At 64.5% G+C, this 109,948-nt stretch carries 112 protein-coding genes, 2 tRNA genes, 1 rRNA gene and 3 pseudogenes (1 of these 118 cut by a window edge); 69 read left to right on the top strand and 49 right to left on the bottom strand.

Annotation, left to right across the window (positions count from 1 at the left end; genetic code table 11):
- From ACJYUO_RS06280 to ACJYUO_RS06250, 7 genes are all read left to right on the top strand, one after another.
- Nucleotides 1-1,093, top strand: partial view of an ATP synthase subunit A gene (locus ACJYUO_RS06280; protein WP_494344539.1) — the 3' portion only. The gene continues 671 nt to the left of window position 1, outside the view; the window shows 1,093 of its 1,764 coding nt (coding positions 672-1,764); its start codon lies off the left edge, out of view; its stop codon occupies nucleotides 1,091-1,093.
- Nucleotides 1,094-1,095: 2 nt separating this feature from the next.
- Nucleotides 1,096-2,514, top strand: a complete 1,419-nt coding sequence (locus tag ACJYUO_RS06275; protein WP_494344538.1) for an ATP synthase subunit B — start codon at nucleotides 1,096-1,098, stop codon at nucleotides 2,512-2,514.
- A 285-nt stretch (nucleotides 2,515-2,799) separates the two neighbouring features.
- Entirely contained in the window at nucleotides 2,800-4,413 is a 1,614-nt protein-coding gene (locus ACJYUO_RS06270; RefSeq protein ID WP_494344537.1) for a long-chain-fatty-acid--CoA ligase, read from the top strand.
- Between the two features lie 162 nt (nucleotides 4,414-4,575).
- The gene (locus ACJYUO_RS06265; protein ID WP_494344536.1) at nucleotides 4,576-5,721 is read left to right on the top strand and encodes an extracellular solute-binding protein; all 1,146 of its coding nucleotides are present in this window, start codon (nucleotides 4,576-4,578) and stop codon (nucleotides 5,719-5,721) included.
- A gap of 5 nt (nucleotides 5,722-5,726) precedes the next feature.
- Nucleotides 5,727-6,650, top strand: coding sequence for an ABC transporter permease (locus ACJYUO_RS06260; protein ID WP_494344535.1), 924 nt, complete (start codon nucleotides 5,727-5,729; stop codon nucleotides 6,648-6,650).
- A gap of 1 nt (nucleotide 6,651) precedes the next feature.
- Entirely contained in the window at nucleotides 6,652-7,542 is an 891-nt protein-coding gene (locus tag ACJYUO_RS06255; protein WP_494344534.1) for an ABC transporter permease, read from the top strand.
- Between the two features lie 93 nt (nucleotides 7,543-7,635).
- Entirely contained in the window at nucleotides 7,636-8,712 is a 1,077-nt protein-coding gene (locus ACJYUO_RS06250; protein ID WP_494344533.1) for an ABC transporter ATP-binding protein, read from the top strand.
- A 46-nt stretch (nucleotides 8,713-8,758) separates the two neighbouring features.
- Here the strand turns inward: ACJYUO_RS06250 and ACJYUO_RS06245 are convergent, their stop codons facing one another.
- Nucleotides 8,759-9,061, bottom strand: coding sequence for a DUF8143 family protein (locus ACJYUO_RS06245; RefSeq protein ID WP_494344532.1), 303 nt, complete (start codon nucleotides 9,059-9,061; stop codon nucleotides 8,759-8,761).
- Nucleotides 9,062-9,125: 64 nt separating this feature from the next.
- On the opposite strand from ACJYUO_RS06245, the gene ACJYUO_RS06240 reads away from it, so the two are divergent.
- The 3 genes from ACJYUO_RS06240 (at nucleotide 9,126) to ACJYUO_RS06230 (ending at nucleotide 10,645) form a co-directional block, all read left to right on the top strand.
- A complete protein-coding gene (locus tag ACJYUO_RS06240) occupies nucleotides 9,126-9,329 on the top strand; it encodes a zinc ribbon domain-containing protein (protein WP_006430407.1) in 204 nt (67 codons plus the stop codon).
- Between the two features lie 107 nt (nucleotides 9,330-9,436).
- Nucleotides 9,437-10,183 (top strand): V-type ATP synthase subunit D, encoded by a 747-nt coding sequence (locus ACJYUO_RS06235; protein WP_494344531.1) that lies wholly within the window; start codon nucleotides 9,437-9,439, stop codon nucleotides 10,181-10,183.
- 57 nt (nucleotides 10,184-10,240) lie between these two features.
- Nucleotides 10,241-10,645, top strand: a complete 405-nt coding sequence (locus tag ACJYUO_RS06230; RefSeq protein WP_494344530.1) for a DUF6276 family protein — start codon at nucleotides 10,241-10,243, stop codon at nucleotides 10,643-10,645.
- A gap of 106 nt (nucleotides 10,646-10,751) precedes the next feature.
- Here the strand turns inward: ACJYUO_RS06230 and ACJYUO_RS06225 are convergent, their stop codons facing one another.
- The 4 genes from ACJYUO_RS06225 to pepF all read right to left on the bottom strand — a co-directional run bounded on the left by ACJYUO_RS06225 (nucleotide 10,752) and on the right by pepF (nucleotide 15,146).
- Nucleotides 10,752-11,150: a DUF5811 family protein gene (locus ACJYUO_RS06225; protein WP_494344529.1), complete on the bottom strand. Its 399-nt coding sequence runs from the start codon at nucleotides 11,148-11,150 to the stop codon at nucleotides 10,752-10,754.
- A 54-nt stretch (nucleotides 11,151-11,204) separates the two neighbouring features.
- On the bottom strand, nucleotides 11,205-11,690 hold the full coding sequence (locus ACJYUO_RS06220) for a pyruvoyl-dependent arginine decarboxylase (protein WP_494344528.1): 486 nt from the start codon (nucleotides 11,688-11,690) through the stop codon (nucleotides 11,205-11,207).
- Nucleotides 11,691-11,965: 275 nt separating this feature from the next.
- Nucleotides 11,966-13,198 (bottom strand): proteasome-activating nucleotidase Pan2, encoded by a 1,233-nt coding sequence (gene pan2, locus ACJYUO_RS06215; protein ID WP_494344527.1) that lies wholly within the window; start codon nucleotides 13,196-13,198, stop codon nucleotides 11,966-11,968.
- Between the two features lie 154 nt (nucleotides 13,199-13,352).
- Nucleotides 13,353-15,146, bottom strand: a complete 1,794-nt coding sequence (pepF, locus tag ACJYUO_RS06210) for an oligoendopeptidase F (RefSeq protein ID WP_494344526.1) — start codon at nucleotides 15,144-15,146, stop codon at nucleotides 13,353-13,355.
- Nucleotides 15,147-15,318: 172 nt separating this feature from the next.
- Here pepF and hpt point away from each other — a divergent pair, with 172 nt between their 5' ends.
- Entirely contained in the window at nucleotides 15,319-15,873 is a 555-nt protein-coding gene (gene hpt / locus ACJYUO_RS06205; protein WP_494344525.1) for a hypoxanthine/guanine phosphoribosyltransferase, read from the top strand.
- Nucleotides 15,874-16,050: 177 nt separating this feature from the next.
- Nucleotides 16,051-17,436 carry a uracil-xanthine permease family protein gene (locus ACJYUO_RS06200; protein ID WP_494344524.1) on the top strand — a complete coding sequence of 462 codons (1,386 nt, stop codon included), beginning with the start codon at nucleotides 16,051-16,053 and terminating at the stop codon, nucleotides 17,434-17,436.
- A 122-nt stretch (nucleotides 17,437-17,558) separates the two neighbouring features.
- Here the strand turns inward: ACJYUO_RS06200 and ACJYUO_RS06195 are convergent, their stop codons facing one another.
- The 6 genes from ACJYUO_RS06195 to ACJYUO_RS06170 all read right to left on the bottom strand — a co-directional run bounded on the left by ACJYUO_RS06195 (nucleotide 17,559) and on the right by ACJYUO_RS06170 (nucleotide 23,225).
- The gene (locus tag ACJYUO_RS06195; protein WP_494344523.1) at nucleotides 17,559-17,795 is read right to left on the bottom strand and encodes a hypothetical protein; all 237 of its coding nucleotides are present in this window, start codon (nucleotides 17,793-17,795) and stop codon (nucleotides 17,559-17,561) included.
- A gap of 79 nt (nucleotides 17,796-17,874) precedes the next feature.
- Nucleotides 17,875-18,732: a tRNA pseudouridine(38-40) synthase TruA gene (truA, locus tag ACJYUO_RS06190; RefSeq protein WP_494344522.1), complete on the bottom strand. Its 858-nt coding sequence runs from the start codon at nucleotides 18,730-18,732 to the stop codon at nucleotides 17,875-17,877.
- A gap of 126 nt (nucleotides 18,733-18,858) precedes the next feature.
- Nucleotides 18,859-19,803 carry a M48 family metalloprotease gene (locus tag ACJYUO_RS06185; RefSeq protein WP_494345377.1) on the bottom strand — a complete coding sequence of 315 codons (945 nt, stop codon included), beginning with the start codon at nucleotides 19,801-19,803 and terminating at the stop codon, nucleotides 18,859-18,861.
- Between the two features lie 400 nt (nucleotides 19,804-20,203).
- Nucleotides 20,204-20,701, bottom strand: a complete 498-nt coding sequence (locus tag ACJYUO_RS06180; protein ID WP_494344521.1) for a hypothetical protein — start codon at nucleotides 20,699-20,701, stop codon at nucleotides 20,204-20,206.
- A 94-nt stretch (nucleotides 20,702-20,795) separates the two neighbouring features.
- Nucleotides 20,796-21,539, bottom strand: coding sequence for an SDR family oxidoreductase (locus ACJYUO_RS06175; protein ID WP_494344520.1), 744 nt, complete (start codon nucleotides 21,537-21,539; stop codon nucleotides 20,796-20,798).
- A 93-nt stretch (nucleotides 21,540-21,632) separates the two neighbouring features.
- On the bottom strand, nucleotides 21,633-23,225 hold the full coding sequence (locus tag ACJYUO_RS06170; protein ID WP_494344519.1) for a carboxypeptidase M32: 1,593 nt from the start codon (nucleotides 23,223-23,225) through the stop codon (nucleotides 21,633-21,635).
- Between the two features lie 235 nt (nucleotides 23,226-23,460).
- Here ACJYUO_RS06170 and ACJYUO_RS06165 point away from each other — a divergent pair, with 235 nt between their 5' ends.
- A complete protein-coding gene (locus tag ACJYUO_RS06165; RefSeq protein WP_494344518.1) occupies nucleotides 23,461-23,829 on the top strand; it encodes a hypothetical protein in 369 nt (122 codons plus the stop codon).
- Nucleotides 23,830-23,868: 39 nt separating this feature from the next.
- Here the strand turns inward: ACJYUO_RS06165 and ACJYUO_RS06160 are convergent, their stop codons facing one another.
- Together ACJYUO_RS06160 and ACJYUO_RS06155 are read right to left on the bottom strand one after the other, a co-directional pair.
- Nucleotides 23,869-24,975, bottom strand: coding sequence for a M20 family metallopeptidase (locus tag ACJYUO_RS06160; protein WP_494344517.1), 1,107 nt, complete (start codon nucleotides 24,973-24,975; stop codon nucleotides 23,869-23,871).
- Nucleotides 24,976-25,040: 65 nt separating this feature from the next.
- The gene (locus tag ACJYUO_RS06155; RefSeq protein WP_494344516.1) at nucleotides 25,041-26,687 is read right to left on the bottom strand and encodes a protoglobin domain-containing protein; all 1,647 of its coding nucleotides are present in this window, start codon (nucleotides 26,685-26,687) and stop codon (nucleotides 25,041-25,043) included.
- Between the two features lie 156 nt (nucleotides 26,688-26,843).
- Here ACJYUO_RS06155 and ACJYUO_RS06150 point away from each other — a divergent pair, with 156 nt between their 5' ends.
- Together ACJYUO_RS06150 and ACJYUO_RS06145 are read left to right on the top strand one after the other, a co-directional pair.
- Entirely contained in the window at nucleotides 26,844-28,724 is a 1,881-nt protein-coding gene (locus ACJYUO_RS06150) for a PINc/VapC family ATPase (RefSeq protein ID WP_494344515.1), read from the top strand.
- Between the two features lie 515 nt (nucleotides 28,725-29,239).
- Complete coding sequence (locus ACJYUO_RS06145) at nucleotides 29,240-30,145, top strand: NAD+ synthase (protein WP_494344514.1); 906 nt, start codon at nucleotides 29,240-29,242, stop codon at nucleotides 30,143-30,145.
- Nucleotides 30,146-30,207: 62 nt separating this feature from the next.
- On the opposite strand, the gene ACJYUO_RS06140 is transcribed toward ACJYUO_RS06145, so the two are convergent.
- The 7 genes from ACJYUO_RS06140 to ACJYUO_RS06110 all read right to left on the bottom strand — a co-directional run bounded on the left by ACJYUO_RS06140 (nucleotide 30,208) and on the right by ACJYUO_RS06110 (nucleotide 37,480).
- Complete coding sequence (locus ACJYUO_RS06140; RefSeq protein ID WP_494344513.1) at nucleotides 30,208-30,621, bottom strand: hypothetical protein; 414 nt, start codon at nucleotides 30,619-30,621, stop codon at nucleotides 30,208-30,210.
- A gap of 46 nt (nucleotides 30,622-30,667) precedes the next feature.
- Nucleotides 30,668-30,961 (bottom strand): MarR family transcriptional regulator, encoded by a 294-nt coding sequence (locus ACJYUO_RS06135; protein WP_006430384.1) that lies wholly within the window; start codon nucleotides 30,959-30,961, stop codon nucleotides 30,668-30,670.
- Between the two features lie 242 nt (nucleotides 30,962-31,203).
- Nucleotides 31,204-32,865 carry a long-chain-fatty-acid--CoA ligase gene (locus ACJYUO_RS06130; protein WP_494344512.1) on the bottom strand — a complete coding sequence of 554 codons (1,662 nt, stop codon included), beginning with the start codon at nucleotides 32,863-32,865 and terminating at the stop codon, nucleotides 31,204-31,206.
- A gap of 208 nt (nucleotides 32,866-33,073) precedes the next feature.
- On the bottom strand, nucleotides 33,074-34,258 hold the full coding sequence (locus tag ACJYUO_RS06125; protein WP_494344511.1) for a DUF5305 domain-containing protein: 1,185 nt from the start codon (nucleotides 34,256-34,258) through the stop codon (nucleotides 33,074-33,076).
- 139 nt (nucleotides 34,259-34,397) lie between these two features.
- A complete protein-coding gene (locus tag ACJYUO_RS06120; protein ID WP_494344510.1) occupies nucleotides 34,398-35,576 on the bottom strand; it encodes a signal peptidase I in 1,179 nt (392 codons plus the stop codon).
- Between the two features lie 122 nt (nucleotides 35,577-35,698).
- Nucleotides 35,699-36,850, bottom strand: a complete 1,152-nt coding sequence (locus tag ACJYUO_RS06115; RefSeq protein WP_494344509.1) for a CARDB domain-containing protein — start codon at nucleotides 36,848-36,850, stop codon at nucleotides 35,699-35,701.
- A 75-nt stretch (nucleotides 36,851-36,925) separates the two neighbouring features.
- Nucleotides 36,926-37,480, bottom strand: coding sequence for a hypothetical protein (locus tag ACJYUO_RS06110; RefSeq protein ID WP_494344508.1), 555 nt, complete (start codon nucleotides 37,478-37,480; stop codon nucleotides 36,926-36,928).
- A 428-nt stretch (nucleotides 37,481-37,908) separates the two neighbouring features.
- On the opposite strand from ACJYUO_RS06110, the gene ACJYUO_RS06105 reads away from it, so the two are divergent.
- From ACJYUO_RS06105 to ACJYUO_RS06080, 6 genes are all read left to right on the top strand, one after another.
- Nucleotides 37,909-38,445 carry a DUF7344 domain-containing protein gene (locus ACJYUO_RS06105; protein WP_494344507.1) on the top strand — a complete coding sequence of 179 codons (537 nt, stop codon included), beginning with the start codon at nucleotides 37,909-37,911 and terminating at the stop codon, nucleotides 38,443-38,445.
- 42 nt (nucleotides 38,446-38,487) lie between these two features.
- Nucleotides 38,488-39,042 (top strand): hypothetical protein, encoded by a 555-nt coding sequence (locus ACJYUO_RS06100; RefSeq protein WP_494344506.1) that lies wholly within the window; start codon nucleotides 38,488-38,490, stop codon nucleotides 39,040-39,042.
- Between the two features lie 436 nt (nucleotides 39,043-39,478).
- A complete protein-coding gene (locus ACJYUO_RS06095; RefSeq protein ID WP_494344505.1) occupies nucleotides 39,479-40,591 on the top strand; it encodes a hypothetical protein in 1,113 nt (370 codons plus the stop codon).
- Between the two features lie 273 nt (nucleotides 40,592-40,864).
- Entirely contained in the window at nucleotides 40,865-41,755 is an 891-nt protein-coding gene (locus ACJYUO_RS06090; protein ID WP_494344504.1) for a hypothetical protein, read from the top strand.
- A 56-nt stretch (nucleotides 41,756-41,811) separates the two neighbouring features.
- Nucleotides 41,812-42,129, top strand: a complete 318-nt coding sequence (locus ACJYUO_RS06085) for an EMC6-like membrane protein (protein WP_494344503.1) — start codon at nucleotides 41,812-41,814, stop codon at nucleotides 42,127-42,129.
- A gap of 1 nt (nucleotide 42,130) precedes the next feature.
- Complete coding sequence (locus tag ACJYUO_RS06080) at nucleotides 42,131-43,945, top strand: ribosome biogenesis/translation initiation ATPase RLI (protein WP_494344502.1); 1,815 nt, start codon at nucleotides 42,131-42,133, stop codon at nucleotides 43,943-43,945.
- Nucleotides 43,946-44,018: 73 nt separating this feature from the next.
- On the opposite strand, the gene ACJYUO_RS06075 is transcribed toward ACJYUO_RS06080, so the two are convergent.
- The gene (locus ACJYUO_RS06075; protein ID WP_006430375.1) at nucleotides 44,019-44,540 is read right to left on the bottom strand and encodes an archaemetzincin family Zn-dependent metalloprotease; all 522 of its coding nucleotides are present in this window, start codon (nucleotides 44,538-44,540) and stop codon (nucleotides 44,019-44,021) included.
- Between the two features lie 39 nt (nucleotides 44,541-44,579).
- On the opposite strand from ACJYUO_RS06075, the gene ACJYUO_RS06070 reads away from it, so the two are divergent.
- The 3 genes and pseudogenes from ACJYUO_RS06070 (at nucleotide 44,580) to ACJYUO_RS06060 (ending at nucleotide 47,075) form a co-directional block, all read left to right on the top strand.
- Nucleotides 44,580-44,984 (top strand): UPF0146 family protein, encoded by a 405-nt coding sequence (locus ACJYUO_RS06070; protein ID WP_494344501.1) that lies wholly within the window; start codon nucleotides 44,580-44,582, stop codon nucleotides 44,982-44,984.
- 457 nt (nucleotides 44,985-45,441) lie between these two features.
- Nucleotides 45,442-46,153: pseudogene (locus tag ACJYUO_RS06065) on the top strand (DUF3267 domain-containing protein).
- A gap of 40 nt (nucleotides 46,154-46,193) precedes the next feature.
- On the top strand, nucleotides 46,194-47,075 hold the full coding sequence (locus tag ACJYUO_RS06060) for a TIGR01548 family HAD-type hydrolase (protein WP_494344500.1): 882 nt from the start codon (nucleotides 46,194-46,196) through the stop codon (nucleotides 47,073-47,075).
- A gap of 79 nt (nucleotides 47,076-47,154) precedes the next feature.
- Here the strand turns inward: ACJYUO_RS06060 and ACJYUO_RS06055 are convergent, their stop codons facing one another.
- Nucleotides 47,155-47,598 carry a response regulator gene (locus ACJYUO_RS06055; protein ID WP_494344499.1) on the bottom strand — a complete coding sequence of 148 codons (444 nt, stop codon included), beginning with the start codon at nucleotides 47,596-47,598 and terminating at the stop codon, nucleotides 47,155-47,157.
- Nucleotides 47,599-47,684: 86 nt separating this feature from the next.
- Nucleotides 47,685-48,245, bottom strand: a complete 561-nt coding sequence (locus tag ACJYUO_RS06050; protein ID WP_494344498.1) for a Rieske (2Fe-2S) protein — start codon at nucleotides 48,243-48,245, stop codon at nucleotides 47,685-47,687.
- A 108-nt stretch (nucleotides 48,246-48,353) separates the two neighbouring features.
- Here ACJYUO_RS06050 and ACJYUO_RS06045 point away from each other — a divergent pair, with 108 nt between their 5' ends.
- The 4 genes and pseudogenes from ACJYUO_RS06045 to ACJYUO_RS06030 all read left to right on the top strand — a co-directional run bounded on the left by ACJYUO_RS06045 (nucleotide 48,354) and on the right by ACJYUO_RS06030 (nucleotide 51,543).
- Nucleotides 48,354-48,590: a hypothetical protein gene (locus tag ACJYUO_RS06045; protein ID WP_494344497.1), complete on the top strand. Its 237-nt coding sequence runs from the start codon at nucleotides 48,354-48,356 to the stop codon at nucleotides 48,588-48,590.
- 108 nt (nucleotides 48,591-48,698) lie between these two features.
- Entirely contained in the window at nucleotides 48,699-49,118 is a 420-nt protein-coding gene (locus ACJYUO_RS06040; protein ID WP_494344496.1) for a universal stress protein, read from the top strand.
- Between the two features lie 99 nt (nucleotides 49,119-49,217).
- Complete coding sequence (locus tag ACJYUO_RS06035; protein WP_494344495.1) at nucleotides 49,218-50,048, top strand: GNAT family N-acetyltransferase; 831 nt, start codon at nucleotides 49,218-49,220, stop codon at nucleotides 50,046-50,048.
- A gap of 141 nt (nucleotides 50,049-50,189) precedes the next feature.
- A pseudogene (locus ACJYUO_RS06030) lies at nucleotides 50,190-51,543 on the top strand (RNA-guided endonuclease InsQ/TnpB family protein).
- Between the two features lie 11 nt (nucleotides 51,544-51,554).
- Here the strand turns inward: ACJYUO_RS06030 and ACJYUO_RS06025 are convergent.
- The 4 genes from ACJYUO_RS06025 to ACJYUO_RS06010 form a co-directional block, all read right to left on the bottom strand.
- Nucleotides 51,555-51,998, bottom strand: coding sequence for a DUF2391 family protein (locus ACJYUO_RS06025; RefSeq protein ID WP_494344494.1), 444 nt, complete (start codon nucleotides 51,996-51,998; stop codon nucleotides 51,555-51,557).
- A gap of 96 nt (nucleotides 51,999-52,094) precedes the next feature.
- Nucleotides 52,095-52,835, bottom strand: a complete 741-nt coding sequence (locus tag ACJYUO_RS06020) for a hypothetical protein (protein ID WP_494344493.1) — start codon at nucleotides 52,833-52,835, stop codon at nucleotides 52,095-52,097.
- Between the two features lie 47 nt (nucleotides 52,836-52,882).
- On the bottom strand, nucleotides 52,883-54,268 hold the full coding sequence (locus tag ACJYUO_RS06015; protein ID WP_494344492.1) for a calcium:cation antiporter family protein: 1,386 nt from the start codon (nucleotides 54,266-54,268) through the stop codon (nucleotides 52,883-52,885).
- A 69-nt stretch (nucleotides 54,269-54,337) separates the two neighbouring features.
- Entirely contained in the window at nucleotides 54,338-55,003 is a 666-nt protein-coding gene (locus tag ACJYUO_RS06010) for an AIM24 family protein (RefSeq protein ID WP_494344491.1), read from the bottom strand.
- Nucleotides 55,004-55,173: 170 nt separating this feature from the next.
- Here ACJYUO_RS06010 and ACJYUO_RS06005 point away from each other — a divergent pair, with 170 nt between their 5' ends.
- The gene (locus ACJYUO_RS06005) at nucleotides 55,174-56,187 is read left to right on the top strand and encodes an LEA/WHy family protein (RefSeq protein WP_494344490.1); all 1,014 of its coding nucleotides are present in this window, start codon (nucleotides 55,174-55,176) and stop codon (nucleotides 56,185-56,187) included.
- A gap of 37 nt (nucleotides 56,188-56,224) precedes the next feature.
- Entirely contained in the window at nucleotides 56,225-56,689 is a 465-nt protein-coding gene (locus ACJYUO_RS06000) for a pyridoxamine 5'-phosphate oxidase family protein (protein WP_494344489.1), read from the top strand.
- A 56-nt stretch (nucleotides 56,690-56,745) separates the two neighbouring features.
- On the opposite strand, the gene ACJYUO_RS05995 is transcribed toward ACJYUO_RS06000, so the two are convergent.
- Entirely contained in the window at nucleotides 56,746-58,128 is a 1,383-nt protein-coding gene (locus ACJYUO_RS05995; protein WP_494344488.1) for an FAD-dependent oxidoreductase, read from the bottom strand.
- A gap of 182 nt (nucleotides 58,129-58,310) precedes the next feature.
- Between ACJYUO_RS05995 and ACJYUO_RS05990 the strand changes: the two genes are divergently transcribed.
- On the top strand, nucleotides 58,311-58,475 hold the full coding sequence (locus ACJYUO_RS05990; protein ID WP_494344487.1) for a hypothetical protein: 165 nt from the start codon (nucleotides 58,311-58,313) through the stop codon (nucleotides 58,473-58,475).
- 104 nt (nucleotides 58,476-58,579) lie between these two features.
- Here the strand turns inward: ACJYUO_RS05990 and ACJYUO_RS05985 are convergent, their stop codons facing one another.
- Nucleotides 58,580-59,419: an ion transporter gene (locus ACJYUO_RS05985; RefSeq protein WP_494344486.1), complete on the bottom strand. Its 840-nt coding sequence runs from the start codon at nucleotides 59,417-59,419 to the stop codon at nucleotides 58,580-58,582.
- 173 nt (nucleotides 59,420-59,592) lie between these two features.
- On the opposite strand from ACJYUO_RS05985, the gene ACJYUO_RS05980 reads away from it, so the two are divergent.
- The 3 genes and pseudogenes from ACJYUO_RS05980 (at nucleotide 59,593) to ACJYUO_RS05970 (ending at nucleotide 62,303) form a co-directional block, all read left to right on the top strand.
- Nucleotides 59,593-60,225 carry a class I SAM-dependent methyltransferase gene (locus tag ACJYUO_RS05980; RefSeq protein WP_494344485.1) on the top strand — a complete coding sequence of 211 codons (633 nt, stop codon included), beginning with the start codon at nucleotides 59,593-59,595 and terminating at the stop codon, nucleotides 60,223-60,225.
- 195 nt (nucleotides 60,226-60,420) lie between these two features.
- Nucleotides 60,421-60,810: pseudogene (locus tag ACJYUO_RS05975) on the top strand (linear amide C-N hydrolase); the annotation flags it as partial.
- Between the two features lie 272 nt (nucleotides 60,811-61,082).
- Nucleotides 61,083-62,303, top strand: coding sequence for a hypothetical protein (locus ACJYUO_RS05970; RefSeq protein ID WP_494344484.1), 1,221 nt, complete (start codon nucleotides 61,083-61,085; stop codon nucleotides 62,301-62,303).
- 248 nt (nucleotides 62,304-62,551) lie between these two features.
- On the opposite strand, the gene ACJYUO_RS05965 is transcribed toward ACJYUO_RS05970, so the two are convergent.
- Nucleotides 62,552-62,764 (bottom strand): hypothetical protein, encoded by a 213-nt coding sequence (locus ACJYUO_RS05965; RefSeq protein WP_494344483.1) that lies wholly within the window; start codon nucleotides 62,762-62,764, stop codon nucleotides 62,552-62,554.
- Between the two features lie 360 nt (nucleotides 62,765-63,124).
- On the opposite strand from ACJYUO_RS05965, the gene ACJYUO_RS05960 reads away from it, so the two are divergent.
- Nucleotides 63,125-63,814, top strand: a complete 690-nt coding sequence (locus ACJYUO_RS05960; RefSeq protein ID WP_494344482.1) for a glycosyltransferase family 2 protein — start codon at nucleotides 63,125-63,127, stop codon at nucleotides 63,812-63,814.
- Nucleotides 63,815-63,919: 105 nt separating this feature from the next.
- On the opposite strand, the gene ACJYUO_RS05955 is transcribed toward ACJYUO_RS05960, so the two are convergent.
- Nucleotides 63,920-64,081, bottom strand: a complete 162-nt coding sequence (locus tag ACJYUO_RS05955) for a preprotein translocase subunit Sec61beta (RefSeq protein ID WP_006430355.1) — start codon at nucleotides 64,079-64,081, stop codon at nucleotides 63,920-63,922.
- Nucleotides 64,082-64,198: 117 nt separating this feature from the next.
- On the opposite strand from ACJYUO_RS05955, the gene ACJYUO_RS05950 reads away from it, so the two are divergent.
- Complete coding sequence (locus ACJYUO_RS05950) at nucleotides 64,199-64,468, top strand: thioredoxin family protein (RefSeq protein ID WP_006180412.1); 270 nt, start codon at nucleotides 64,199-64,201, stop codon at nucleotides 64,466-64,468.
- Nucleotides 64,469-64,678: 210 nt separating this feature from the next.
- Here ACJYUO_RS05950 and npdG read toward each other — a convergent pair whose 3' ends face one another.
- Both npdG and ACJYUO_RS05940 read right to left on the bottom strand, forming a co-directional pair.
- On the bottom strand, nucleotides 64,679-65,347 hold the full coding sequence (gene npdG / locus ACJYUO_RS05945; protein WP_494344481.1) for an NADPH-dependent F420 reductase: 669 nt from the start codon (nucleotides 65,345-65,347) through the stop codon (nucleotides 64,679-64,681).
- 123 nt (nucleotides 65,348-65,470) lie between these two features.
- Entirely contained in the window at nucleotides 65,471-65,728 is a 258-nt protein-coding gene (locus ACJYUO_RS05940; RefSeq protein ID WP_494344480.1) for a hypothetical protein, read from the bottom strand.
- A 104-nt stretch (nucleotides 65,729-65,832) separates the two neighbouring features.
- Between ACJYUO_RS05940 and ACJYUO_RS05935 the strand changes: the two genes are divergently transcribed.
- The 4 genes from ACJYUO_RS05935 (at nucleotide 65,833) to ACJYUO_RS05920 (ending at nucleotide 71,800) form a co-directional block, all read left to right on the top strand.
- Nucleotides 65,833-66,663, top strand: a complete 831-nt coding sequence (locus ACJYUO_RS05935; RefSeq protein ID WP_494344479.1) for a glycerophosphodiester phosphodiesterase — start codon at nucleotides 65,833-65,835, stop codon at nucleotides 66,661-66,663.
- Nucleotides 66,664-66,956: 293 nt separating this feature from the next.
- Nucleotides 66,957-69,422 (top strand): cbb3-type cytochrome c oxidase subunit I, encoded by a 2,466-nt coding sequence (locus tag ACJYUO_RS05930; RefSeq protein ID WP_494344478.1) that lies wholly within the window; start codon nucleotides 66,957-66,959, stop codon nucleotides 69,420-69,422.
- Nucleotides 69,423-69,544: 122 nt separating this feature from the next.
- On the top strand, nucleotides 69,545-70,312 hold the full coding sequence (locus ACJYUO_RS05925; RefSeq protein WP_494344477.1) for a Nif3-like dinuclear metal center hexameric protein: 768 nt from the start codon (nucleotides 69,545-69,547) through the stop codon (nucleotides 70,310-70,312).
- Nucleotides 70,313-70,741: 429 nt separating this feature from the next.
- On the top strand, nucleotides 70,742-71,800 hold the full coding sequence (locus ACJYUO_RS05920) for a deoxyhypusine synthase (protein ID WP_494344476.1): 1,059 nt from the start codon (nucleotides 70,742-70,744) through the stop codon (nucleotides 71,798-71,800).
- A gap of 14 nt (nucleotides 71,801-71,814) precedes the next feature.
- Here the strand turns inward: ACJYUO_RS05920 and ACJYUO_RS05915 are convergent, their stop codons facing one another.
- Nucleotides 71,815-72,216 carry a pyridoxamine 5'-phosphate oxidase family protein gene (locus ACJYUO_RS05915; RefSeq protein WP_494344475.1) on the bottom strand — a complete coding sequence of 134 codons (402 nt, stop codon included), beginning with the start codon at nucleotides 72,214-72,216 and terminating at the stop codon, nucleotides 71,815-71,817.
- A gap of 132 nt (nucleotides 72,217-72,348) precedes the next feature.
- Between ACJYUO_RS05915 and ACJYUO_RS05910 the strand changes: the two genes are divergently transcribed.
- From ACJYUO_RS05910 to ACJYUO_RS05875, 8 genes are all read left to right on the top strand, one after another.
- Complete coding sequence (locus ACJYUO_RS05910) at nucleotides 72,349-74,649, top strand: PAS domain S-box protein (protein ID WP_494344474.1); 2,301 nt, start codon at nucleotides 72,349-72,351, stop codon at nucleotides 74,647-74,649.
- Nucleotides 74,650-74,761: 112 nt separating this feature from the next.
- Nucleotides 74,762-75,379 carry a pyridoxal 5'-phosphate synthase glutaminase subunit PdxT gene (gene pdxT, locus ACJYUO_RS05905; RefSeq protein WP_494344473.1) on the top strand — a complete coding sequence of 206 codons (618 nt, stop codon included), beginning with the start codon at nucleotides 74,762-74,764 and terminating at the stop codon, nucleotides 75,377-75,379.
- Nucleotides 75,380-75,473: 94 nt separating this feature from the next.
- On the top strand, nucleotides 75,474-76,454 hold the full coding sequence (locus tag ACJYUO_RS05900; RefSeq protein ID WP_494344472.1) for an acetamidase/formamidase family protein: 981 nt from the start codon (nucleotides 75,474-75,476) through the stop codon (nucleotides 76,452-76,454).
- A gap of 153 nt (nucleotides 76,455-76,607) precedes the next feature.
- Nucleotides 76,608-77,762: a helix-turn-helix domain-containing protein gene (locus ACJYUO_RS05895; RefSeq protein ID WP_494344471.1), complete on the top strand. Its 1,155-nt coding sequence runs from the start codon at nucleotides 76,608-76,610 to the stop codon at nucleotides 77,760-77,762.
- 47 nt (nucleotides 77,763-77,809) lie between these two features.
- Nucleotides 77,810-78,148, top strand: coding sequence for a HalOD1 output domain-containing protein (locus ACJYUO_RS05890; RefSeq protein WP_494344470.1), 339 nt, complete (start codon nucleotides 77,810-77,812; stop codon nucleotides 78,146-78,148).
- Between the two features lie 165 nt (nucleotides 78,149-78,313).
- Nucleotides 78,314-78,781, top strand: coding sequence for a bifunctional nuclease family protein (locus ACJYUO_RS05885; RefSeq protein WP_494344469.1), 468 nt, complete (start codon nucleotides 78,314-78,316; stop codon nucleotides 78,779-78,781).
- Nucleotides 78,782-79,066 carry a phosphoribosyl-ATP diphosphatase gene (hisE, locus tag ACJYUO_RS05880; RefSeq protein ID WP_006430335.1) on the top strand — a complete coding sequence of 95 codons (285 nt, stop codon included), beginning with the start codon at nucleotides 78,782-78,784 and terminating at the stop codon, nucleotides 79,064-79,066.
- A gap of 147 nt (nucleotides 79,067-79,213) precedes the next feature.
- Nucleotides 79,214-79,561 (top strand): four-helix bundle copper-binding protein, encoded by a 348-nt coding sequence (locus ACJYUO_RS05875; RefSeq protein ID WP_494344468.1) that lies wholly within the window; start codon nucleotides 79,214-79,216, stop codon nucleotides 79,559-79,561.
- 61 nt (nucleotides 79,562-79,622) lie between these two features.
- On the opposite strand, the gene ACJYUO_RS05870 is transcribed toward ACJYUO_RS05875, so the two are convergent.
- On the bottom strand, nucleotides 79,623-79,994 hold the full coding sequence (locus ACJYUO_RS05870; protein WP_494344467.1) for a DUF5518 domain-containing protein: 372 nt from the start codon (nucleotides 79,992-79,994) through the stop codon (nucleotides 79,623-79,625).
- Between the two features lie 137 nt (nucleotides 79,995-80,131).
- On the opposite strand from ACJYUO_RS05870, the gene ACJYUO_RS05865 reads away from it, so the two are divergent.
- Both ACJYUO_RS05865 and ACJYUO_RS05860 read left to right on the top strand, forming a co-directional pair.
- A complete protein-coding gene (locus ACJYUO_RS05865; protein ID WP_494344466.1) occupies nucleotides 80,132-81,115 on the top strand; it encodes an NOG1 family protein in 984 nt (327 codons plus the stop codon).
- A gap of 35 nt (nucleotides 81,116-81,150) precedes the next feature.
- Entirely contained in the window at nucleotides 81,151-81,471 is a 321-nt protein-coding gene (locus ACJYUO_RS05860) for a hypothetical protein (RefSeq protein ID WP_494344465.1), read from the top strand.
- A gap of 101 nt (nucleotides 81,472-81,572) precedes the next feature.
- Here the strand turns inward: ACJYUO_RS05860 and ACJYUO_RS05855 are convergent, their stop codons facing one another.
- Complete coding sequence (locus tag ACJYUO_RS05855) at nucleotides 81,573-82,871, bottom strand: TIGR00341 family protein (protein WP_494344464.1); 1,299 nt, start codon at nucleotides 82,869-82,871, stop codon at nucleotides 81,573-81,575.
- Nucleotides 82,872-83,005: 134 nt separating this feature from the next.
- Between ACJYUO_RS05855 and ACJYUO_RS05850 the strand changes: the two genes are divergently transcribed.
- Both ACJYUO_RS05850 and engB read left to right on the top strand, forming a co-directional pair.
- Nucleotides 83,006-83,479, top strand: coding sequence for a DUF7994 family protein (locus ACJYUO_RS05850; RefSeq protein WP_494344463.1), 474 nt, complete (start codon nucleotides 83,006-83,008; stop codon nucleotides 83,477-83,479).
- Nucleotides 83,480-83,577: 98 nt separating this feature from the next.
- Entirely contained in the window at nucleotides 83,578-84,201 is a 624-nt protein-coding gene (gene engB / locus ACJYUO_RS05845; protein ID WP_006430329.1) for a GTP-binding protein EngB, read from the top strand.
- 296 nt (nucleotides 84,202-84,497) lie between these two features.
- Here the strand turns inward: engB and ddh are convergent, their stop codons facing one another.
- Both ddh and ACJYUO_RS05835 read right to left on the bottom strand, forming a co-directional pair.
- The gene (ddh, locus tag ACJYUO_RS05840; RefSeq protein WP_494344462.1) at nucleotides 84,498-85,427 is read right to left on the bottom strand and encodes a D-2-hydroxyacid dehydrogenase; all 930 of its coding nucleotides are present in this window, start codon (nucleotides 85,425-85,427) and stop codon (nucleotides 84,498-84,500) included.
- A gap of 146 nt (nucleotides 85,428-85,573) precedes the next feature.
- Nucleotides 85,574-86,968 carry an eIF2B alpha/beta/delta subunit family protein gene (locus tag ACJYUO_RS05835; RefSeq protein WP_494344461.1) on the bottom strand — a complete coding sequence of 465 codons (1,395 nt, stop codon included), beginning with the start codon at nucleotides 86,966-86,968 and terminating at the stop codon, nucleotides 85,574-85,576.
- Between the two features lie 61 nt (nucleotides 86,969-87,029).
- On the opposite strand from ACJYUO_RS05835, the gene ACJYUO_RS05830 reads away from it, so the two are divergent.
- The 8 genes from ACJYUO_RS05830 (at nucleotide 87,030) to ACJYUO_RS05795 (ending at nucleotide 95,878) form a co-directional block, all read left to right on the top strand.
- The gene (locus ACJYUO_RS05830; protein ID WP_494344460.1) at nucleotides 87,030-87,530 is read left to right on the top strand and encodes a metallophosphoesterase family protein; all 501 of its coding nucleotides are present in this window, start codon (nucleotides 87,030-87,032) and stop codon (nucleotides 87,528-87,530) included.
- Between the two features lie 105 nt (nucleotides 87,531-87,635).
- On the top strand, nucleotides 87,636-88,181 hold the full coding sequence (locus tag ACJYUO_RS05825; RefSeq protein ID WP_494344459.1) for a ribbon-helix-helix protein, CopG family: 546 nt from the start codon (nucleotides 87,636-87,638) through the stop codon (nucleotides 88,179-88,181).
- Nucleotides 88,182-88,377: 196 nt separating this feature from the next.
- Complete coding sequence (locus ACJYUO_RS05820) at nucleotides 88,378-89,583, top strand: Nramp family divalent metal transporter (RefSeq protein ID WP_494344458.1); 1,206 nt, start codon at nucleotides 88,378-88,380, stop codon at nucleotides 89,581-89,583.
- 8 nt (nucleotides 89,584-89,591) lie between these two features.
- Nucleotides 89,592-91,673: a hydantoinase/oxoprolinase family protein gene (locus ACJYUO_RS05815; protein WP_494344457.1), complete on the top strand. Its 2,082-nt coding sequence runs from the start codon at nucleotides 89,592-89,594 to the stop codon at nucleotides 91,671-91,673.
- The gene (locus ACJYUO_RS05810; protein ID WP_494344456.1) at nucleotides 91,670-93,301 is read left to right on the top strand and encodes a hydantoinase B/oxoprolinase family protein; all 1,632 of its coding nucleotides are present in this window, start codon (nucleotides 91,670-91,672) and stop codon (nucleotides 93,299-93,301) included. Before ACJYUO_RS05815 ends, ACJYUO_RS05810 begins: the two co-directional genes overlap by 4 nt.
- A complete protein-coding gene (locus tag ACJYUO_RS05805; RefSeq protein WP_494344455.1) occupies nucleotides 93,294-94,022 on the top strand; it encodes a maleate cis-trans isomerase family protein in 729 nt (242 codons plus the stop codon). Before ACJYUO_RS05810 ends, ACJYUO_RS05805 begins: the two co-directional genes overlap by 8 nt.
- A gap of 66 nt (nucleotides 94,023-94,088) precedes the next feature.
- A complete protein-coding gene (locus ACJYUO_RS05800) occupies nucleotides 94,089-94,859 on the top strand; it encodes a coenzyme F420-0:L-glutamate ligase (RefSeq protein WP_494344454.1) in 771 nt (256 codons plus the stop codon).
- Nucleotides 94,856-95,878, top strand: a complete 1,023-nt coding sequence (locus ACJYUO_RS05795; protein WP_494344453.1) for a 5,10-methylenetetrahydromethanopterin reductase — start codon at nucleotides 94,856-94,858, stop codon at nucleotides 95,876-95,878. Before ACJYUO_RS05800 ends, ACJYUO_RS05795 begins: the two co-directional genes overlap by 4 nt.
- Nucleotides 95,879-95,896: 18 nt before the next feature.
- Here ACJYUO_RS05795 and ACJYUO_RS05790 read toward each other — a convergent pair whose 3' ends face one another.
- A complete protein-coding gene (locus ACJYUO_RS05790; protein WP_494344452.1) occupies nucleotides 95,897-96,091 on the bottom strand; it encodes a DUF8024 family protein in 195 nt (64 codons plus the stop codon).
- Nucleotides 96,092-96,175: 84 nt separating this feature from the next.
- On the opposite strand from ACJYUO_RS05790, the gene ACJYUO_RS05785 reads away from it, so the two are divergent.
- From ACJYUO_RS05785 to yciH, 6 genes are all read left to right on the top strand, one after another.
- Nucleotides 96,176-96,442 (top strand): DUF7573 domain-containing protein, encoded by a 267-nt coding sequence (locus ACJYUO_RS05785; RefSeq protein WP_494344451.1) that lies wholly within the window; start codon nucleotides 96,176-96,178, stop codon nucleotides 96,440-96,442.
- Nucleotides 96,443-96,539: 97 nt separating this feature from the next.
- A complete protein-coding gene (locus ACJYUO_RS05780; RefSeq protein WP_006180449.1) occupies nucleotides 96,540-96,734 on the top strand; it encodes a cold-shock protein in 195 nt (64 codons plus the stop codon).
- A 256-nt stretch (nucleotides 96,735-96,990) separates the two neighbouring features.
- Nucleotides 96,991-97,971, top strand: coding sequence for an AAA family ATPase (locus tag ACJYUO_RS05775; RefSeq protein WP_494345376.1), 981 nt, complete (start codon nucleotides 96,991-96,993; stop codon nucleotides 97,969-97,971).
- Complete coding sequence (locus ACJYUO_RS05770; protein WP_494344450.1) at nucleotides 97,968-99,038, top strand: DUF58 domain-containing protein; 1,071 nt, start codon at nucleotides 97,968-97,970, stop codon at nucleotides 99,036-99,038. Before ACJYUO_RS05775 ends, ACJYUO_RS05770 begins: the two co-directional genes overlap by 4 nt.
- Nucleotides 99,035-101,350, top strand: coding sequence for a transglutaminase TgpA family protein (locus tag ACJYUO_RS05765; protein WP_494344449.1), 2,316 nt, complete (start codon nucleotides 99,035-99,037; stop codon nucleotides 101,348-101,350). The genes ACJYUO_RS05770 and ACJYUO_RS05765 overlap by 4 nt, the downstream gene beginning before the upstream one ends.
- Nucleotides 101,351-101,512: 162 nt before the next feature.
- Nucleotides 101,513-101,806, top strand: coding sequence for a stress response translation initiation inhibitor YciH (gene yciH, locus ACJYUO_RS05760; protein WP_006183677.1), 294 nt, complete (start codon nucleotides 101,513-101,515; stop codon nucleotides 101,804-101,806).
- Nucleotides 101,807-101,992: 186 nt separating this feature from the next.
- Here yciH and ACJYUO_RS05755 read toward each other — a convergent pair whose 3' ends face one another.
- From ACJYUO_RS05755 to ACJYUO_RS05725, 7 genes are all read right to left on the bottom strand, one after another.
- Nucleotides 101,993-102,358: a rhodanese-like domain-containing protein gene (locus ACJYUO_RS05755; RefSeq protein ID WP_494344448.1), complete on the bottom strand. Its 366-nt coding sequence runs from the start codon at nucleotides 102,356-102,358 to the stop codon at nucleotides 101,993-101,995.
- Nucleotides 102,359-102,447: 89 nt separating this feature from the next.
- Nucleotides 102,448-103,035, bottom strand: a complete 588-nt coding sequence (locus tag ACJYUO_RS05750) for an NUDIX hydrolase (RefSeq protein WP_494344447.1) — start codon at nucleotides 103,033-103,035, stop codon at nucleotides 102,448-102,450.
- 60 nt (nucleotides 103,036-103,095) lie between these two features.
- A complete protein-coding gene (locus ACJYUO_RS05745) occupies nucleotides 103,096-103,506 on the bottom strand; it encodes a DUF5809 family protein (protein ID WP_494344446.1) in 411 nt (136 codons plus the stop codon).
- A 25-nt stretch (nucleotides 103,507-103,531) separates the two neighbouring features.
- Nucleotides 103,532-104,011 carry a DUF5810 domain-containing protein gene (locus tag ACJYUO_RS05740; protein WP_494344445.1) on the bottom strand — a complete coding sequence of 160 codons (480 nt, stop codon included), beginning with the start codon at nucleotides 104,009-104,011 and terminating at the stop codon, nucleotides 103,532-103,534.
- 53 nt (nucleotides 104,012-104,064) lie between these two features.
- Nucleotides 104,065-104,538, bottom strand: coding sequence for a ribosomal protein S18-alanine N-acetyltransferase (rimI, locus tag ACJYUO_RS05735; RefSeq protein ID WP_494344444.1), 474 nt, complete (start codon nucleotides 104,536-104,538; stop codon nucleotides 104,065-104,067).
- Nucleotides 104,539-104,719: 181 nt separating this feature from the next.
- Nucleotides 104,720-105,214, bottom strand: coding sequence for a ferritin-like domain-containing protein (locus tag ACJYUO_RS05730; RefSeq protein ID WP_494344443.1), 495 nt, complete (start codon nucleotides 105,212-105,214; stop codon nucleotides 104,720-104,722).
- 95 nt (nucleotides 105,215-105,309) lie between these two features.
- Complete coding sequence (locus tag ACJYUO_RS05725; RefSeq protein WP_494344442.1) at nucleotides 105,310-105,591, bottom strand: DUF6360 family protein; 282 nt, start codon at nucleotides 105,589-105,591, stop codon at nucleotides 105,310-105,312.
- A 780-nt stretch (nucleotides 105,592-106,371) separates the two neighbouring features.
- Here ACJYUO_RS05725 and ACJYUO_RS05720 point away from each other — a divergent pair.
- From ACJYUO_RS05720 to ACJYUO_RS05710, 3 genes are all read left to right on the top strand, one after another.
- Nucleotides 106,372-106,512 (top strand): DUF8595 family protein, encoded by a 141-nt coding sequence (locus ACJYUO_RS05720; protein WP_006430304.1) that lies wholly within the window; start codon nucleotides 106,372-106,374, stop codon nucleotides 106,510-106,512.
- Nucleotides 106,513-106,569: 57 nt separating this feature from the next.
- Nucleotides 106,570-107,265 carry a DUF7119 family protein gene (locus ACJYUO_RS05715; RefSeq protein ID WP_494344441.1) on the top strand — a complete coding sequence of 232 codons (696 nt, stop codon included), beginning with the start codon at nucleotides 106,570-106,572 and terminating at the stop codon, nucleotides 107,263-107,265.
- Nucleotides 107,266-107,344: 79 nt separating this feature from the next.
- Nucleotides 107,345-107,418: transfer RNA gene (locus ACJYUO_RS05710), tRNA-Lys, on the top strand.
- Between the two features lie 258 nt (nucleotides 107,419-107,676).
- On the opposite strand, the gene ACJYUO_RS05705 is transcribed toward ACJYUO_RS05710, so the two are convergent.
- The 3 genes from ACJYUO_RS05705 to rrf form a co-directional block, all read right to left on the bottom strand.
- A complete protein-coding gene (locus tag ACJYUO_RS05705) occupies nucleotides 107,677-109,167 on the bottom strand; it encodes a zinc metalloprotease (protein ID WP_494344440.1) in 1,491 nt (496 codons plus the stop codon).
- A gap of 437 nt (nucleotides 109,168-109,604) precedes the next feature.
- Nucleotides 109,605-109,680: transfer RNA gene (locus tag ACJYUO_RS05700), tRNA-Cys, on the bottom strand.
- A 147-nt stretch (nucleotides 109,681-109,827) separates the two neighbouring features.
- A 5S ribosomal RNA gene (rrf, locus tag ACJYUO_RS05695) occupies nucleotides 109,828-109,946 on the bottom strand.
- Nucleotides 109,947-109,948: the final 2 nt, after the last annotated feature.

Here is a 109,948-nt window from a genome sequence, read left to right as displayed (position 1 = left end):
CGGCCTCTTCCCGCTCGCGAAGGGCGGGACGGCGGCGATTCCCGGGCCCTTTGGCTCCGGGAAGACCGTCACCCAGCAGCAACTCGCCAAGTGGTCCGACGCGGACATCGTCGTCTACATCGGTTGTGGCGAGCGCGGTAACGAGATGACCGAGGTCATCGAGGACTTCCCGGAACTGCCGGACCCACAGACCGGGAACCCGCTGATGGCCCGTACCTGTCTCATCGCCAACACGTCGAACATGCCCGTCGCGGCCCGCGAGTCCTGTATCTATACGGGCATCACGATCGCGGAGTACTACCGCGACATGGGCTACGACGTCGCACTGATGGCCGACTCCACCTCGCGGTGGGCGGAGGCCATGCGGGAGATCTCGAGCCGACTCGAGGAGATGCCCGGCGAAGAGGGCTACCCCGCGTATCTGGCCGCTGCGCTCTCGGAGTTCTACGAGCGCGCCGGCAAGTTCCAGCTGATCAACGGCGGTGAAGGGTCGATTTCGGTCGTCGGCGCAGTCTCGCCGCCGGGCGGCGACTTCTCCGAGCCGGTCACCCAGAACACGCTGCGTATCGTCAAGACGTTCTGGGCGCTAGACGCCGACCTCGCGGAACGTCGGCACTTCCCTTCGATCAACTGGAACGAGTCCTACTCGCTGTACAAGGACCAGCTCGACCCGTGGTGGGCGGACAACGTCGCCGACGACTGGGCAGCGGTCCGTCAGTGGGCCGTCGACGTGCTCGACGAGGAGGACGAACTCCAAGAGATCGTCCAACTCGTCGGGAAGGACGCCCTGCCGGAAGACCAGCAGCTCACGATGGAAGTCGCACGCTACATCCGTGAGGCCTGGCTCCAGCAGAACGCGCTCCACGACGTGGACACCTACTGCGAACCCGACAAGACCTACCGGATGCTCGGTGCAATCAAGACGTTCAACGACGAGGCATTCGACGCACTCGAGGCCGGCGTCCCGGTCGAAGAGATTCAGGACGTCGACGCCGCACCGCGGCTCAACCGGATGGGCACGGCAGAAGAGTGGGGCGAGTTCATCGACGAGATCGAGAGCGACCTCGCAGACCAACTGCGCGCACTGTACTAACAATGAAAGAGTACCAGACTATCACGGAAATCAGCGGTCCGCTGGTGTTCGCCGAGGTCGACGAGCCGGTCGGTTACGACGAGATCGTCGAGATCGAGACCGAGGACGGGCGGACGCTGCGCGGCCAGGTGCTGGAATCGAGCGAAGGCATCGTCTCGATCCAGGTGTTCGAGGGCACGGGCGGAATCGACCGCAACGCCTCCGTTCGCTTCCTGGGCGAGACGATGAAGATGCCCGTCACCGAGGATCTGCTCGGGCGGGTGCTCGACGGTTCCGGGAACCCGATCGACGGCGGCCCGGAAATCGTCCCCGACGAACGACACGACATCGTCGGCGAAGCGATCAACCCCTACTCTCGGGAGTACCCAGAGGAGTTCATCCAGACCGGCGTCTCCGCCATCGACGGCATGAACACGCTGGTCCGGGGCCAGAAGCTGCCGATCTTCTCCGGCTCGGGGCTGCCCCACAACGAACTCGCACTCCAGATCGCTCGTCAGGCGACCGTTCCCGAAGAGGAAGAGGGCGACGAGGAAGGCTCGGAGTTCGCCGTCATCTTCGGTGCGATGGGGATCACCGCCGAAGAGGCAAACGAGTTCATGGACGACTTCGAGCGCACGGGCGCACTCGAGCGGTCGGTCGTCTTCATGAACCTCGCGGACGACCCCGCAGTCGAGCGCCAGGTCACGCCGCGACTCGCGCTCACCACGGCCGAGTATCTGGCCTTCGAGAAGGATTACCACGTACTGGTCATCCTTACGGACATGACCAACTACTGTGAGGCGCTTCGAGAGATCGGTGCCGCACGTGAGGAGGTCCCGGGCCGCCGTGGCTACCCCGGATACATGTACACCGACCTGGCACAGCTCTACGAGCGTGCGGGTCGAATCGAAGGCAAGGAAGGATCGGTCACGCAGATCCCGATCCTGACGATGCCCGGCGACGACGACACGCACCCGATTCCGGACCTGACCGGCTACATTACCGAGGGCCAGATCATGATGGATCGGGACCTTAACAGTCAGGGGATCGAGCCGCCGGTCAACGTCCTCCCGAGCCTCTCCCGGCTGATGGACGACGGGATCGGCGAGGGCCTGACCCGCGAGGACCACGGCGACGTCTCCGACCAGATGTACGCCGCCTACGCGGAGGGTGAGGACCTGCGCGACCTCGTGAACATTGTCGGTCGCGAGGCCCTCTCCGAGCGGGACAACAAGTTCCTCGACTTCGCCGACCGCTTCGAGACGGAGTTCGTCCAGCAGGGGTACGACACCAACCGCTCGATCGAGGAGACGCTCGAGCTCGGCTGGGATCTCCTCTCGGACCTGCCAAAGACGGAACTCAACCGGATCGACGAGGAACTCATCGCGGAGCATTACCGCGAAGACGAGACCGAGGCCGCCGAAGTCACGGCCGACGACTAACTCGGCGATCGCTTTCGTTCGTCGCGCTTTTCTTCGATCGATTATCGGCCAGCGGCAGTACTCTCGAGAACCATTTCGCCGCCGTCGGAGGCGCTATCGCCCGACGAGACCCCCGTTCTCAGCGGCCACCGCAAGGCGAGTAGCTACGCACGACTCCGACGGAAGCGGTTCTCTACGAAGGAGTCGATAGCGGTCACGACGCAGTCGTCACTACCGATTGCCGAACTGTCACTGCGTGCAACTGATGGAAACTATGGTATGGGCCGTCAGCGAATCATGACACGTATGCACAAACCACTGCTCGTGCCGGAGTTCCTCGACCGAGCGCGAACGCACTACGGAGACGACGAGGCGGTCGTCGCCACCACGGGGGAACGGTTTACCTACGACGAGCTCGGCGAGCGGGCCGACCGGTTCGCGGCGGCGCTCCAAGATCGGGGCATCGAGAAGGGTGACCGCGTTGCGGTGCTGGACCCGAACACCCACTACCACCTCGAGGCAGCCTACGGAATCATGCAGATCGGCGCGATTCACACGCCGCTGAACTATCGCCTCACGCCCAATGACTTCGAGTACATCCTGTCGGACGCGGGCGTGGACGCGATTTACGCCGACTACGACTTCGCGGAGAAGATCGAGGCGGTCCGCGACGAGGTACCGACGGAGACGTTCGTAACGAACGACGCGGACGCTGTGGAAGGGGAGTGGGAGGAGTTCGACGCCGTGCTCGAGGAGGCGGGTACCGACTACCACCGCCCCGAGATGAGCGAGGACGAGATCATCACGATCAACTACACTTCGGGGACGACGGGCGACCCGAAGGGCGTCTGTCGTACCCACCGCTGTGAGACGATTCACGCCTATCTGCTGGTCGGTCATCAGGAGATCACCGACGACGACACCTATCTGTGGACGCTGCCGATGTTCCACGCGAACGGCTGGGGCCACATCTTCGCGGTGACCGGAATCGGCGCGAAACACGTCTGTACGCGCGGGGTCGACGCCGCGGAGATTTTCGAGGCCGTGCGATCCGAAGATGTCACCTACATGTGCGGTGCGCCGACGGTGCTGAACATGCTGGTCAACTACTACGACGAACACGACCCCGTAACCACCGGCGAGCGGGACGTTCGGCTCGCGACTGCCGGCAGCGCGCCGCCCGAGGCGACCATCCGAACCGTCGAGGACGAGTTCGGCTGGTACCTGAAACACGTCTACGGCGCGACCGAGACGGGGCCGCTGATCACGACCTCCGACGCCCGCCGTCACTTCGAGGACGACAGCGATGACCGGTTCCGGATCAAGAAGCGACAGGGACTCGCGTATCTGGGGACAGAAATTCGGGTCGTTGACGAGGACGGCGAAAACGTTCCCCGAGACGACGAAACGCTCGGCGAGGTCGTCGTCCGCGGCAATCAGATCATGGAAAAATACTGGGAGAAACCCGAGGCGACCGATGCGGCCTTCAACGACCGCATCGAGGGCTACTACCACACCGGCGACCTCGCAACGATCGACGAGAACGGCATGATCGCGATTCAGGACCGGAAGAAGGACATCATCATCTCCGGCGGCGAGAACATCTCGAGCATCGAACTCGAGGACGCCCTGTTCGACCACGACGCGGTCGCGGACGTGGCGGTGATTCCCGCACCGAGCGACGAGTGGGGGGAGACGCCGAAGGCGTACGTCGTCCCCGCGAGCGGCGATCCGGACGATCCCGGCGTGACCGAGGGCGACCTCGAGGCCTTTACCCGCGAGAATCTCGCGGGCTACAAGACCGTCCATCGGGTCGAGTTCGTCGAGGAACTGCCGACGACCGCGACGGGCAAGGTCCAGAAGTACGAACTGAGACAGGAGGAGTGGGAAGGCGAAGAACGGATGGTTGGGCAGGGCTGAGCAGGGAAGATAGCGGCCGCTGGCCCTCGGCTTTTTCGAAGCGTTGGACTACATTCGATCAGCGAACGTGTTGCCAATCGATTAGTTCCGCTACGAGGTACTATATAGGTTAGTATTCTGAACATAGCAACGGATTAGTATTTCTTGTCGGCTTGATCACGTATGTCCGAGTCGACAGGGACGACGCGGCGATCGGTGATTGCGAGTGGGACGACTGCGGGGACGCTCGCGGTCGCGGGCTGTGTGAGCGACTTCGTCGGGAGCGGAAGTGGCCAGACCTACACGGTCGGCCACGGCGACTACGAGACGGAGGTAACTGACTCCTCGTTTCCCGACGAACTACAGGTCTACTGTGTGCAGACCGAGTGGTCCAACTGGGGTGCCGTCATGGACGCCTTCGAGGAGGAGTACGGCATCTCGCTGTACGACGCACAGGGGTCTTCGGGCGAAGCGCTCGAGGACATGCGCGCGAACGCGCGGAACCCGACTCACTCCGCCTACAACGGCGGCTACTCGTTCGGTCTCGACGCGATGAACGACGACCTGACGACGGAGTACAAACCGGCGAACTGGGACGTGGTCCCGGACGATCTCAAGACGGACAACGGTCACGTGACCGCGACGCGGCAGATGACGACCGCGGTGACCTACCGAACGGACGTGTACGAGGAACGCGGACTCGACGCCCCCGAGACGTGGGAGGATCTGAAACATCCGGACATCGCGAAGGACCTCGCCTTTACCCCGCCGCACACGGCCAACGGGCAGGCCTCGGCGCTGTCGGTCAACAGGGCCTACGGCGGCGATCTGGACGATCTCGATCCCGTCATCGAATACCACGAGGAGATCGCGGACCACGGGGCCGACTTCCGGCGCAACGTCGAGGGGCCCATGACTGCGGGCGAGATCTCGACGGTCGTCGAGTACGACTACACGGGACTGAACCTGAAGTACAACAACGACGAGTTCGACGAGGACCAGATCGACGTCACGGTCTTGCCCGGCCCGAACGGCGAACCGGGCGCGATGAACGTTCCCTACGGCTACGCCCTGCTCCGGAACGCGCCCAACCCCGAAGCGGCGAAGCTGTTCATGGACTTCGTGCTCACGCTCGAGTGTCAGGAACTGTTCTTCGATGCCTACGTCCGGCCGATCCGGGCGGACGAACTCGACCAGCCCGACGAGTTCCCGGACCAGTCAGCCTACGACGAGGCGCAGTTCACGGTCGATCAGGAGGAGTTAGTCGAGAAGCAAGACGACATTCAGGAAGAACTCGTCGATCGGACCCCCCTGCAAGGGGCACAGTAAGCGAGATGTCCGTCCACGAATCGGCGACGTCGTCGGTGCGGCGAGTCGCATCGCTCGTGTCCGCGACCGCCCGACCGACGACCGAACGCGACCGCGAGCGCCGGCGGGTCGCGATCATGTGTCTGCCGTTTTTCGTCCTCGCAACCGTCGCGGGGTTCGTCCCGCTCGCGATGCTCGTCCGGATCAGTCTCGCCGAAGACACCGTCTGGATCGAGGGTGTCTCGCTCGACGCGTGGCGAACGTTGGTTACGACCGCAACGTACAGGCAGGTCGTCTGGAACACGCTGTGGTTCGTCGGCGCGGCGACGCTGGTCAGCGTCGCGCTCGGTGTGGCCGTCGCCCACGCCCTCGAGAAGTACGACCTCCCCTTCGAGCGAGCCATCGTGGCGGCGGTGTCGTTCCCGATCGCGCTCCCGGGGATCATCGTCGCGTACCTGATCGTGGTCCTGCTGGGCCGACAGGGTTTGGTGACGAACGCGGCCGCGGTGGCGACGGGCCAGAGCGCGATCGATCTGGCCAGTGCGACCGCGATCACCGGGCTGTTCCTCGGCTACGTCTACTCGCTCGTTCCGCGGGCGACCATGGTGCTTCGCGGGACCTACGCCGAAGTCAACGCACAGGCCGAGGAGGCGGCGCGGGCACTCGGCGCGAACCGGTGGCAGACCTTCTATCACGTGACGCTGCCGGAGATTCGGCCGGGGATCGTCGCGGCGTGTATCCTGACCTTTCGCTCCGGGCTCGCGATCTTCGGGACGGTACTAATCTTGCAGAGCCATCGGGTAGTCACGCTCCAGATACACCACGAGACGAGCGTCGGCTCGTACAACCCCGACGTGGCGGCCGCGATCGGGGTCGTGTACGTCTGCTTCATCGTCGCGTTCACGTTCGTCGGGCTCCGGTTCGTCGAAACCGACGCGGTGGAGATCTGAGATGTCCGGGGACACCGACGCGAACACACGTGAATCGGCAACAGCACCCGAACGAGCCGAGGAGTGGTCCCGATCGGAGACGGCGGTCTCGACGCTGGTCGGTCGCCCGATCGTCGTCGGCGTCGTCGTGCTGGTCGTCGCGTTTCTGACGGTTCCGGTCGTCATCGCGGGACTCTCCTCGTTCGCGGAGTCAGCAACGAGCGTCCTGCCCCGTGGTTTCGTCACGCTCGAGCACTGGCGGACCGTCCTCGGGGTCGGCGAGACGGGCGACACCGCGATTCCGGGACTGGCGTTTAGCATCGTCCTCGCGACCGGTGGGATGGTGTTGAACGTACTGGTCGGGGTTCCGATCGCGTACGCGCTCGCGCGATACGAGTTTACCGGCAAGCACTGGGTGAACACTCTCGCGATCCTGCCGATCGTCCCGGGACTAATCCTGGCGATCGCGTTCGTCCAGACCTATCCGGAACACGGCCGGTCGGCGCTCGGGCTGATGGCCGGCTACTGTCTGCTCAAGTCGCCGTACATGGTGTTGACCGTCCAGAGTTCCTTCCAGTCGATGGATCTGATCCGACTCGAGGAGAGCGCCCGGTCGCTCGGAGCCTCGTGGCCCCGAACGTTCCTGACGATCATCGTCCCGCACGCAAAGCGGGGGATCATCGCTGGCTGTATTATCACGTGGACGCTCGCTGCCGCGGAGTTCAACTTCACGTTCAAGGTGGCAAGCGGCAGCCCGGATCCGTTCGCGAAGTTCCTCTATCAGAACATCTCGAACGCCTCGCACCTGCAGTCCGCGGCGGCCGTGTCGGTCTATTTCCTGATCGTCGTCGCCGCGATCCTCGTCCTGCAACTGATCGGCAACAGCGGATTCACGACCGTACGACAACGATGAGACGACCACGACCCTTCCCAAATCGTCACGAACCGAGTCGAAGCACTCGTCACAACACGCCGTTCGATCCACGTTCGATAGGAGTGATCAGCTGTGAGTGAGGTCGCCCTCGAGTCGCTCACCAAGACGTACGGCGACGAGACGGCCGTCGACGGGATCGAGCTGACGATCCGTGACGGGGAGATCCTCGGCATCGTCGGGCCGTCGGGCTGTGGCAAAACGACGACGCTCCGGACGGTCGCCGGCTTCGAGACGCCGACTCGAGGCCGGGTGCTGTTCGATGGCACCGACGTCACGACCGTCCCGCCGGAGGAGCGAAACGTCGGGTTGGTCTTCCAGTCGTACGCGCTGTTCGACACCATGAGCGTCCGCGCGAACGTCGCCTTCGGGCTGAAAATGCAGGGCGTTTCCGCCGCCGAGCGCCGGGCGAGAGCCGACGAGTTACTCGAGTTGCTCGGCATCGGCGACCTCGCCGAGCGCCGGGCGAGAGCCGACGAGTTACTCGAGTTGCTCGGCATCGGCGACCTCGCCGACCGGCGGCCGACGACGCTGTCGGGCGGCCAACAACAGCGGGTCGGTCTCGCGCGTGCGCTCGCGATCGAACCCCATGTGCTCCTACTCGACGAGCCGATGACGGGGCTCGATGCCAAACTCAAGACGCGCCTCCGCGAGGAGATCGGCGACTTGCTCGCCGAACTCGGCGTCACCGCTCTCTACGTTACGCACGATCAGGAGGAGGCCATGGCGATGTGCGACCGCATCGCCGTCCTCGAGGATGGAAGCGTCGAACAGGTCGGAACGCCCACGGAGATATACCGCCGTCCCGCGAACGCGTTCGTTGCAAACTTCGTCGGGCGGTCGAACCTGCTCGAAGGGGTCGCCGAAAACGGTCACGTCGACCTCGGGTTCGCGGAACTACCCGTCGCGGCCCGAACGGACGGCAAAGTCAGCGTCGCGATTCGCCCCGAGGCGTTCGAAATTGGCACGGGGCCGATTCAGGCCGACGTGGCAGACGTGACCTATCTCGGCGAACGGACCCACCTCTCGGCGACGCTCCCGGACGAAACGACCGTCACACTACACGCCGACGGCCTCGACGGCTACCGCGCCGGCGATGCCGTGTCGCTCTCGATCGACGAGGATCGGGTACACGTCCTCGAGTCGGAATAAGCAGGTGAGACGGGGACGGGGGACTGAGTCACGGGGAGCACGGGTGTTACGAGCGTCGAGTGCCCCATTCGTCGCGCTCGTCCCGGTCGAATCCCGTCGTCGGGTTGTCGCGATCGTCGGTTCGGCCGGGGTCGTCCGAGGTGGCAGTTGTACGGTCGCTGTCGGTACTCTGCGTGGACGAGCCCGCGGCCGACCGCGACGGATCGCGGCCGCCCTGTGCTTTAGCGATCCGTTCGGCCTCCGCGCGGTCGACGACGGTCGGGTTCGACGTTTCCCGACTGATCGCCAGCCAGATGGCCAGCGGAACCACGAGAGAGACAACCAAGAGGACAGCGAAGACGACGGGCATGGTCGGCACATACTCGATCGTCCGAACACAAAAGATTTGTGTGATGACAGGAATGGAGACGACTATGAAAGACGACGATCGCGGCTGTCCGAAGTGCGACCACACGGAGACGGAAATCGATGAAATCTCGACCACGGGAGGCGGTCTATCGAAGATGTTCGACATCCAGAACCGGAGTTTCATGGTCGTAAGCTGTACGAACTGCGGCTACTCGGAGCTCTATAAGGGGCAGTCGTCGGGCAACATGGTCGATCTGTTCCTCGGGTAGGTCCGATCGGACACGAAGCCGACGACGCGGAGTCGACCGAATCGGGCGCCTCGGGAGCGGAGAAACTGTAAACAGTTATCCGACTGGGGGCGCTATCCCCCCACAAGATGGCCAACGACGTCAAGCCCACCCGCAAGAACTTGATGGCGATCGAGGATCGCATCGAGCTTTCCGAGCGGGGACACGGCACGCTCGAGAAGAAACGCGACGGGCTGATCATGGAGTTCATGGACATTCTGGACAAGGCCCAGGACGTCCGCGGCGAGCTCGCCGACGACTACCAGGACGCCCAAAAGAAGATCAATATGGCCCGGGCGATGGAAGGCGACGTCGCGGTCCGCGGTGCCGCATCGGCCCTGCAGGAACACCCCGAAATCACCACCGAGTCGAAGAATATCATGGGCGTCGTCGTCCCGCAAATCGAGTCCTCGAAGGTCACCAAGAGCCTCGACCAGCGTGGCTACGGGATCATGGGCACCTCCGCCCGCATCGACGAGGCCGCCGAAGCCTACGAGGACCTGCTGCAAAGCATCATCCTCGCCGCCGAGGTTGAGACGGCGATGAAGAAGATGCTCCGCGAGATCGAGACCACCAAGCGACGGGTCAACGCTCTCGAGTTCAAGCTCCTGCCGGAACTGTACGACAATCAGGAATACATCGAGCAGAAACTCGAGGAACAGGAACGCGAGGAGACGTTCCGCCTGAAGAAGATCAAGGAGAAGAAAGAAGCCGAAGAGAAGGCAGAACGCGAAGCCGAAGCGGCCGCCGAGGCCGAAGCCGCCGAAGCGACCCAGGGCGAACTCGACGACGTCCAGCCCGACACCGCCGCACAGTCCCCCGCGGCCAACCAGTAAGGTTCGTCGGCATCTCGCGTCGTCTTCGGCCCGTACGCGCTACCTAATTCGATTCTAATGACCTGTTCTGCGTGTGGCTCGAGTGCGATCTCGTTTTCCGTTCCGGAGGCCCACCGCTCGAGCGTGCCGTCGGGTGCTGCTGTCGTATCGTTCTGTCCGTACTGTCTGACCCTCGAGTCGGCTCCGACCGGCGACGAGACTGCGACCGACGACCCGGACTTTGCACGTGTCAGCGATCAGTTCCCAACACGGCCCGAGCGAGCGATTCCCCTCGCGCTCGCGATCGGTCTCTGCTCGTCGCTGGCGACGAACCGCGCGGCGATCGAATCGCTGCTCGACGCAGTCGAACGGGCCGGTGTTGATCCGTTACTGATACTCGATCGGCTCAGTGCCGATCCGTCGGTCGAGCCGGCGATCGACCTCGAGCGCCGACGACACCAACTCGAGCAACTGCGCTACTGAACTTCGGCGACCGATAAAACGGTAGGTCGGAATCCGTACCCGATGGGACGGAGGCGGTCGAGGACGAACGTCGACGGCCGGCGCGATAGTCGACGACGGTATCAGCTTACTTTCCGGTCGGCCGCACGTTGTTGCTGATGGCCTGTTTGACCTGCAAAGCGGCGCTTGCGGCCAGTCCGCGCGCGACTTCGTCGCGCTCGTCCGCCGTGATGACCTCTTCGGCGGCCGCTGCCTCCTCGAGATCGGGCGTAAAGCCCGCGCTGACGGCGTGGCCCACCGGCGGTCTGACGGCGACGGTGACCTCCGGGCCGGTCATGCCGCTCGAGACATCGGCGTCGACCGCGTACTCGTTCGGGAGGAACTCGCGGGTTCGGGCGGCGATCCGCGAGACGTCGCGATGGAGCAGTCGTTTCTGCGCACTCGAGAGGTCAGGAACGTCCGCCGCTGCACGCTGCCCAGCACCAGTCTCGCCCGGTAGCCCTGCGTACGGCGTATTTCCGTTCATGAGAAGTGTGTACCCGTATCAATGTGCTGCCGGTTCAAAAGGGTTCGCTTTGGGTCAATCCGAAAGGATCGGCTCGCTGTCGCCGTAGACCGCGAGAACGACCGCCGTCGTATGCGTTCCCGACTCGGCCTGTTTGCTCTCGACGGCGACCCGCGGGTCGGCAAACTCCCAGTCGCGGAGCTCCTGCCCCGCGGCCAGCCCCTCACGGACCCGCCGTTCGACGTCCTCACGATCCATCTCGCCCGCCGTCTCGTAGAACAGCCCCGGCCCGTCGTCGACGGACTGCGCCCACGCGAGCGCCGCGCTCACGCGGCCGGGCTCGGCGGTGGTTGCTCGAGCCTCGACGACGGTCAGGCGCTCGCCAGCGGGGCCGAGATCGGGTGCGGTGCCGACGGCCTCGACGCGGGTTGCCGCCGGAATTACGGAAGAAACCGAGACGAGGTTGTAGTTCTCGACGCCGGCGTCCGCGAGCGCGGCGTCGTAGGAGGCCATTGCCGTGGGTGCCGACGCAGAGCCCCAGACGACTCGAATCGTGCTCATATCCGAACTGGGGGACGAGCGGCGTAAGGCGTTGCGATCCGGGTCGAACACACCGTCCCGATAGCGAGTACAGCGGGCGGGAGCGCGGCTCGAGCAGAGGCGAGAGCCGCGCGAACCGGGGAAAGGCAGCGACTCACCGGCATTCACCGCGAGCGAAGCGAGCGGGCCGACGACCGATGTGGAGAACGCTTTGCGTTCGGAACGGAGGGAGGAGTGCTTTTAATCGGATTTTTGCCGAGGGCGCGGCGGAGCCGCGCCCGCAGCGCAAAACTTCGTTATTGGTAGAAGTAACCGGCCGACGAGATCACGTCGCTCGAGTCGTCCTCCTCGATCTTCTCTAAGGCGTCGGCGAAGTCCTGATGGGCGACTTCGTTGCGCTCGTTGCGGATGGCGAACATGCCGGCTTCGGTGGCGAGGCTCTCGATTTCGGCACCGGAGTAGCCCTCGGTGTCGTCGGCGAGCGCGCCGAAGTCGACGCTGTCGGCGACGTTCATAGTCCGGGTGTGGATCTGCAGGATCTGTTCGCGGCCGTCGCGGTCGGGTTCGGGGACTTCGATGAGGCGGTCGAACCGGCCGGGGCGGAGGATGGCGCGGTCGAGCATGTCGAAGCGGTTGGTGGCGGCGATGATACGGATCTCACCGCGGGCCTCGAAGCCGTCCATCTCCGAGAGCAGTTGCATCATGGTCCGCTGGACCTCGGCGTCGCCGGAGGTCTTGGACTCCGTTCGACGAGTCGCGATGGCGTCGATCTCGTCGATGAAGATGATAGCGGGCTGGCGCTCGCGGGCCATCTCGAAGAGGTCGCGGACGAGCCGGGAGCCCTCGCCGATGAACTTGCGGACGAGTTCGGAGCCGGCCATCTTGATAAAGGTGGCGTCGGTTTCGTTTGCGACGGCCTTGGCGAGCATCGTCTTGCCCGTGCCCGGCGGCCCGTAGAGCAGGACGCCGCTCGGCGGATCGATGCCGACCTCGTTGAAGAGTTCGGGCTCGATCAGCGGCTGCTCGACGGCCTCGCGGACCTCGCGGACCTGCTCGTCGATGCCGCCGATGTCGGCGTAGGTGACTTCGGGCTTCTCGGTGATCTCCATCGACTGGGCTCGGGCGTCGGTCTCGGTATCCAAGATCGACTGGATCGCAAAGGAGTCGTTGACCGCCACGCGGTCGCCGGGCTCGACGCTGTCGACGATCCGCGAGGAGACGTCGGTCAGCACTTCCTGATTGTTACCGTGCTGTTTGACGATGACCTGCTCGTCGTCGAGGACGTCCTCGACGGTGGCGATGTACAGCGACGAACTCTTCAGCGTCTCGTTTTCGCGTTCGACGCGGTCGACCTTCTCCCGGAGGCGCTCGCGACGGTCCTCGGCGTCGTCGAGCTGATCGGAGAGCTGGTCGTTGACGTCGACCAGATCCTCGTAGTGCCCGCGGAGCGCCTCGAGCCGCTCGTCGTCGGGGAGGTCTGAGTCGATATCGCGGTGAGGTCGGTCGGGAATAGACGGGCTTCGAGACATCCTGATGTACGCCGATAGGATTCCGATAGTAAATGTGCCTTTGGGTCCCGGAGGGATTTCTCGAGCGCATAGCAGCTAGTCCCTTGCATATACGGGGTCGTTCGGCGCGAACCCGGTTCCGGGAACCGGAATACCGGATCTGGCGGCCAGCCGATCAGTCGAGCAGAGACTCGAATTCGTCGAGGCGCTGTCCGTAGGTCTCGAGCGCGCGGTCGATCGGATCTGCGGAACTCATGTCGACACCGGCGATCCGGAGGAGGTCGAGCGGATACTCGCGGGAGCCCCGGCGGAGGAACTCGAGGTAGTCTTCCGCGGCGGGCTGGCCCCGCTCGAGTACGTCGTCGACGATGGCGAGCGCGGCGGAGATACCGGTCGCGTACTGGTAGACGTAGAAGGCGCGGTAGAAGTGGGGGATGCGCATCCACTCGCGGGCGATGCGGTCGTCGATGACCGCCGGCTCGTAGTAGTCTTCCTTGAGCCCGCGGTAGAGGTCGTCCAGCCGATCGGCGGTGAGGGGCTCGCCCGCCTCCTCGAGCCGGTGGGTCTCGTGTTCGAACTCCGCGAACAGGGTCTGGCGGTACAGCGTCGAACGCACGCGCTCTAAGAACTCGTTGAGGACGTGACGGCGGAACTCGGGGTCCTCGACGGTCTCGAGTAGGTGGTTGGTCAGCAGGGCCTCGTTGACCGTGCTGGCGACCTCGGCGACGAAGATCTCGTAGTTCGAGTAGATGTAGGGTTGTTCCGCTTTGGTCAACTCGGAGTGCATCGAGTGGCCGAGTTCGTGGGCCAGCGTGTACATCGAGGAGATGTCCTGCTGGTAGTTCAGCAGAATGAACGGCTGGGTGTCGTAGGTGCCCCCGGAGTAGGCACCGGACTGTTTGCCCTCGTTCTCGTAAACATCGACCCACCGGGACTCGAGGCCCGCGGCCACCTGGGACTGGTACTCCTCGCCGAGCGGCGCGAGGGCGTCGACGACGTACTCGGTCGCCTGGTCGTACTCGAGGTCGGGACCCTCGTCGCCGGTCAGCGGCATGTAGATGTCCCACATCTGCAGGTCGTCGACGCCTAACGCCCGCTCCTTGAGTTCGGCGTGGTGGTGGAGCTTGTCGATGTTGTCGTGGACGGTATCGACGAGCGTATCGTAGACCTCGACGGGGACGTTCGGGCCATCGAGTGCGGCCTCACGCGCGGTGTCGTAGTTGCGGGCTCGAGCAGTCTTGACGTCTGCTTTGACGCTGTTCTTGTAGGAGGCAGCGACCGTGTTCCGCATCGATTCCCACTCGTCGAAATAGCCCTCGTAGACTCGTCGCCGGAAGTCGCGCTCGGGGCGCTTGAGCAGGTTCGTGAAGTTGCTCTGGGTGATCTCGACCGCGTCCCCGTCGGGGTCCTCGACGGTGGGGAACTCCATGTCCGCGTTCGAGAGCATGTTGTAGACCTCGCCGGTCGCGCCGGTCACTTCGCTCAGATCGGCGAGCAGCGCCTCGACTTCCGCCGAGCGCGTGTGCGGTTTCATCCGGAGCACGTCGTCGACGTAGTGGTCGTAGGTCTCGAGGTCGTCGACATCCGCGACCATCGCGTCGAACTCCTCGCGGGTCAGCGCCTGGAGTTCGGGCTCGATGAACGAGGCCGCAGACTGGGCGTCGGCCGCGAGCGACTGCGATCGGGCCGCCAGCACCTGATACTGCTGGTTCGTCGTGTCCTCGTCGCGACGCATCCGGGCGTAGGCCGCGACCATCGAAACCTCGCGCATGATCTCGTCGCGGAGCTCGAGCACCTCGAGGAGGGTCTCGGCGTCGTCGGTGACCTGTCCCTCGTAGGTCTCGAGCTCAGCGACGCGCTCGGCGACCGCTTCGGAGGCGGCCTCCCAGTCGTCGTCGCTCGCGTAGATGCTCTCGAGGTCCCACGTGTCTTCCTCGTCGACCTCGGAGCGGTCGGGAACGGAACTCATGGCCCGAATTTCGGAACGAAGATGGTAAAGGGTATCGGACGCCGTCATTCGCGGCGGCGAGGATTTCGGCTCCGAGCGTCCTCGGTGGCGGTCGGATCGGCGGTCGAAGATGGCGGGCGATCGGAACCGGAAGAACGAACCGCTTTTCACTCCGATTTCCCGAATCGACAGCATGGAGAAGCTCCTCGAGTCGTTAGACGACGCACCGATCATCGATAAGGACGGATACGAGTACCTCGTCCACCCGATCAGCAACGGCGTGCCGCGGCTCGATCCCGCCCTGTTGCGGGAAGTGGTAATCGAAGTGATGCAAACCGCAGATCTGGACGTGGACAAGATCATCGCACCCGAGGCGATGGGAATCCACCTCGCGACCGCGCTCTCGCTCCAGACTGACATCCCGCTCGTCGTTATCCGCAAGCGGCCCTACGGGCTCGAAGGCGAGGTCTCCTTACATCAGGAGACGGGCTACTCCGAGTCGGAGATGTACATCAACGACGTCGAAGCGGGCGATCGTGTCGTGATCGTCGACGACATGCTCTCGACCGGTGGCACGCTGGCGGCGATCTGTGACGCGCTCGACGGCATCGGGGCCGAAATCGTCGACATCGTCGTCGTATTACGGAAGGTCGGCGACTCGGCGCTCGACGACACGAAGTACGACGCGACGAGTCTCGTCGACATCACGGTCGAGAACGGCGAGGTAACGGTCCACTCGAAGCCGTAATCGACACAGACGAACCGGAGACGATCGACGACTACCGGGCTCGAGCCGACCTCGAGCCGTTGGTCGACTGATCGCATTGAGTATGCATAAACGTGTATACTATGGCCGCAGGCAGCGCCGTATTGGGCTCGGTTACGAAACTTTTTATGCACCCCTCTGCAATCTGGCGGCCATACAATGTCGACGGACGAGGACGGGGGCATCCAACTCGAGTACGGAGTGGACGACAAACCGCCGTTACCGAAATCGATTCTGCTCGGCTTACAGCACGTCGCGGTGATGATCGTGCCGGCGACGGCCGTGGCGTACGTCGTCGCGGGCGGGGTCGGGCTCGCTCCGGCGGATACGGCCTACATCGTTCAGATGGTCCTCCTGTTCTCCGGGCTGGCGACGATCGTCCAAGCCTACACCGTCGGCCCGGTCGGCGCGCGCTTGCCGATCGTCATGGGCTCGAGTTTCACGTTCGTGGGCGCGTCGATCTCGATCGGCGCGGACTTCGGGATGGCCGCGGTGTTCGGTGCGATCCTCGTCACGGGCTTTGCGGTCGAAGGCCTCATCGGCTGGCAGTTCAAGCGCATCAAACCCTTCTTCCCGCCGCTGGTGACCGGTCTCGTCGTCGTCATCATCGGCCTCTACCTCGTGCCGGTCGCGATGGACTACGCCGCCGGTGGGGCCGACGCCGCCGACTTCGGCGCGCTCCACCACATCGGTCTCGCCGGGCTCGTCCTCGCGATCGCCGTCGGTCTCAACATGTTCACGCGCGGGGTCACGCGGCTGCTTTCGATCCTCGTCGCGATCGTCGTCGGCTACGCCGCCGCGCTCGCCGCCGGACTCGTCGACTTCTCGGCCGTCGGCGACGCCGCGTGGGTCTCCCTCCCGGCACCCACCCGATTCGGCTTCGAGTTCGAACCGATCGCGATCGTCACGTTCGCCTTCCTCTTTCTCGTTTCCGCGATGGAGACGGTCGGCGACATGTCCGGCGTCACGGCAGCCGAGGGGCGAAACCCGACGAACGAGGAGTTCCGCGGCGGGCTGTTCACCGACGGACTTCTGAGTTCGATCGGTGCCGTCTTCGCCGCGTTTCCGATCACCTCCTTCTCCCAGAACGTCGGTATCGTCAACTTCACCGGCGTGATGAGCCGGCACGTCGTCGGCATCGGCGGCGTCTTCCTCGCGATCCTCGGGCTGAGCCCGAAGGTCGGTGCCGCCGTGACGACGATCCCCAGCGCGGTCTTCGGCGGTGCGGTCTTGCTCATGGCCGGCATGGTCGCCGCCAGCGGCTTCCGACTGGTCATCACGAACGCCGACCTCGATCGCCGGAACACGGTCGTCGTCGCCGTCTCGCTCGGCCTCGGACTGGGCATCGCGACCACGCCCGAAGCGCTCTCGGGGCTTCCGAGCGCCGCTGAAACGTTCTTCGGGCAGCCGGTCATCGTCACCGCGCTCTCGGCGCTGGTCCTCAACACGTTCGTTCCCGGCAAACAGAGCCCGCTGTTCGACGCTCGTGTACCCGACGCGGACGCCGATGCAGACGCCGCAGCCGCTGGCCCGACAGACGACTGAGACGCACTCACGGCCGTTCGCGCGGTCGTTCCCGATTGGACGTACTTGCATACAGATCTCTTCTAACTCGAGACGAACGAGCGATATGGACGACAGCGGAACGTGCGACGCGCCCGGCGACGCTAACTCTCTGCGTCGACCGCAGTCCGGACGACACGGGCGAGGCCGAGGACCGCGACGTACGTCCCGGCGAGGACGAGCATGACGAGCAACACGACGCCGAGGGCGGACGCGCCGATCTCGGGATGACTCCGCAGCGGCGACGTGAGGCGGAGTCCGAAGAAGACCACGAGGAGTCCGGCGGAAACGCGGATCGAAGCGCGCCAGTAGGCACCGTACTCCTCCGGTGAGAGTTCCATGCGCCGACGTGTGTCCGCGGCCGTGAAAAACGCTCCTCTGCGGTTCGGACGACGGGATCGCTCGAGTCGGGTCGACCGGTCAGCGAATCCCGTCGGCCACCTGTCCGGCGACGCGAGCCTCCGTCTGCCGGTCGACGCGGCGGCGGTCGAACACCGCTCGAGCGCTCGCGGCCGCGTCGTCGTCGATCTCGAAGGCGAGATCGGGGTACTCCACGTCGGTCAGCACGAGCGGCTCCGGCGGCGCGGGCGCGACCCCCTCGTGGCCGGGCAACGGCTCGGGGTCGAGGACGCGGTTGATTTTCGCGGGCGGCGACTCGCCGGTTCCGACCGCACGAGCCAGCGAGACGAGCCGACGGACGAGCTCTCGAGCGAAGCCGCCCGCGGCGGCGGTAACGACGAGGTAGTCGCCGTCGCGGCGAGCCCTGAGGGACAGCGAGCGCTCGGTGTTGTGGTCGTCCGGCGTGAGGTTGTGGATATCGTGGCTCCCGGACAGCGCCTCGCAGGCCGCGCGGAACCGGTCGTCGTCGACGGCGGGTGCGGTCGGATCGGCGGCGGAATCGCGCGTCGCTCCCTCGGCGGCCGGCGCGTACAGGTGATAGGTGTATTCCCGATGGCTCGCGTGGTGGGTCGCGTGGAACCCGTCCGGTGCCTCGGCGGCCGCCCACGCACGGATATCCGCGGGGAGTTCGGCGTTCAGCGCCCGCGGCGCGAGCCAGTCGGGGGCCTCGAGCGCGACCGTCTGGGCGAGCGCGGAAACCCCCGCGTCGGTACGACCGGCAGCGGCGTAGCCGGTGGGCTTGTCGACGTCTTCCTCGAGGACCTCGAGCGCGCGAAGCGAATCGAAGATCGCGTCCTCGACGGTCGCAACGTCGGGCTGGCGCTGGAAGCCATGGTAGTCCGTCCCGTCGTAGGCGATCCGGAACGCGCGCAGTGGCATGGTCTCGAGTCGATCCAGCGGGGCCAGCGTGTTATACGGTTCGCTGTGGCCCGGCGACAAGTGCGGCGCGTCGGTTCCAGCCGAAGCAGAATGCAGTCGCAGCTACCGATCACGGGATCGATGGAGTTAGCGTTCGCGCTCGAGTGCCGCCAGCGCGTCGAGCCGGTCGTCCGTCGGTGGATGCGTCTCGAACAGGTACCGTTCGATCCGGTGATGCCATTTTCGAACCGCCCAGTACGACGGCTCGATGTCGCCCTCGGGGCCGAGCATGACCTTTTCGGGTTCGGCCGGCTCGAGCGAGATGATCGACAACGAGGAGACACCCGACGCGTCGCGGAGGTCTCGAGTCGGTGTGTCGGCGACCTCCCGGTCTAACCGCCGGAGCGCACTGGCGAGGGCGGCGGGCGAGCCGGTCACCTCCGCGGCGGCCCGATCCGCCGCTCGCTCCCTGACTCTGGAGAGCCGGGCCGTGATCGTTCGCCCGACGACCCAGACGCCCGCCGACAGAAATCCGAGCGGTACGGTGACGATCGCAGCCCAGCCGGGATCCTCGATCCGATCGATCCGCGATTTGAGCCCGTCGGCGAGCACGACGGGCAGGGAGACGGCCGTCATGACCATCGCGTCGCGGTTTTTGACGTGGGCGAGTTCGTGTGCGATCACCGCCTCCAGTTCCGCTTGCCCCTCGAGCGCGTCGAGCGCTCCCAGCGAGAGCACTAGATGAACCGACTCCGGTCGGAAGCCGACGGCCATCGCTTCGGGGGCGTCTCGCTCCGAGACGGCGATCGTCGGCACCGGGACGCCGAGCTGGGCCGCGACCCGGGTCGTCGTCTCGTACAGCTCCGGTGCCGTCTCCCGGTCTACCGGGTGGGCGTCCGCGAGCCGCTCGATCGTCTCGCGGTGTCTGTACTCGAGGTAGCCGATCGTCACCAGCGTCCCGGCGGTGATGACCGAGGCGACGTGGGACGCAAAGGCGAATCCGAGAACAGAGAGCACGCCGTAGAACACGCCCCAGACTCCCGCGAGCAGGCCGAGCGTGACGACCGCGAGCCCGAGGACGGCGGCGACCATCCGTGCGCGGAGACCGATCGTAGTGGCGGCCATGGTCGTTGAACCCAAGTGACGGATTAAAATGTTGTCGAAAGAATATTTCCGACAGCTACCGCTCGAGTCCCTGTGACCGGAGTTCGATACCAAGGCCGTTCACGCCGATGAGGCCGGCAAACAGCACGAATCCGACACCGATCCGCCGAATTCAGTTCGAGAAAGCCGCCGAACAGCATCACGAGTATCGCAAATCGCGGAAGAACGGCACCGACCCTTGTCGATCGATGCGATTGGCCAGTCACATTTCTCGTGGAACTGGTTGGGTACTTTCTATGAACGGACGGTGGTTCGGGTTGGCAGCTGAAATCCAGTCCGCGAACGGAGCGATCATCGAGAGGCGTTCGACGGCGCTATCGGTGACAAATCACAGTTCGTCGCCGGTATCGAACTCGTCGCCCTCGGCATCGTCGAATTCGGATTCGTCGATATCGAACTCGTCGGTCTCGAGGTCCGACCCGCCGACGCCGACACTTCCCTCTTCGATCTCGATGGTGACGCCCTCGGTCTCGGAGGCGGGCGCGGCCCCGAGGAGTTGAGTCGTCGCCGACTCGACTTCCTGGTTGACCGACCAGACGAATCGCAGCACCGACTCGAGTTCGGTGCCGGCCTCGCGGACGCCCCGCTGGGGCGAAATCTCGCCCAGGCTCCGCGCGCCCTCCGGATGGAGGTACTGGATCGGGTGGTCTGTCGGGACTTCATGGAGGTCGACGTCGAACGACCAGAGGTAGGGCAGGGCCTGAATGGCGTAGCCCTGCGGTTTCGGTGCCCGCCGCCCGGCGGCGGTCAGGGCGACGTTGATCGCCGTCGATTCCGCGTCAGTGTCGAAGTACACGCCCGGAGCACCGGGAATGGAGACTCGCATACTCGAGGGAGGGGGCCGGGGACGGGTGAGTCCAGCCCCGGCAGTCCCAACCTCCTTTTAAGCTGTGCGGTGCCCGTCGACCGGTCTACCCCGCTCAGTGGAAGGTCTCGGCGAACTTCTCCCGGGGATTGATATCGAGTTCGCTCACACTCGAGTGATCCTGGCTCGCAGCAAAGCGGATCGCGGCGGCGATTTCCGCGGGGTCGCTCGCCTCGTCTTCGTCGTATCGTTCGGCGAACGGCTCGCCGTCGGCACCCCCGAACTGGGAGCGCACCTCGGCGGGGTTGATGATCGTGACTCCGACGTCGGCGTCGCCGATCTGGGCCGCGAGGCTCTTGGCGAAGCCCCGAACCCACCACTTCGTGGCCGCGTAGACCGGGTTTGCCGGTCGCGGATGTCGGCCGGCGAAACTGCCGACGAAAATCAGGTGGCCGTCGCGATCGCGGACGTGGGGAATCGCGGCTCTCGAGGCGTAGAAGACCCCGTCGACGTTGGTCTCCTGCATCGTCTCGTACTCTTCGGTCGTCATCGACTCGACCTCGCCACCGCGGGCCAGCCCCGCGTTGTTCACCAGCACGTCGATCCCGCCGAAGGTCTCGACGGTTGTCTCGATCAGCGCGTCGACATCGGCTTCCTCACGGACGTTCGTCGGGACGACCAGCGTCTCGATGTCGTGGGTCGCCTCGAGGTCGTCAGCGAGTTCCCGCAGTTGATCCTCGCTGCGTGCCGCGAGAACGACGTTCGCGCCCTCGGCCGCGAGTTCGCGACAGGTCGCCGCGCCGATGCCGGAACTCGCACCCGTGACGATCGCCGTTCCCTGCTCAAGTGAGTCGGACATATCGGCGACTAGGTCGGCATCGACCCTAAAAACGTGGGTCGCGGCACGGTTTCGCCGGCGGTTGCGGACGAGAGACAGTCGAACGGGCGGTGCTCAGTAGTCCTCGAGGTCGTACAGCTCGCCGTATTTGGACTCGACGTACTCGAGGAAGTAGTCGGCGGTCAGCCCTTCGCCGGTGGCCCGCTCGATCAGGTCGGGGGTGACGTAGCGTTTCCCGTGCTGGTGGATGTTCTCGCGGAGCCAGCCGTTGAGGGCGTCGAACTCGCCCTCGCGAATGTCGTCGTCGAAGGGGCTGCGGTCGTCCTCGCGGTCGCCGTCGGCTCGCGCTGCGATATCGTCCTCCGCGGCAGCGTACAACTGCGCCGCGAGCACGGAACCGAGCGAGTACGTCGAGAAGTAGCCGAAGTCGCCGTGGGACCAGTGGATGTCCTGCAGACAACCCTCCGCGTCAGTCTCCGGCCGCACGCCGAGGTACTCCTCGTACTTGTCGTTCCAGACCTCGGGGACCTCCGCGACCTCGAGGTCGCCCCGGATCAGGTCGCGCTCGATCTCGAAGCGGATCACGATGTGGAGGTGGTAGGTGAGTTCGTCCGCCTCGACCCGAATGAGGTTGTCGTCGTGGACCTGATTCGCGGCCTCGTAGGCTTCCTCGGGGGTGACGTCCTCGAGGGAGGGGAAGCGCTCGCGGGCGATCGGCAGGAAGTGCTCCCAGAAGGGGCGGGAGCGGCCGACGTGGTTCTCCCAGAGGCGGGACTGGGACTCGTGGACCGAGAGGTCCCGCGCCTCGCCCAGCGGCGTGCCGTAGCCCTCGTCGGGCAGGCCCTGCGTGTAGTTCGCGTGGCCGAACTCGTGGATGGTCGACGTGATCGAGCCCAGGAGGTCGTCCTCCTCGAAGCGGGTCGTCACCCGGGCGTCGAACTGTGTGCCTGACGAGAACGGATGCGGGGCCGTGTCGAGTCGGCCGCGGTTCCAGTCGTAGCCGAGCAAATCGAGCACGTCTCGTGCGAGCGCCTCCTGATCGTCGTCGTCGAACTCCCCGGCGAAGGCGTCCGCCGTGAGATTGGCATCGCTCTCCTGAACGGCGTCGATCAGCGGCACGAGGTTCTCCCGCAGACGCTCGAGGACCCGCTCGGCCGTCTCGAGGTCGATGTAGGGCTCGTAGTCCGCAAAGAGCACGGCGTAGGGGTCGGCGTCGGGGTCGATGTGCTCGGCGTACTCGCGCTTCAATTCGACCAGTTTCTCGAGGGTCGGCGCGAACTGCTCGAAGTCGTCCTCCTCACGGGCCCGCTTCCACTTCGGGTGGGCGTTCGAGGCCGTCGCCGAAATCTCCTCGACGAGGTCCTGCGGAACGCTCGTCTCGCGGTCGTATTTCCGGCGGATCTCGCGGACGACCGCGGCCTGCTCGCCCTCGAGGTCACCGCTCGCGGGTTCGCCGCTCGTGTCTCCTTCCAGTTCCTCGAGCAAGTCGCCGGTCTCGTCGGCGGTCAGCAGCTCGTGGCTGATCGAGGATAGCGCCGAGAGCTGCTGTGCGCGGGCTGGGGTGCCGTCGTCGGGCATCACGACCTCCTGATCCCACTGCAGGATGCCGGCGGCGTTCCCGATGTTCGAGATGCGGCGTACTCGCTGTTCGAACTGCTCGTAGGTGTCGGCCTCGCTCGCACCGTCGTGGGCCTGATCGGTCGCCATGGGCGTACCGTTCGCTCGGAAGCGGTATCAACGTCGGGGTTCCGGGCGACTCGAGCGCCGACGATCGCCGACGGTAACCACGCGAGTACCGACAGCTGTCGGCAGACGTGACGGTCAATACGCCGTTGTGACGGCGGGGAACGCGACCCTCCAGCGGCGCTCGCGAGACGGTGAGAGGCAGACAGAACTTGCAAGCACCGGACTGTTCCGCCGATCTGACGTATGCCGAGTCCCTATGGCACTCGCTGCACCACTCGCATCAGCCGTCGTTTTCGTTGTCAGCCTGTTGATCGGCGCGCTCGGCATCTACGCCGGCGCTCGAGTCATCGTCGGGAGAGGAGACTACGACCACGCCATCGTCACCGCGTTAATCGGGGCGATCGTCTGGGCCATCGTCGGCTTCGTCGTCGGCTGGATCCCGCTCGTCGGGCCGTTGCTCGCACTGATCGCGTACATCGGGGTCATCAACTGGCGGTATCCCGGCGACTGGACCGCCGCGGCGATGATCGGACTCGTCGCCTGGGTCACCGTCCTGATCGCGCTCTACGTCCTCGCCGCGCTGGGCATCACCGGCTTCGAGGCGGTCGGCGTCCCGGGAATCTGATCGGTCGTCGACCCGCGACCCGGGCCGATCGCGACGGCACTACCGCTCCGTGGGCCACTCCTGTGCGACCTGCTGGTAGGTCTCGAGACAGCGCTCGAGCACCGCGATCGAGACGCTCTCGTCGTCGGTGTGGGCCTCGCCGGGTTCGGACGGCCCGAAGATCACGCACTCCGTGCCGGCCCGCGAGAGCCAGCCCGCGTCGGTCGCGTGGGGTTTCGTCACGAGTTCGGGATCGGCGGTCTGGGCGGCGGTCGCGGCCTCGAGTACCGCGTCGGCGAACGCGTCGTCGTCACACCGCATCGGCGGCAAGTCTTGATCGACCGTCCACTCGACTCCCTCGAGGTCCGCGACCGACTCGAGAGCGGCGCGCTCGCCCGGCACCGTCCGCTCGTCGACGGTGAACGCACAGCGGGCGGGCACGACGTTCATCGCCGATCCGCCTTCGATTTCCGTGACGGTGAGCCGTCCCTCGAGGGGTTCGCCGGCCGCGTCGACCGACGGGGGCTCGAGGTCGCGAACGCGGTCGACGGCCGCGGTGGCGCGGTAGATAGCGTTCTCGCCGGCGTCGGCCTCGCTGGCGTGGGCGGCGGTGCCGCGGGCGGTGATCGTGCTCCCCCGGCGGCCCTTGTGGGCGACGGCGACGTCGGTGACGTCCGGTCCCGAGTAGTTCGTCGATCCCTCGCCGACGACGGCGTAGTCGGGGGCGAATCCCTGCTCGATCGCGTACTGCGCGCCGACACCGCCGACCTCTTCGCCGACGAAACTCGCGACGACGAGTTCGCCGGCCGGCTCGGCCTCGCGAAAGGCGAGCAAGGCGGCCGCGAGCGCCCCCTTCATGTCCGCCGTGCCGCGGCCGTAGAGGCGGCCGTCCCGCTCGTCGACGACGTACTCGGTTACGTCGGTGGCGTCGCTTCCGTCCGCCACTTGCGACGGGGCCGGTTCGACCACATCGTGATGTCCCACGAGCGCGAGCGTCTCGGCTCCCGTTCCCTTTCGCGCGATCACGTTACCGGCGTCGTCTCGGGTCGCGTCGGCGTCGGTCTCGCGGCGCAGCCACGACTCGAGGAAATCGCCGGCGGCGGTCTCGTCGTCGTGGCTCGGGATCGAAACGAGATCGCGCGTCAACTCGACGAGCGTCGAAGGCATAGACGGGGTATCGACGGCGATAGTGTTCAGTGCAGCGAAACCCGCGACCGGTAGGTCCGTCGCGATCAGCCGAGCCGTTCGTAGACCGGGGCGGTGTCGCCGGTGCCGTCCTCGGTCAAACGCGCGACCGACTCCCGGACCTCGCGGAGGCTGGCCGTCTGCTGTTGGCTGGCCGCCGCGGCCGACTCCGCCGCGCTCGCGACCGTGTCGGCCGACTCCGAGAGGTCGTCGAGCGTCTGTGCCGTCACCTCGACGCCGCGGGCCTGCTGGTCGGCCGCCGCCGCCATGTCCTCCATCCCCGAAGCGGTCTCGCGGGCCGACTCGTGGATCGCCTCGAGCGAGTCGACGGTCTCCCGGACCCGGTTCGTGCCGGCGTCGACGCGAGCGACCGTCTCCTCGGTCGTTTCGACGGTGGCCGCGGCGTCCTCGCGGACGGCTTCGACGGCGGCCTCGATCTCGGCCAGATCCGATTTCGTCTGCTCGGCGAACGAGCGGACCTCGCTCGCGATGACGCCCATGGTTTCGCCGCCGTCGGCGTCCGATCTGGTCGACTCGATCTTCGCATTGGCCGCGAGCACCGTCGTCCGCTCCGCGAGATCGTCGAGGCGGTCGACGATTTCGTCGATCTCGTCCGTCCGTTCGGCCAGCGCGTCGGCCGCGTCGGCGACGCGATCCGTCGCGTTCTCGATCGCCTCGAGTTCGTCTAACGCGTCGTCGGCCGCGTCGACGCCCTCGGCGGCGAGTCGTTCGGTTCGGTCGCTTTCCTCGCTGACCTCGTCGGCGACGCTCGCGACCTCCTCGACGGCGGCGCTCACGTCGTTGAGTTCGCCCGCGGCCCGCGCGATGCCGGTCGCCTGTGACTCGGTGTGCTCGCTGATCGCCTCCGCGCGCTTCGCGACGACCTCGCTCGACTCGTGGAGTTCGGCGATCGGCCCCTGCACATCGTTTTCGACCTCTTGGGCGAGTCGTTTGCGGCGTTCGATCGACTCCTCGAGTCGCTGCGCGTAGGAGTCGACGTACGTGTCGGTCGCGACCTGCATATCGAGGTTGATGATCCGCAGCAGTGAGAGGACGTCCATCATGCCGTCGTCGATGGCCTCTCTGACCGCGGCCTCGAACGAGTCCTCGAGGCCGTCGGCGGCTTCTTCGGTGCCGCCGCCGAGTCCCAGCGCGCCGACGACGCGACCGAGACCGCCGTCGTCGGCCTCGGCCTCGCGTTCGGCGGCCCACTCCTCGACGGCGTCGATGACCTGTTGCTGGACCCGTTCGTTCAGTCGGGACAGAATCAGGTCGTAGTAGACGCCGTACTGGCCCACGTACTGTTTCAGGGGCATGTCCAGTAGCTCGTGGAGTTTTCCGATCCGCGCCCGGTTCTTGAAGAATTCCCGGTCGTACTCCCCGGAGGCCAATGAGACGAGATATGCTTGTTGGGTCTGCTTGAGGGCGTCGACGTCTTTCGGCGACCGGTCGACGATCGCTCGCGTCTGCTCGTAGTGCAACACGTTCTCGTAGAAGTCGTCGGCGATCGCCTCGGCGTTATCCTGGACCATCGGCTCGAGGTCCGACAGCCGCTGTTCGTCGTCCTCGTCGAATCCGATGAACTCCTTTCGCCACGCGATTTCGTCCTCGTCGAGCCCGATGCGATCGACGAGGTCGTCGACGTCGAGAAAGCCGTTGAGTCCCCCACGCCCGAACGTCTCCTGCGGTTGCATGCGGGAAACGTGTTCGGTCGATCCGTTAAGTTTCCGTGAATATTCCCACTGAATAGGAACACGGGACTCATACAGTAGATGGCGCGTGCGGACTGCAACCGAATCCCGTGGATTTGCTGTGAACACCCTTATAGGCGTACGTGAACCAGTTTACGTATGAACGTCGTGCCGGATACGAGCGTGGTCATCGACGGCCGCGTCTCGGCGACTATCGAAGACGGGCAGTTCGAGGGAGCGACGATCTGCGTGCCCGAAGCCGTCGTCGCGGAACTCGAGGCGCAGGCCAACGACGGGATCGACAGCGGCTGGGACGGGTTAGAAGAACTCCAGCGGCTGGCCGACCTCGCCGATGATGGAGTCATCGAACTCCGGTACGTCGGCGAGCGACCCAATGCCATCGAGCGCGGCCACGCCTCCGAAGGCGAGATCGACGCGCTGATCCGCGACCTCGCGGAGGAGCTCGACGCGACCTTCGTCACCAGCGATGTCGTCCAGGCCGAGGTCGCACAGGCCAAAGGGCTCGATGTCGAGCACGTCTCCCCCGAGGTCCGTGAGATCGGGACGCTCGCGGTCGAGGAGTTCTTCGACGACGAGACGATGAGCGTCCACCTCAAGACCGACGCCGTACCGATGGCAAAGCGGGGCGAACTCGGTGAGATGCGCTACCAGCAGATCGCCGACGAACCGCTCGACGAGGCGACGATGGACGAGTACGCTCGCGAGGTCGTCGACGCTGCCAAGGAGTCCCCCGAGGGCTTCCTCGAACTCTCCGAGCCCGGCATGAACATCGTCCAGTTCCGGGACTACCGGATCGCGATCGGCCGCCCGCCCTTTGCCGACGGTATCGAGATCACGGCCGTCCGACCGATCGCCCAGACCGACATCGAAGACTACGAGCACGCCGACGAGCTGAAAGATCGCCTGCTCGAGCGCCAGCGCGGCGTCCTCATCTCGGGTGCGCCGGGAGCCGGGAAGTCGACGTTCGCACAAGCGGTCGCCCGCTACATCGCGGATCACGACTACTCAGTCAAGACGATGGAGAAGCCGCGGGACCTGCAGGTCGGCCCCGACATCACCCAGTACACGGAACTGGGCGGCGAGATGGCAAAGACCGCCGACGCCCTGCTGATGGTCCGGCCGGACTACACCATCTACGACGAGGTCCGCAAGACCGACGACTTCGAGGTCTTCGCGGACATGCGCCTCGCGGGTGTGGGCATGATCGGCGTCGTCCACGCGACGCGGCCGATCGACGCGCTCCAACGGCTCGTCGGGCGGGTCGAACTCGGGATGATTCCTCAGGTCGTCGACACGGTCGTCTACATCGAAGCCGGGGAAGTCAACACCGTCTACGACGTAAAGACGGAGGTCAAGGTCCCCGCGGGCCTCACCGAGGAGGATCTCGCTCGTCCGGTCATTCAGGTCACGAACTTCCAGACTGGCGAGCCCGAGTACGAGATCTACACCTTCAACCGACAGGTCGTCACCGTCCCGCTGAACGACGAGGACGGTGGCCCCGGCACCGAGTCCGGCGTCGACCGCATCGCCAAACAGGAAATCGAACGGGAGATCCGCTCGATTGCGCGGGGCTACGTCGACGTCGAACTCAAGAGCCAGGATAAGGCCGTCGTCTACGTCGAGGAAGACGACATCTCGACGGTCATCGGCAAGGGCGGCGGTCGCATCACCGACGTCGAGAACCGGCTGGGGATCGACATCGACGTCCGGACCCACGACGAGAACCCCAACTACGGCGCGGGCGGCGGCTCCGGTGGTGCTAGCGCCAACGGCGGCGGGAGCAGCGGCGGTTCACAGCCCGGCCAGATGGTCCAGCCCGAAATCACCTCGAGACACATCGTCATCCCCGTCGACGGCAACCACGGCGAGACGGTCGAGGTGCAGGCCGCCGGCGAGTACCTCTTCACCGCGACGGTGAGCCGCGGGGGCGAAATTCAAGTGTCACGCGGGAGCGCGATCGCCGAGGAACTCGAGCGAGCGATCGACCGGAAGGATCCGGTAACGATCGTGCCGTCGTAAGCAGGTGAACCGCGACCGAACGCAGTGAAACGGCTTTTTGGTGGAGATTTTTGCACGAGCGGTCGGCTTCGCCGACCCGAGTGGAAAAAGGTCCACCGGCAAGGATCCGGTAACGATCGTGCCGTCGTAAGCAGGCGAACCGCGACCGAACGCAGTGAGATCGACTTTTTGGTGGAGATTGTTGTACGAGCGAGTCGGCCAGCAAAGCCGGTACGCGTAAAACTCGAGTCTCGCACGGCCCCGATCACGTCAGCCCTCGAGCGGGCCACAGCGCGCACGAGGAAATGCGATCGATAATCGGTCCGGACGCGGAGCGGACGAATGCAACGGACTAGTACACCCGTACAAAAACGGACGGGTTTCGAGCGAGGTCGATGGACGATCTGTCGGAAATATCAGCGGCGTTCGACCGCATGCGTGTGAACTACTACCAAAATTGCAACGTGGACAAGCAGTACCTTCATATACAAGACAATCGTTTGGATGAATAGAGCACAACAGAGTGATTCCAACGTATGAGCGTAGATAGGAAGACGTTCGTCTACTCGGGTATCGCACGCACGAACGGACCGTTTCTCACGGACACCCAGTCGCTCGAGGCGCTTCGCGAACGGATCGTCGCCGATATCCAGACGCGGGTCGCCGACGCCGGAGCTGACGGCGTCGTCGTGGCGATGAGCGGCGGGATCGACTCGACGCTGACGGCGGCGCTGGCGGTCGACGCCGTCGGGAACGACCGCGTTCTCGGGTTGGGGCTGCCAAGTAGCAAAACCGACGGAGCCCACGTGAGCGACGCCCGCACGATCGCCGAGGGAATGGGCATCGAGTTCGAGCAGATTCAGTTGCGGCCGTTGCTCGAGGCCTTCGACGGGACGGTCGCAAGCGCCCTCGAATCGGACGCCGAAGATGGGACGCCGGACGTGCGAACCCACGAAACCGGGAACGTCACCGCGCGGCTCCGGATGATCGTCGCCTACTACGCGGCGAATCGCCAGTCGCGGCTCGTCCTCGGCACCGCGAACCGCTCGGAGCGACTCCTCGGTTACTTCACCAAGTACGGCGACGGCGCGGCCGACGCCTATCCGATCGGCGACTGCTACAAGACGGAGGTCCGAGCGCTCGCGAAACACGTCGGGCTCCCCCGCCGGATCGTTAGCAAGGAACCGACAGCGGGCTTTTGGGCCACGCAGACCGACGCCGACGAACTCGGCGCGCGGTACGACGTCATCGATCCGCTGCTCTATCGGCTCGTCGAAGAGGGATTACCGCTCGAGGACGCCATCGGCGAACTGCGGATCGACCGCGAGACGGCCGCAGACATCGCGGCTCGCTATGCTAATACCGCACACAAACGGACGACGCCGCCGACGCCGGGAATCGCCGGCCGCGACGACGAACGAGTCGGCGACGGCACGGAATAACCGAAGGGGTCGCAGTCGCGTCGATCAGGATCGGAACCGCTCGCGGCACAGATTCGGCGGACTCAGCGCTCGGCGTCGACGCTGTAGAGATCCGGATTGCGCCACCAGAACAGCCCCCACGCTAGGAGGAAGCCGCCGGCCATCGCGAGGACGTCCTGCAGAAAGCCGGGGAGACCAAAGCCGACGATCGCGACGAGCGCGATGGCCGAGCCAAGCGTCGCCCCCGCTACGACGAACAGAACATCGCCGACGATTCGGACCCTAGAGTGCGTCCAATAATGCTGTTTGTCCGCGTCGTACCAGACGCCGACGTAGATCAACACCGGAGACATGGTCGCGATAACCGTAATCGATCGGTAGGCCTCGGGGAGCCCGCTCGGGAGCACGACGAGCCAGTTGAGCAGGTTCGCGATCAACGCCGCCAGAAACAGGCCGACAAGTAGCCAGCCCCACCGCGGTAACCGCTGTTTGTCCATATCGAAACCCGATCACCGCTGGAAAATAATCCTGCCGTTCTCGCCGTTATTCAGCGCAGCACGCGTCTTTCTTCGGGGACTCCTCGACGCCGTTCCCGTCGGCCGCGACCGGTTCCTCGAGCCGGTAGAGACTCTGTCGGGCGTCGGCGAAATAGATATCCTCGTCGACGATCCCGATCTCTTCGAGGCGCTCGAGCGCGTATCGTACCGTTCGGGCCGAGAGCATCGATTCCTCGACGATCTGTTTTTGCGTTAGTGGCCCGTCATACTCGAGAACCTTGAAGACGAGTTTCGCGCTCGGTGGCAAGTCTTCGATCGCCTCCCCGTCGGTCTCTGCCATACTACGAATCGAAAGGCCCCAGCAGTATAAAAGTTGAGCCTTACCGGAGACGAAATCGTACTAGATTCCGTGACGGTTTTGCCGGTAAAGTGAGTGCTGAGCCGACGAAAAGCCGAATCCGAGTGCCACCCACGATCCGTCGAAACCGGTCAAAAACGACGGTACTCACCTCGAGCGACCCCTCCAGTCAGAGTATACTCAGATAGCTGTCACTGTCAGTATGTCTGACGACGACGGGGTGATCATCCCTCGCCGATCATCCGATCTTCGTCGGCCCACTCGCGCTGGCGCAACTCGTACTTCTGGGTCTTACCGGTCGCAGTCTTGGGTAGTTCTTTGACGTACTCGATTCGGCGGACGACCTTGTAACTCGCGAGGTTCTCGCGGGTGAATTCGGTCAATTCCGCCGCCGACACCGGCGGATCGGTCGGATCGCCGTTCGACGGCACGACGAACGCCTTCGGCGTCTCCCCCCACTCGTCGCTCGGCGCGGGAATCACCGCCGCGTCCGCGACCGCGTCGTGGTCGAACAACGTGTCCTCGAGTTCGATGCTCGAGATGTTCTCGCCCCCGGAGATGATGATGTCTTTCTTCCGGTCCCGAATGGCGATCATGCCGTTTTCGTCGACAGTCGCGAGGTCTCCGGTATGGTAGTAGCCCTCGACACGGTCGTTGAAGGCCGCCTCGGTTTCCTCGGGCTTGTTCCAGTAGCGGTCCATGATCTGGTTGCCGCGGACGACGATCTCGCCGAGGGTCTGATCGTCGCGGGGGACGTTCTCGCCGTCCTCGTCGACGACGCGAACGTCGGTTCCCAGCACGCCCATCCCCTGTCGTTTCTTGATCTCGAAGCGGTTGTCGTCGGTCATGAGCCGCTTCGCGTCGGAGATGGTAATCAGCGGCCCCGTCTCGGTCGCGCCGTAGAGGTGTTTCAGATACCAGCCGAAGCGATCCTCGACGGCACGGATGGTCGCCTCCGGCGGCGCGCTGCCTGCGGTCGTGACCCGGACCTGCTTGTCGCCCGTCATCGCTGGCTCGCCTGCTTCGGCGGTTTCACCGCCTCCGTCTCGCTGCCCTTTCGGCGCAGCGCCCTCGCTCTCGTAGTAGTCGATCAGCTGGTTGAGCACTGCCGGGGCGGCACAGAGGAAGGAGACGTCTTCCTCGCGGATCGACGAGACGACCTGGTCAGGGTTGACCCCGCGCGTACAGACGTGAGTGGCACCCATGCCAGTCACCGCGTAGATGTGGCCCCAGCCGTTGACGTGGAACATCGGCAGCGTCCACAGGTAGGTGTCGTCGTCGGTGATCTCGTGGTAGATCGACATCAGGTAGGCGTGAAGCGTCTCGGTCCGGTGGGTTCGACAGACGCCCTTCGGATCGCCCGTCGTCCCCGAGGTGTAGTTGATCGTAATGATCTCGTCTTCGGCCATCTCCGGCTGGTCGAACTCGGTGCCCGCCTCCTCGAGGACCGCATCGAACTCCTCCCAATTACCTTCCACTGCGTCCGCGTCGTTCGTCACGAACGTCTCGGTCGGCACCTCGTCGCGGATTTCCTCTATCTTGTCGGCGAAGTCGTAATCCGCGAAGATCGCGTCGACACCCGCGTCCGAGAGGATGTACTCGTAGTCGGCCGGCTCGAGCCGGTAGTTCAGCGGCGTGTGCACCGCGCCGAGTTGCATCGCGCCGAAGGCCGCCTCGAGGTGATAGTGGGTGTTCGGATCGAGGACGGCGACGCGATCGCCCTTCTCGATGCCCCAATCCTGGAGCGCCGCCGCGAACCGGTCGACCCGCTCGCCGAACTCGGCGTAGGTGTATCGGTCGCCGTCGGTCCCCACGATCGCTTCCTCGTCCTCGTAGTAGGCGCGTGCCTGCTCGAGGAAATCGGTGACAACGAGTGGCCGTTGCATACCTCACGATTTTTGTTTATCACTATTATATCTGCATGATCGGCGATCGGGTACTGTCGGCGGCCGAGAGTCAGGTCGTAGTACGGACAGGAACCTGCGACCCGACCAGCGGCGACGAAATAGTTCCGATCGCTGGTCGACAGCAATCCTCCGGAGTTACCCCACAAAAACCGCCTCGAGTCGCGCCGCCCGCAGCCCACTGATGGCGTTACAGTTGGTTCCAGACGTCCTCGTCGTCTTCGAACCCGTCCGGATCGTCGGGGGACGCGAACTCGTCTGCTGGGTCGAGCTCGGCGATTTCCTCGACCGACATCTCCCGATCGCCGTCGATGACGGCCGGCTGTTGCTCTAAGTCCATCTCCGGCCACGCGGTCTCCTCCCAGAGCCCGCGGTCGCTGTAGTAGTAGACGACGCCGTCGTTGACGACCGCGAACAGCCCCCGTTGCTTGTCGTGGACGACGCGCTCGTTGGTATCGATCGCGACGTCGACGACGTCCTCGAGCGTATCGAGCGAGACGTGGTAGTCGCCGATCCACATCGGGATCGATCCCCGCGAGATCCACTCGGCGTACCGCTGTTCGTGGACCGCGCGGCGGGCGGCCTCGAGATCCGTCGGCGACCGGCGGGCGACGAGCACCCCGCCGGCAAGCGAGAGCGTCCCGAGCACCGAGAGCCCGCCGATGAGCGCCGGGCTTCGGGATTCAGTCGTCCGTACCGTGCCGCTCCGGTGGCTATGCGAGGCCGAGTCAGACAGCGACCCGCCCAGCCAATAGGCGTCGTCCGTGATCACGACCGGCGTCGCGGTCGTGAACGTGCCCCGATGATTCCCCGTGTCGTACTCGACGCGGAGTTCCATCGTGAGTTCGACCGAGCCGATACCGCCGATTTCGCGCTCGAGTTGGCGCTGTCGCTGCTGATAGGCCGCCATATCGATCGTCGTCTCCGAGGTCGCGACCCCGTCTTCGACCGACGGCGAGTCGCGGAGCACTTGTCGGGACTCGTTCCAGAAGGTCTCGCCGTCGCGGACCGCCTCGAACCGAAGCCGCAGTTCGTGGGTCACGTCCCCATCCTCGATCGGGACGCCGCCGGTTTCGTTTCGCAGCGTCGTCTCCGGTTCGACGGTGAGCTCGGGGGAGGCGTTCAACACGTAGACCGAACTGTTGGTGAGCCGGTCGCCTTCGGTCCAGAGCGTGCCGTTCTGAGTGACGTACGCGCTCGTCTCTGCCCCGGTCCCGACACGCTCCTCGTCGAACTGCGGCGAGGTCGTCGTCTCCGGATTCGCGACGGCCCACCCGGTCGCGCCGATCGCGAGGACGCCGATAACGATCAACGCGATGGCGATCGCCCGCCCCTGTTTGACGAGCAAGAGCTCGAGGCGCGGATTGTCGATCATCCGTCGTCCTCCGAGACCCGGCCGCTCCTTCCGACCGTGCCCGCTGGCCGAACCGTTCGTTTCCGAACTGGTCGGGCATCGGGACAATACATGTGTAAGTGAAAGAAATAGACTCCTATAAGCATAGTGGCTCGAGCGGCTATTCTCGATCCCGAAGCCACTTTCGGAGTTTCCGCTCGAGGCGGGTCGAGAGCGTGGCGTTCCCACCGCTCGACCGATATCGGATGTCGCCGCTGCCGAAGAGCACGAGCACGATGGCGACGGCGACGCCGACGATGACGCCGTTTACTGCTGCGATGGCCGCAAGCGGGTGCAACGAATGCAGCCAGCCCAACACGGACGGCGGCAACACGGCGAGATACCGGTACTCGCCGAGATGGCGCGTGTACTCGCCCTGCTCTTCGGGAGCCGACAGCGTCACCGTCGTCTCCCCGCTGTCGCGGATCCCGATCGTCTGGCGCGAGGGATCGGCGCTGATCCCCCCGCTCTCCGCCTCGTGGACGACCACCACCGGGAGGTAGCCCGCGTTGTCGACGGTGCGAGAGAGCTCCGTCGTCGCGCCGGGCGCGATGATCTGGGGATCGTCGTCAGGATCGTCGGTACTGATGAGTTCGTACTCGGTGGTCCCCGACGGGACGACCATCGCTGCGGTCGCGAACGTGACGAAGACGAGTAACACGAGCCCGAGCGCGGCCCAGAACGCGATCACGTTCTCGCGCGATCGCGACCGACGTGTCTCCCGTTTTCCGGGCCCGAGCCGCTCGAGCAGCGTGCCGAAACCGAGCATGGCGACGCCGACCGCGACGAGCATGGAGCCGAGGCCGTCCGAGGACGCGGACGTCGTCAGCCCGAGTATCGGCGCGATCGTGCCGTAGGCCCGTTCTACGAGCCCTTGGACACCCATGATCGCGCTCCCGAGGTACGGAACGGTCACGACGTTGCCGTTTACCTGCAGGACCTCAGCGACGATCTGGCCGTCGGTGACGTGGGGTTCACCCCCGTCCTGATCGGTAAACGGGTTCGCGTCGCCTTTCGTGACGTACCCTTCTTCGTTCTCGCCGACGACGCGGTGGGTCGTCAGCCCGCCGTCGTGGAGTTCTCGTGCCTGAAAGACGACCACGTCGCCCTCCTCGACATCGCCCGCGGCAATGCTGGGAATCGCGACGAACCCGTCCCCGGCGTCCATCGTCGGCTCCATGCTGCCGGTCGCGACGTAGCCGAGCAGGATCGGCTGCCCGAGGAGCTGGCCGACCAGCAGGAGGATGACGACCAGTGCGATCGCGATCCCGGCTCCTCGCTTTGCGAGCCCGCCAGTCATCGAACAGTGGGGAGGACGGTCATAGTGTAGTGACTGTTCGACTGTATTACGTCTCTACACCGGTATAAATCTCGCGAGAGCGACGGCGGGGGTAGACGACCGGCGAAAATTGGCCTCGAGGACTACCGAACGAACGCCCACCGCCGGTTCGCAGCCATCGCGAGGAACAACAGCCCCGCCGTCGCCGGCGGCGCGATCGCCGCCGTCGTCGCCGCCGAGAGTTCGCGGTTCCGAACCGAGAGCGTCGGCCGCTCGTCGACGGTCACCGTCCCCGCATCGACGCCGCTGACCTCGATCTCGTACGTCCCCGTCTCGTCGAACCGCCGCTCGAAGACGATCGTCCGCTCGTCGTTCGCCGGAATCGTGACGGCGCGGCTATCGACGACGATGCCGTCGATCGCGACCTCGAGCGTGCGATCGACCGCCGTATCAGTCGGGTTCCTGACCGTCGCTCGGATGGCAGTGGTCTCGCCAGCCGTGAGTTCCGCGTCGTCGATCGTCGCCTCGACGACGTCGATCGGCGGCCCCTCGACGGTCACCGATTCGGTGCCGACGCCCGCGATACCGACATCATACGTTCCGGGCCAGTCCATCCGCCGCTCGAAACTGACCGTCTCCGTCTCTCCCGGCTCGAGGGTGATCGACTGCTGGTCGACGACGGTCCCGTCGACGGTCAGCCGCGGCGTTATCGTCTCGGTCTCGCCGAGGTTTCGGTACGTCGCGTTCACTGTTGTCGTTGCGCCGGTCTCGAGTGTGGTTGGGGAGACGGTCAAGTTTGAAGCCTCGATCGGCGGCGAAGCAGTCGACCCACTGGACTCAGTTGTGTCGTCTTCGGTCTCTTCTTCGTACTGCACTGCCACGGTGAAGTTTCCGGTCCGATCCAGTCGGTCGTGGGTATCGACTTCGACGCCAATATGAACGGTTTCATCGGTGGACAGGTCGAGTGGATTTGACTCGGTTATTTCGGCCGTTCGATCCCCGTTCGCGTAGAACTCAAGACCGTCGACACCGTTGCTGATCCACACGGCCTCGACAGTGTCGTCGTTGACTGTGATCGTCAAGACATCATCAACGTGCGTGATTGCGCGTGCATTGAGTGCCTCGAAATCGAGTCGGAGAGTGCTGTTTTCGATCGAAGCGTACTGAGAGGTTGACTCGAGGACGACATCGTCAGCCGACGTGTCTTCACCGACCGTAATCGCGACCGTCGGGACTGCCAGTGCAAGAAGAAAACAAGCAGCTGCAGCAACAAGGTAAATCTTAGATGAGGTCATTCTTCTCCGATAAGTCACACCCTATACTAGTATCTGACAATAATACAGGTGTGTTATCGTAACCTATTATGAACTCTAGTTGTCAGGGGTGCTAGCTGTGATCGTGAGAGTTACTCCTTCAAGATCAGCTTCCGTACCTGCTTCACTATCACGAATGTCGATCTCAAGCCCGAAAGTAACGCTCTCGCTAGGTTCTAAGATTGTTGCATCTCCGCTGCCGCCGTCATCCGGAAAGGTTCCAGAGCCATCGTTGCCGAACCCATCTGGTGTAACTGTAATAGCGTTAGAAGGATCGTTCGTTCCACTTAGCTCAAATGAAATTCCATCAACATTATTTGTACCGTTATTAGTGATGGCGACGAGTTCGTCGAACGTTGTCTTTGCGTTTGTATTGATACCGTCCGTCCCGTCCTCTCCAATATCAATCTGGATTGCGCCGTCACCATCGGTACTGACGTAATTACCAGCACCAGTAGCTTCTGAAAGACCCAGAAAAGCGCTAGAGTCACCCTCCACATTGACAGTGACCGTTCGATCTGCAGTCACACTGCTAAATGCGCCCGTCCCTAGGGCAGCTCCGCCGCCGGCGACAATCGTACCCAATCCAACTAACACGTTGCGTCGATTCATTCTCATGATTATAGTTTTCCGCTCTACGCCCAGCACCGCCGCGCGGAAGGTGCCGGAACGCAGTTCCTACTCGCTCCCACGAACGGTATCCACTTTGTATTGAGTGACCGGAACCACGGAAAGACCAGCCATACGGACGTTCAAGGCGATGCTGAACAAGTACGATTCGGCCTCAAGCATGACAAGGGCCCCTAAAACGGTTCCACTCGAGTGATCTGCGACACCAGCAAATTCAGAACCAATATAGGTACAAGTGGTAGCTAAGTGTCGGACAATCGACGGATATCGACCGATCTCGAGAAGAGCACGCCAACCGAAAACCGCCCACAGAATGCCTGAGAAAATGATTTATGATAGCATCCCACATAACTCGGCGGTAAGCGTTATATATCAGGTGTTCTTAATTTCAAGCTAACACGGGGTCTTCGATGGCGATTGGAAAAAGAGAACAGTTGGAGCAGGGGGAGATATTCGATCTGCTGAGCAATCAGCGACGCCGCTATACCATTCACTACTGCAAGCACGAAAACGAACCCGTTCCACTCGGTGATCTTGCCGAACACGTCGCCGCCTGGGAACTCGATAAGGAGATCGAGGAAATCACCTCCGCCGAACGCAAGCGAGTCTATACCTCTTTGCAGCAGACTCACCTCCCTACGCTCGAGCGGGCAGACATCATCGAATTCGACGAGCGGACGATCGAACTCACTGACGAGGCAACCGAACTGAACATATATCTCGACATCGTTCCCGGTGATTCAATTCCGTGGGGAGTCTACTATCTGGGACTGGCCGCCGTCGGATCGGTCGTAATGGGTGGGTTGTGGCTTGAAGTCGTCCCGACAGAGACAGTTTCGGCACTCGGCTGGTCGACGTTAGTGTTTGTGCTATTTACAGTATCGGCGATCGTACACGTCGTACAGACCAAACAAATGCAACTCGGCGAGATGGAGCGACCACCGTAGCGTCGACCCTATCACGACTTCGGAAATCGATATTACCCCACGATGCGTGTAATTACACTCCTCGGCTTCGCACTGCTTGCCACCGGCGTGGTTGTCCTCATCGCCTCGAGCGGTGCGTTCGACGCGACGGCTGCCGACAGAGGCGTGGGTATTGAAACGGCAACTGACGAAAATGCATTGTTGGCTGTAGAAAAATTCGGTACCGAGTCTGATCCCATCTTTTTGAGTAATGGTAACCGCCAATGTAGTGATCGGCGTTGGTATGGGTGTATCAATTGGCATTACCAGTATTCTTCCGAGGAGATAATTGTCCTCAATCCAAACACTGGAGATTATTATGATGTAGAAGTCAAAGATATCACACTTGAGAATAGTGGTGGAAACGCTGACAGCCCATCGCTTGGAGAGTGGACTACTGACGGAACTACTGTCGAAGCGAATCTTCAGTGTGATGCAGAATGGCGGGGTGGATTTTTTGGCAGCTATTATCAAAGCGGTGGTACAGGTGAGTTAGTGATCACCGCAGTGATGGGCGAATCTGAAGATCTTACTGTTGAGCTAAATCGGTCGGTCCCCGTTGAGTGCGAAGACGAGTAGCCGAATGGTTATAACATCGTGTTACTGGATGGTTTCACCTCAATGCAAGTAGGCGATATAGCCAGCACCTTCTTAACACGGAGTGAAATATGTGATATGATTTATTTTATCGCACGTATTCAAGTTATAATACATAGATAGTGACTCAGACAGTTCAGGGGCATCATGCACTCAATTCACTCGAAATAGCGAAAAGTTTCTCAACTAAACGGTGTCATGGAGAGCAATGAAAAACGGATCTCCCCCGTTCAAGAGTGAAGGACCTTCTCCGCCATCCAAGACACACTGCCCTTCGAAATTAGCAACAATCATCCCACATAATTATAAATATCGTGATATTCCTTTTCAGGAACCGTTTTATCCCTGGAAGTGCTATAGATGCAGTAGATCTTCCGGAACCGGAAACCAGTGAATTGAATTACACCAACAAAATATCATGTCCGGAAATATCGTCACCGTCTTCGGAGCCCTATTCATCGTCGTCGGAGCGGTGGTACTCGCCGGTCCCGTCTACGGGTTTACGTCCATGGCTGCCGACCGCGGCGTGGACATGCAAACGGCGTCCGGCGAGGACGCGTATATCGGCGTCGTCCCGAGCGACGGTACGATCGACGGGCCGAACGACGAGGCCGAAATCGCCACGATCAGGAACAATCTCGAGTCAGGTACCACCTCTCTCGAGGTCGATGTCGCGTTCTCGAGCGGCGGGGGCGACCTCGAGGCGACCGTTCCGGAGACTATCGGAGCGGGCGCTACCGAGTCGGTTCTCGTCGCGTGTAGTAGCCAAGGCGGTCCGAGAGGGTCCGAGACGACGACCGTCACGGTGACCGTCGAAGAGGCGATCGCCGATGGGGTGACGGTTACGGGTGCCACCGTACAGAGCGAGCTCACCTACGAGTGTAATCCCGGTGGAGGCGGACCGCCGGGTGGCGATCCCGGCGGACCGGGTAACGGCGGACCGACCGTCGGCGACAGCGAAGTCAGAAACGGAGACGTCAGCGGTGATGGAGATGTCACGTCGGGATGGAACTCCGAGATCACCGGCGATGTCGACGCGGGCGGTGACGTGTCGACAGGCGACTCGAGTCGGGTCGGCGGCGACATCGATGCAGATGGGTCCGTGACCACGGGCTGGGATTCCGAGGTCGGCGGCGACGTGACAGCCGGCGGTGACGTGTCGACAGGCTCCTCGAGTACTGTCGGCGGTGATATCGATACAGACGGGTCCGTGACTACGGGCTGGAATTCCGAGGTCGGCGGCGACATAACGGCCGGCGGTGACGTGACAACGGGTGGCTCGAGCACGGTCGGCGGCGAAATCACCGCGGACGGAAACGTCGAAACTGGCTGGAACGCCGAGGTCGACGACGACATCACTGCCGGCGGCGATGTCGTCATCGGCGGTGACAGCACGATCCGCGGCGACATTAGCGCCGACGGCGACGTGGTGGTCGAATGGGGTGCGGTCGTCGAAGGGGATATCGATGCCGGCGGCAGTACGACGATCAGCGACGGTGCAGTTGTGATGGGAGATGTCGAGTCAAACTGATTTGGTCGTGCTCGTTCTCAACGGTGAGACCTACACGGCGGCGACCGGCTGTACGAGTCGTGCAACGGCTGTGTGTAACCGGAACGGTTCTGTGCGACTGATTCTCCGAACGGCGATTCGAGCGGTTGCGATCGAGACTAAACGATCGTGAACGTCGTGAACGGTTTGGAAGGGAGAGCGTGTTTTTATCGAAGCATTCGAAGGAGCTGATACGCGGCTGCGGGTAGTGACGTGGGGTGGTTCCCGGGGCCGGGGATTCGAGGGGGAACACGAATGCGTCTGCAATCGATCAAACACATCGGGGTCGCAGTCACGATCATCGGCACGCTGTTAGTGATCGGACCGTCGGCCGGCTTCAGTTCTCTCGGGGCCGACCGTGGGATCGGCGTTCAGACAGCCGCGGACCCGGACGCATACCTCGGAATCGAAAGCGAGGGGGATGTGACCGGAACCGAGTTGCGGGGGAACAGCGATCCACTGACTGTCGGAACGCTCACGAACAACGTCAGCGAGACGCTCGAGGTGCGAGACGTGAGCGTCGCGTCGATCGGTGACAACAGTGTCGACGATACGATCGTGGCCGTTGCGTCGCCGGACGCCGGTGACACGATCGAAACCGGTGGCTCGAGCGGTGTCACGGTCGAATGCGCCGACGATCGGAGCGTGGGCGAGCACGAGGTCACGTTTCGAGTCGATCGCGTCGAGGGGGAACGCATCAGTATCGCTGGCCCGAGGTTCAACACGACCGTCGATATCCAATGTGGGAAGGGGAAGTTCAGCGGGTCGGCCGGGCTCACGGTGAGCGATGTGACGACCGACAGCACGACGCAAAACGTGTCGTTTGATATCTCATCGCTCGGTAACAACGACCAAGCGACCGTCAATGTCTCTCAGCCACAGCGCAGCGGCGGTGTGGACTACTCGTCGGTCACTTCCGAAGACGTGACCATCCAAACGGGACACAGTGGAGACCTGACCTTTGATCCCGACTCGTCACAGCTCACGTACAGTTCCCAAGGCAACGAGGGACAGGGGAACTCGGAACGCGAAATCACGATCAGCATAGAGAACATCGACGTGACCGGCAGCTCGGGTGAGTCCTATCGAGTGGACTACTCGGATACGACGGGGCGCGAGGACGGGGACTTCTTCGATATTACATAACGGATCTCGGGGTTCAATGCGAACGCCTTTTTAGCGCCGCCCTCGCAGTTCCGTACATGTCGACCGAATCGATCAGCGACCGGCGAAAGCACATTCGCTCGGTCAGCGTGACGGCGTTGTCGGCGCTGTTGGGCGTCGGTGCGGCGCTGGCGTCTGCGACGTGGGTCGGGCTGTCCGACGCGGCGGCCCAGAACACGCAGGCGCTCGCCTTCGTCTTCGGCGCGATCTTCGTCCAGTACGTCCTCATCAACGTCTCGGGGATCTACGGTGACGACGAGTTCGGGGCGAAACACTACCTGTTCATCGGGTTCATGACCTTCGCGCTCTGGTTCGTGACGTGGGGAATCCTGCTCACTGCGGAGGCCTCGGGCTAACATGGCCGACGACAGCATCGCCGTCGTAGACTTAGACCGATGTCAGCCGGATCGGTGTGGCTACGAGTGCAAGAACTACTGCCCGCCAAACCGAACGGGCAAGGAGTGTATCACCCTCCGCGGCGAGGAGGCCGCGGAGGGCCAGCCCGAACAGATCCACATCTCCGAGGAGATCTGTTTGGGCGAGAGCTGTGGGATCTGCGTCGAGAAGTGTCCCTTCGACGCCATCGAGATCATCAACCTGCCCCAGGAACTCCAGGACGAGCCGGTCCACCGCTACGGCGAGAACGCCTTCTCGCTGTACGGGCTCCCCGCGCCACAGGAGGGCCAGGTCACCGGGATTCTCGGCCCGAACGGGATCGGGAAGACGACCGCCGTGCGTATCCTCGCGGGCGAACTCGAGCCGAACCTCGGTCGCCACGAGGAGTCGCCAGGCTGGGATGAGGTCCTCGAGGCCTACCGCGGGACCGAACTCCAGGATTACATCGCCGACGTGCGAGACGGCGACATCACCATCGCACAGAAACCGCAGTACGTCGACCAGATTCCGAACCAGTTCGACGGGAACACCCGTCAACTGCTCGAGCGGACCGACGAGCGCGGCGCGTTAGACCACCTGGTCGAGCGGCTCTCGATCGGCCCGGTGATGGACCAATCGATCGACGACCTCTCGGGCGGAGAGCTCCAGCGGGTCGCCATCGCGGCGACGCTGGCTCGAGACACGGATTTCTACTTCCTCGACGAGGTCACGCCGTATCTGGACATCGGCCAGCGCGTGACCGCGGCGCGGTTGATCCGCGAACTCGCCGAGGAGGAGGACAAGTCGGTCCTCGTCGTCGAACACGACCTCGCGATCCTCGACCTGCTCGCGGACACGCTTCACGTCGCTTACGGTGAGCCGGGTGCCTACGGTGTTATCACCTCACCGAAATCGGTCCGCAACGGGATTAACGAGTACCTCTCGGGGTATCTCGACAACGAGAACATGCGGATCCGACCGAACCCGATCGAGTTCGAGGAACACGCCCCGCGGGCCGCGAGCAAGGCCGACGCGCTCGTGGAGTACCCCGATCTCACCAAGAGCTACGGCGACGGCGAGTTCAGCCTCGAGATCGAGGGCGGGACGATCCGCGAGAACGAGGTCCTGGGGATCGTCGGGCCCAACGGAATCGGGAAGTCGACGTTCGCGAAGCTGCTGACTGGGAATCTCACGCCTGACGCGGGCGACGCGGATCTCGACCTCGATATTTCTTACAAACCGCAGTACGTCACCATCGACCAGCACATGCGGGTCGACGCCTTCCTTTCCTCGATCACCGACCAGTTCGGCTCCTCGTACTGGAACACCGAAATCGCCCAGCCGCTCCAGCTCGAGCGGATCATGGAGCAGAACCTCTCGGATCTCTCCGGCGGGGAGCGCCAGCGGGTCGCCATCGCGGCCTGTCTCTCGGATTCGGCGGATCTCTACCTGCTCGATGAACCCTCCGCACATCTGGACGTCGAACAGCGGGTTCAGGCCACGAAGGCGATCCGGCGCTACGCCGAACAGCAGGACGCCACCGTACTGGTCATCGACCACGACATCTACATGATGGACCTCTTGGCCGACCGGCTGATGGTCTTCGACGGTGAGCCCGCCGTGCAGGGCCGTGCCGGCCAGCCCCAGCCCATGCGCGACGGCATGAACGAGTTCCTCGCGAACTTGGACGTGACCTTCCGCCGGGACGAGCGTACCTCCCGGCCGCGGATCAACAAGCCCGAGTCGCAACTTGATCGCCAGCAGAAAAGCGACGGCGAGTACTACTACGCGCCGTAAGTTCCGACTCGAGGCCGTCGAGGTCGGTGTTTTGCTTCGGTATCGGGTTGAAACGGGAAACGAAAAACGAAACTCAGCTAATCAGTCGTTGACAGCTGCCACAGAGGTTCTCTTCTTTGATGTCGACTTCGCGCACGGTCGGCGAGAAGTTCATGACACAGCGGTTGTTGTCGCAGTGCTCGAGGCCGTAGGTGTGGCCGATCTCGTGGACGATCTCCTTGCGGACGCGGTCCTCGAAGATGTCGGCGGCGCTCTGATTCGAGAAACCGCCGTCGCTCGAGGTCTGGAGCCGGTAGGTCGAGACGACGCTGCCGCTGCCGTCGAGGTAGGCGAGCCCGAAGACGTAGTTGCGGCGGCGATAGAAGAGGTCGTGGGGGGTGATGGCGATGTTTTTCTGCCCGCGGCCGACCCGCTCGGCGAGCTGGATGAACGTCTCCGCTGAGTACTGGTTTCGATCGGAGTCGTAGGCTCCGTTGGGGACCGACTGCGAGTCGTTAATCGACACGTCGCAGTCGTAGACCGATCGCAACGCGGTAGAGGCGGCCCGCTTGACCGCTGCGGGGACGTTGCCGACCGGCACGATATCGACGAGCATAGCAAGGGCTATGCCCGCGGACGGCATAAACGTCCCGCCGTGGCCCACTCTCGCCGGAATCTCGAGGCAATAAGCGATTACCTCGCCGAGTACGACCGAGCGGTCGAAATCGGGATCGGCCGACGGACCGAACTGGCTCGAGCGCTCGCGAAACGCGGGGTTTCCGTCACCGCGACGGACGTCCACGACCGCGACGTGCCGGAAGACGTGCGATTCGTCCGCGACGATATCGTCGATCCCGACCCGTCGGTCTACGCCGACGCGGACGCGGTATACGCGCGGAACCTCCCGCCGGAACTCCACCGCCCGGCGCTCGAGGCGGCGCGGGAAGCCGACGCCGACTTCCTGTTTACGACGCTTGGCGGCGACCAGCCGGCGGTGCCGGTCGAACGGGTGACGATCGAGTCGGGGACACTGTACGTGGCTCGCGCGCTTTCGGAGTGAGTCACCGGGATCAGCGAGATGTTCACGCGAATGAGTTATCTGGCGGGATAGGGCGCTAAAACCTCGCCGGGGATACAGCGCCCGCACGTGGCTTTAAAAGGTTCTACGGCGTACTGAAAGCTCACCGAGGCGGTCTACCCGCCCCTATCCAAATGAGACAATATCGGGATTCTCCCTTTCGTCATGGAAGGCACCCCTTCCATCAGATGAAGAGGGTGCAGGAAGCAGAAGATAACTCCGAATCCCCGTCTTCTCGACGGTGGATAGGGGTACCGGTAGCATGGCACTGCCAGCATTCCCTCGGGGATGCGAAACCGTAAATCTCCCAACTCAGCAAGCCTCCGCTTGTGGGAAACCCCGCCGTCGTCGGGCTACGCCCGACTGCCTGAGGGATCTTCGATCCCTCTCCGTTTACCAGGGGGAGGATGTCACCCCGTATCGAGTCATTCAGGCCGACGTGAACGCCGAGCTACTCGCATCCCCCGTCGGGATCGTGGCCGCCATCATCGTACTCGCAGTGGTACTCGTCGGCGTCAGAACGCTCTTCTGGGCCCTGTTCCGTCTCTTTACAGTTCCGGGCGTCGTCGTCCACGAGTTCGCCCACAAGCAGGCCTGTGACCTCGTCGGCGTGCCCGTTCTCGAGGTCGTGTACTTCCGGTTCGGGAATCCGCCGGGATACGTCCGCCACGGCCAGCCCGAGCGGTACCGGGAGTCGTTCGTCGTCAGCGTCGCGCCGTTTCTGGGCAACACCCTCGTCGCGTTCGCCGCCTTTCTCGGCCTCGCCGCCCTCCTCGAGACGAGCGGCGACCTGCAGACGGCGTCTCTCGGGACGATCGTCGCGGTGGTCGCACTCGGCTGGTTCGGCCTCTCGATCGGCATGCACGCGTTTCCGAGCACCGGCGACGCGAACGCGCTCTGGAACCGTTCGCGGGCGGAGTGGCGACGGTCGCCCCGCGTGTTGCTCGGGGTTCCGTTCGTCGTCGTGATCTATAGTAGCTCTTGAAACGATTTACACACCGATCGCAACGCTGTCCAGCGATCGGGTATGCACTGACTTTCAAGAGCTACTATACGTCGTGAACCTGCTGTCGTGGCTGTGGGCGGACCTCCTCTACGCGATCGGCCTGTTCGTTCTGGCGGCGTGGGTCGTGGGGATCGGCCCGGTCTGAAATCGGGGCTCTTTATCCCCGTGGTCCCGTTCGAGCGGGTATGAACGCAGACGCCGTCATCCTCGACATCGACGGGGTGCTCGTCGACGTCGCCGACTCCTACCGGCGGGCGATCGTCGAGTCCGTCGAGGCGGTCTATGACCGGACGATCCGGAAAGACGACATTCAGGAATTCAAGGACGCGGGCGGGTTCAACAACGACTGGGAACTGACCCACGCCGCCGCCCTCTACATTCTCGCGACCGAAGAGGGCTATGGCGAGTCGCTCGCGGCCTTTACCGATGCGATCGCCGCAAACGGCGGCGGCCTCGAGGCGGCCGAGACCGTCGTCCGCGAGGCGATCGGCGCGCGGGCGACCCAGCGCGTGACGAACCGGTGGGACCGCAAGCGGCTCCGCGATGTCTTCCAGCAACTCTACCTCGGCGACGAACTCTACCGCGGGCTCGAGGGCGGCGAGCCCGACCTCGAGCGCGAGACGGCCGGATTCATCCACGACGAGCCGGTGTTGCTCGAGCCCGAGGGTCGGGACCGGCTGCTCGAGGGCTACGACGTAGGCGTCCTGACTGGCCGCCCGGCAGCCGAGGCCGAGATCGCTCTCGATCGGGTTGGCCTCGACGATGCGATCCCACTCGCCCATCGGTTCACGATGGACGACTGGGAAGAGGGGAAACCACATCCGCGTGCGCTAACGACGCTCGCGGAGCGCTTCGACGCCGAAAGCGTCGTCTTCGTCGGCGACACGTTAGACGATATTCGGACAGCGGTCAACGCCGGCGAGACCGACCCGGACCGCGACTACCGCGGAATCGGCGTCCTGACCGGCGGACTGACCGGCGACGAGGGGCGGCAGAAATACGAGCGTGAGGGCGCGACGGCGGTCCTCGAGTCGATTAACGGGTTGCCCGACTGGCTCGAATCGTAGGGCGATCGGAACGAGTCGGATGGTGGTCGGGTGGGAACGGGAATAGCGCCACAGAGAACGGGAACACGCTCTCGTGGAACTACGCGTCGGGGAGACGAACGAACGTCAGCCAGAAGTTCTCGAACGAGCGGGCAAGTTCGATGAACTCGTCCGGTTCGACCGGTTTCTGGACGTACGCGTTCGCGTGGAGGTCATAGGAGCGGGCGATGTCTTCTTCGGTCGCCGAACTCGTCATCACGATCACGGGGATCGAGCGCAGCGCCTCTTCGGATTTGAGCTCGGAGAGCACGTCCGCGCCGTCTACGTCGGGGAGTTGGAAATCGAGCAGGATCATGTCCGGCCGGGGACTATCCGAATGCGCCTTGCGCTGGTGGACGAAATCGAGTGCCGTCTCGCCGTCGGTGACGGTGTGGATCCCGCTGGCGATGTTCGCGTCTTCGAACGATTCGGAGAACAAGCGCGCGTCACCGGGGTTGGGTTCGACCAACAGAATGGTAATCGCGCCCTCGATCGGTGGAGACATGCTATTGGTTGGATCGAGTCGTAAAAGAACTGCACGGTTCACCGGTAAGACCCTGTGCAACCGTGGGCTGCGTCATCGTCGTACCCTCACGCCCGCCGATCGTCCAATCGGCGACAGGAATCGAATCGGTCGTCGGTCAGGTAGACGACCCCGTCGCGAACGGCGACCGCGACGGACTCGAGTGCGTCACCGCGACACGGCCCGGCCGTACAGACGCCGTCGTCACACTCGAAGCGCGCGCCGTGTTCGTGACACACCAGCTGGTCGTCGCGGACGATCGCACCGGAACCGGGATCGAGCCGGACTGTTGGCTTGTGCGGACAGGAGTTTCGCCATGCGGAGACCTCGCTCCCGTCCCGCCGGAGGATCAGTTCGGTTCCGCGGCGGTCGCGTCGGGCTTCACATCGGAGCGTTCCGTTCGCTGGAACGTCCGCGAGCGGCGCGATCTGTCGGGGATCATCGCCCGCCGAGTCAGCGTCGGCGGAGGTGTCGTTGGCACCATCGTCGCTCGCGTCCCCCTCGCTGTCTCCGCTGACGCTGAACCGAAACGTGGCGTCGCCAGTCGAAACGTCGCCCTCGTCGCCGTAGACGCGGGCGGATGTCGAGTCGTTAGTTCCCTCGAGCGTTACCCGAACGGGATCGGTCATGCGCCTTCTTTTCGGCCAACCTAAAAATACGTTCCGGACCGGGCGGGTGCGGGTGCAGTCAGCGAAAGCGCGCGGTATTTCTAAAGGGGAGCCGCGCGAAGAGCGCGTATGGACGACGCCGAAGTCACCGTCGACGTGGAGGTCGAAGTCGAAGTGGACACCACCGAACTCGAGATGGAAGTCGGGGACGAACGCGAGTTCGAGGGCGAACTCGAGGCCGGCGGACTGACGATCGAAGTCGAGGCGGAGGTCGAAGTCGAAGGAGAGGAGGACGCCCAAGCGGATGCGGAGGAAACTGGCGAAGCCGACGACGAGGACGAAGCCGACGAAACCGAAGAAGACTGAGGGAGCTATCGAGACGCGACCGCAGCAGAATGCGAGCGCTCGAGAACCAACCGCCGCACAGCGGGAGTCGGAGATGGTTTTATACTCCGACCATGCGAACACGTGGTCATGTACCGCGTCTTGATGCCCGTCGATGCGAACGAAGAGCGCGCACTGGCACAGGCAAACTACGTCACGTCGTTACCGAACGCCGAGAACGAAGTCGAGGCGTACATTCTGTTCGTCTTCACCGAGGACAGCAACGAACTCCCACAGGAGTTCGAGACGTTCAAATCGGCCTCCCGGATCAGTTCCGTTCGCCGCGCACAGGAGACCCTCGAGGACGCCGGCATCGAGGTGACGATCCTCGAGGACAGTGGTGACACCGAAGACGACATCCTCGAAGCGGCCGAGGACTACGACGTCGACTCGATCGTCCTCGGCGGCCGGAAGCGCTCGCCGGTGGGGAAGGCGATCTTCGGCAGCACGACACAGGGGATTATCCTCAGTTCGGACCGGCCGGTAGTCGTCACCGGCCGCGGCGAATAAACGAGAAGAGTCCCAACGCGCAGGGAGTCCGGGACCCCGCATAAATCCGCATGTACCCGCCGGCAGCCATCTTATCCGGGTTGCGACCGACAATCCGGTATGGAGATTCGGGCACCGGAGCCGGCCGAGGCCGAGCGGATTCGGGAAGTCGTAGACAGTTCGATGACGACCTCGTTCACGCTCAGTCCGGGCCAGATCGATGCAATCACGGACGAACAGTTCGCCGATGAGGCCGTCGGCGATCGGATCGAATCCGACGAGTCCGTGCTTCTCGTCGCCGAAACGAGCGAGGAGATCGAGGGCGAAGCCATCACCGGCTTCGTCGAAGGACGGCTCGCGGACGACTGGGGCGATATCAACTGGCTGTTCGTCGATCCGGAACACCGGGGACGCGGGATCGGAACGGAACTGTACGAGACCGCGACCGAGGCCCTCCGCGACCGCGGTGCCGAGCACGTCTGTGTCACCGTCCTCGAGGCGAACACCGAGGGCCACCAGTTCGTCGACCGCTTCGGCCTCGAGCACGACGGTGACCGACGGGTCGAAATCGCCGAGGAATCCTTCGTGAAGTACGTGTACTCGGATCCGGACGTCGACGTAGACGTTCGCGCCGAGGGGACGACGGCGGACGAGGCCGAGGACGCCGAAGAGGACGAGTTCCCCGAAACGGAGACGATCGACGGAGCCCTGACGGCGAGCGACGACGGCGAGACTGTCTATATCGCCCGCGACGAGGACGAGTCTGGGACCGCGGCGTCGTTTTTCGTCACCTACGAGGACGAATCGTACACCGAACAGTACGGTTTCTACTGTGCGAACTGTGGGTCGCTCGACGTCTCGATGAACAACATGGAGCGACTCGAGTGCGGTGACTGCGGGAACGCCCACGCCGAGCGATCCGGCGAGTCCTACGACGATTCGTATCTCTGAAGGCGGGCGACCGCGGTTACCAGAATTGAGGCGAGAAGGCCCCTTCCTCCAGGAGCGACCACCGGGAGCGAATAGGGAGGGGATGAATCGCCGCACGCAGTACAAACCACTACTGGATATATCTCTAATCAGGAGACAGCGATGGAATACAGTCACCGCTACCACGCTTATCCGACACAAGAGGTGGCGGAGACTGTCGAATATCACATCAACGTTCATCGCCAAGCATACAACTTCACACGGTACGAATACGCGAATCACAACGACGCCGATGACCTTGGGTCGGCGTACAAGCATCACGACCGCCTTCCCGACTGGAAAGACGTGTTTTCGGTGTTCAAAGAGGTTCACTCGAAAGCACTCCAGCGAACCGTCACGCGCTTTTATCAGAACCTCTCGACCCTCTCTGGGAAGAAACAGAACGGTCAGAAGGTCGGGATGCTCAAGTGGAAATCGCCGGGGGAGTTTCAGAGTATGACGTATTCGCAGTCCGGTCATCAGACTACGTCTGATGGGCAATCAGAAATCTCTGATTTCTGATGACGGCTTCGAACTCAAAAACACGAGTGGCCGACACGCGACACTCTGGCTCTCCAAAATCGGTGAGATCCCGATCCGCTACCACCGGGAACTCCCAGATGCAGCGGAGATCAAAGAAGTCACGATTAAAAAGGAGACAACCGGTGAGTGGTTCGTCTCTTTCGGTCTCGAAACCGATGAGGCAGATCTGCCCGAGAAACCCGACGTTGACGGACTCAACACGAACAACAGCGTTGGAATCGATCTCGGTATCCGCAACTACATCCACACCTCGGACGGGAACACTGTAGATTGGCTCGATCTCGGAGACGAGTACGAACAACTCCGCCGCGAGCAACGCAAACTCTCTCGCAAAGAGAACGGGTCGAAGAACTACGAGAAACACCGACTGAAGGTTGCGAAGATCAAACGTCACATTCGGCGAAAGGTGCTGGACTACCAGCACAAACTCACGACGTGGCTCATCCGAGAATACGACGCTGTGTTCGTCGAGGACTTGAATGTGAAGGGAATGCTGGAACAGTCGTACAACGCCCGTAACAAGCAGGATTCGGCGTGGCGGCAGTTCATCACTCTGCTCGAATACAAAGCCGAGCTGTACGGGACACACGTCGTTCAAATCGAAGCACGAGGCACGACGAAAGAATGCGCGTCGTGTGGCGTGGAGACAGCGAAGCCCATCTGGGTCAGGGAGCATTCGTGTCCCTCGTGTGGGTTTGAATGTGACCGTGATGCGAATGCGGTCGTCAGACTGCGTCTGACGGGCAGCAAACGCGTAGCGTTTGCGACGGCGATGAACGTCTTGCAGAGAGGCCTTTCTGAATTAGGGCTGGGATGGCCCGAATCGACGCCTGTGGAGACTGCGCTCCCTACGGACACCGATTCGGTGTCTGCAAAGCGCGTCATAGAAACAGGAAGCCCCACCCTCAACGAAGCCGCACCAGCGGCTGAGTAGGGTGGGGTAGTTCACTTCGAGAAGATGCTGTCGGCCGTCGCCGCGCCGACGACGCTGAACACCGAGCCGACGCTCACGGCCTTGATCGTCGTCGTCACGGTCACGCTGGTCGTCTCGTCTCCGAGGAAGGTATCCGGTGCGTCGAGCAAGAGCGCGAGCAGCGTTACCGCGCCGAAGGAAACGATCATCAGCGAGATGAACCGAAGCGGGATGCCGCCGACATCCTGTTCGTCGTCTACGTCGCGGGTCGTGTCCGCCGTGTACAGCGCCCCGTAGCCGATGCCGAACACCACGATCACCGTTCCGATCGCCTGAAAGAGGTTCATGCTCTTCGCGAGGGCCCAGACCTCTTCGGTGACCACGAAGGGGCCAGCGAGCAGGAACCCGCCGACGATCTGCTGTGCCGAGTCCGCGAGCCGGAAATCGCGCGGCCGGCGCGGCCGTCGAAGTTTCATAGCGGACGATTACAGCGAAGTGATAAAACGGTCCCGTTCGAGAACTCCGAAACCGACCGCCGACAGCCGCGTCTCTCGGACGACTATCGGCCCAATTTAGACGAAGAGCAACAGGATGGCATAGCCGGCCGCGCCGCCGGCGAACGCCCAGAACCGGCTCTCGCGGTCGGACGGCAGTTCCTCCTTGATCGCGTTGAGAACGACGCCGCCGGCCAGAAACGGCACGAACACCGCGAGGAGGAGTTCGGTGTCCTCGAGGACGTAGCCGGCCCCGAATCCGACGAGCACCGCCGCCGACAGCACCCACCGCCCGCGGCGGTGGTACGTCGACCCGTGATGGGTCCGGAGGCCGTCGTCAGTGACGAGAAAGTGCAGCGCCATCGCGACGGAAAACAGGAGCAAGCTACCGAGTTCGCGATCCCACAGGAGGTAGCCGACGATCCCATTGTAGGCGGCGAACGCACCGACGTGGACCCAGAACACCCTCGTTCCGGGGGACTCGTCTGCTCCCTTCTGTGCGTCACTGGCCCGGCGAGCGAGTTGCTCGAGCCCGTAGAAGACGACGAACCCGAGAAGGGCGATCAGATAGCCGTGGTGTTCGGCGAAGACAGTCGCCGGGCCGCGTTCGGCGAGGATCGCCGCGGCGTCCCCGATTTCGGGAAGGAGGTGGACGAACACGTACGCGACCGAGACACCGCCGGCGATCGACAGCCACCGACTCCGGGGGATCCGGCCGCCGATTCCCAGCCGACCGGCAAAGAGATGAACGGCGGCGAGGACGATCGCGGCCGCGATCGTGAGCGTCGTCTCCGACCGCAGCGGAGCGCTCGAGAGCATCGACGGGAACGAAGACGCCCACGAACGTAGCCCTGTGGCCGGCGACGTCAGTCGTCGGCGCTCTGGGGTTTCTCCCCGCCGGTCGACATCGCGTCACCGATCGTGCCCGCGGTTCGACGGATCAGCCGTCCGAGCGCTTTCCGGCGGCGGACGAACAGCACCGTTCCGAGCGCCATGTAGATCGCGCTGTAGACGAGCAGCAGATCGGTACTCGAGACCGGGAGCGCGACGAACTCGCGGATAAGGGCGAACTCGAGCAGGACCTGCGAGAGGAACAGGACGAGCAGCGTAATCGCTTCCCGAACCGAGATTTCGAACCGGATCAGGAGCGAGACGGCGAAAAACGACTGCGCGGCAGTGATCCAGATCTCGGCCGACTGCTTGAAGTCGAACGCGAGCACGCCGTACTCTCCCAGTGCGAGCGAATGGACGACGACGAGTGTTCCGATGAGCAGCGTCCACTGGTTGAGTTTCGACGAGATAAGCGCGTTAAAGCCCGCCGTCGAGCGCGCCTTGTTCACCAGGTAGACGACGACGATAAGCTCCGGCGCTTCGGAGGCCAGCGGCGCGATCCACTGAATCATGAAAAAGGAGGGGATGCCGACGCTCTCGCCGAGGTGCTCGAGCCCGTGGGCAAAGGGCTCGACGGCGGTGAAGATCAGTACCCCGGAGTAGGCAAAGAGGGCGAAGACGGTCGCGATCCGGCGCGGTTTCGAAAAATGCTGGAGGTACGCCGGGACGCCGACGTGGTCCATGTCGGGTTCGACCTCACCGCGGAGGATCACGGCGATGTAGCAGACGTACAGGCCGACCAGAAACAGCATGTCGAAGATGTCGATCCCTCCATTGAGCGGAACGAGGAACGCCCAGAGCGTCGCGATCAGCAGGAACACGATCTCGAGACCGATCTCCCGGTCGAGGATCACGACATCGGAGAGGAAGCCGGAGCGTTCCTCGACCGCGGGGTCGGTCGATGCGCCCGCTCGGTAGATCGTAAAGAGGGCGACGCCGGCCCAGCCGATACCGATGAGGATCCGGTTCGCGCCGGTCATGTTGGCGACGGCCAGGTTTCCGGCCTCGATCCCGCGTTCGGTGCCCGCGAACACGCCTGCGTTCCACGCGTAGAGCGCGTCGACGGCGTACTCGGGCGCGACCGCTAACACCGCGAGGACCGCGATCGCGAACGCCTGTGGGACGTCCTTTTCAGCCGTTTCGGCGGCCCACGCGAGGAGAAACGCCGCCCCGAGGACGGCGAGGCCGGTCACGAATACCGTCCCGATGGTCGATACGTTGGCGAGCGCGCTCGGCGGTTGATACTCGAATCCGGCAGCCGTCGCGAGCCGGGGGAGGAGATCGGTGGCCCCAGATACGACCACCCAGGGAAGCGTCAATGCAACCGCGGCCGCTATCGCGCCGAGTGCTCGTCGTCTCATGGAAATCGTCTAAGGACGCGTACTGGTCGAGCGGTCATACGTCGTACGGTGCGATGCCAGTGGTGCCTGCTACTGCTGTGGCGTTCGCTCCTCGAAGGGCTGGACGACGACGAACCCGTTCGAGCCCGCAAACTCGAGTTGGTAAGTCTCGTCGGAAGATTGGCCGATCATGTCCGAGAGCGCTCTGTCGACGTGACTGCCGGGCGTCGTTTCGCTCCATGCCACCGTCGCGCTGGGATCGGTTCTCACTGGCGGTTGCAAGACCAGCGGCTCGCCGTGGGTCGTGATCGCAACGCTGCCGGGACCAACCAGCGAGACGTTCGTCAACCCGCCGGCCGAGAAACCGGCGATGCTCTTGATCGTCCGGATCTCGTAGTCGACGCTCGACTCGAAGGCGAGCACGTCGTTTCCGTTGACCGAGATCTCCTGTCCGGCGTCGAGGTCGAGGATCTGGATCTTCTTTTCCTGGTCGGCGAGGTAGAGATGACCGGTCCCGGTTGCTTCCATTACCGGGGTCCCCTCGCTCGTGGCCTTCTCCTTGAGGAAGCCCGTGATTCCGCCCTCGGCGGATGACTTCCCCTCGAAGGAGATGTCGCCGTCGTAGGCGATCATCGACCCGGCCTTGGCGATCACGGAGCCGTCCAGGGCGACGTCCAGCAGCTTGCCGTTTTCGAGTTGGAAGGTCTCATCGCCGTCTTTCGGTTCGTTCGCGCTGACGAATTCGTCGACATTCATGCTATCTCGAGCCGTGAGCCGGCTCTACCGGCCCCTTCGAATCGCCCCGGCAAATAGTTACTCACAGTGTATTTTTCGCGCGGGAAGGACGACCGGCCGCCGCCCCCTTTTGAACGGCTTGAACGTGTAACGGGCGGGTCGAACTACGGCCGCGGAGGGACTACCGGTAGATGGCTCCCGGTCGTCGGACGTGGACGGTGATTCTCGTCGCGATCGTCCTGATTATCGCAGCCGCGGGCTACGGACTGCTCGCGGTAGATCGGCCGCAGGTCGAATCGGTCGACAACGAGTGGGGAACAGTCACGGACGAGCGAACCGAAGTGGAAACCACCGTCACCGTCGATAACCCGCGACTGCTTCGCGTCGGCGACGCCGCGGCGGACGTCTCGTATACGGTCCGACTCAACGGCATCGACGTCGCGACGGGCCGCGAGGAGGGCCTGACTGTCGCCGGTCGCGAGAGCGAGGTGTCCGTGTCGACGTGGATCGACAACGACGAGATCCCGGTCTGGTGGGCCTCCCACGTCGCCAACGGCGAGACGACGACGGTGCGGATCGATCCAGAGGTCGCCGTCGAGTACGCGGGCGTCCAGTATCCAGCGGACCGGTTGACGCGAACCCGGACCGTACAGACGGATCTCCTCGAGCCGTTACAGACCGACGAACGCCGCGAATTTCGAGCCGGCGGGCGGACGCTGTTCGTCGTCGAAGCGACGGACGCCCAGTGGGGCAACGCCACCGAAAACCGGACGCCGATCGACGCGTCGGCGACGGTGACCAATCCGACGCCGCTTCCGATTCCGATCGCGGAGATCGGGTACACCGTCCGGTTGAACGGGATCGTCGTGGGACAGGGCGTCGCCGGCGAACAGATCGTGCTCTCGCCGAACAGCACCCAAACCCTCGCGGCCGGCGCGGCGATCGACACCGACGAACTCGACGAGTGGTGGGTCACCCACGTTCGAAACGACGAGACCTCGAACCTGACCGTCGACTTCACCGCGACTCTCGAGTACGGCGGTACTGAGCGGGAGGTTCCGCTCGAATTCCTCTCCTACGAGCGCACGTTCCGAACGGACCTACTCGGATCGGCAGAGACCAGCGCGACTGCCACGGAGAGCGGGCGGGAGCCGGACCAGACGGCTCCCCAGCGCGAGAACAGCAGCGTCGCGGCCCGTCGGTAGGTCGGGCTTTTTCAAATCCCGCCGCGAAGGTCTCGACATGACCGACTTCCGCGGCGCGTGGACCGAGGGCGACGTCGAGGACTTCCTGCAGGAAGTGACGATCCCGATTCGGCTCGCCACCCACAGACCGGACGGCTCGCTCTGGCTCGTCACGCTGTGGTATCGCTATCGCGACGGCTCGCTCGAGTGTGCGACCCAAGCGAACGCGGACGTGGTTCGGTTCCTGCGGAACGATCCCGAAGTCGCCTTCGATATCTCGACGAACCGGGTTCCCTACCGCGGGATCAGGGGCAACGGAAGCGTCGAGGTCGCCTCGGAAAACGCCACGACAGTGCTGCGCGATCTCGTCGAGCGCTATCTCGGCGACACGGACTCGCCGCTCGCCCAACAGTTGCTCGCCGACGACCGCGATGAGGTCCGGATTCGGATCGAGCCCCGACAGATCTACAGTTGGGATTACACCGAACGGATGGGAAAGGGCGCGAGCGAGCACCCAGAATAGCCGTCACACGAGAGACGAAAACGAATCGGAACCGACCGGGAATCGACGCGGCGAAATCAGTCGTCCGCGCCGGGCGCGGCGACCGTTTTGCCGTCGGAGTCGTCGGCGCGCGGGAAGTTGTCGATCGTCTCCGACCGGAAGGCTTCCTCGTCGAACTCGTAGTCGCCGTCGAGGAACTCGAGCAGCGTGTGAGTGTCGCGCATGGCGTTTTTGAGACAGGTCGAGGCACCCGGCGACGGCGTGATGTTGAAGATGATGTCGTCGCCGACGATTTTGGCCTCGCCCATGTCGAGGGATTTGTTCTTCGTGTCGACGATCTGGGGGCGAACGCCGCCGTAGCCTTTGGCGCGTTCGATATCCTCGAGTTCGACGCTCGGGACGACCTTCTGGACGTGGGGCAGGAACTGTTTCCGGCCGACGTTCGGGAGATCGTAGACGAGGTTCCGGAGCACGTACGGCAGGAGGATGCGATCGGAAAGGATGTTGGCGTAGCTCAGGAACGCCGCCGCGTTCAGCCCGAACACGTCGAGGAAGTCCTTGACCGTCGAGATGCGGCCGCGCTCGAGGGTGGGGACGAGTTTCGCGGTCGGCCCGAAGCGGGTGATGCTGCCGTCGTGGACGTCGGCGTCGCCGTGGACCGCCGCGAAGGGCAGCTTCTTCATCTGGAGCGTGTAGACCTTCCCGTTCAGGAGGTCGTCGGCGAGGAAGAAGCTCCCGGCGATGGGGAGCAAGACCTTGTTCTGGCCGTAGCCGAGTTCCTTCGCAATCTGGAGGCTGTGCGAGCCGGCGGCGACGACGGCGGCGTCGGAGTCGAAGCGGCCGTCGTCGGTCTCGATCGTGTACCCGTCGAGGGTCGGCGTGATGTCCTCGACTTTCGTTCCGGTGTAGATATCGACGTTGGCTTCCTCGCTCGCCTGCTCGACGAACGATTTCGTCGTCTCGCCGTAGTCGACGACGTAGCCGTCCGGCGTCTGGAGCGCGAGCATGTCCATGTCGGGGTCGCGACCCTCGACGACCTTGGGCTCGAGTTCGCCGATTTCCTCGCGTTCGATCGGTCGGAGTTTCGGGAAGAGGTCGCCAAAGCCCTCCTCCTCGTAGCGTTCCTCGAGTTCTGCGACCTCCTCGTCGCCGACCCCGAGCACCATCTTACTGCGTTTCGAGTGCATCTCCCGGTCGGGGTCCTCATTCTCCAGATAGCCCGCGAGGAGTTCCGCTCCTTCTTTGACCTCCTCGGCTTTCTCGAGAGTGTAATTAGTCTCAATGTCCCCGAAGTGGAGGGTCTGGGAGTTGTTCGTATGGTGGGAGTTGATCGCTGCGATCTCCGATTCCTTCTCGATCAGCGCGATCGAGTCGATATCAGTGAACTTCGCGGTCGTGTACAGAAGGGACGCGCCACTGATACCACCGCCGACGATTACGAGGTCGTATTTACCAGACATTATTGGAGTGTGTGAGTCGGTAGTACATACGCTCGACTCCAGACTGATAACTCATATTTTTTCGATCGATGTTTCGACAGATGTCGACACCGCCATCGACGACCGTATATTCGCAATTCTATCGGCAGGAATAAACGAACGCATCGGCTCGCAGAAACCGTCTCTCACGAGGGATTACGGGATTGTCTCCCCGCCGTGACGCTCGCGTTCGGGCCTTCTACCCCGTTACTGACCCCGTCCGTCTCGGCGGTTTCCGGCCGTTTCGCTATCGACAGTTGACGTACCAGCGAGCGACCGTCCTCGAGTTCGGTACCGACGAGACATCGATTTACCAGGAGATGGGATAGACAGTCGTTTTGGGAACAAACGTAAACTCTCGAGTCGTTTTCATCCGATTCGGGGCGCGACGACAACGGTGAGAAGGAGGGCCGTGCTGGACGCCACGCTCGAGTCACTCGAGGGAGTCAAATTCCTGATAGATGACGTGACCGCACGCCTTGCAGTGGGACGCGTCGCGGTCGTGAGACGACAGCCCGCAGTTCGGGCACGAGACCGAGACCTTCTCCCTGTGGCTCCACTCGCGGACGATCTTGCTGGCCTGCCACGGGAGCACGATAATGCCGGCCAAGATGGCGGCCACCGTGATCCAGCGCCCTGCGGCCGTCAGTGGGACGATATCGCCGAATCCGACGGTCGACAGCGCGACCACGACGTAGTAGAAGGCGTCGCCGAACGTTGCGACGTCGGGGTTGGCGGCGTGCTCCGCGCTGTAGAACAGGCCAGCGGAGACGAACAGGAGCACTAACACCGTCAGCAGCAACTTCAGCGCGCGCAAGGCGTTGTCCGAAATCGTCCCGAAGAAGAACTCCGCGTCCCGCGTGAACCGATAGAACCGGAGGACACGGACGACCCGGACTACGCGAAGAAAGCCGACGTTGGTGACCGTCACGACCCCCGGCAAGCCCGCCACGAGGAACGTCGGGAGAATGGCGATCAGATCGACCATCGTGTAGGGGTTGCAAAACTCGCCGAGTCGATCCGCGGCACCGTACAGCCGCAGGACGTACTCCACCAGAAAGACGGCGGCGATCGCGACCTCGAGGCTCCAGAGGAGCGATCGGAGATCCTCGGAGAGGGGATAGGTTTCCGCGACGAAGGCGGCGACGAACACGAGGTTCAGCGCCAACAGCGCGATGTCGATCGCCTTCCCCAGCGGCGTCCGGTGATCGAGCAGGTAAAAGCGGACGGTCTCCCGAAGCTCTCGGGTTCCGGGCGACGAGTCTGGAGTCATTCGACAGTGGTACTCCTCCCAGGAGACACGTAGGCCCTCGGATTATCGGTGCTATCTCCCGTCCGAGGACGGGTCGGCACCTCGGCGCTCGAATCTCGCGGAAGTGGATGGCGGTGACCGACGAGAATCGGACGAGTCGACTAGGCTTTAGGTGTGCGCCGAGAAGCATATACGTGAATTCTAACGAGGTCCGCCGTCAGTGGGCAGAACGATCCGGCGCGTACTCGCCGGAGTATTACGCCCACTACGGGCCGGACCAGCGGAGCGAGTCGATCCACGGCATTCTCGATCGGTTCGTCGACCGAGACGCGGCCGTCCTCGAACTCGGCTGTAGCTCGGGCCGTCACCTCGCCCACCTCCACGAACGGGGCTTCGAGAACCTACACGGCATCGACGTCAACGAGGATGCCTTCGACGTGATGGAAGAGTCCTACCCCGACCTCGCCGCTGCTGGCACGTTCTATCACAACACGATCGAGGACACCGTCGGCGACTTCGCGGACGACCAGTTCGACGTCGTCTACTCGGTCGAGACGCTCCAGCACCTCCACCCGGACGTCGAGTGGGTACTCGAGGACCTGACCCGAATTACTGCCGACCTCCTCATCACGGTCGAAAACGAGGGCGAGAACGATGACGGCGAGCAGTCGGACCCGGACGACCTCGACGTGAGCTACGTCAACGACGACTTCCCGCTGTACCACCGCGACTGGAACCGGGTGTTTACTGAACTGGGGCTGCTCGAGGTCGACGCCGAGTCCGGCAAGCGAGATACCGTTCGCGCGTTCCGCACCGCACAGAAGTAGTCCGTCCGCGTCGCGTCTCGAGGCGGTCGCTATAGGAGCCACTGAAACGATGTACACACTGATCGCGACGCGGTCGTGCGATCAGGTCTGCAATGACTGTCAGTGGCTCCTATAGTCCGAACTCATCCGACCCGGGTCCGGGTTACTCCGCGCCCGAACTCGAGGGACGCGGTTCTTCTCGGCCGTCTGAGTCCGAATCGTCCGGCTGACCGATTCGCCCGCGCGAGTTTCTACGTGGATGCACTCCCGCAGACTCAGAACCGCCGAGCCGCAACGGCGAGCGTCTTCGGCGCGATCCGCAACGTCTCCGTGCCGTACGGAATTAGTACGCCCGATGAACCGCATATCTCCTCGACGCGTTGGCGCACGGTCGCCGATCACCGGGACCGATGCTACTACTTCGAGTCGGCGCTCTCACCGAACGTTTTCTGGCTGGACCTCGACGAGATCGACTTCGACGCCGATGCCGGCGTTCGATCGCTGTCGCTCGGTGAGAACCAGGCGACCGTCTTCGCCGGCGACATCGCCAACGAACTCGTCGAGACCGGCCCGTTCGAATTCCTCGGCGTCCCCGCTTCCCCCTGATTCCGTGTCCCGACGCGTTGGTATACGGGTCCGTCGGCAGTCAGTGATGGCGGCGACTCATGTGCTCCGACGGTGGGATCGCTCGAGGCGGTAACGTGTCTCAGGGATCTGGAGTGAATCGATGGCCTCGGCATTCGAACTGGAACGACGTGCGGATACCACGATCCTGTCGCGGTAGGTTTTTAGTTGAAAGCGATACTCGTTGTATTATAAATACAGCACCGAGACCACTTGCGAATAGACTACCGACACACTCTAACAAAACCACACGCATGAGCGCTTTACGGCCGCATCTCCACCTGTTTCTGGACGAGTTTCCCGGCGAACCGGTCCGGTCGGTTGTGCGGCGCATCGAGGATAGCGGATTTTCGACCGCATCGCCGGACAGCAGTCAGGAGTTCGTCTTCGGGACCTGGGAACAAGACGCGGTCGGATACGGTGACTGGGAGACGGCGGCCGAAGTACAGTCTCTCGTCGATCGAATCCGTTCCGTCGACCGTGGACGAATCACGTTCTGGAGCCCCGAGAACCACGAGTACCAGTTATCCGTTCGGCTCTGCGAGACCGAGACGCGAGTTTCAGCGCCCGTCCGAATATGGGGCCCACCTGCCCGGCTATTCGACACCGACGAATACGCTCGAGAGACCGTCGCAGAGCGGACGGAACTCCTCGTGACCCTGTTCCTCGAGTTATCAGAGTTGTTCGATCCCTGGTACGGGTTCGTCGATGTCTACGACGACCGGCCGGAGCGGATTTTCCCCGACGACCGCCCTCCAGAGAGCGGTCTCGAGCGGCTCCCGTGGATAACGGTTTTCGGCTCGGAGTGGGTCGACTTCTTCGGTGGTGCGGATCGGACGAAACGGGCTCCCGCGTGGAACGTCCGACAACTGGCGACCGGAAGCGCGGTCGTTCGAGAACGCGATTTCCCCGCGCCGACGTACGCGGAGTGCGATTCCGGTCCCCCGATTTCGACGTACGAGTATCTGTTCGAACGCCGATCGATTGCTGAACTACGGTCGGAGCGGCGACGGAAGCGGAACACGATCGTGGATCCGTTTCGCGAATTCGACCCCGGGGAACGCGGCAGTGATATCGTCCTCTGTAAGGGTCACGCCCCAATCGAGACGACCGAGGTCGACTACAGGGACGTGGCGACGACGATCGGTGAGTCCGATAACTGCTACGTCCTCTACGTCTATCGCGACGACCGCGATCGGCTCCGGGAGGTCAATTCCGGGCTGTTCGTCCGTCGGCTGATCGACGAAGACGGCCAGCCGATCGGAACGCTGCCCGAGGATGTGTCCCCTGACCGTGAACTGATCTCGCTTTCGGTCGATACGGCACTGGAACCGTTCCCGCCGGAGATGTATCGAATGGAATCGGCGGCGCCGAGCGTTATAGCGAAGTTATTCGGGCTCTGGGAACTTCCGCCGGACGGAACGGTTTGGGCGGACGGCGACACCTGTCGCGCAGGGGCTACTGATCCGAACTGAACGGCCGAGAGACGGATTTCCGGGTGGTGCTGCTGATGGCTCTGGTCTCTGCTACTGTGCCCCGCGATCGATCTGTTAGTCGAGAACCGACAGACACTACGCGTAAACCGAAGGCCTCGGCACTCATAGGGCTCGTCACCGCCGGATGCCGAGTCCGGCTCGGAGCGGGAGCATCGTCATCGGCCACGCGACTCTACCGCCGTCGCTCCAAAGACGGTTTGGGTTCGCCGGCGAAAATCGGGCGCCCGTTACGAGCCGTCCGCGCTCTCGGTTGCGAAGGCCGCGTTCCACTCGTCGATCAGGTTCTCGAGTCGTCCCGTGTCCCCATGCGAGAACATCCGCTGGGCGCGATCGGTGGCCGTCCGCGGGTCCTCGAGCGGGCTCGAGCGCGGGGGTCGGATCGTGGTTCGGTCGGGTGTCGGTTCGGCGTCGGTCGTGGACTGCAGGTGTTGGGTACTCATGTCGGTCGGGTGTGGATCTCGTCGAAAAGCGGTACTCGTCGTCGCCAACGGGCTTACGCTACTACGTGTACGACCGACATCTCTACTCCACCCTATCCGCTCCTTGGTTATAAAAGTTCATGATAGATAGTGGCCTTGCTGAGTGGTGTCTGAAACCAACCACCACGAGTTCCCTTACCACAATTTAGCCAGCAGAAATAGTAGCCCTTTCGTCGAGTATCGACGACTCGAGCCGTCATTCGGCCGATTCGCCACCGTACCCGCAACAGAGAGACGGCTCTCGTCCGGTCAGTTCCCACGAGGACGCATCGGGACTCCGATAGCTTGAGAACCCGCGGCCGAGTGCTCACCGCTACGACGATGGCGAGCGACGACCGAGACGGTGACGCCGACGAGTGCGACGTGAGTTTCGTAATCCCGGCGCGCAACGAGGCCGACTACCTCCGCGGTGCGCTGGCGAGTCTCACGGCACTGGACACGAGCTACGAGTACGAGGTGATCGTCGTCGACGGCTGTTCGACCGACGAAACGCCGGCGATCGCCCGCGAGTACGGCGCGACCGTTCTCCGCGATGCCGGCTCGAGCATCGCTGCCGCCCGAAATCTCGGGGCCGAGCGGGCGGCTGGCGAGTGGCTGGCTTTTATCGACGCGGACACGCGGGTGCGGGCAAACTATCTGACCGAACTGCTCGGCTTCGTCGAGGCCAACGGGCTCGCGGCCGCGAGTTCGTCCTGTCGGATCACCGGCCCACGACGCGCGAAACTGATGGAATTGACGATCAATCACGTCTTCTCGCGGCTCGAGCACCCGATCCTGCCGGGATTCAACTGTTTCGTCCACCGGCGCGCGTTCGAGGAAATCGGCGGCTTCCCCTGCGTGTCGAACGAGGATACGGCGTTCAGTCGATCGCTCGCCGGCCGGTTTCCGACGGCCTACTGCCCGACCGTCTTGGTCGAGAGTTCGGGCCGTCGGATCGCCGACCAGGGGCTGACGGGGACGCTGTGGCACTACCTCGCGCTCGACCTCGAGCGGCTCAGAGCTGACTACTGAGAGACCCCAGGTGCGGTGACGCCGTGATGGTGACGAGAGCCAGGCCCGTTCACCGGCGCTGCCGCTCTCTGAGACGGTGGTGGGGAAAAGTGACTGATTGCCGCGTTACGAGACGATCGTCAGCAGCTGGACCAGCACGCCCAGCAGCACGCCGAACGCGATGACCGTCTTGGGGTCGATACGGATGGCGTTCGAGTCCTCGGAGTCGAAGTACCGAACGAGTCCGGCACTGGACATCAGGCCACCGGTGTTCTGTCCTTTATCCATACCCGTTCCTATGGGCCCCCGAAACTAAACCTTTCGACCGATCGCGTCGCCGATCACGGCAATGCATTGGCAGTGGGAAACCCTTATGCGCGGCGCGTGGCAACTAGCGTTGACCGCATGACTGTCACACTTAAGGACTTCTACGCGGACTGGTGTGGCCCCTGCAAGACCCAGGACCCGATCCTCGAGGAGCTCGAGGACGACTGGGAGGGCCGATTCGAAGTCGAGAAAGTAAACGTCGACGAGAAACAGGACGTGGCAAACGAGTACCAGGTTCGATCGCTGCCGACGCTCATCATCGAGAACGACGACGGCATCGTCGAGCGCTTCGTCGGCGTCACCCAGCGCGACGACATCGAGGACGCCCTCGAATCCGCCGGCGCGTAACCGACCGGTCGCTTTTCTCCTCGCGAGCACCGCTGCCCAGAGCCGGGCCTACGAATCGATCGGGATAGCCGGGCTCGAGGCCCCGGACTGCCCCGCAGGACCACCGACCGGCCGCAGGGCGGGCGCTCGAGAACTCGAAATCGGATCGTAGAAACCCAATCGACGGTCAGGAACGGTACTCGACCGCGCCGAGCGAGCGCTTTCGTCCGCTCAGGTCCACTTCACGCCGACGTCGTGCATGTCCTCGTTGTACTTCGCGATGTTGATGACAAGCGGCGTGACGCTCTCGACTTCGGCCGCGTTGGCCAGCGGCCCGGCCTCGAGCGCGCGCAGCCCGTCGATCTCGTTGGCGATCGTCAGCACCGTGTCGCCGGCCGCGTCGTCGTCGGCGACGACGAGCGTGTCGAGATCGAGGTCGTTGTCGAGGTTTGCCAGCGCGTCGGCCGCGAGGTTGTGGAACGCGCCGACGACCGGGACCTCGTCGGGGGCCCGCGCGGCGACGAGTTCGGTGACGCTGCCGGCATCGGGCGGGTGATAGTGCAGTCCGTCCTCGTCGCCCTGCATGCCGACCGCGGGCGTCACCAGTACGGAGTCTGCATCGAGGCTGTCGGCGACCGCTTCGACGGTGTCACCGACGTAGTACGGCGGGACGCTGAGGATGACGACGTCGGCCCGATCGGCCGCCATCTCGTTGCCGAAGCCCTTGATGTCGACCTCGTCGGTGCGGTCGGCGAGTTCCTCCTCGTACTCCGCGACGGCGTCGCGGGCCTTCTCGGGGTCCCGGGAACCGATGAGGATCTCGTGGCCCGTGTCGCGGGCGAGTCGGAGCGCGAGCCCTTCGCCGATGTCGCCGGTGCCGCCAAGTAGTGCAATTCGCATACCACCTCCTCCGGACGGCACCCGAATAAAAGGGCCGGAGATCGGCCGATATCGCCGGGTTCTCCGACGAGTTCGAACCAGCGATCGGCCGGTGTTCAGTCGGCAATGCTGCCCACCCTACCGCTACGGTGCGTCGTCCTCGGTCGGGTTCATGGCCGCCCCCAAGCCGCTGTCGTAGGCGTCGCGTTCGGACACCTCGCGGATGCGCTGCTCGAGTCGGGTCTCGAGGTCCCGCCGCCGTTCCTCGTCGACGTCCGGGTTCGACCCCAGATCAGCGAGGTCCTGCTTGGCCGTCCGCAAGACAGAGACCGCTTCCTCGGTCTCGAGGTCGGCCGCACGGTCGAGGGCGCGTTCGACATCGGCGAGCGTGGTGTCGGTCATACCGGTCGTTTGCTGGACACACGGATGAAAGACCGGCCGGGAAGCGCCGGTCCCGCCCCGCACGGATGGCGTACTTCCATTACCCGGCCGGCCGTCGCTCCGATATGGCCCGTCCCGCCGTCATCGCCCACCGCGGCTTCGCCGGTATCGCCCCCGAGAACACCGTCTCCGCGATCGAACGCGCCGCCGAGGACGATGAGACCGCGATGATCGAAATCGACGTGCGACCGGCCGCCTGCGGGACGCCGGTGGTCGTCCACGACGAGCGCCTCGAGGGATCCCGCGACGGACGGCCGCTCACCGACGGGACAGGCCTCGTCCGAGAGACACCTCTCGAGGTGCTTCGGGAAACGCGCGTGCTCGGAACCAAAGCGACTGTGCCGACGCTGGCGGCGCTGCTCGAGGCGACTCCCGAAACGGTCGATCTCAATGTCGAACTGAAGGGGGCGGGACGGGCGGATCTCCGCGTCGGCGAGTCGCTCCCGCCGGACGAGCGCGCCGCGCGCCGCGAGGCGTGGCGGCCGTTCGTCGAGCGCGTCGTCGCCGACTGCGACGCCTTCGACGGCGACCTCCTCTTCTCGTCGTTCTGCGAGGGTGCCATCGCGGCGCTGCGCGAGGTGACCGCGGAGTACGCCGCCGCGGCGCTGCTTCGAGACGATCCCGCGGCCGGCCTCGAGATCGCGCGCCGATACGAGTGTGAGGCGATCCACCCGCCGCAGACCATGATTCGCGACACTGCTTCCGAGACGAATTCGAACGAGACACCCGACGTTGCCCCCGAAACCGACGTGCTCGAGACAGCCCACGAGGAGGGGCGAGCGGTCAACGTCTGGACGGTGACGAACTGGATCCAGTTCGACCGGCTCGCGGACGCCGGCGTCGACGGGATCATCGCCGACTACCCCGGACTGGGCTGGGCGTCGAGTCGTCGGTGACGGCGTGAATCGCAGACGGTTGTTCTGGATCGGAATTCAGGCACTGAGTTGCTGGTAGAACTCGCAAATAGCGATTAGAGCCGCTATATCTGGCCGTCGAACGCCGCCACCGGAGAAGTATCGCCTGCAGTCGCACCGGACACCTTGATACGGGGAATCGTCGGAGTGTGCCGAGTATGGGTCCCGGTATCTATTCGAAGGGCTGTCCCGTCAGTCGGCTCCCGAGGGGGCCGGGGTGTCGGCCCGAAGCCACGCCCACTCGAGGCGCACGTTCGGTCGGGAGGTGGTACTGAATGAGTGAGCTCCCGCCGCGAACGACCGTCAAGCGGTGGCTGGTCACGACCAACCACAAGGACGTCGGCATCCTTTACCTAGGGACCGCGATCTTCTTCCTGCTGTTCGGCGGCGTCCTCGCGCTGTTGTTCCGCACGCACATGTGGGAGTCCGGCGGGATCGGCCTCCTCGAGAATCAGGAGTTCAATCAGGCGGTGACAAACCACGGGTTGTTGATGGTGTTCTGGTATCTCTCGCCGTTCGCATTCGGCTTCGCGAACTACCTCGTCCCGCTCCAGATCGGGGCGAAGGACCTCTCGTTCCCGCGGCTGAACGCCATGAGCTACTGGTTTTACCTTTTTTCGGGGATCCTCCTCGCCGTCGCGTTCTTTCAGGGCCGGGCCTTCGCGGGCGGCTGGTACATGTACGCCCCGCTGAACGTGCCGATGTACAACACGGCGATGGCGGCGACGTCCGGCGGGAACCTGACGATCCTCGCGCTAGTCCTGTTCGTCATGTCGACGACGATCGCGACGGTCAACTTCCTTACGACGATCCACTACGAGCGCGCCGAGGGGCTGGGCCTGTGGAACATGCCGCTGTTTACGTGGTCGATCCTGCTGACCGTCTGGATGATGCTCTTTGCCTTCGCGGCGCTGCTTGCCGCCCTGCTGTTGCTGGTCAGCGACCGGATCTTACTGACCCAATACTACGCGACCGATCAGGGCTCGAGCCTGCTGTGGGCACACCTGTTCTGGTTCTTCGGCCATCCGGAGGTGTACATCGTCTTTTTCCCCGCGCTCGGGGTCCTCTTCGAGACGTTCCAGACGTTCTGTGGCCGGCGGCTGGTCGGCCGGAAGTGGGTCATCATCGCGATGGTCCTCGTGGGGGTCCAGTCGTTCCTCGTCTGGATGCACCACATGTTCCTGACGACGATCAACCTCCCGATCAAGACGCTGTTCATGGCGACGACGATCGGGATCTCGCTGCCCTTCGACCTGATGGTCTTCTCGCTGATCTACACGATGGTCAAGGGTCGGGTCCGGTTTACCACGCCGTTCCTGTTCAATCTCGGCGCGCTAGTCCTATTCATTCTCGGCGGGATTACCGGCGTCTTCCTCGGTGCCGTCGTGCTCGACTACGAGTTCCGGGGCACCTACTGGGTCGTCGCCCACTTCCACTACGTGATGGTCGCCGGTTCGACGGCGCTAGTCGGCGCGATCTACTACTGGTGGCCGAAGATGACCGGGAAAATGTACGACGAGACGCTCGGCAAACTCCACTTCGCGGTCTACTTCATCGGATTCAACCTGCTGTACTTCCCGATGTTCCTCGCTTGGGAGACGCCGCGTCGCGTCTTCAACTTCAGTTCGGAACTCACGCTCTATCACCAACTGGCGACGGTCGGGGCCTTCGTCCTCGGCGCGTCCTATCTCATCATGTTCTATGCGCTCGGGAAGAGTCTGGTCTCGGGCCCCGACGCCCCCAACAACCCGTGGGCGTACTCCCGGACCGCCGAGTGGGCGACGACCTCCCCGCCGCCGCTCGAGAACTGGCCGGACCGGCCAAGCTATGCCAGCGGCCACCTCGAATTCGTCGACGACGCGACGCCTGCGACCGACGGCGGCGCAGCCACGCACGAACGCACCGGACAGGTCGACCCGCTCGAGGGAGACCACGAGGACCACGCGAGCATCTGGCCGTTCGGCATCGGGATCGGGATGTTTCTTACCTTCCTCGGCCTGTCGGGGATCACGCCGTGGGTCGCCAACTTCGCCGCCGAGCGCGGCGCGGAGTTCGCCGACGCCAGCTCGACCGATCTCGTCCATCCGGCGCTGTTAGCCGTCGGCGTCGGGGTGTTGGGATACACGCTCTTCGAGTACGGTCGGGAGGAGTTCAACGCGCCCGACCTGGCGATCGCCGAGCGCTGGCCCTTCGAGACCGTCGGGGGCACGAAACTCGGCGTCTGGTTCTTCATCGCCTCGGACGTGATCGTCTTCGGTGCCGTCATCGGCGCGTACATCTTCATGCGCCTCCACATGGGCTGGGGCGAGTTCGAAACCGTCCCGCCCTCCGTGATCGTGGGATTGGTCAACACTTACGTCCTATTGACCTCGAGTTTCACCGTCATCCTGGCGCTGGTGATGGCCGAACGCGAGAACAAGCGCGGGCTGTTGGCCGCGATGGGAGCCACGCTGTTGCTCGGGTTCACGTTCCTGGGGGTCAAAGGCTGGGAGTGGAGCTATGAATTCGCCCACGGAGTCTACTGGTTTACCGAACTCCACTACTCGATCTATTTCGTGACGACCGGACTGCACGCGTTCCACGTGATCCTCGGCCTGCTCATCGCGGGGTTCATGATCTACCGCACCGCGACCGCCGACGCCTACCTCACGGACAACCGGCCGGTCGAGTACTTCGGGCTCTACTGGCACTTCGTCGACATCGTCTGGGTGTTCCTGTTCCCGCTGTTCTACCTGATGTAGCGGGCTCGATGCGCGGTTTTCGGTGCAGTCGTCCACGTTTTGGACGCCCCAACTCGAGCCAGTCCCTGCGGGATCGGTCGGAATCAGCCGGATACAAGGCGATCACCGCCGAACGGCCTGCTATGGAACTCTCGACGGTCGTCGATCGACTCGACGAGGAACTGGGAACCGCCGACTACGCCGACCTCGACGCCAGCGCGAACGGCCTGCAGATCGGTCCCGAGGAGGCCGAGATCGAACGGGTCGCGTTCGCCGTCGACGGCGTCCGCGAGACCGTCGACCGCGCCGTTGAGGCCGACGCGGACCTGCTGGTCGTCCACCACGGGCTCTCGTGGGGCGGCTTCGACCGCGTGACCCGGCAAACCTACGACCGAATCGCGCCCCTGATCGAGAACGACCTCGCGCTGTACGTCTCGCATCTCCCGCTGGACGGTCAGCAGGAACTTGGCAACGCCGCCGGCGTCGCCGACGTACTCGGCCTCGAGGACCGCGCCCCCTTCGGCGAACTCGGCCCCGAGTACATCGGCCAGCGCGGGACGGCGGCCGACGCCTACGCCCCTGACGAACTGCGTGAGCGCCTCGAGGAGACTCTCGAGACCGGCGGGCAGCCGGTTCAACACCTCGACTTCGGGCCCGACGAGATCGAGGACGTGGCGATCGTCACCGGCAGCGGGGTCGACTGGCTGGGCGAGGCCGCCGCAACGGACGCCGACGCGCTGGTGACCGGCGAGGGGAAAGGGAAGGCCTACCACGAGGCACAGGAGTCCGGTATCCACGTCTTCCTCGCGGGCCACTACGCGACGGAGACCTTCGGCGTGCGATCGCTGCAGGGTCTGGTCGAGGAGTGGGGGCTCGAGACGGCGTTTCTCGAGGTACCGACGGGGTTGTGAAGGCGACGCGGGATTCGGCTGGAGTCGCCGCTGTCCGGCGAAATCGGACAGAAGAAACCGGGTGTTTCAGCGGTCAGTATAGTCGGAGCAGTGTGCACTCACCGCGAGCGAACGGAGTGAGCGAGCGGGCCGACGACCGACCCGGAGGGAAGGGAGGAGTGCTTTTCATCAAAGCTGAGCGGGATCAAAGATCCCGCGAGGTCCAAAAGAGCGCTATGCGCTCTTTTGAAGATTTTGCCGAGGGCGCGGCGAAGCCGCGCCCGCAGCGCAAAAGTTCGTTGCGCATCCATAGTGTGCGGCTGGTGCGCGAAGAGACCCGGTCGTAAATCGGGCTTCGGACACCTTCTGCGGCGCGCTTGCACTCGACTCGAGACGACGGAATCGAACCGAACCGCGGCGTTCAAACCGCTGGCTCGCGGATGCGGGGATATGAGCGACGACCACGAGCACGGGAGCGACGACGGCGACAGCGAGGCGGCGGACGGCCACCACGAGCCCGAGCGGGAGACCTTCTCGCACGACCCGGTCGGCCACGCGGAGGTCCGCGCGGGCATGACAGTCGGCGAACTTGCGGACGAGTACGGCAACGCCGGGGTGGGTGCGGCGGACCTCCACGAGGCCGTCGACGTGACCGAGTCGATGTTCGACGACGACGTGACCGTCTTCTTCGGGCTGGCGGGCGCAATGGTCCCGACGGGGATGCGCGCGATCGTCGCCGATCTGATCCGGGACGGCCACATCGACGTCCTCGTCACGACGGGGGCGAATCTGACCCACGATTCCATCGAGGCCATCGGCGGCAAACACCACCACGGCGCGGTCCACGAGGAGGGCAAGACCGAGCGCGAACACGACGAAACGCTGCGCGACGAGGGCGTCGACCGCATCTACAACGTCTATCTCCCACAGGAGTTCTTCGCGACCTTCGAGTCCCACCTGCGCGAGGAGGTCTTCCCGGTCCTCGAGGAGGACGGCGTCGTCCCGATCCAACGGCTCACCGAGGAACTCGGGCGGGCCAACGCCGAGGTCAACGAACGCGACGACGTCGACGAGGACGCTGGCATCGCCGCCGCGGCCTACGAGAACGACGTGCCGATCTACTGCCCCGCCGTTCAGGACTCCGTGCTCGGGCTGCAGGCGTGGATGTACTCCCAGACCTCCGACTTCTCGCTGGACGCGCTGGCGGACATGACCCCGCTTACTGACATCGCCTACCACGCCGACGAGGCCGGCGCGTTCGTCGTCGGCGGCGGCGTCCCGAAGAACTTCACGCTGCAGACGATGCTCGTCGCGCCCGACGCCTACGACTACGCCGTCCAACTGACCATGGACCCCAAACAGACCGGCGGCCTCTCCGGCGCGACCTTAGACGAGGCCCGCTCGTGGGGCAAACTCGAGAAAGATGCCGACAACGTCTCGGTCTACGCCGACGCGACGATCACGCTCCCGCTGGTCGTGGCGGCGGCCCGGGAACGACTCGAGGACTAATCACGCGTCCTGGCTCACTCGAGCGCGTCGTCGTAGGTCCGGTAAGTCGCCGAGCCGACGTCGATCCGAACGAGCGTGTTGTCGGCGTACGCGTCGGGTTCCGCGTCGTACGTCTCGTTGATCCGGCGGCGGGCCGCGGCCGTCTCCGCCTCGTCTTCGACGACCGTCGCTGTCCCGAGCAGCGACACCATCCACTGTGTCTGTCCGGCGTCGTCTTGCTGTATCGAGAGGGCGACCCGCGGATTCTGCCTGATATTGGCCAGTTTTCGACCGGTCGTAACGATCTCGACGACCCCGTCCACGTACCGGTACCAGACGGGCGCGACGTGGGGTCGCCCCTCGGCACAGGTTCCCAAATGGGCCATCACGGGCTCGCTCTCGAGCAGGCGTTCAGCCTCGGCTGGAACGGTCGACACGGTCGACTCGGGAACGGGCAGCGACAAAAACGACCGCCATGGCGGTGCCGGTGCGGCGACCGCTCTCGCCGAAGACTGCCACACGGCTTATTACCTCGTCGGCCCTTTTCGCGATAGATTCAGTGGTTCTTCATGACTCGGCCGACCACGATTCCGACCGATTCGGACGCGACGACGGACGACAGTACCGTCGTCTACGTCGGCGGCTACCCGGCCGCGGCCGAGATTCCACGAGCCCTCGAGCGGGCGAGCGACCGGCTTGCGGTCGACTCCGTCGCCGACGAGGCCGCGGCGCTCGAGCGGGTTCGGTCACGGCGTCTGGACTGTCTCGTGAGTCGGTCTACGGCTGGGGGCGATGAGGCTCGATCGCTGCTCGAGCGCGTCCGCGAGTTCGATCCCCAGCTCCCCGTGTTCCTGATCGCCGAGGGCTGGGACGAGGACGCCGCCAGCGCCGCGCTCGAGGCCGGCGCGACCGGCTGCGTCTCCGAGTCGGCGGCCGCTCACGGCGAGCGGCTCGCGATCCGGATCGAGCGGGCGGTCGATCGGGTGGCCGAGCGGCGCGATCTCGAGGCGGCGACGGCCCGATTTCGCGCGTTCACGGAAAACGCCTCCTTCGGCGTGATCACGGCGGGCGACGACGGCACGATCCGGTACGCGAACGACGCCGTCGAATCGCTCTTCGGCTACGACCCCGACGACCTCGTCGGCGAGCAGCTCACGACGTTGATTCCGCCGCAGTATCAGGACGCCCACCGCGAGGCGATCGCGCGCTACCTCCGGACCGGCGACCGTGGACTCGACTGGGACTGGGTCGAACTCGCCGGCCGCCACGCGGACGGCCGCGAGTTCCCCGTCGGCATCTCCTTCGGCGAGACGGAAGTCGACGGCGAACACCTCTTTACCGCCGTCATCAGGGACATTTCTGATCGCAAGCGCCTCGAGCGCGAACGCGAGGCCACCCTCGAGCGGATCGGTGACGCCTTCGTCTCGATCGACGCCGACTGGGAGTACACCTACGTCAACGAGCAAGCGGCCGATCTCCTCCAGCGGCCCCGCGAGGAACTGCTCGGGGAACCGCTCGAGACGGCGTTCGAGACTGTTTCTGGGACTGAACTCGAGCGGCAACTCGAGCGGGCCTTCGCCGAGCAGACCACCGTCAGTTTCACCGAGTACGTCTCGTCGCTTGCGAGCTGGTTCGAGGTCCGAGCCTACCCCTCCGAAGACGGCCTCTCGATCTTCTTTACGGACGTGACCGACAGGATCCGGGCCGAACAGGAACTCGAGTCGAACGTCGCGGCGTTGCAGGCGCTGTACGACATCTCGACCAAACCCGACACGCCGCTCGACGCGAAGCTCCCGGAACTGCTCGAACTGGGCTGTGAATCACTCGAGTTGCCCTACGGCTTCCTGACGCGGATCTCTCTCGACGACCGAACGCAGACGATCGTCGAGTCCCGGAGCGATCATCCGCTCCTCCAGTCGGGCGAGTCCTGCCCGCTCTCGGCGGCCTACTGCCGGAAAACGATCAAAACTCACGAACTCGTCACCGTCGCGAACGCGCCCGACGAGGGCTGGGTCGGCGACCCGGCCTACGAACTGTTCGAACTCGGCAGCTACGTCGGCGCGAAGGTGACCGTCGACGGCACCATCTGGGGCACCCTCTGTTTCGCCTCGAGCGAGCCCCGCGAGGGTGACGGCTTCTCCGAGGCCGAGCGGACGCTGGTCAAACTCATGGCCAAGTGGGTCAGTTACGAGACCGAGCGCAAGCAGTCCCGCGAGACCCTCGAGCGACAGAACGACCGCCTCCAGGAGTTTACCAGCGTCGTCAGTCACGACCTGCGGAACCCGTTGAACGTGGCACAGGGCTCGCTGGAACTCGCACGGGAGGGCGATCACGCTCGGCTCGAGGCCTGCGACGAGGCCCTCGAGCGGATGGAGCAGTTGATCGAGGAACTCCTGTCGCTGGCCGAGCAGGGCGCGACGACGGCCGACCTGGAGCCGGTTTCGGTCCGAGACTGCGCGACGAAGGCGTGGTCGATGGTCGACACCGGCGACGCCGCCCTCGACCTCGAGGGAACGGGGTGGGTCCGGGCCGACCCCGACCGGCTTCAGCAGTTGCTCGAGAACCTGTTCCGGAACGCGCTCGATCACGGGATTCCCGAGGGCGGGACCAGCGCCGACCTGACGGTCACGGTCGGCGACTGCGAGGGCGGATTCTACGTGGCCGACACCGGACGGGGGATTCCCGAGGACGAACGAGAGGAAGTCTTCGATATCGGCTTTACGACGGCCGACGACGGGACCGGCTTCGGGCTCGGCATCGTCGAACGGGTCGCCGAGGCCCACGACTGGGCGCTCGAGGCGACGACCGGCGAGGCGGGCGGGGCCCGCTTCGAACTGACCGGCGTCGCTCGCCCGCGCGACGGGAACTGACGCGGGGATACGGGGACGAAGACAACTCCGACCCGCGGAACCGTGGCGGAGCACCGTCTATCGCTCGGCTCGTGGCGCGAACTTTTTGACGGCACTCTCCCTAGCCGCGGCCATGTCACTGACTGCGGGCGTCGTCGCGGTCCAAGGCGACGTCGAGGAACACGCGGCCGCCATCGAACGCGCCGCGGCGGCCCGCGGCCGCGAGGTCACGGTCCACGAAATTCGAGACGCTGGGATCGTTCCCGACTGCGACCTGCTCGCGATGCCCGGCGGCGAATCGACGACCATCTCCCGACTGCTCCACAGCGAAGGGATCGCCCCCGAAATACAAGCTCACGTCGCCGACGGCAAACCGCTGCTCGCGACCTGTGCCGGCCTGATCGTCGCCTCGAGCGACGCCGGCGACGACCGGGTCGACGAACTCGAGTTGCTCGACGTCGGCGTCGAGCGCAACGCGTTCGGCCGGCAGAAAGACAGCTTCGAAGCGCCCCTCGCGGTCGCAGGCCTCGCGGAGCCGTATCCGGCGGTATTCATCCGCGCGCCCGCTATCGATTCGGTCGGCGACGCAGAGGTGCTCGCGACGTGGGACGACCGGCCGGTCGCGGTCCGGGACGGCCCCGTCGTCGGCACCTCGTTTCATCCCGAACTGACCGCCGACAGCCGGATTCACGGGCTGGCGTTCTTCGAGAACGAGGCCGCCTCGGTGCCGTCGCTCGAGGACGTACACTAGTCCTGCCGCACGCACAGCGGCGGGCCGGACACGGAAGTATACGGTTGTAGCGAGCGGTTATTTTATGTCATCACGAATCGTGTACTGAAGACATATGTCGGACGAACACGAGGCCGCGGCGTACGAGATCGGTGCCAGTGACGAAACCGTACACAGCGTCTGGGACAACGGCCTCGAGCCGGTACAGACCGTCGAGTCCGGCGATGTCGTCCGGTTTACGTGCCGGGACTCGACCGGCGGACAGCTCGGGCCCGACTCAACGGTCGCCGACATCGCCGCCCTCGACATCGACCGGGTCCATACGCTGACCGGCCCCGTCGCGATCGAGGGCGCTCGGCCGGGCGATGTCCTCGAGGTCGAACTGCTCGAGATCGATCATCGGGGCTGGGGAGTCACGCTGATCCTCCCGAGCGAAGCGGAACTCGGGCTCTTGGCCGAGGAGTTTCCGGAGCCCGACCTCCACGTCTGGGACCTCGAGGACGGCGTCGGTCGCTTCGCAAACGGCATCGAGGTGCCGCTCGATCCGTTTCCCGGCATCATGGGTGTCGCGCCGGCCGAGGACGGCACCCACAGCACGTTCCCGCCGCGGTCGGTCGGCGGGAACATGGACATCAAGCAGCTCACGGCCGGCTCGACGCTGTATCTCCCCGTCGCGGTCGACGGGGCTCTGTTCAGCGTCGGCGACGGCCACGCCGCACAGGGGGACGGCGAAGTCTGCGGGACGGGAATCGAGGCACCGATGACCGTCACCTGTCGATTTACCCTGCGGTCGGATCTCTCGATCGACCAGCCACAGTTCGAGACGACGGGGCCGTTCACCCCGAGCGGCCGGGACGAGCCGATGTATGGAACCACGGGGATCGCGGACGACCTGCAGGAAGCCGCCAGAGACGCCGTCCGAGGGATGATCGACCACCTCGAGACCGAACGCGGCCTCGAGCGACACGAGGCCTACATGCTGTGCTCGGTGGCCGTCGACCTGAAGATCAACGAGGTCGTCAACGCGCCGAACTGGGTCGTCTCCGCGTACCTGTCGGAGGGAATCTTCCCCGACGAACAGCGTCGGTCGGCATGATGACCGGTGGTACGCATTTATTCGTCGAAGCCTTACCGACGGTATGAGACGGAGCCGGTATCGACACCTCGAGCGAGCGACTGACCAACGCACCGGGTCGCCGAGCGAGCCCCTCGAGACGGCACCCCTGTGGCTCGAGCCGGCGAGGGGGCGATGACGGATTCGTCGGCGGGCGGTTTTCGCGACGGCGATCCGGTCGAACGGAACGCGGACGAGGACGATGGTGGGTCGCGAGAGTCGCTTTCGGCAGATCTCGCGCGACGGTTCTTCGAGGCGTGTCCGGTCAGCGCCGTCGTAGTCGATTCGACGGGCGAGATCGCCCACGCGACCGATCGGGCCGTGACGACGCTGGGCCTCCCACGCGAGGACCTCGTCGGTCGCCCCTACGGCCCGTCCGAGTGGGACATCTCCTACGACGACGGAACGCCGGTCCCCATCGACGAGCACCCCGTCACGCGGGTCTTCGAATCGGGCGACCCCGCGTTCGGGTTTGAATACTGGATCGAACTCGCGGACGGCAGCCGGCGGTGGTTCTCGAGCAATGCCGCGCCGCTGTTCGATACGGGCGGCGATGTCGAGTACGTCGCCGTCTCGTTCGAGGACGTGACGGCGTTGAAACAACGCGAGATGCGCCTGACCAGCGATCACGTCCGGCTGCTCGAGTTCCGCGCGGACGAATCGGCGGTGCCGCCGTCGCTGCGGGTCGAAACCGACCGGACGTGGATCGACATCGATTCCGTCGTCGTACTCCCCGACGGAACCACCGTCCAGTACATGGGGACGGCAGATCTTACCGCGAGCGACTTCGTCACCGCCGTCGAAGAGGTGCCCCACTACCTCGACGCGCGGTTGCTCAGTTCGGTCGACGGCTACAATCGCATCGAAGCCCACTCGGAATCGGAGACGGTCGCCCACGTGTTCTCCGCGCTCGGCGGCCGCCCCCGCGAGATCGTCATCGCGTCCGACGAGGTCAGGTTCCGCGGCGAACTCCCCGGCGACGTCGATCACCGACAGGCCGGTGACGAGATCCGGCGGTTCCACCCCGACGCCGAACTGGTCTCAGAAGAGCTCGTCTACTCGCCCCACCTGCTGTACGACGTCGTGGCGGACGCGCTCACCGACCGACAACTGGCCGCCCTCGACGCCGCGTACTTCAGCGGCTACTTCGCCACGCCGCGGACCAGCACCGGTGACGAGTTGGCAGCCCGGTTCGGCGTTACTCGCCAGACGTTCAACCAGCACCTCCGCAAGGCGGAACGGACCGTCTTCCAGCACCTCTTCGAGAAGTCCGGTGCGGCGGGGGACTGACTAGTCAGTCCCATCCCTTAGGACGACATCTGTGATAGTGAAAGCCAATGAGCGAGAACTCAGCCCATTCCAACATCTCTGCAGCCACACCCGAGGGGCTCGGCGACGACAGCTCTGGCTACGATCCCATCTCGGACACGTACCACACACAATTCGATGACGGCCCAAACACGGTCGTCGTCGCCATCGTCGAAGCCGTCGCAGCCGTCACGAACCGCGAACCGACCGCGATGTCGCCGCTCTACGACACGATCGATCCCGAAGCACTCACCGACCTCGTGACGGCGGCCCGAGACCAGCCGATCAGCGTTTCCATCGCCTACGAGGGCTGTTACGTGACCGTCTCGAGCGACGGCAGCGTCGTCGTCGAACCGCCGGAAAACTGACCGGCTGCGAGCCCCGGTCTTCGGCATCCCGATCCGATTTTCGACATCTACGGTCGCTCACAGCTATCCCGTCTCGAGGACCGAAACCGATCGACCGCACCAGCCGCGGGACTGCATGCATTCGCGACCGGACCTGTTTTCTCCCTCCTTGCCGACAGTGTGGGTATGCAGGCATCTATCGACGCCGTTCGCGTCGCGGGGACCCCGCAGGGGCCGGTCCCGGTCGTCGTCCTCGCGATCGAGGGCGAGGCCGACGTGGTCCCGATTTTCATCGGTTTCAACGAGGCGACGAGCATCGCTCGCGGCCTCGAGGCCGAGGACATCGGGCGGCCGCTGACTCACGACCTCCTGTTGGACGTCATGGAGGAACTCGGGAGCCGCATCGAGCGCATCGTCGTCACCGAGATCGAAGAGCGTGACGGCGGGCAGGGCGGTACCTACATCGCTGATATCCACCTCGAGACGCCCCGCGGCGAAACGGTCGTCGACGCCCGGCCGAGCGATTCGCTGGCCCTTGCCGCTCGGACGAACGCGCCGATCGAGGTAACCGAGGAGGTGTTCGCGGACAGCCGAGACGACAGCGAAAAGTTCGACGAACTCGAAGACATCCGTAACGTGTCGGGTGACCTTTAGATGGACGACGTACTCGAGGAGTTGTTCGCCGTGATCGAAGACCGGAAGGAAACGCTGCCCGAGGACTCCTATACCGCCTCGCTGTTCACCCACGAGAAAGGCGAGAACGCGGTCCTGGAGAAACTCGGCGAGGAGAGCACGGAACTCGTGTTAGCCGCGAAAGACGACGATCACGAGGAGATCGCCCACGAGGGCGCGGACATCGTCTACCACCTGCTCGTCTTACTCGCGATGAAGGACATGGACCTCGCCGATCTCGAGGCGGAACTCGAGGCGCGACGATAGCGCGACCGCGATTCGACGCTGGTTCTCTGCGACCCCGTTCCGCGACACCGTTCGGCCGCCGAACCCGTCGGCCGGCCCAGTCACCGCATACTGCTTGCAACAGCCCGTAACAGCTTGATGCCGTCCGCTGGAGTTACTTTGCCCGTTATGGCAGTCCAACAACTCGAGCACGCGGACGACCAGATGCAGGAGTGTATCGACAACTGCCTCGAGGCCGCGCAGGTCTGCGAGTGGTGTGCGGACGCCTGTGCGGGCGAGGGCGAAGACATGGCTCGCTGCATCCGACTCTGTCGGGACGTGGCGGACATCGCCTCGCTGCACGCACGGTTCATGGCTCGCAACTCGGGCTACCATCGGGAACTGGGCGAACTCTGTGCGGACCTCTGTGAGGAGTGTGCCGAGGAGTGCGAACAGCACGATCACGAGCACTGTCAGGCGTGTGCGGAGATCCTACCCAAGTGCGCCGAGAGCTGCCGCGAGATGGCTTCGGCCTGAGAGGCCGGAATCGGCCCGAACGTGCGGAGCGCGGATCTAAAAACGCCGTTTTTCGACCCGATCAGGCACTCATCGCCGCGCCGACTGCACCGGCGACCGCGCTCTCGAGGGCCATGACCAGCGAGATCGTCACGGCCAGTGCGAAGATACCGAGCCCGGCAGCGCCGGAAATAGCGCCGCCGGCCGGCCCGAGCGCGAGTCCGGCGATGCCGACGGCGACGGCGATGAGCAGGCCGCCGATGACCCCGCCGAGGGAGCCGGCGAGCAGCCCGTGCCAGAAGCCGCTGCCGAGGGAGCCGCCGGCCATATAGCCCGCGACGAAGCCGCCGATCAGCCCCGCAGCGAGCTGTCCGATACCCGGGATGGTGAGCCCGACGATTCCCAGAACGGTCGCGACGACGAAGCCGACGAAGACGGCACGCCAGTTTGTCATACTCGATCGAACGACGGCAACGGGGATAAGCTCGCGGCGGACAACTGCCACGCGTGCTGACACGCAGGCCGTCCCCGCTCGCCGCGCAACCGGCGCGTAACGAACGCCCTTTATGATCGGAGGCGCTAGTGCTGGACATGATTTTCGAAGACCTTCCGACAACGCCCACGTCGGAAGAGCTGATCGACAAGGCGTTTTCGCGGGCGGCACGGGCCGGCAAGGCCAAAGGCGGCCTCGAGGCCCAGCAGTCGATGCTCCAGACGGCGGCGAACATCATCTCGGACAACTTAGAGAACGTCGTGACGGCGTGGCCGGACTTCGAGTACGACGCTCACCCGTTCTACTACGAGCTGGCCGACGCGATCGTCGACGTCGACCGGCTCCGGCAGGCGCTGTCGGAAGTGATGTGGGCCAGCCGCAAAGCCCGCGAGATCCACGAGGAGTACCAGCCGCGGCTGCGAAAGACCGACGTGGACACCGCGCGCAAGCACCGCAAGCAGGCCTTCGCCCGGCTGGCGGACATCGTCGAACAGGTCGACGACCACCTGCTGTACATCAACGAGTCGCGCAACGATCTGCGGGACCTGCCCGAAATCAACCCCGACGAGCCGACGATCGTCGTCGCCGGCTACCCCAACGTCGGCAAGTCCTCGTTCGTCAACGACGTCACCAACGCCCGCGGCGAGACCGCCTCCTACCCCTTCACGACGAAAGGAATCGGCGTCGGTCACTTCGAGCGCGATCACATCCGCTACCAGATCGTCGACACCCCCGGGCTGCTCGACCGCCCGCCGGCCGAGCGCAACGAGATCGAATCCCAAGCCGTCAGCGCCGTCGAACACCTCGCCGACTGCATGCTCGTCGTGGTCGACCCCACCGGCGACTGTGGTTACCCGACCGGCTCGCAACTCGAGCTCCGGGACTCGATCTCGGCGCAGTTCGAGGACATCCCCGTGCTCACGATCGCGAACAAGGAGGACCGCTTCGAGGACGGCGACCTGACCGAGGAGCTCGCGGCCGATTACACCATGAGCGTCGAGACCGGCGCGAACGTCGAGACGGTCCTCGACGCCGCCGTCGAGGCGATCGGCTACGAGCCCGAGATGCCCTTCGACGGCTAACTCGCGGCCGAATCGATGAACGGGCCCGGCATTCTGTGAACGGGCCCGGCATTCTGTGGCTGCTCCAGACCGCCGCGGGGTTCTCGATGGCGGGGCCGATGTTCGTCGTCGGCGTCGGATTCCTCCGCGACGGCCGCCTCGTCGGCGGGCTCGGCTTTCTGGCACTGGGCGCGATCGCCCTCTATTTCCCGACGTATCTTCTCAACCGAATCGGCGGGCCGAAGACGTGGCTTCGACGGCTGGTGGGTCGGCTCCGGCGTGACACCGCTGCCGATGCGGCGGAGACCGACTCCGTCTCCGGCTCCAGCACCGAGGCGTCCGTGGACTCAGGTCTTCTCGAGCGGCTGCGGCGCTAGCGGGCTAGAAACGAGTGGATCTCACGTAGAGTCAGCATCCGTGAAAGTTACCACGAAGCAACGGAGAACACCGCGTTCGCCTTCGAGACGGCCGAGGGGTGCTAGTTCCCTCCCTCGAGCACTTCGACGTATCTGACCTCGACGTCGACCGTGCCGTCGGCGTGGCGGTTGATCCGCTCGTGGAGTGTGTCGGCCAGTTCGGGTGCCGTCTCGCCGGGCGGGCCGCCGATCGTGACGATCACCCGATCGGGGTTCCGGAACGGGTAGTCGTTGTCCATCACGACTTCGAACTCGAGCAACTGGTAGCGCTCGTACTGGTCCTGTGAGAGGACTTGCTCGACCTCGTCGCGGGCGTCCTGTTCGAAGTTCCCGGTCTCGTAGGAGGCGTAGGTGATCCCGCCGAGAAACACGGCGAAGACGAGGACGATGACGACGAGGCCGACGATCCGGTGGCGAACGCGCTGTTCCGTCTCGCCGATGGAAAACAGGTTCTCCGGGCGGTAGCCGGCGTACCACAGCGTCAGCAGACCGGCGAGGTTCACCGAGAGTAGATTGACGAGAACGAGGACCGTCGCGCCGATTGCGGCCGTCGGTTGGCCCCACGCGAGGGTGATCCCCGCGACGCCGGCCGGCGGGATCAACGCCGCCGCGATCATCACGCCGACGAGGGCCACGGAGGTGCCCGTCGCGATACTGACGACCCCCGCGATCCCCGCGCCGAGCGCGATCGCAAGCGAGAGCAAGTCCGGCGCGAGCCGCTCGGAAATCTCGCCGACGTTCGAGAGGACGAGATCCGGCGGGACGATGTTCGTCATCCGCACCACCAGCGCGAAGATCGCCGCCGCCGCGATCGCGAGGACGACGCCGAGGATCTGGTAGGTGACGCTCTCGACGAACAGTTCCTCGTCGTCGATCACCGTCCCAACGCTCGCCCCCAGCGCTGGGCCAATCAGCGGCGCGATCACCATCGACCCGACGACGACGGCGGGCGAGTCCAGGAGGAGGCCAGCGGTCGCGACGACCGCGCTGATGATCGTCATCACGGCATAGACGGGAAAGCTCGGCGTCAGATCGTCGGCTTCTGCCTGTAGTTCCTGGCGGGAAATACGGTCCGACCCGACGTCTCCGTCCTCGTATTCCTCTCGGAGTGCCTGAAACCGGCGGGAGACGACCGTTTCCGCGTCGACCACGACGGTGTACGCGTCCTCGTCGATCCCCGCGTTCTGTACCTCGTCGAGCACCGGCTCGACGGCCGCATCCGGCAGCGGGAAGTAGACGACCGCCGTGTACTTCCGACTGCTGGTCTCGTCGGTCACGACGTAGTCGATCTCTCGCTCGTCGAGGGTCCCGAGGATCGTCTCTCGCTTGCCCGTCGGAACCGTCAGCTGTACGAGCCGCACATGAGACTGTGAGATTCCCCGGGCTCATAACTCCGGGGCATTCCGTCCGACGCAGGCGGTCAATTTCGACTCGAGCGATCGGATCCTCCGCTCACACCCATCACTGTTTTGTATCAAGGTAGAGGAGAGATGGTATGAAACGGCGAATCGCCACAGTATTGGGCATCGTCATGCTGGTGCTCGTCGGAACCTACCTCGCGGTCTTCGGTCGTCGCGCCCTCACCGGTCCGCTCGCCGGCGCACTGCTCGCCGGCTTTACCCTCTCGGCGATCCTGATGATCGGCGGTGGTCTCGTCGATTCCGTCGCGGTCGGCGAGCGGACGATTTCGTGGAACGTCCTCGTCGGAACTGGAGACATCGTTCTGGCCATCGTCCTCGTGCTTTCGGCGATACAGAGCGCGCTCATCTCCGGCGAATCGAGTTCGTGGATGTTCGCCGTGGCGATGCTCGCCGGCAGCACGTCGATCGCCTGGTTCGGCGTTCAGACCGCCCGTGACAGCCGCCACGTCGACCTCGAGGCGACGCCCTCGAACCGGCGACGCGTGGCCATCCTCCTCCTCGCAGCGCTCTCGTTCGGGATCGGACTGTTCGTCGTGACGAACGTCTAACACCGAGATTTCGGCCGGATGGCGGGCCGACTCGAGCGGGCACCGACCAGCCGCGACCGTTACAACGCGTATAAAGGTCGGTCCGCCCTACGGTCGGTATGATCGATTTCGATACGCGCCCCAATCGGGAGGCCGAAGTCGCCCTCGTCGGCCGCTCGAACGTGGGCAAGTCCACGCTTATGCGCGAGCTGACCGGCCACAGCTTCGACACCGGCGGCAAACCCGGCGTCACCCGCTCGCCGAACCACTACGACTGGGCCCCCGAGGACTTCGTCATCACCGATCTCCCCGGGTTCGGCTTCATGAGCGGCGTCGACGAGGATCTCCGCGAGGAGATCAAAACCGAGATCGTCCACTACTTAGAAGAGTACGCCGACAACGTCCTCGTCGCCGTCCTCGTGGTCGACGGCAAGAGCGTCATCGACATCATCGACCGCCACTCCGGCCCCGACGAGATCCCCTACGACGTCGAGATGTTTCACTTCCTGCGCGAACTCGACATCCCCACGGTCGTCGCCGTCAACAAGATGGACAAAGTAGACGACGAAGACGAGCGCCTCGACGCCCTCTGTGACCGCCTCGGCCTCTACCCGCCGTGGAAACAGTGGCAAGACACCATCGCCCCCATTAGCGCGAAAAAGGGCCAACTCGAGCCGCTCAACGAGGCCGTTCGCTCCCAGTTGCACGAGCAAAATCGGGACGATCTGTTCAAGTTTTTCTAGAACCAAACTTTTGCGCTGCGGGCGCGGCTCCGCCGCGCCCTCGGCAAAATCTTCAAAAGAGCGCATAGCGCTCTTTTGGACCTCGCGGGATCTTTGATCCCGCTCAGCTTTGATGAAAAGCACTCCTTCCTCCCCGCCAGCCGCACAAAGCGCGGCTTCTGGGTCGGTCGTCGGCCCGCTCGCTCCCTTCGGTCGCTCGCGGTGAATTACTGGGCAAGTGCCTGCCTTTCCCCGGATCGCGCGACTCTCGCAATTGCTCGAGCCGCGCTCTCGGCCATCTGGCAGCGTGATTGCCCTCAAACAACGCGGTTGTGAAACTCCTCGCCGTCCGCGAGTCGGTTGACGTTCTCGCGGACGATATCGCCCGTGTCCCGGAAGTAGTCCCGTGTGTAGGCCGCACAGTGAGGTGAAATAATTACCTCGTCCATTTCCCACAGCGGCGAGCCCTCCGGCAGCGGCTCCTCCTCGAAGACGTCCAGGGCTGCGCCGGCGAGGTCGCCGGCCTCGAGCGCGTCGATCAGCGCCGGTTCGTCGACGACCGGTCCGCGGGCGACGTTGACGAAGTAGGCGTCGTCGCGCATCGCGTCGAACGCCTCGGCGTCGAAGAGGTGCTGTGTCTCCTCGGTTAGCGGCACGGTGACGATCACGAACTCGGCGTCGGAAACGGCCTCGAGCAGCCGGTCATTCGTGTAGATTTCGTCGAATCCGGGGACCGGATCGCCCGAGCGCCGGACGCCGGTCACGCGGACGCCGAGCGCGCTGAGCGTCTTCGCGACGCCGCGGCCGAGGGTACCGGTGCCGACGACGCAGGCCGTCGAGCCCGGGAGGGTAAAGGCGTCGTCCCACTCGGGGCGCTCCCAGTGGCGCTCCTGTTGGTTCGCGACGTGGTCGTGTAGCCGCCGGGCGAACATCAGCAGGTAGCCCGCGACCGTCTCGCCGACGGTCCGGTCGTGGATTCCCGTACTGTTCGTGAGGATCACGCCCGCTTCCTCGAACGCGTCGAAGGGGAACCGGTCGACCCCCGCCTGAATCGAGTGGACCCAATTCACCTCGAGAAAGGCCTCGCGGTGCTCTAAGGTGACGACCGCGTCGCAGGACGAAATCTCGTCGTCGCCGATCACCGCGACCTCGATCGGGAGATCGACGAGATAGTCCGCTAATTCGGCCGGCGGGAACACCGCCTCGACTGACTCGTGGACGCCGAGTCGCTCGAGTTCGAATGTCATGGGCGACGCTACGCGCGAATCCGGGTTGAAGGTTTGCACCCCGGAAGTCGCGTCGGGATGCGTATGAATGAGGTGGCGGCTCAGGTAAATCCCTCGTCACACGGGGCTCGGTGGGGGTAACTCTTCGTCACGGCCGCCGGAGTCGGCTACTCTCTCGAGGGGTTTCGATCTGTCGTTTCGCGACCGGTCGCCGCCTCGTCGCCCGCCGTCTGCCACGCCTCGAGGTCCCGCAACTCCTCGGCTACAGCCGCGATCTCCCCGGACTCGAGCGCGCCGCGCTCGGTCACTACCTCGTCGATGCACTCGGCGGGCGTCACGTCGAAGGTCGGATTCAGCACGTCGATCGACGCATCGCCGTCGTAGACCGCGGTTCGGTCGCCGGACTCGAGGTTAACGTCCTCGCGGGTCGAGACCTTGTCCGTCGCTGCGACGACGGAGACTGGTATCCCCTCACGGTCGGCGGTGACGGCCAGCGCCCGCGTACCGGTCTTGTTCACGACGGAGCCGTCAGGGAGGACGGTGTCCGCGCCGACCGCGACGCGGTCGATATCCTCGCGTGCGAGCACGTGTGCGACCGCCGCGTCGGTGTGGACCGTGACGGTGCCGTCAATCTCCCCAGCCAGTTCTTCTGCGACGGCGACGCCCTCGCGGGCCGGCCGCGATTCGGCGACGAAAACGCGGGTTGGCTCGGCGATCCGAAGCGCCTCGAGGACAGTGCCCGACCGCGAGAGCGTCGCGATACTACCCCCGAGGCGCTCGCTCGCGTTCGCCGCGGCGTCCGCGTCAGCAGTCAACGCGCGGTCGATATTCGAGCGCGCCGACTCGAGGACGGCCGGCGCACCGCCGTCGGCTCCCGCCGCCTCGGCCATCGTCCGGTGCACCCGATTCCGGAGGACGGCCATCGACGGCCGGGCCTCGAGCAACCGGCCCGCGAGTTCGGCGAGTTCGTCCCACTCGCCATCGGGGTCGGGGCCGAAGTCCTGGCGCTCGGCGACGAGCAGGCCCGCCCGGTCGCGCAGCACCTCGAGCGCGCGCAGGGACAGGTATGCGGCCCCGTGTTCGTTGTCAGCCGCGATCGAGCGGACCGTCGGCGCGACGCGTTCGTAGGCGGTCCACAGTTCGGGCACCGTCTCCCGGTCGTCCCCGACGCCCTCGAGCAGTTCCGTCGGCGCGACCCACTCGAAATTCTCGTGTTCCTCGCTCAGGTCGATTTCGCGGCGCTCGCAGTCGAACAGGTACGGGTGGACGGCCCACTCGCGCTCGAGGTCCGGATCCGAAAATTCGACCGGTCGTCCGGAACGGACGAGCGAGACGGCATCCTCTTCGAGACCTGTTTCCTCGCGGATCTCGATCCAAACCTGTTCATCCGGTCGGCCTTCGGCGAACCCGGAGACGCCGCCCCACTGGCCCGCGTAGGTGCCGACCGTATCGCTCCGACGTAACAGCAGAACCTCCCCGCGGTTCCGAAGGAACGCAGTGACGACGTGGCTCGCGACTGCCTCGTCGCCGCTCTCGTCACCGTCCGGCGGTGAATCACTCATACGCACTGGAACGCCCGCCCGCAGGGAATCGTTTTCGGGACTGGCCGCCATACCGCCGCCCATGCAACGGATCGCGATCATCGCAGACACGCATATTCCGTCCCGCGAGAGCGCGCTCCCCGAGTGGGTCGTCGACGAACTCGAGCGAGCAGACCACACGATCCACGCCGGCGATTTCGATTCCCGGCAGGCCTACGATCGGATCGCCGCTCTTGCGAACCGGGACCTGACCGCCGTCCGCGGGAACACGGACCCGCCGACGATCGATGCGCCCCGCGCCGCGACCCTCGAGATTGATGGCGTGACCTTCGCCGTAACCCATGGAGCCGGCTCGCCGGCCGGCTGGCAGCAACGAGTCATCGAGACCGCTCGAGCCGAAACGGCGGCGGCCGAGTCGGTCGCCGTCGCGGGCCACACCCACGAGGTCGTCGACACGACCGTCGACGGGATGCGACTGCTCAATCCCGGCAGCGCGACCGGCGCGACACCCGCCGATCGGGCGACGATGTACGTCGCGACCGTCGAGGACGGGGAGTTAACGGTCGACCTGCGAACCGAGTGAGCCCGTCGATCGCCGCCGTCGACCGCCAGCGATCAGCGAACAGCACCCATCGACCGTCGTCGCGAGTGCGTGAACTATACCCGTCTCGGGGACCCCCGTGAGACTATGACACAGCGTGTGACGGTATCGCTCGACGACGACTCGGCGGCAGCCCTCGAGACGCTCGTGGCCGAGACGGGGAACGGCCAAAGCGAGGTCGTTCGCCGGGCACTGACCTTCTACGCGGCGAACTTCGAAGCCGCCGACGGGGGGCCAAGCGACAACCTCGAACAGTATTACCGAATGCTCTCCTCCGGAGAACACGTCTTGCTCGATATCGACTTCCTGCACGCCTTCCTCGAGTACTGCTACGACGGCGGCGACCCCGATCCGGCGTTCGTCGAGGCGGCCGACCGGGTCTCGGACTACCACGCCCGCGAGTACGCCGCTCGGTTCGACGCGGTCGGCGACCTCCTCGAGTGGCTCTCGTTCTGTGGCTTCCTCGACGTCCGCGAGGAGGGCGAGGGCGTCTATCACCTCGTCTTTCCCTCGGAGGCCGTCCGCTGGTTCATGACCCGGTTCATCGAGCGCAGCACCGTCGATCTGCCGACGGAAATCGAACTCGAGGGCGGCGTTGCGAAGGTGATCGTGACAGAGCGAGCGGGCGACTGAGGCGGGTACCGATCGGTCGTCGCAGCGACGGGGAGTGTGAGCACGAGTAGCCTACCGGTACCGCGGCCGAAATTCATACAAGTTCATACGGATTCATACGTCATCGTTACTGTCTCGAGCCGTTCGAGTGTTCGTATGTCCGGATCTTAACAACCCTTTTGTGGATTTCGAAGAGCGGTATGTGTGAGTACACATCATGGGTGTCATTGACCGACTCAAAGCGATCGGACCGGGAGCGCTCGTCGCGGCGGCGTTCATCGGCCCGGGAACGGTAACGACTGCGAGCGTGATCGGGGCGGAACACGCCTACCTGCTCGTGTGGACGATCGCGTTCTCGATTCTGGCAACGATCGTCCTCCAGGAGATGAGCGCGCGGCTGGGACTGATCACGCAGGAAGGGCTGGGGGAAGCGTTTCGAAACGAGTTCGACAATCCGATCCCGCAGACCATCACCGTCGCGCTCGTCGTGAGTGCGATCGGGATCGGGACGGCGGCGTTCCAGACGGGCAACATCGTCGGCGGCGCTGCCGGCCTGTCGACGATTACCGGGATCAGCGAGAACGTCTGGGGGCCGATCATCGGCATCGTCGCCGCCGGCCTGCTGTGGACGGGCAGCTACAAGCTGATCGAGCGCGTGTTCATCGGCCTCGTCAGTATCATGGGCGCGGCGTTCCTGCTCAACGCGATCATGGTCCGACCGGATCTCGGCTCGCTGGCGGGCGGGCTCGTTCCGACCGTCCCCGAGGGGTCGGCGTACCTCATCGCCGGCCTCGTCGGGACCACCGTCGTCGGCTACAACCTGTTCCTGCACGCGAGCACCGTCCAAGAGCGGTGGGACGGCCCCGAGGACCTCGCGGAGTGTCGCACCGACACGATCGGGATGATCATCGTCGGCGGCCTGATCACGACGGCGATCGTCGTCACGGCCGCCGCCGTCTTCCCCAAAGGGACCCAGATCACCGGCGTCGGCGAGATGGCCGACCAACTTGAGCCCGTCTTCGGCGGCTACGCCCTGACCTTCTTCGCGATCGGCCTCTTCGCGGCCGGCTTTACGAGCGCGATGAGCGCGCCGCTTGCCGGGGCCTACGCCACCGCCGGCGCGCTCGGCTGGGAGCGAGACCTCACCTCGACGCGGTTCCGGGCGATTTGGATGACCATCCTCGGCATCGGGATCGTCTTCTCGGCACTGGACTACAACCCCGTGCAGGTGATCGTCTTCGCGCAGGTCGCCAACGGGCTCCTGTTGCCGATTCTGGCCGTCTTCCTCATCTACGCGATGAACAACCGCGACCTGCTGGGCGAGTACACGAACAGCACCCTCCAGAACGTCCTCGGCGGGCTCGTCACGCTCGTCGTGGTCGGTATCGGCCTCCGAACGCTCTACGACGTTTTGTTCCTCTGACGACCTGAATGACCGATTTAAACGCACGCGATACGAATTTGGACGCACCGATGGACAGCCACGACGCGACAGACGACGGCGGAACGCGGGTCGGCGTCGACGTCGGCGGCACCTTCACCGACGTAGCGCTCACCGTCGACGATCGGCTCGTCACCGCGAAGGTCCCCACGACCGACGACCAGCACGTCGGCGTCCTCGAGGGGATCGAAAAGGCCTGCGAGAGCGCCGGCATCGACCCCGCGGAAATCGACGGCTTCGCCCACGCGATGACCGTCTCGGTCAACGCCCTGCTCGAGCGCGGCGGCGCAGAGACCGCGCTCGTCACGACCGAGGGCTTTCGCGACGTCCTCGAGATCGGGCGACAGGACCGACCGGATCTGTACGACCTCGAGGCCGAGAAGCCCGAACCGCTGGTGCCTCGAGAGCGACGGTTCGAAGTCGACGAGCGGACGACCGGCGAGGGCGTCGAGCGACCGGTCGACCCCGAGGCGGTCCGCGACCTCGCGGCGACGCTGCGCGAACGCGATGTCGAGGCGGTCGCGGTCTCCCTGCTGCATTCCTACGCCGACCCGGAAAACGAGCGGCTCGTCGCCGAGACGCTGCGCGAGGAACTCGCGGTGCCGGTCTCGGCCTCTCACGAGGTGCTCGCCGAGTTCCGCGAGTTCGAGCGCACCTCGACCACGGCGGTCGACGCCTACGTCCGGCCGGCGATCGACCACTACGTCGGCCGGCTGGTCGAGGAGGCCGACGACGCCGGCATCCCGGCCCCGCGGATCATGCAGGCAAACGGCGGCATCGCGGACCCCGAGACGGTCCGGGACCACGCGGTGACGACGACGCTCTCCGGCCCGGCCGCGGGCGTCGTCGGTGCCGCAGCGACCGTCGACGACGACGACGTCGAGGGGCTCGTCACCTTCGACATGGGCGGCACCTCGAGCGACGTGAGCCTCGTCCGCGACGGGCGGGCCGAGCGGACGACCGACGCCGAAGTGGACGGCATCCCGATCCGGACGCCGATGGTCGACGTGAACACCGTCGGCGCGGGCGGCGGCTCGATCGCGTGGGTCGACGCCGGCGGCGCGCTCCGGGTCGGGCCGGAGTCCTCGGGTGCCCAACCCGGACCCGCCTGCTACGGCCGCGGCGGCACGCGGCCGACCGTCACCGACGCCAACGTCGTGCTCGGCTACATCGGCCCCGAGACGGCCCTCGGCGGCGAGATGACCCTCGACGTCGACGCGGCCCGCGACGCGCTCGAGGGACTGGCCGACGAGGCCGGCTTAGACGGGGCACTCGAGGCGGCCCGCGGGGTCTACCGCGTGGCGAACGCGACGATGACGCGGACGATCCGCTCGGTAACCGTCGAGCGGGGCCACGACCCCCGCGAGTTCGCGCTCGTCGCCTTCGGCGGCGCGGGGCCGATGCACGCCGCGGCGCTCGCCGACTCGCTGTCGGTCGACCGCGTCGTCGTCCCGCGACCGGGCGGGGTCCTCTCCGCGTTCGGCCTGCTCGCGGCCGACGAGAGCTACGACGCCGTCCGGACGGTCGGCGTGGATCTCGAGGGTGCTGAACCAGACTCCCTCGAATCGGTCTACGACGACCTCGTGGCCGACGTGCTCGCGGATGCGTCCGACCCCGACGCGGCGCGGGTCGAACGGGCGGCCGACTGCCGGTACGCGGGCCAGAGCTTCGAACTGACCGTGCCCGTCGACGACGAGTTCGACGCGGCGACGGTCGCCGAGCGGTTCCGCGAGGCCCACGAGCGGGCCTACGGCTACGCGATGGACGAATCGATCGAGGTGGTCAACCTCCGCGCGACGGCGACGATCCCCGGCTCGGAGCCGACCATCCGTCACGAGGGCGACGGCGACGCCGTCGTCGGCACTCGAGAGGCCCACTTCCCCGGCACCGGCGACGAACCGCGGGAGACGACCGTCTACGAGCGGGACCGACTCGCGCCCGGCGCGACCGTCGACGGGCCGGCGATCCTCGAGCAAGCCGAAAGCACGACCGTCGTGCCGCCCGCGTGGACCGGCGAGATCCTCGCCGACGGAACGCTCGTCATGACGCGAACGGAGGCTGATTCACGATGACCCCAGCAACGACGACCGATGCGGACGACGGTATCGATCCGGTGACCCTCGAGGTGTTGCGCAACCAACTCGAGAGCGTCGCCGAGGAGATGGGCCAGACCCTGATTCGGGGAGCGTACTCGCCGAACATCAAGGAGCGCCGGGACTGCTCGACGGCGCTGTTCGACGCCGAGGGACGGATGATCGCTCAGGCCGAACACATCCCGGTCCACCTCGGCGCGATGCCCGCTGCGGTCGATGCCGTGCGCGAGCGCGAGCCGAAACCGGGCGACGTATTCGTGCTTAACGACCCCTTTACGGGCGGAACGCACCTGCCGGACGTGACGATGGTCTCGCCGATCGCACCCGGCCACGGTAACGGCGACGATCACGATGGCGACGAGGACCGAGAAATCGTCGGCTACGCCGTCTCTCGAGCCCACCACGCCGACGTGGGCGGGATGACTCCCGGCAGCATGCCGGCCGGCGCACAGGAGATCTATCAGGAGGGGCTCCGGCTCCCGCCGACGCGACTCGTCGAGGGCGGCGAACCGCGAGACGACGTCCGCTCGCTCGTGCTCGCGAACGTCCGCAACGCCCGCGAGCGCCGGGCCGATCTCCGGGCCCAGCGGGCGGCGAACGAGCGCGCCGAGGAACGGCTGGCGACGCTGTTCGCGGACCACGGCCGCGAGACCGTCCTCGCCGGATTCGACGCCGTGATCGACTACTCCCGCGAGCGGATCGCCGAGGAGATCGCGGCCCTGCCCGACGGCACCTACGAGGCGACCGACGTCCTCGAGGGCGACGGCGTGACCGACGAGGACATCGAGATTTCGGTGACGGTGACCGTCGACGGCGAGACGATCGACGTGGACTTTTCGGGGACCGCGCCGCAGGTCGCTGGCAACCTCAACGCCCCGATCGCGGTCGCGACGAGTGCCGTCTACTTCGTCGTGCGCTGTATCACTGACCCCGAGATCCCGCCGAATCACGGCTGCTACGATCCGGTGAGCGTCAGCGCGCCCGACGGATCGCTGTTGAATCCGAAACCGCCGGCCGCCGTGGTCGGCGGCAACGTCGAGACCAGCCAGCGGGTCACTGACGTGGTCTTCACCGCGCTCGCACGGGCCGCGCCCGACCGCGTGCCCGCCCAAGGACAGGGGACGATGAACAACCTCACCATCGGCGGGCGAGACAGCTCGTTTACCTACTACGAGACCATCGGCGGCGGCTTCGGCGCACGCGCCGACCGCGACGGGATGGATGGCGTCCAGGTCGGCATGACCAACACGCTCAACACACCGATCGAATCCCTCGAGACCGAGTATCCGCTGCGGGTCGAGCGCTACGCGCTTCGGGACGGCAGCGGCGGCCCCGGCCGATCCCGCGGCGGACTGGGGCTCGAGCGCTCGGTGACCGTCGAGAGCGACGCGACGGTGTCGCTGCTGACCGAGCGCCGGCGACACGCCCCGAAGGGCGTCGCCGGCGGCGGGGACGGCGCGACCGGGGAGAACCTGATCGACGGCGAGCCGGTGCCCGCAAAGACGACGGTCGACGTGCCGTCCGGGACGACGGTGACGGTCAAAACGCCCGGCGGCGGCGGCCACGGCGAGCCGAACGAGCGCGGCGACGGAGACGCCGATGACTGAACCCGATTCCGACCGCCGCGGCCGACTGGGGCTGATCGTCCCCTCGTCGAACACGACGGCCGAACCGGAGTTTCGGGCGTTCCTCCCAAATGAGGTCACCGTCCACGGCGCGCGGATGGCCCTCGAGTCGGTCACCGTCGACGAACTCGACGCGATGAGCGACGACGCGGCGCGGGCGGCGGAACTGCTCGGCCACGCCGACGTCGACGCGGTCGCCTACGCCTGTACGACCGGCAGCCTGATCCACGGGCCGGGGTTCGACGCCGAACTCGAGGAGCGACTGGCCGAGGCGGCCGGCGTCCCCGCGGTCGCGACGGCCCGCTCGGTCGTGCGCGCACTCGAGGCCCTCGAAGCCGACCGAATCGCCGTCGTGACCCCGTATACTGCGGCCCTCGATGAGCGAGAACGGGACTTCCTCGAGGCCGCGGGATTCGAGGTCGCCTCGATCGACGGCCGCGGTCTCGCGGCCAACACGGCGATCGGGGAGCTGACCCCCGAAGACGCGTCCCAACAGGTGCTCGAGCGCGTCGGCGAGATCGACGATCTCGACGCCGTCTTCGTCTCCTGTACGAACTACCGCTCGCTCGCCGCGGTCGAGGGACTCGAGGCCGAACTCGACCTACCGGTCGTCACGAGCAACGGCGCGACGCTGTGGGACGTCTGCGGGGCGGCGGAATTCGGGGTGGACGGTCCGGGAACGCTGTTCAATAGCGAGCGCTAGGTGGCCGTCACTGGTTCCATTCTCCGGTGACGGTGCCCTTTTGACGCGGCTTCCCCACCCACCGGTATGGAACTCAACGGCGTGGCGGACCTGCCCGAGATCCGCCCCGGCGACGACATCGCCGCCCTCGTCGCGGATCGGGCCGAGCTGGAACCCGGCGACGTGCTCACGGTCGCGAGCACCATCGTCTCGAAGGCCGAGGGCCGCACGGCGGACCTCGAGGACTACCCGGTCAGCGGCCGCGCACGGGAGATCGCAGACCGAATCGAAGAGGTCGCCGGCGAGGAGAAAGACCCGCGGTTCGCACAGGCGATCATCGAGGAGAGCGCGGAACTACTGATCGACTGTCCGTTCCTGCTTTCCGAGACGCGATTCGGACACATCTGTCCGAACGCGGGGATCGATCGGTCGAACGTGCCGGATCACGACCTGTTGCTCCTGCCGAAGCGACCGGACGAGAGCGCCGAGCGAATTCGGTCGGGACTCGAGAATCGAGGTATCGAAGACGTGGCGGTGGTCGTCACCGACACCTGCGGGCGACCGTTCCGCCACGGCCAGACCGGCGTCGCGATCGGCTGGGCGGGGATGCCCGCGAGCCGCGACTGGCGCGGCGAGGAGGATCGGGACGGCCACGAACTCGGCGTCACCGTCCAGTCGGTGGTCGACGAACTCGCCGCCGCCGCGAACCTCGTCACCGGCGAAGGAGCCGGCGGGACGCCCGCCGTGGTCGTCCGCGACTGGGAGTTCGGAAACCACGAGGGCAGCGACGAACTCTTCCGTGCCGTCGAGGACGATCTCGTTCGACAGGCGCTGCGGGAGTGGAGGTTCGAAGGATGAGTGATGAAAGCCGAGCAGCGAACGGACCGACGCGAGGCATCGAACTCACGCCCGAACACCCGCCCGAGCGGGTGGCCGATCTGGCCGCGCTCGCGGAGGACGAGGGGTTCGATGTCGCCTTTGCGAGCAGCCACTACTTCAATCGAGACCCGTTCGTGGTGCTCTCGCGAATGGCCGACGCCACCGAGGAAATCCGGCTCGGCCCGGGCGTCGTCAACCCTTACGAGACCCACCCCGTGAAACTGGCCGCCCAGACGGCGACGATCGACGAGATCAGCGACGGCCGGGCGGTCTTCGGCGTCGGCGCGGGCGACCGCTCCTCGCTGTCGAACCTCGGCGTCGAGCGCGACAGTCCGCTCCGACGCGTCCTCGAGACGTTCGACCTCGCGCGGGACCTCTGGGACGGCGAGACGGTCACCCACGAGGGAACGTTCACCGCGCGAGACGCGGCGCTCAACCTCGAGCCGCCCTCGAAGGCGATTCCGGTCTACGTCGGCGCGCAGGGACCGCACATGCTCCGGATGAGCGCGAAACACGCCGACGGCGTGCTCGTAAACGCCGCGCATCCGAAAGATCTCGAGTGGAGCGCGGAGCAGGTAGCGCAGGGGCTCAGGGACCGCCCAGACGAGCGTAGCGCGTTCGAGACGCTAGCCTTCGCCAGTGTCAGCGTCGCCGCCGACGAGAGCGACGCGCGCGAGGCGGCCCGACCGCCCGTCGCGTTCATCGTCGGCGGAGCCGCCGAGCCGGTCCTCGAGCGCCACGACATCGACCGGGAGGCAGCGAGTGCGGTGAGCGAGGCACTCGAGCGGGGAGACCTGCCCGAAGCCTTCGGTCGCGTCACGCCCGCGATGATCGACGCCTTCTGTATCGCGGGGACGACGGAGACCGTCGCGGACCGGTTCACCGCGGCGCTCGAGTACGTCGACGGGATCGTCGTCGGCTCGCCGCTTGGACCGGACCTCGAGGATGCAGTAGAGCGAGCGAGCGACGCGCTCGATCGGGCAGTCGAAGACGACTGATCGAAAACGAGGCGGCGGTTAGTTCGCGGTAAAGAGGTCCGCGACTGCACCGAGCGTGAGGACGCCGAAGACGGCCATCGAGAACGCGACGAGCAGTCCCCCTAACAAGACCAGTAGCGGTGCGAGACCAGCGCCCATCGCGACATCGCCGAAGAGGCTAGTCATTTCTGTGAGGTTGTCCACGATGACGTTCAGCGGTGTGACGGTGTCCATATTCGGGGGTTGTTACCGGTGCTACTTGGCCGTGCCGGTCGCGAATGAGGTGGGATTAAGCCGATCCCCGCCGTAGCAATTCGCGTGACCGACGACGCGACGCTCTCCGATTTCGATGCTGATGCCGATGCTGACGACGAGACACCGGAATCGGCCCGAGAGGAAGGAGACGCCGCCGATCGCACCGAAGAGCCGGATGCGGGTGCGAATGTGGGGGACAACGACGCGGTCCACTGGACGTACGCGTGGGGCGACTACACTTGCAGCCGATGTGACTCGCCGACCGAGCGAGCGTGGCGAGCCGACGGCGCGGGGACCGATCCGGTCTGTCCCGACTGCAAATCGTGGTAATCAGTGACTGACGGGGGTACCGGCTGACTTCTCGGGGTGGTGCTTGCGAGTCTCCTCCCGAAGCTTTATATCTCCGTCGTGGTTCTATGGAGATGCAATGGCGAAAGGTACGGTCGACTTCTTCAACGACACTGGCGGCTATGGATTCATCGAGACTGACGACGCGGACGAGGACGTGTTCTTCCACATGGAGGACATCGGCGGTCCTGACCTAGAGGAGGGTCAGGAACTCGAGTTCGACATCGAGGAGGCCGAGAAGGGTCCACGCGCGACGAACGTCGAGCGGCTCTAGGCCGGTCCAATCGGGGGTATCGTTTTCTGACTGCTACGTTCCGAGCGACGGCGCTGTCGATTGGCGATACGATCGACTCGGGCCGATACGATTCGAACTGACAACTCTTCCAGCCGCGCGTCTCGAGTATGCAGCGGCGGAATCACAACACGTCGCGGACCACCACTAACTCGTATGACACAAAACATATGTTCTGGAGCCCCGGATGTCGTAGTAATGGATCGCTCGCTTGGGCCCCGCAGACTTCCTCGAGACGATGACTGACGCCAATCCGACACCGGAACGGAGCGCCGAACCGACGGACGACGGCGAGCGTCTTCGGATTTCGACTGTCGAACGGTTGTGTGCCGACATCGAGGCGAACGTCTCGCGCGTGATCGTCGGGCACGACGACGTGATCGAACACGTCATCACCGCGGTCCTCGGCCGGGGACACGTCCTCCTCGACGATGTGCCCGGCGTCGGCAAGACGATGCTCGCGCGCTCGATTGCCAAGTCCGTCGACTGTACGTTCAGCCGCGTCCAGTTCACGCCCGACCTCCTTCCCAGCGACGTCACCGGCGTGAACGTCTTCAACCAGAAGACCCGCGAGTTCGAGTTCCAGTCCGGGCCCGTCTTCGGCAACATCGTCCTCGGCGACGAGATCAACCGCGCACCGCCGAAGACACAGAGTTCCCTGCTCGAGGCCATGGAGGAAGGACAGGTCACGACCGACGGGACGACCCGCGAGCTCCCGACGCCCTTTATCGTCATTGCCACGCAAAACGCCGTCGAGCCGAATCGGACCTACGACCTGCCCTTCGCCGAGGTCGACCGCTTCATGAAGAAACTCCACCTCGGCTACCCCGACCCCGACGAGGAGGCCGAACTGCTCGGCCGCACGGTCGGCGACCACCCGATCGAATCGCTCGAGGCGGTGACCGACCGCGACACCCTCGTCGCCGCCCGCGAAACGGTATCGACGGTCCAGGTCGCGGAGCCGGTCCGGGAGTACGCGACGCGGCTCGTGGCCGACACCCGCGAGAACGCCCACATCGGCGTGAGCCCCCGCGGGACGATCTCGCTCCTCCGGGCGGCCCAAGCCCGCGCGGTCACGAACGGCCGAGACTACGCGATCCCGGACGATATCCGGGCGGAAGCACCCGTCGTGATGGGGCACCGAATCAAGACGACCGGTCACGACCGGGACGGCACCGCGGTCGTCGAGGACGCACTCGAGCGCGTGCCCGTCGAATGAGACTCACGCTCCGCGGGTGGACCGTCGTCGTCGTTGTATGCGGGGCCGTCGCGCTGAGCTGGCAGTCCGGCCCGCGAGCGCTGAATGCCGTCGTCGTTCCGCTGGTCGTCGTGTTACTCGCCGGGCTCGTCACGGTCGGCCGCGCCGATCGGCCGCGTGTCACTCGCCGGCCCGTCGAGGAGGGGTTCATCCGCGAGGAGCGCGCGGTCGAGGTCGGGATCGAAACCGACGGCGCGATCGCCGCGACCGTCCGCGATACCGTCGGCGACGGCCTCTCGGCGACGACCAAACCGCTCGCGGAGACGACTCTCGAGGGCGAGAAGACGGTTTCCTACGACGTGCGACTCGAGGCACGCGGCGAGCGCCGCGTCGGCCCGCTTTCGATCACCGTCAGTGACGTTATCGGACTTGTCGAGCGCCGGTTTGCCTATGAGGGAACGACCCCCGTTCTCGTCTACCCGCAGGTTCGGGAGCTAGCCGGCGGCTCCGCGGCGGACGTACAGACGTTGGCCGGCGTCGCGGAGCGGCGCGATCACGAGGAGTTCGACCACCTCCGGGAGTACCGCCGCGGCGATCCGTTGCGGGACGTCCACTGGAAGTCCGCGGCCAAGCGCCCGGACGACGACCTCGTCGTCACGGAGTACGCGGACGACGAGGCGGGCGGCGCGGTCACGATCGCCGCCGACTGTCTCACCGACCGCGACGACGAGATGGCCTCGGCCGCCGCCACCGTCGCGACGTACCTGCTCGAACAGGGTGCGACGGTCGGAATCACCGTCCCCGGCGGCACCGTGCCGCCGGGATCGGGACGGGACCATCACCGCGACATACTTCAACTACTAGCGGTCGCCGGTCCCGGCAAACTCGGGGAGCGGACCCGCGGGGACGCGGACGTGCTGGTCCGGACCGACGACGGTGGGACGACAATCGTCGTCGACGGACACGAGATTCCCTTCGATCGGCTCTGTGGGCGCGGGAGCGAGGGCGGGCGACGCGACGGTCGGCGGCCGACTGAAAGCAACGGCCGAAGCGACCGCGAGATCGGCGGACAGGGGGTAATCGTATGAGTACGGACACGTCCAGTCACGCCGGGGGCCGAACGATCTCGGTCGACACGAACGAGCCGGTCGGCTCCGACGCCGTCCGCCTGCTCGCACTCGGCTGTGTCCTGGTCCTAACGGGCTCGTACGTGAGCGTCCTGTACGATGTAACTCGTGTGGTCGGCGGGAGTCAGTCGCTGCTCGCACTCGTCGGCGTCACGCTCCTCGCGGCGACGGGGCTCGCGCGGTTGATCCGTCCCCGAACCGCGGGTGTCCTCGCACTAGTCGGGGCTGGACTCGGCTTCGCCTACTACCTCACCTCGGCCGGCGTCGAACTCGGCGTCATCTTCACGGCGACCGACGCGCTCGTTTCCGACACCATCGCGCTCGCGACCGGTCTCCCGCTGCTCCGAATGGTGCAGGCCGGGGTCTGGACGCTCGGCTTCGCCCCCGCCCCAGTGTTCCTCTCGTGGTATCTCGCCCTGCGGGGCCGGTACGAACTCGGCGTCGTCCCCGGCGGGATCGCGCTCGGCTTTCTCGTCCTGACCGGCGACGCGGGCACGCTCGTCACTCTGACCGGCACCCTCGCGGCCGTCGGGGCCGTCGCCTTCGGCGAACTCGAGCGCCGCGGCGGCTCGGTCGCACAGGCCGACCTGCTCGCCGTGCTGTTCGCGGTCATCGTCGCCCTCTCGCTGTCGGTGACGATCGTCCCCGGCGATCCGAGCGGCCCGACCCACCTCGTCCAGGGCGAAGCCGGCTCGCTCGAAGCGACGATCGATTCCGCTCCCCAGCGGTCGGGAATCTCCGGGCAGGTCGACCTCTCGCCGGAGGTTCGGTTTACCGTCGAGTCCGACCAGCGGTCCTACTGGCGTACCGGCGTCTACGACCGGTTTACCGGGGATGAGTGGGTCCGGACCGGCCAGAGCAGCCGCTATAACGGACGGCTCGCACCCCCACCGGGGAACTACGATACGGTCCAGCAGACCGTCACCGCGGAGACGGAACTGGGGATCATGCCCGTCGCGCCCCAGCCACTGTCTCTCGGCGGCGACGTGACGCGGGAAACGACCGTCTCCAGACACGGCCAGCCGCGTCCCGAAGCGCCGCTCGAGGCGGGCGAGAGCTACACCGTCGAGAGCGCGGACATCGATGCCGACCCGGCCGCGCTCCGAGCCGCGGGGACGAACTACCCCGAGGCAGTCACGGACCGCCACCTCCAGACGCCAGAAGACACCTCGAGCGAATTCCGCGAGCGCACCGCCGAGATCACGGCGGATGCGGACACCCCCTACGAGAAAGCGGCTGCGATCGAGAGTCACCTCCGCTCGTCAAAGGACTACTCGCTCGAGGTCTCCCAGCCCGCCGGCAACGTCGCCGAAGGGTTCTTACTCGAGATGGACGAGGGCTACTGCGTCTACTTCGCGACGACGATGACCCAGATGCTCCGCGAGGAGGGCGTCCCGGCCCGCTACGTCACCGGCTACACGAGCGGCCAACAGGTCGACAACGACGAGTACGTCGTCCGCGGGCTCGACGCCCACTCGTGGGTCGAGGTCTACTTCCCCGACCACGGCTGGGTCCGGTTCGATCCGACGCCCGGCGGCTCCCGCAGTGACGTACACACCGACCGACTCGAGGAGGCCCGTGCGAACGGCAACGAGGCGGCGGACACCGAGGACAGCGAGGACGTACCGATCGACGACGAAGACGACATCGACGAACCGCCTTCGTCCAATCCGAACGACCCGATCGGCTCGCCGTCCGAGCCGAACGAGGACGACGGAACGGATCCGGGAACCGATCAGAACAACGGCACAGAGCCCGACGACCCGGACAACGGGACTGCTCCGCCGAACGACTCCGAGGACCGAGTCGACGGAACCACGTCGGACGGAACGTCACTCAGCGAGCGCCTCGTCGGGATCGTCCGCGAAACGGGGGTGATCGGGCTCGTTGCCCTCGTCGGACTTGCCGCAGGTGCACGGCGAACCGGCGCGACGACGCGGCTCCGGCGCGGCATCGGCGTCTACTGGCACGGGTTCCGCGCCGAACCCGACCGGGACGCCGAGCGCGCCTTCCGCCGCCTCGAGCGACTCCTCGCGCGGGAATACCGACCGCGCCGTGGGTCGGAGTCGGCGCGGGCGTACGTCAAAGCGCTCTCGGCGGCGGCCGAGGGCGAGAGCGCGGCCCCGCTCGATCCCCGAGTCGAGCACGTGCTCGAATCCTACGAACGGGCGATCTACGGCGACGGCGTGAGCCGAGCGGACGCCGACGAGGCGATCGAGATCGTCGACGACCTCGCCCGGAGTCGGCTGCCGATCCTCGGCCGACTTCGGTGACGCCGCGACCGCGAGCGCCGAATCGGGTTCTGGTACCCGACCTCGAGTGCGGTCACCGGCCGCGTTTCCCCGTAAATCCGGCCCCTGCACTCAAAAAGAACCACGCGAGGGCATGCGGGTCCCGATAGTGTTTAATATGCCCGTTTCATAGCTACGAACGTAATGTCGGAAGTCTGCTCGACGTGCGGGCTGCCCCAGGAACTCTGCGTCTGCGAGGACGTGGCGAAGGGCCAACAGCAACTCAACATCCGCATTGACGAGCGCAGATACGGGAAAGAGGTAACGATCGTCGAAGGATTCGACCCGAAGGACGTCGATCTCGACAGTCTGTCGTCGGATCTCAAGTCCAAATTCGCCTGCGGCGGGACGGTCGAAGACGACCAGATCGAACTTCAAGGGAACCACACCGGCCGCATCGAAGAGTTCCTTCGAGACCGCGGCTTCAACGTCGCCTGATGCCCGCAATGCTCTGAGACGACTTCCGAACCCGCGATCGCGTCACAGAACGCTCGTTTTTTGATCCGGATACCGACCAGTCGCGCCACCGTGTCCGAGAGCGATCGGACCCCTCGAGCGGTCGGCCCAGCGACACGGCTGCGGGTCGACCCTGGCCGAATACGCCGCAGGATAGCGAGCGACCGGTTAGAACGGGGATTCCCGTTCGGCCTGCTCGTCTTCGCTCGCTTCCTCGCGAACGAGTCCGAACTTCATGCCGTACGTATCGAGGCCGCCTTCCATGCTCTCGACTCGGGCGTCGGCGGTGCCGTCGTAGGACCCGATGAGCTGTGCGGCTTGCACGCTCGCCTTGCCGTGGGGGCAAACGGTGACGATGTGGTCTTCGCCCTCGAGTTCGTCGACGCGGCCCGTGAGTTCGTGAAACGGGATGTTCTCGCTGCCGGGGATGTGGCTGTGTTCGAAATTCCGCTCGTCGCGAATGTCGATGATGCGAACGTCGGCATCGTCCTCGAGGAGTTCCTTGACCTCATCGGTGGTGATTTCGCCGTCCATTACCGTCGCGTTAGGTCGCGGGCTGAATAAGGATGCGGGTACTCCGTGGCGATTCAGCCGCGCCGACGCCGCCGGCGGGTGTCGATGTCCTACAACAGACCGTCCTCTTTCGCCAACAGTAGTCCCGACAGCGTCGCGTCGTTCGTCGGCTGTCCGCGAACCCGCTCGAGCGCCTCGCTGACCGGCACCGTCGTCACCTCGAGGAACTCGTTGTTGTCGAGTTCGCGTTCGCCCGGCTCGAGCCCCTCGGCGTAGACGATGGCGCGGTCGTGGCGCAAGACGCCGGTGGAAACGGCGTACTCCTGGAGGAGAGCGGTGCTCGTCGGTCGAAAGCCGGTTTCCTCCTCGAGTTCTCGCGTCGCGGCCTGCGTGTAGGACTCGCCGTCCTCGACGATCCCTGCAGGGAGTTCGAGGTGAGTCTCCCGGATCGTCGGCCGGTACTGTTCGACGAACAGGAGCCGGTCTTCGTCGGCAGCGGCGTCAGTATCACCTTCCCTGTCCGCGAGAACAGTACCGTCGATCCGTGCCACCACGACGACCGCGGCCGGCAACTCCGCCCAGTAGTAGCGTTTCTCCGTCCCGTCGGGCTGTTCGAGCAGGTCGTAGCCGCCGTCGTACCAGCCCGTCTCGTACTCGGTCCGTTCCTCGAGTAGCTCCCACTCGTCGGGTATAGTCATCGTCGGAGAATGGGCGCTCGAGCGGATAATAGATGGCGGTCGGTCGGTCTCGCGAGAGCGCTACACCAGCTCTCGATACAGCCGTCCGAACGCCTGCCGCCGAAGCGTCGCGACCGCCGCGTCCTCCTCGTTCTGGAAGGTCGCCGCGACGGCCTCGCCCTCCGGTCCCGCGTGCCAGACGACGTGATCGACGTCCTCGTGGCCCGTCTTCATCACCTCTCCGTCGTAACTCTCGAGCCACTCCTCGAACGCCTCGCGGTTCCCGACGCGGACCTCGAGCAGGCTCGCAAAGAGAGCGTCTCGAGCCGTCTCGACGACGTCGCCGGTGACGCGTTCGTCGTACTCCTCGCGCTCGAAGTCCATGGCCTTGGCCACTTCGCGGACGACCGTCTGGGCCGCGGGCCCGACCGACTCGTACTGTGCTCGCGCGGCTTCGGCCGATTCGAAGGTGAACGTCCCCACCGTGTGCATAGGGGGATAGTCGGCCGACGGGCAATTACGTGTTTCCGTTCCCGTCGGCGTCGCCGTCAGCACCGCCGGCGTCGTCCGCGGCGTCACCGGTCGAATCCGACTCGTCGGTCGTCTCGTCCGCCTCGCTCTCGCTCGAGTCCTGCATCTCGCGGGTCAACTCCGCGGCCTCCTGCAGGACGTTCTGGGTTTCGGCGGTCATCGATCCCCGGCCGGGCTGGCGGCTCTGGCGGGAGATTCCGGCCTCGACCGAGTCGGGTCGGCCGGGCTCGTGACCGTGACTGTGGCCCCGGCCGCTGTCCTCGAACTCCGGTGTGTCGATTTCCTCCGCGTGTGGGCTGACGAGGTCGCCGAGTTCCTCGGGGCTGCACTCGCCCCAGTCCGGGGCGTGTTCCTCGAGCCACTCGCGGTGGGCCTCGCGACCGAGCGAGGCGGTGATCGCGAGGTGGTTCGCGAGGTGTACCGCGTCGGCCTCTTCGGCGTCACAGACCGGACAGGCGTATCCCATAGGAGAGAGTACGACCGGGAACGGTAAAACGTCCCGCAACCGACCGGCTCGAGTTAGCCCAGTTTCCGGATCATCACGATCGCGTCCTCGCCGTCGCCGTAGTACTCGGGGACCCGCCGGAGCGGATCGAAGCCGAACTCCCGATAGAGGCGTTTCGCCCCGTCGTTCGACCGCCGGACCTCGAGTTTGACCGTCTGTGCCCCACGAGCCGCGAGCACGCCGAGCGAACGCGACAGGAGCGTGGAACCGACGCTGTTCCCGCGGTGGTCGGGGTGGACGGCGATGTCCTTGACGTGGCCGAGCGCGCGGCCGACCTGCTGGGTTACGTCGGCGACGATGTAGCCGGCGACCTCGCCGTCGTGCTCGGCGACGAGAAATCCCGGTTCGCCGAGAAACCGTTCGAACGCGTCATAGGGCCACGGCTGGGAAAACGACGTGTTCTCGATACGAACGACCGCGAGCAGATCTGCACGCTCCGCGGGTCGGATCGTCACTTCCTCGCCGTCCTCCGGCGCGGGCGTTGTCACACGAGCCAGTAACGCACCGAACAGTAAAAGCCGTACGCGTCTCGGCAGCCGTCATCGACATCGGGCGATCGCATTCGACGTGGCAAAAATGGGCGAAGCGGAGAACTACTCGCCAGTGTCGCATCTTCGCTGTCTCCGCCACCTTTGTCGGTAGCTTCGCTATCGTCGTCAGCCGTGCGAATCACTCGGCCGGGATCGCATCCATCTCAAATTCTTCGGTCAGTTCCGTCAGCTCCTCGAGGGCGGCTTGCTCCTCTCGGAGGTTCTCCTCAAGGAGATCCGCCGCTTCGCCCATCCCGAGCTGGTCCGCGAGCGGGATCAGATTTCCATAGGCGGCAATCTCGTAGTGCTCGGTCTTCTCCGCGGCCGCCATGTTGTGATAGTCCATCACCTCTTGGGCGGGATCCATCGACGCGAACTCCTCGTACTCCTCGAGGAGACCCTCGATACCCTCACATTCCTCTTTTTCCGGCGGCTCGCCGAACATATCGAAGACCTCCTCGAGTCGCTCGATCTGGTCCTGCGTCTCCTCGCGGTGCTCCGAGAACGCCTGCGAGATCTCCTCGCGTTCGGTGTTTCCTTCGAGTTCCACGAGCGCATCGAGGAGTTGATGCTCCGCGTGATAGATGTCTTCCAAGCCATGCTCGAACAAGTCCTGAATCGTGTCCATGCTCATTGTGTATCCACTCGAGCGTTCACCGGGCGAGCGAAAAAGCCGGGAGCCTGCGACGGCAGGTGCCCGAGCAGTCCTGTCGCCGCACCCAGTTCCGACTACTCGATGGTGTCTTCGACACGGTCGGCGTGTTTCTCGAGATCAGCGGCCAGCGCGCGGGCCTGTGTCGGTGTCAGCTCGAGTTCTTCCATATGTTTCGGCAGCTGCTCCTCAGAGAGGTTATCGAACTCGAGTTGAAGCCGGACCTCCTCGGGATCCTCGCGGTCGGCGGTCGCGTTCACGACGGCGACCGACTCCCACTCGAAGGTCTCACCCACCGCCTTCCCCTCGACGTAGTCTAGCGTCGTGTACGCGTTGACCGTCATCAGTCGATCGGACATGTCAGTTCGACACTCGCGGCGCGCTCACTTATACTGGTGGCTGTTCCCATCGGGCCACACCGGAGCCGTGACGGACTCGACGATGACCGGGGGCTCGAGAACCCGTACCCAGTACCCCAACGAATTTCGCACTGATTCGCTACTCAGCGCTGGAACCCACTGCTCGAACACGCCTCGATAATGAGTACTGAGACCGACCGCAGCGGCCGGATTCAATGACTCCGAACTACCCACCATACTTACCGGCTGTTTTTGCCACAATATGCTCGCGAGAGATCGGCTACCCGTTCGAGTCGACTAGACAAACGATACCGAGAGCCGAAAATTTTCTCGCGAGCAACCAACAGTCGACAGAATCAGTGACCGCGTACTCGTGACACTCGATTCGACTATCGATCGCCGGCCGCGCTCCCGACTAGAGACGACCCATCGATCGCTGAGTGACGGAACTGAAATGGTGTGTACCCGTTCGGAGAGCATCCTCGCTATCGAATGTGTTCTCCCCTGGCAGCGTCTCTCGAGCCAGCAGGTGCCCGAAATATCCGGCTCGATCTACCATCCCTCCCGACTCATTTCATCGATTGACAGCCCCCAATTCCGGACCGCTGGCATGATCGGGACCGTTCCACCCATTACGTCGTTCCACAGAGCATATCGAAAACCGACCGTCTCGCGGCCTGATCCGTCAGAGATAGCGGCATAATCAACCCATAAGACAGAGCACGGGTATCGTTTGCAGCCGAAGCGATACTTATGCCGACGGGTCCCCAACGGCCGGCAATGACTGATACAGCCGAATGCAAACCAGAGCCGGTCGAGCAGGAATCCGAGGAGCGCGATGATGCTCACCTCGACGACATCGAGGAAGGGGCCGGCTGTACGGAAATCTGGGAGCACCTCGCAGAGCAGCGCGAGGAGTAACCCGAGAATTTCGCCACGGCAACGACCTTTTTGACTGCGAGACCCGTATCGAGGTGCATGACCGACAACCGGCCCGGTGATCGTTCGCACCGCCGCGGCGAGAACGGTCGATCGATCCCGACGGACCGCGAATCTCCCGTCGGTGCACCAGTTATCCGGGGCGACGAATCGGTCGCCGGGACCCGCGCCCGCGAGGCCGTCCAATTCGACCCCGACGATCCCGACAGCCTCGCCGACGCCGCCGAAACCGTCCGTCAATTCGCGGGCGGCAACACCAACGACGACCACCTCTACATGCTCCGCGGTGCAGCTGCCTGCGCCGCGCTCGTCCGCGGCGAGGGCTCCTACAAGGCCGCTGCGAAACGCGCCGGCGGCGACGCCACCGTCTCGTTCATCCGCAAATGGGCCCGCGTCCACGACCTCCCGAGATCGGTCCGCAAACAGGTCGCGATCGGCCAGATCGCCCCGACCGCTGCCAAACACATCGCCCGAGTCGGCGGTGAAGCACGCCTCCTCCTCGCGTGGGCCACCCTCGATGGGAACCTCACCGTCCGCGACGTGCGCAGCGTCGCGAGCTCGATCAACGATGGCACACCCATCGATCAGGCGCTCGCCGAGTACGATATCACCCTCGGTCAACTCGAACTTACCCTCTCACCGCACACCTACCGCGATCTCCGCCGTCGTGCCTCCGTCGAGGACGTCGACCCCGGCCAGCTCGTTACCGAGGCACTCGAGCAGTACCTCGAGTGAATTCGTCTCAAACTACCGAGACACATCCGTCGCGGAGAAAGAAACGTTTAACCGCTACTCCCCGAAAAGGGAAACCACGGGGCCGGTAGCTCAGTTTGGCAGAGCGTCTGGCTTTTAACCAGACGGTCGCGTGTTCAAATCGCGCCCGGCCCGCTACTCTGCTACGAACAAATTCGTGACGAGCAACGCTTCCGGAGCGAGCTGCTCACCGGAGAGTACAGTTTTGCGAGCGAAGCGGTAAGGAAGCGATCGACAGTGTGTTCGATCAGGATGCAGATCGGCCGTCGATATCGAGACGCATAGAGAACACCGCGGATCCGAAATGAGAGCCAGTCACTGTCTACAGTAACGTCAACAATAGGGGCGTGCCGACATAACCGGTTCTCTCGGCGACTGTTCGCGACTGGATCGTTATTCGATCTGCGGTGTTTCGAGGTTTTCCTCGAGATACCCCCAGTCATCGAAGTCATTCGGTGAAGAGCCACCGGTCGAGTACCCATAATAGTTATTAGGACGATTGTAATTCATCACGCTTGGATACTCCCGGTGTGAATACTGTCTCGAGTCAATTCCGTCATAGACATCAGTCAGCCCGAGGGAATGACCCAATTCGTGCATAGCAGTAGTCCCTGTAATATCGCTCCACCGGTAGTGGTGAACCATCATCGCACCACTTGATCCGCTTGCAGCAGTGCCGCCAACGCTTCTTCCGTCGTGTACGGCGGTCTCAACTATAAGCAGATAGTGATAGCCCGTCCCTTTCTGATCTCGATATTCGCTCCGGTACTCCTCGTATGACCCCTCCCACTCCGTTCGTGGCTCTGAGGGAACGGTCTCGTCGTACTCGAAGTGTAGCGAAATACCAGTCGAGCCGTCCGGATTGTCGATCGGTGCGTCTTCGAACTGTTGTACGATTTTGTCTGTTTCCCGCTTCGGTAAGTCGGTTCCCTCCATTTCGTCGACCTCGACGAAGACATCAGTTCGAAGCGGATCCGCACTCGGGTATTGATCTGACTGGGTCACCTCTTTGCCGTCAGAAAGTCCGTCACCGTCCGTGTCTTCATCCGACGGGTTAGTCTCGGCCTCGAGAATTTCCTCGCCGTCAGTAAGCCCATCGTCGTCGGAATCCGGATCATGGGGATCCGTCCCATAGTCATCGACCTCGGATGCATCGTCGACCCCATCGCCATCGGTGTCGGTATCGACGCTCGTTGGATCCGTCTCGAGAGTATCGATTTCGTCACCATCGTCAAGCCCGTCACCGTCGGTATCGGCATTCGTTGGCTCAGTCGTGTACGTCTCTATCTCATCACCATCACTGATCCCATCACCGTCCGTGTCGCTTCGAGTGGGATCAGTACCGTACTCGTTGCTCTCGAGACCGTCGCCGATTCCGTCGCCATCAGTATCGGGCTCTATCGGGGAAGTCCCGCACTCTTCGATTTCCTCCCGATCAGATAATCCGTCTTCATCAGTATCGGTGGCCGTCGGCTTAGTGCCGTGGTCCGAGACTTCGTTACCGTCTGAAAGACCATCACCATCCGTATCGATATCTCCCGGACTCGACTCGTGTTCTCGCAGTTCAGTTAGGTCGGTCAGGCCGTCTCCATCGGAATCTGCATCGGATGGATCCGTCTCGAGAACGTTCACCTCTTGACCGTCTTCTAAGCCATCACCGTCGGTATCCGCATCAGTTGGATTGGTCCCGTGTCGTCTCTCTTTTCCGTCATCAAGGCCGTCTTCATCAGTGTCGCCAGACAAGGGATCAGTGTCCCCACTTATTTCACTCAATGCAGATTCTCCGTCCCCATCAATATCGACGAACGTAGTCCCGCCAACGATACCCGCAGAGAGTATCGACACTATTAACACACCCACTGTCACCGCCCTTCTAGAAACCATCCGTCACCCACTTTTCACTGTAGATATAATTACATTCTGGCTGCCTTCAGTATCTATCTCATTGCCTCATTTTGAGTGCAAGATAGGTCTCATGACAAGTAGGGTAGCGTCCGATCAAGGGTCATATCGAAGGATTTGGCTCCCCCCAAATTTTTCAGCAGCGGGAATCGAGACGACCACAGATTGATCCCCGCCAACCTCATCGAGGCGGTGCCGTAATGAGATCCTCATCGAGCACTCCTCATCCAGAATCTGCTGGCCGAAGGCATTGCTCAAGCCGCCGGAGTAAGACCGATGTCAATCGTGATACAACACCACCGTTAACCGTCGCTATCGCAAGGTGAGATTCCTGATGATTCTCGCTAGTACGAAAGGTACGCTTCAGCCATCGTTTGCGACGCATAAGCCCGACAACTCGCATTACGAGAAATTGTATAAGCCAAGGGCCGGATTTGAACCGGCGGTGGGCGGCTCTGCAGGCCGCTGCGTTCGGCCGGACTCTGCCACCTTGGCGCGTTCTATCGTTGACACTGCGGTCGTTTAAGCATAGCGGTACGGCACAATCGTTTTGCTGTCGCTAGTCGAGAGACACACAGAAACCCCAGAGAGTAACTGCCGGAGCAGCCGCTCTCTGAGGTGATGCATGAGGTTGAGTATGAGTGGTGGCGGCGAAACGGATTTCCCAGAGGGTCGCCCACTCCAGTACTGACCGTAACGCAGGCGGGCTTATCTTCCGTGTTCGGGATGGGTACGGGAGGAACCCCGCCGCTGTGGCCGCCGT

The organism is Natrinema sp. CRL1 (assembly GCF_059162405.1).
The sequence above is the reverse complement of the archived record's forward strand: the minus strand, read 5'-3'. Positions and strand labels throughout refer to the sequence as shown.

What these genes read in the sequence shown, in the direction of transcription:
- ACJYUO_RS05770 (WP_494344450.1), top strand. Translation starts at nt 97,968, where the DNA reads ATGAGACTCACGCTCCGCGGGTGGACCGTCGTCGTCGTTGTATGCGGG.
- ACJYUO_RS05940 (WP_494344480.1), bottom strand. Translation starts at nt 65,728, where the DNA reads ATGACCGACACCACGCTCGCCGATGTCGAACGCGCCCTCGACCGTGCG.
- ACJYUO_RS06000 (WP_494344489.1), top strand. Translation starts at nt 56,225, where the DNA reads ATGACCGACTTCCGCGGCGCGTGGACCGAGGGCGACGTCGAGGACTTC.
- ACJYUO_RS05835 (WP_494344461.1), bottom strand. Translation starts at nt 86,968, where the DNA reads ATGAGTGATTCACCGCCGGACGGTGACGAGAGCGGCGACGAGGCAGTC.
- ACJYUO_RS06225 (WP_494344529.1), bottom strand. Translation starts at nt 11,150, where the DNA reads ATGAACGGAAATACGCCGTACGCAGGGCTACCGGGCGAGACTGGTGCT.
- ACJYUO_RS05885 (WP_494344469.1), top strand. Translation starts at nt 78,314, where the DNA reads ATGCAGGCATCTATCGACGCCGTTCGCGTCGCGGGGACCCCGCAGGGG.
- ACJYUO_RS06150 (WP_494344515.1), top strand. Translation starts at nt 26,844, where the DNA reads ATGAACGTCGTGCCGGATACGAGCGTGGTCATCGACGGCCGCGTCTCG.
- ACJYUO_RS05775 (WP_494345376.1), top strand. Translation starts at nt 96,991, where the DNA reads ATGACTGACGCCAATCCGACACCGGAACGGAGCGCCGAACCGACGGAC.
- ACJYUO_RS06255 (WP_494344534.1), top strand. Translation starts at nt 6,652, where the DNA reads ATGTCCGGGGACACCGACGCGAACACACGTGAATCGGCAACAGCACCC.
- ACJYUO_RS06100 (WP_494344506.1), top strand. Translation starts at nt 38,488, where the DNA reads ATGCGTGTAATTACACTCCTCGGCTTCGCACTGCTTGCCACCGGCGTG.
- pdxT (WP_494344473.1), top strand. Translation starts at nt 74,762, where the DNA reads ATGTCACTGACTGCGGGCGTCGTCGCGGTCCAAGGCGACGTCGAGGAA.
- ACJYUO_RS05850 (WP_494344463.1), top strand. Translation starts at nt 83,006, where the DNA reads ATGAAACGGCGAATCGCCACAGTATTGGGCATCGTCATGCTGGTGCTC.
- pan2 (WP_494344527.1), bottom strand. Translation starts at nt 13,198, where the DNA reads ATGTCTCGAAGCCCGTCTATTCCCGACCGACCTCACCGCGATATCGAC.
- ACJYUO_RS05960 (WP_494344482.1), top strand. Translation starts at nt 63,125, where the DNA reads ATGGCGAGCGACGACCGAGACGGTGACGCCGACGAGTGCGACGTGAGT.
- ACJYUO_RS06085 (WP_494344503.1), top strand. Translation starts at nt 41,812, where the DNA reads ATGTCGACCGAATCGATCAGCGACCGGCGAAAGCACATTCGCTCGGTC.
- ACJYUO_RS06170 (WP_494344519.1), bottom strand. Translation starts at nt 23,225, where the DNA reads ATGGCGACCGATCAGGCCCACGACGGTGCGAGCGAGGCCGACACCTAC.
- ACJYUO_RS05810 (WP_494344456.1), top strand. Translation starts at nt 91,670, where the DNA reads ATGACCCCAGCAACGACGACCGATGCGGACGACGGTATCGATCCGGTG.
- yciH (WP_006183677.1), top strand. Translation starts at nt 101,513, where the DNA reads ATGTCGGAAGTCTGCTCGACGTGCGGGCTGCCCCAGGAACTCTGCGTC.
- ACJYUO_RS05805 (WP_494344455.1), top strand. Translation starts at nt 93,294, where the DNA reads ATGACTGAACCCGATTCCGACCGCCGCGGCCGACTGGGGCTGATCGTC.
- ACJYUO_RS06130 (WP_494344512.1), bottom strand. Translation starts at nt 32,865, where the DNA reads ATGCAACGGCCACTCGTTGTCACCGATTTCCTCGAGCAGGCACGCGCC.
- ACJYUO_RS05985 (WP_494344486.1), bottom strand. Translation starts at nt 59,419, where the DNA reads ATGACTCCAGACTCGTCGCCCGGAACCCGAGAGCTTCGGGAGACCGTC.
- ACJYUO_RS05995 (WP_494344488.1), bottom strand. Translation starts at nt 58,128, where the DNA reads ATGTCTGGTAAATACGACCTCGTAATCGTCGGCGGTGGTATCAGTGGC.
- ACJYUO_RS06140 (WP_494344513.1), bottom strand. Translation starts at nt 30,621, where the DNA reads ATGGACAAACAGCGGTTACCGCGGTGGGGCTGGCTACTTGTCGGCCTG.
- ACJYUO_RS06050 (WP_494344498.1), bottom strand. Translation starts at nt 48,245, where the DNA reads ATGACCGATCCCGTTCGGGTAACGCTCGAGGGAACTAACGACTCGACA.
- ACJYUO_RS05815 (WP_494344457.1), top strand. Translation starts at nt 89,592, where the DNA reads ATGACCGATTTAAACGCACGCGATACGAATTTGGACGCACCGATGGAC.
- ACJYUO_RS06020 (WP_494344493.1), bottom strand. Translation starts at nt 52,835, where the DNA reads ATGCTCTCGAGCGCTCCGCTGCGGTCGGAGACGACGCTCACGATCGCG.
- ACJYUO_RS06060 (WP_494344500.1), top strand. Translation starts at nt 46,194, where the DNA reads ATGAACGCAGACGCCGTCATCCTCGACATCGACGGGGTGCTCGTCGAC.
- ACJYUO_RS06120 (WP_494344510.1), bottom strand. Translation starts at nt 35,576, where the DNA reads ATGACTGGCGGGCTCGCAAAGCGAGGAGCCGGGATCGCGATCGCACTG.
- ACJYUO_RS05800 (WP_494344454.1), top strand. Translation starts at nt 94,089, where the DNA reads ATGGAACTCAACGGCGTGGCGGACCTGCCCGAGATCCGCCCCGGCGAC.
- ACJYUO_RS05900 (WP_494344472.1), top strand. Translation starts at nt 75,474, where the DNA reads ATGTCGGACGAACACGAGGCCGCGGCGTACGAGATCGGTGCCAGTGAC.
- ACJYUO_RS06110 (WP_494344508.1), bottom strand. Translation starts at nt 37,480, where the DNA reads ATGAATCGACGCAACGTGTTAGTTGGATTGGGTACGATTGTCGCCGGC.
- ACJYUO_RS06275 (WP_494344538.1), top strand. Translation starts at nt 1,096, where the DNA reads ATGAAAGAGTACCAGACTATCACGGAAATCAGCGGTCCGCTGGTGTTC.
- ACJYUO_RS06235 (WP_494344531.1), top strand. Translation starts at nt 9,437, where the DNA reads ATGGCCAACGACGTCAAGCCCACCCGCAAGAACTTGATGGCGATCGAG.
- ACJYUO_RS06220 (WP_494344528.1), bottom strand. Translation starts at nt 11,690, where the DNA reads ATGAGCACGATTCGAGTCGTCTGGGGCTCTGCGTCGGCACCCACGGCA.
- ACJYUO_RS06260 (WP_494344535.1), top strand. Translation starts at nt 5,727, where the DNA reads ATGTCCGTCCACGAATCGGCGACGTCGTCGGTGCGGCGAGTCGCATCG.
- ACJYUO_RS05780 (WP_006180449.1), top strand. Translation starts at nt 96,540, where the DNA reads ATGGCGAAAGGTACGGTCGACTTCTTCAACGACACTGGCGGCTATGGA.
- hisE (WP_006430335.1), top strand. Translation starts at nt 78,782, where the DNA reads ATGGACGACGTACTCGAGGAGTTGTTCGCCGTGATCGAAGACCGGAAG.
- ACJYUO_RS05755 (WP_494344448.1), bottom strand. Translation starts at nt 102,358, where the DNA reads ATGGACGGCGAAATCACCACCGATGAGGTCAAGGAACTCCTCGAGGAC.
- ACJYUO_RS06080 (WP_494344502.1), top strand. Translation starts at nt 42,131, where the DNA reads ATGGCCGACGACAGCATCGCCGTCGTAGACTTAGACCGATGTCAGCCG.
- ACJYUO_RS05820 (WP_494344458.1), top strand. Translation starts at nt 88,378, where the DNA reads ATGGGTGTCATTGACCGACTCAAAGCGATCGGACCGGGAGCGCTCGTC.
- ACJYUO_RS05895 (WP_494344471.1), top strand. Translation starts at nt 76,608, where the DNA reads ATGACGGATTCGTCGGCGGGCGGTTTTCGCGACGGCGATCCGGTCGAA.
- ACJYUO_RS05950 (WP_006180412.1), top strand. Translation starts at nt 64,199, where the DNA reads ATGACTGTCACACTTAAGGACTTCTACGCGGACTGGTGTGGCCCCTGC.
- ACJYUO_RS06025 (WP_494344494.1), bottom strand. Translation starts at nt 51,998, where the DNA reads ATGAAACTTCGACGGCCGCGCCGGCCGCGCGATTTCCGGCTCGCGGAC.
- ACJYUO_RS06045 (WP_494344497.1), top strand. Translation starts at nt 48,354, where the DNA reads ATGGACGACGCCGAAGTCACCGTCGACGTGGAGGTCGAAGTCGAAGTG.
- ACJYUO_RS05705 (WP_494344440.1), bottom strand. Translation starts at nt 109,167, where the DNA reads ATGGTTTCTAGAAGGGCGGTGACAGTGGGTGTGTTAATAGTGTCGATA.
- ACJYUO_RS06095 (WP_494344505.1), top strand. Translation starts at nt 39,479, where the DNA reads ATGTCCGGAAATATCGTCACCGTCTTCGGAGCCCTATTCATCGTCGTC.
- ACJYUO_RS05930 (WP_494344478.1), top strand. Translation starts at nt 66,957, where the DNA reads ATGAGTGAGCTCCCGCCGCGAACGACCGTCAAGCGGTGGCTGGTCACG.
- ACJYUO_RS06175 (WP_494344520.1), bottom strand. Translation starts at nt 21,539, where the DNA reads ATGTCCGACTCACTTGAGCAGGGAACGGCGATCGTCACGGGTGCGAGT.
- ACJYUO_RS05765 (WP_494344449.1), top strand. Translation starts at nt 99,035, where the DNA reads ATGAGTACGGACACGTCCAGTCACGCCGGGGGCCGAACGATCTCGGTC.
- ACJYUO_RS06200 (WP_494344524.1), top strand. Translation starts at nt 16,051, where the DNA reads ATGTCGACGGACGAGGACGGGGGCATCCAACTCGAGTACGGAGTGGAC.
- ACJYUO_RS05920 (WP_494344476.1), top strand. Translation starts at nt 70,742, where the DNA reads ATGAGCGACGACCACGAGCACGGGAGCGACGACGGCGACAGCGAGGCG.
- ACJYUO_RS05870 (WP_494344467.1), bottom strand. Translation starts at nt 79,994, where the DNA reads ATGACAAACTGGCGTGCCGTCTTCGTCGGCTTCGTCGTCGCGACCGTT.
- pepF (WP_494344526.1), bottom strand. Translation starts at nt 15,146, where the DNA reads ATGAGTTCCGTTCCCGACCGCTCCGAGGTCGACGAGGAAGACACGTGG.
- ACJYUO_RS06145 (WP_494344514.1), top strand. Translation starts at nt 29,240, where the DNA reads ATGAGCGTAGATAGGAAGACGTTCGTCTACTCGGGTATCGCACGCACG.
- ACJYUO_RS05725 (WP_494344442.1), bottom strand. Translation starts at nt 105,591, where the DNA reads ATGTCCGATCGACTGATGACGGTCAACGCGTACACGACGCTAGACTAC.
- ACJYUO_RS06010 (WP_494344491.1), bottom strand. Translation starts at nt 55,003, where the DNA reads ATGAATGTCGACGAATTCGTCAGCGCGAACGAACCGAAAGACGGCGAT.
- ACJYUO_RS06135 (WP_006430384.1), bottom strand. Translation starts at nt 30,961, where the DNA reads ATGGCAGAGACCGACGGGGAGGCGATCGAAGACTTGCCACCGAGCGCG.
- ACJYUO_RS06265 (WP_494344536.1), top strand. Translation starts at nt 4,576, where the DNA reads ATGTCCGAGTCGACAGGGACGACGCGGCGATCGGTGATTGCGAGTGGG.
- ACJYUO_RS06115 (WP_494344509.1), bottom strand. Translation starts at nt 36,850, where the DNA reads ATGACCTCATCTAAGATTTACCTTGTTGCTGCAGCTGCTTGTTTTCTT.
- ACJYUO_RS06230 (WP_494344530.1), top strand. Translation starts at nt 10,241, where the DNA reads ATGACCTGTTCTGCGTGTGGCTCGAGTGCGATCTCGTTTTCCGTTCCG.
- ACJYUO_RS05910 (WP_494344474.1), top strand. Translation starts at nt 72,349, where the DNA reads ATGACTCGGCCGACCACGATTCCGACCGATTCGGACGCGACGACGGAC.
- ACJYUO_RS05750 (WP_494344447.1), bottom strand. Translation starts at nt 103,035, where the DNA reads ATGACTATACCCGACGAGTGGGAGCTACTCGAGGAACGGACCGAGTAC.
- ACJYUO_RS06185 (WP_494345377.1), bottom strand. Translation starts at nt 19,803, where the DNA reads ATGGTCGCCGCCGTCCTCGGGCTCGCGGTCGTCACGCTCGGCCTGCTC.
- ACJYUO_RS06165 (WP_494344518.1), top strand. Translation starts at nt 23,461, where the DNA reads ATGGCACTCGCTGCACCACTCGCATCAGCCGTCGTTTTCGTTGTCAGC.
- ACJYUO_RS06125 (WP_494344511.1), bottom strand. Translation starts at nt 34,258, where the DNA reads ATGATCGACAATCCGCGCCTCGAGCTCTTGCTCGTCAAACAGGGGCGG.
- npdG (WP_494344481.1), bottom strand. Translation starts at nt 65,347, where the DNA reads ATGCGAATTGCACTACTTGGCGGCACCGGCGACATCGGCGAAGGGCTC.
- ACJYUO_RS06105 (WP_494344507.1), top strand. Translation starts at nt 37,909, where the DNA reads ATGGCGATTGGAAAAAGAGAACAGTTGGAGCAGGGGGAGATATTCGAT.
- ACJYUO_RS06040 (WP_494344496.1), top strand. Translation starts at nt 48,699, where the DNA reads ATGTACCGCGTCTTGATGCCCGTCGATGCGAACGAAGAGCGCGCACTG.
- ACJYUO_RS05795 (WP_494344453.1), top strand. Translation starts at nt 94,856, where the DNA reads ATGAGTGATGAAAGCCGAGCAGCGAACGGACCGACGCGAGGCATCGAA.
- ACJYUO_RS06270 (WP_494344537.1), top strand. Translation starts at nt 2,800, where the DNA reads ATGCACAAACCACTGCTCGTGCCGGAGTTCCTCGACCGAGCGCGAACG.
- ACJYUO_RS05935 (WP_494344479.1), top strand. Translation starts at nt 65,833, where the DNA reads ATGGCCCGTCCCGCCGTCATCGCCCACCGCGGCTTCGCCGGTATCGCC.
- ACJYUO_RS05790 (WP_494344452.1), bottom strand. Translation starts at nt 96,091, where the DNA reads ATGGACACCGTCACACCGCTGAACGTCATCGTGGACAACCTCACAGAA.
- ACJYUO_RS05745 (WP_494344446.1), bottom strand. Translation starts at nt 103,506, where the DNA reads ATGCACACGGTGGGGACGTTCACCTTCGAATCGGCCGAAGCCGCGCGA.
- ACJYUO_RS05825 (WP_494344459.1), top strand. Translation starts at nt 87,636, where the DNA reads ATGACACAGCGTGTGACGGTATCGCTCGACGACGACTCGGCGGCAGCC.
- ddh (WP_494344462.1), bottom strand. Translation starts at nt 85,427, where the DNA reads ATGACATTCGAACTCGAGCGACTCGGCGTCCACGAGTCAGTCGAGGCG.
- truA (WP_494344522.1), bottom strand. Translation starts at nt 18,732, where the DNA reads ATGCCACTGCGCGCGTTCCGGATCGCCTACGACGGGACGGACTACCAT.
- ACJYUO_RS06240 (WP_006430407.1), top strand. Translation starts at nt 9,126, where the DNA reads ATGAAAGACGACGATCGCGGCTGTCCGAAGTGCGACCACACGGAGACG.
- ACJYUO_RS05970 (WP_494344484.1), top strand. Translation starts at nt 61,083, where the DNA reads ATGAGCGCTTTACGGCCGCATCTCCACCTGTTTCTGGACGAGTTTCCC.
- ACJYUO_RS06035 (WP_494344495.1), top strand. Translation starts at nt 49,218, where the DNA reads ATGGAGATTCGGGCACCGGAGCCGGCCGAGGCCGAGCGGATTCGGGAA.
- ACJYUO_RS05830 (WP_494344460.1), top strand. Translation starts at nt 87,030, where the DNA reads ATGCAACGGATCGCGATCATCGCAGACACGCATATTCCGTCCCGCGAG.
- ACJYUO_RS06075 (WP_006430375.1), bottom strand. Translation starts at nt 44,540, where the DNA reads ATGCTCGTCGATATCGTGCCGGTCGGCAACGTCCCCGCAGCGGTCAAG.
- ACJYUO_RS06245 (WP_494344532.1), bottom strand. Translation starts at nt 9,061, where the DNA reads ATGCCCGTCGTCTTCGCTGTCCTCTTGGTTGTCTCTCTCGTGGTTCCG.
- ACJYUO_RS06155 (WP_494344516.1), bottom strand. Translation starts at nt 26,687, where the DNA reads ATGCAACCGCAGGAGACGTTCGGGCGTGGGGGACTCAACGGCTTTCTC.
- ACJYUO_RS05955 (WP_006430355.1), bottom strand. Translation starts at nt 64,081, where the DNA reads ATGGATAAAGGACAGAACACCGGTGGCCTGATGTCCAGTGCCGGACTC.
- ACJYUO_RS05925 (WP_494344477.1), top strand. Translation starts at nt 69,545, where the DNA reads ATGGAACTCTCGACGGTCGTCGATCGACTCGACGAGGAACTGGGAACC.
- ACJYUO_RS05875 (WP_494344468.1), top strand. Translation starts at nt 79,214, where the DNA reads ATGGCAGTCCAACAACTCGAGCACGCGGACGACCAGATGCAGGAGTGT.
- ACJYUO_RS06160 (WP_494344517.1), bottom strand. Translation starts at nt 24,975, where the DNA reads ATGCCTTCGACGCTCGTCGAGTTGACGCGCGATCTCGTTTCGATCCCG.
- ACJYUO_RS05720 (WP_006430304.1), top strand. Translation starts at nt 106,372, where the DNA reads ATGACTGATACAGCCGAATGCAAACCAGAGCCGGTCGAGCAGGAATCC.
- engB (WP_006430329.1), top strand. Translation starts at nt 83,578, where the DNA reads ATGATCGATTTCGATACGCGCCCCAATCGGGAGGCCGAAGTCGCCCTC.
- ACJYUO_RS05730 (WP_494344443.1), bottom strand. Translation starts at nt 105,214, where the DNA reads ATGAGCATGGACACGATTCAGGACTTGTTCGAGCATGGCTTGGAAGAC.
- ACJYUO_RS06180 (WP_494344521.1), bottom strand. Translation starts at nt 20,701, where the DNA reads ATGCGAGTCTCCATTCCCGGTGCTCCGGGCGTGTACTTCGACACTGAC.
- ACJYUO_RS05965 (WP_494344483.1), bottom strand. Translation starts at nt 62,764, where the DNA reads ATGAGTACCCAACACCTGCAGTCCACGACCGACGCCGAACCGACACCC.
- ACJYUO_RS06005 (WP_494344490.1), top strand. Translation starts at nt 55,174, where the DNA reads ATGGCTCCCGGTCGTCGGACGTGGACGGTGATTCTCGTCGCGATCGTC.
- ACJYUO_RS05890 (WP_494344470.1), top strand. Translation starts at nt 77,810, where the DNA reads ATGAGCGAGAACTCAGCCCATTCCAACATCTCTGCAGCCACACCCGAG.
- ACJYUO_RS06195 (WP_494344523.1), bottom strand. Translation starts at nt 17,795, where the DNA reads ATGGAACTCTCACCGGAGGAGTACGGTGCCTACTGGCGCGCTTCGATC.
- ACJYUO_RS06015 (WP_494344492.1), bottom strand. Translation starts at nt 54,268, where the DNA reads ATGAGACGACGAGCACTCGGCGCGATAGCGGCCGCGGTTGCATTGACG.
- ACJYUO_RS05865 (WP_494344466.1), top strand. Translation starts at nt 80,132, where the DNA reads ATGATTTTCGAAGACCTTCCGACAACGCCCACGTCGGAAGAGCTGATC.
- ACJYUO_RS06090 (WP_494344504.1), top strand. Translation starts at nt 40,865, where the DNA reads ATGCGTCTGCAATCGATCAAACACATCGGGGTCGCAGTCACGATCATC.
- ACJYUO_RS06055 (WP_494344499.1), bottom strand. Translation starts at nt 47,598, where the DNA reads ATGTCTCCACCGATCGAGGGCGCGATTACCATTCTGTTGGTCGAACCC.
- ACJYUO_RS05715 (WP_494344441.1), top strand. Translation starts at nt 106,570, where the DNA reads ATGACCGACAACCGGCCCGGTGATCGTTCGCACCGCCGCGGCGAGAAC.
- hpt (WP_494344525.1), top strand. Translation starts at nt 15,319, where the DNA reads ATGGAGAAGCTCCTCGAGTCGTTAGACGACGCACCGATCATCGATAAG.
- ACJYUO_RS05740 (WP_494344445.1), bottom strand. Translation starts at nt 104,011, where the DNA reads ATGGGATACGCCTGTCCGGTCTGTGACGCCGAAGAGGCCGACGCGGTA.